The organism is Streptomyces sp. NBC_01176 (assembly GCF_045039825.1).
Lineage (GTDB): Bacteria > Actinomycetota > Actinomycetes > Streptomycetales > Streptomycetaceae > Streptomyces.
Genome location: NZ_CP108600.1, coordinates 2,980,642 through 3,095,984, shown reverse-complemented (window position 1 = coordinate 3,095,984; position 115,343 = coordinate 2,980,642). Strand labels below are relative to the sequence as shown.

The 115,343-nt window shown below is 71.0% G+C and carries 95 protein-coding genes and 1 riboswitch (2 of these 96 only partly in view); of the genes, 68 read left to right on the top strand and 27 right to left on the bottom strand.

Annotated features, from left to right (window positions below; all coding sequences use genetic code 11):
* The 6 genes from miaA to hflX all read left to right on the top strand — a co-directional run.
* A protein-coding gene (gene miaA, locus OG199_RS13075; RefSeq protein ID WP_356808117.1) for a tRNA (adenosine(37)-N6)-dimethylallyltransferase MiaA crosses the window boundary here: on the top strand, positions 1-423 show its final stretch. The gene continues 516 nt to the left of window position 1, outside the view; only the last 423 of its 939 coding nucleotides appear in the window; the start codon falls outside the window, past its left edge; it ends in the stop codon at positions 421-423.
* A gap of 108 nt (positions 424-531) precedes the next feature.
* On the top strand, positions 532-1,098 hold the full coding sequence (locus tag OG199_RS13070; protein WP_405834521.1) for a hypothetical protein: 567 nt from the start codon (positions 532-534) through the stop codon (positions 1,096-1,098).
* A gap of 70 nt (positions 1,099-1,168) precedes the next feature.
* Positions 1,169-2,038, top strand: coding sequence for a diaminopimelate epimerase (gene dapF / locus OG199_RS13065; RefSeq protein WP_356808115.1), 870 nt, complete (start codon positions 1,169-1,171; stop codon positions 2,036-2,038).
* Between the two features lie 356 nt (positions 2,039-2,394).
* Positions 2,395-4,569 carry a RelA/SpoT family protein gene (locus OG199_RS13060; RefSeq protein ID WP_401801569.1) on the top strand — a complete coding sequence of 725 codons (2,175 nt, stop codon included), beginning with the start codon at positions 2,395-2,397 and terminating at the stop codon, positions 4,567-4,569.
* A 67-nt stretch (positions 4,570-4,636) separates the two neighbouring features.
* Positions 4,637-6,205: a M1 family metallopeptidase gene (locus OG199_RS13055; RefSeq protein ID WP_405829610.1), complete on the top strand. Its 1,569-nt coding sequence runs from the start codon at positions 4,637-4,639 to the stop codon at positions 6,203-6,205.
* Positions 6,206-6,396: 191 nt separating this feature from the next.
* Entirely contained in the window at positions 6,397-7,890 is a 1,494-nt protein-coding gene (hflX, locus tag OG199_RS13050; protein WP_266702036.1) for a GTPase HflX, read from the top strand.
* Positions 7,891-8,032: 142 nt separating this feature from the next.
* Here the strand turns inward: hflX and OG199_RS13045 are convergent, their stop codons facing one another.
* Positions 8,033-9,262 carry a hypothetical protein gene (locus OG199_RS13045; RefSeq protein ID WP_356805112.1) on the bottom strand — a complete coding sequence of 410 codons (1,230 nt, stop codon included), beginning with the start codon at positions 9,260-9,262 and terminating at the stop codon, positions 8,033-8,035.
* 307 nt (positions 9,263-9,569) lie between these two features.
* Here OG199_RS13045 and OG199_RS13040 point away from each other — a divergent pair, with 307 nt between their 5' ends.
* From OG199_RS13040 to OG199_RS13020, 5 genes are all read left to right on the top strand, one after another.
* Positions 9,570-10,982 (top strand): diaminobutyrate--2-oxoglutarate transaminase family protein, encoded by a 1,413-nt coding sequence (locus OG199_RS13040; RefSeq protein WP_405829608.1) that lies wholly within the window; start codon positions 9,570-9,572, stop codon positions 10,980-10,982.
* Positions 10,983-11,181: 199 nt separating this feature from the next.
* On the top strand, positions 11,182-13,368 hold the full coding sequence (locus OG199_RS13035) for an IucA/IucC family protein (protein WP_405829607.1): 2,187 nt from the start codon (positions 11,182-11,184) through the stop codon (positions 13,366-13,368).
* 330 nt (positions 13,369-13,698) lie between these two features.
* Positions 13,699-14,457: a GNAT family N-acetyltransferase gene (locus OG199_RS13030; protein WP_405834519.1), complete on the top strand. Its 759-nt coding sequence runs from the start codon at positions 13,699-13,701 to the stop codon at positions 14,455-14,457.
* Positions 14,458-14,514: 57 nt separating this feature from the next.
* Positions 14,515-16,422 (top strand): IucA/IucC family protein, encoded by a 1,908-nt coding sequence (locus OG199_RS13025; protein ID WP_405829605.1) that lies wholly within the window; start codon positions 14,515-14,517, stop codon positions 16,420-16,422.
* A gap of 115 nt (positions 16,423-16,537) precedes the next feature.
* Positions 16,538-18,568 (top strand): ATP-dependent DNA helicase, encoded by a 2,031-nt coding sequence (locus OG199_RS13020; protein WP_405829603.1) that lies wholly within the window; start codon positions 16,538-16,540, stop codon positions 18,566-18,568.
* 191 nt (positions 18,569-18,759) lie between these two features.
* Here OG199_RS13020 and lexA read toward each other — a convergent pair whose 3' ends face one another.
* Entirely contained in the window at positions 18,760-19,536 is a 777-nt protein-coding gene (lexA, locus tag OG199_RS13015) for a transcriptional repressor LexA (protein ID WP_168530554.1), read from the bottom strand.
* Between the two features lie 529 nt (positions 19,537-20,065).
* Here lexA and nrdR point away from each other — a divergent pair.
* Both nrdR and OG199_RS13005 read left to right on the top strand, forming a co-directional pair.
* Complete coding sequence (nrdR, locus tag OG199_RS13010) at positions 20,066-20,629, top strand: transcriptional regulator NrdR (protein ID WP_356805105.1); 564 nt, start codon at positions 20,066-20,068, stop codon at positions 20,627-20,629.
* Positions 20,630-20,779: 150 nt separating this feature from the next.
* Positions 20,780-23,680: a vitamin B12-dependent ribonucleotide reductase gene (locus OG199_RS13005; RefSeq protein WP_405829601.1), complete on the top strand. Its 2,901-nt coding sequence runs from the start codon at positions 20,780-20,782 to the stop codon at positions 23,678-23,680.
* 95 nt (positions 23,681-23,775) lie between these two features.
* On the opposite strand, the gene OG199_RS13000 is transcribed toward OG199_RS13005, so the two are convergent.
* The gene (locus OG199_RS13000; RefSeq protein WP_401801549.1) at positions 23,776-24,309 is read right to left on the bottom strand and encodes a TerD family protein; all 534 of its coding nucleotides are present in this window, start codon (positions 24,307-24,309) and stop codon (positions 23,776-23,778) included.
* A gap of 158 nt (positions 24,310-24,467) precedes the next feature.
* On the opposite strand from OG199_RS13000, the gene OG199_RS12995 reads away from it, so the two are divergent.
* The 3 genes from OG199_RS12995 to OG199_RS12985 all read left to right on the top strand — a co-directional run bounded on the left by OG199_RS12995 (position 24,468) and on the right by OG199_RS12985 (position 26,757).
* Complete coding sequence (locus OG199_RS12995; protein ID WP_356803457.1) at positions 24,468-25,073, top strand: YdbC family protein; 606 nt, start codon at positions 24,468-24,470, stop codon at positions 25,071-25,073.
* A gap of 105 nt (positions 25,074-25,178) precedes the next feature.
* Positions 25,179-25,862: a histidine phosphatase family protein gene (locus OG199_RS12990; RefSeq protein WP_356803459.1), complete on the top strand. Its 684-nt coding sequence runs from the start codon at positions 25,179-25,181 to the stop codon at positions 25,860-25,862.
* On the top strand, positions 25,852-26,757 hold the full coding sequence (locus OG199_RS12985) for an ADP-ribosylglycohydrolase family protein (RefSeq protein WP_401801545.1): 906 nt from the start codon (positions 25,852-25,854) through the stop codon (positions 26,755-26,757). The genes OG199_RS12990 and OG199_RS12985 overlap by 11 nt, the downstream gene beginning before the upstream one ends.
* 484 nt (positions 26,758-27,241) lie before the next feature.
* On the opposite strand, the gene OG199_RS12980 is transcribed toward OG199_RS12985, so the two are convergent.
* Entirely contained in the window at positions 27,242-28,789 is a 1,548-nt protein-coding gene (locus OG199_RS12980) for an MFS transporter (protein ID WP_405834517.1), read from the bottom strand.
* Between the two features lie 264 nt (positions 28,790-29,053).
* On the opposite strand from OG199_RS12980, the gene OG199_RS12975 reads away from it, so the two are divergent.
* The 3 genes from OG199_RS12975 (at position 29,054) to OG199_RS12965 (ending at position 31,152) form a co-directional block, all read left to right on the top strand.
* On the top strand, positions 29,054-29,677 hold the full coding sequence (locus OG199_RS12975; RefSeq protein ID WP_405829598.1) for a TetR/AcrR family transcriptional regulator: 624 nt from the start codon (positions 29,054-29,056) through the stop codon (positions 29,675-29,677).
* 81 nt (positions 29,678-29,758) lie between these two features.
* Positions 29,759-30,460 (top strand): ribonuclease HII, encoded by a 702-nt coding sequence (locus OG199_RS12970; protein WP_405829596.1) that lies wholly within the window; start codon positions 29,759-29,761, stop codon positions 30,458-30,460.
* 68 nt (positions 30,461-30,528) lie between these two features.
* Entirely contained in the window at positions 30,529-31,152 is a 624-nt protein-coding gene (locus OG199_RS12965; RefSeq protein WP_401801540.1) for a hypothetical protein, read from the top strand.
* 1,071 nt (positions 31,153-32,223) lie between these two features.
* On the opposite strand, the gene OG199_RS12960 is transcribed toward OG199_RS12965, so the two are convergent.
* Positions 32,224-32,859, bottom strand: coding sequence for a hypothetical protein (locus tag OG199_RS12960; RefSeq protein WP_356803467.1), 636 nt, complete (start codon positions 32,857-32,859; stop codon positions 32,224-32,226).
* 223 nt (positions 32,860-33,082) lie between these two features.
* A complete protein-coding gene (locus OG199_RS12955; RefSeq protein ID WP_405829594.1) occupies positions 33,083-35,263 on the bottom strand; it encodes a RecQ family ATP-dependent DNA helicase in 2,181 nt (726 codons plus the stop codon).
* Positions 35,264-35,396: 133 nt separating this feature from the next.
* Here OG199_RS12955 and OG199_RS12950 point away from each other — a divergent pair, with 133 nt between their 5' ends.
* The 7 genes from OG199_RS12950 to OG199_RS12920 all read left to right on the top strand — a co-directional run bounded on the left by OG199_RS12950 (position 35,397) and on the right by OG199_RS12920 (position 46,216).
* A complete protein-coding gene (locus tag OG199_RS12950) occupies positions 35,397-37,061 on the top strand; it encodes a DUF4192 family protein (RefSeq protein WP_405829593.1) in 1,665 nt (554 codons plus the stop codon).
* A gap of 290 nt (positions 37,062-37,351) precedes the next feature.
* Positions 37,352-39,490 (top strand): glycogen debranching N-terminal domain-containing protein, encoded by a 2,139-nt coding sequence (locus tag OG199_RS12945; RefSeq protein WP_405829591.1) that lies wholly within the window; start codon positions 37,352-37,354, stop codon positions 39,488-39,490.
* A 130-nt stretch (positions 39,491-39,620) separates the two neighbouring features.
* The gene (locus OG199_RS12940; RefSeq protein ID WP_356803475.1) at positions 39,621-40,379 is read left to right on the top strand and encodes an NUDIX hydrolase; all 759 of its coding nucleotides are present in this window, start codon (positions 39,621-39,623) and stop codon (positions 40,377-40,379) included.
* Positions 40,380-40,487: 108 nt separating this feature from the next.
* A complete protein-coding gene (locus OG199_RS12935; RefSeq protein ID WP_405829590.1) occupies positions 40,488-42,248 on the top strand; it encodes an ATP-binding cassette domain-containing protein in 1,761 nt (586 codons plus the stop codon).
* 162 nt (positions 42,249-42,410) lie between these two features.
* Positions 42,411-43,298 (top strand): FCD domain-containing protein, encoded by an 888-nt coding sequence (locus OG199_RS12930; protein ID WP_356803479.1) that lies wholly within the window; start codon positions 42,411-42,413, stop codon positions 43,296-43,298.
* A 431-nt stretch (positions 43,299-43,729) separates the two neighbouring features.
* Positions 43,730-45,265, top strand: a complete 1,536-nt coding sequence (locus OG199_RS12925) for an RNA polymerase sigma factor (protein ID WP_356803480.1) — start codon at positions 43,730-43,732, stop codon at positions 45,263-45,265.
* Positions 45,266-45,397: 132 nt separating this feature from the next.
* Positions 45,398-46,216 carry a serine protease gene (locus OG199_RS12920; protein WP_356803481.1) on the top strand — a complete coding sequence of 273 codons (819 nt, stop codon included), beginning with the start codon at positions 45,398-45,400 and terminating at the stop codon, positions 46,214-46,216.
* 377 nt (positions 46,217-46,593) lie between these two features.
* On the opposite strand, the gene OG199_RS12915 is transcribed toward OG199_RS12920, so the two are convergent.
* A complete protein-coding gene (locus OG199_RS12915) occupies positions 46,594-46,824 on the bottom strand; it encodes a hypothetical protein (protein ID WP_266702083.1) in 231 nt (76 codons plus the stop codon).
* A gap of 441 nt (positions 46,825-47,265) precedes the next feature.
* Between OG199_RS12915 and OG199_RS12910 the strand changes: the two genes are divergently transcribed.
* The 6 genes from OG199_RS12910 to OG199_RS12885 all read left to right on the top strand — a co-directional run bounded on the left by OG199_RS12910 (position 47,266) and on the right by OG199_RS12885 (position 54,422).
* Positions 47,266-49,389 (top strand): type IIA DNA topoisomerase subunit B, encoded by a 2,124-nt coding sequence (locus OG199_RS12910; protein ID WP_401801525.1) that lies wholly within the window; start codon positions 47,266-47,268, stop codon positions 49,387-49,389.
* A gap of 498 nt (positions 49,390-49,887) precedes the next feature.
* The gene (locus OG199_RS12905) at positions 49,888-50,412 is read left to right on the top strand and encodes a DUF1453 domain-containing protein (protein ID WP_405829587.1); all 525 of its coding nucleotides are present in this window, start codon (positions 49,888-49,890) and stop codon (positions 50,410-50,412) included.
* Positions 50,409-51,560, top strand: coding sequence for a histidine kinase (locus OG199_RS12900; RefSeq protein WP_356803484.1), 1,152 nt, complete (start codon positions 50,409-50,411; stop codon positions 51,558-51,560). The genes OG199_RS12905 and OG199_RS12900 overlap by 4 nt, the downstream gene beginning before the upstream one ends.
* Positions 51,557-52,240 carry a response regulator transcription factor gene (locus tag OG199_RS12895; RefSeq protein WP_266702091.1) on the top strand — a complete coding sequence of 228 codons (684 nt, stop codon included), beginning with the start codon at positions 51,557-51,559 and terminating at the stop codon, positions 52,238-52,240. The genes OG199_RS12900 and OG199_RS12895 overlap by 4 nt, the downstream gene beginning before the upstream one ends.
* 104 nt (positions 52,241-52,344) lie before the next feature.
* Positions 52,345-52,833: a DUF485 domain-containing protein gene (locus tag OG199_RS12890; protein ID WP_356800243.1), complete on the top strand. Its 489-nt coding sequence runs from the start codon at positions 52,345-52,347 to the stop codon at positions 52,831-52,833.
* A complete protein-coding gene (locus OG199_RS12885) occupies positions 52,830-54,422 on the top strand; it encodes a cation acetate symporter (RefSeq protein WP_405829585.1) in 1,593 nt (530 codons plus the stop codon). The genes OG199_RS12890 and OG199_RS12885 overlap by 4 nt, the downstream gene beginning before the upstream one ends.
* Before the next feature lie 167 nt (positions 54,423-54,589).
* On the opposite strand, the gene OG199_RS12880 is transcribed toward OG199_RS12885, so the two are convergent.
* The gene (locus tag OG199_RS12880; RefSeq protein WP_356800245.1) at positions 54,590-55,282 is read right to left on the bottom strand and encodes a response regulator; all 693 of its coding nucleotides are present in this window, start codon (positions 55,280-55,282) and stop codon (positions 54,590-54,592) included.
* Between the two features lie 161 nt (positions 55,283-55,443).
* Between OG199_RS12880 and OG199_RS12875 the strand changes: the two genes are divergently transcribed.
* The 3 genes from OG199_RS12875 (at position 55,444) to OG199_RS12865 (ending at position 58,446) form a co-directional block, all read left to right on the top strand.
* Complete coding sequence (locus tag OG199_RS12875; protein WP_405829583.1) at positions 55,444-56,259, top strand: ABC transporter ATP-binding protein; 816 nt, start codon at positions 55,444-55,446, stop codon at positions 56,257-56,259.
* Positions 56,249-57,124 (top strand): ABC transporter permease, encoded by an 876-nt coding sequence (locus tag OG199_RS12870; protein WP_405829581.1) that lies wholly within the window; start codon positions 56,249-56,251, stop codon positions 57,122-57,124. Before OG199_RS12875 ends, OG199_RS12870 begins: the two co-directional genes overlap by 11 nt.
* Positions 57,125-57,384: 260 nt before the next feature.
* Entirely contained in the window at positions 57,385-58,446 is a 1,062-nt protein-coding gene (locus tag OG199_RS12865) for an ABC transporter substrate-binding protein (protein WP_405829580.1), read from the top strand.
* Positions 58,447-58,551: 105 nt separating this feature from the next.
* Here the strand turns inward: OG199_RS12865 and OG199_RS12860 are convergent, their stop codons facing one another.
* The 4 genes from OG199_RS12860 to OG199_RS12845 all read right to left on the bottom strand — a co-directional run bounded on the left by OG199_RS12860 (position 58,552) and on the right by OG199_RS12845 (position 63,437).
* Positions 58,552-59,232 (bottom strand): response regulator, encoded by a 681-nt coding sequence (locus OG199_RS12860; protein ID WP_356800249.1) that lies wholly within the window; start codon positions 59,230-59,232, stop codon positions 58,552-58,554.
* Positions 59,229-60,890, bottom strand: coding sequence for a sensor histidine kinase (locus OG199_RS12855; RefSeq protein WP_356800250.1), 1,662 nt, complete (start codon positions 60,888-60,890; stop codon positions 59,229-59,231). The genes OG199_RS12860 and OG199_RS12855 overlap by 4 nt, the downstream gene beginning before the upstream one ends.
* 223 nt (positions 60,891-61,113) lie before the next feature.
* On the bottom strand, positions 61,114-62,058 hold the full coding sequence (locus OG199_RS12850; protein ID WP_356800251.1) for a sucrase ferredoxin: 945 nt from the start codon (positions 62,056-62,058) through the stop codon (positions 61,114-61,116).
* A 125-nt stretch (positions 62,059-62,183) separates the two neighbouring features.
* Complete coding sequence (locus OG199_RS12845; protein ID WP_405829578.1) at positions 62,184-63,437, bottom strand: citrate synthase; 1,254 nt, start codon at positions 63,435-63,437, stop codon at positions 62,184-62,186.
* Positions 63,438-63,535: 98 nt separating this feature from the next.
* On the opposite strand from OG199_RS12845, the gene OG199_RS12840 reads away from it, so the two are divergent.
* Positions 63,536-64,711, top strand: a complete 1,176-nt coding sequence (locus OG199_RS12840; RefSeq protein ID WP_405829576.1) for a citrate synthase/methylcitrate synthase — start codon at positions 63,536-63,538, stop codon at positions 64,709-64,711.
* A 299-nt stretch (positions 64,712-65,010) separates the two neighbouring features.
* On the opposite strand, the gene OG199_RS12835 is transcribed toward OG199_RS12840, so the two are convergent.
* Together OG199_RS12835 and OG199_RS12830 are read right to left on the bottom strand one after the other, a co-directional pair.
* Entirely contained in the window at positions 65,011-65,247 is a 237-nt protein-coding gene (locus OG199_RS12835; RefSeq protein ID WP_266702119.1) for a hypothetical protein, read from the bottom strand.
* A gap of 190 nt (positions 65,248-65,437) precedes the next feature.
* A complete protein-coding gene (locus OG199_RS12830; RefSeq protein ID WP_356800254.1) occupies positions 65,438-65,983 on the bottom strand; it encodes a DUF6082 family protein in 546 nt (181 codons plus the stop codon).
* Between the two features lie 353 nt (positions 65,984-66,336).
* Between OG199_RS12830 and OG199_RS12825 the strand changes: the two genes are divergently transcribed.
* Entirely contained in the window at positions 66,337-67,467 is a 1,131-nt protein-coding gene (locus tag OG199_RS12825; RefSeq protein WP_405829574.1) for a CobW family GTP-binding protein, read from the top strand.
* Positions 67,468-67,474: 7 nt separating this feature from the next.
* Here OG199_RS12825 and OG199_RS12820 read toward each other — a convergent pair whose 3' ends face one another.
* Positions 67,475-69,934 carry a DNA topoisomerase (ATP-hydrolyzing) subunit A gene (locus OG199_RS12820; protein WP_401801497.1) on the bottom strand — a complete coding sequence of 820 codons (2,460 nt, stop codon included), beginning with the start codon at positions 69,932-69,934 and terminating at the stop codon, positions 67,475-67,477.
* A gap of 286 nt (positions 69,935-70,220) precedes the next feature.
* Here OG199_RS12820 and OG199_RS12815 point away from each other — a divergent pair, with 286 nt between their 5' ends.
* From OG199_RS12815 to OG199_RS12800, 4 genes are all read left to right on the top strand, one after another.
* Positions 70,221-71,585 carry a M16 family metallopeptidase gene (locus OG199_RS12815; protein ID WP_405834515.1) on the top strand — a complete coding sequence of 455 codons (1,365 nt, stop codon included), beginning with the start codon at positions 70,221-70,223 and terminating at the stop codon, positions 71,583-71,585.
* Positions 71,582-72,970, top strand: coding sequence for a M16 family metallopeptidase (locus OG199_RS12810; RefSeq protein WP_405829572.1), 1,389 nt, complete (start codon positions 71,582-71,584; stop codon positions 72,968-72,970). Before OG199_RS12815 ends, OG199_RS12810 begins: the two co-directional genes overlap by 4 nt.
* Before the next feature lie 247 nt (positions 72,971-73,217).
* Positions 73,218-73,380, top strand: a riboswitch (cyclic di-AMP (ydaO/yuaA leader).
* A 13-nt stretch (positions 73,381-73,393) separates the two neighbouring features.
* Positions 73,394-74,158, top strand: a complete 765-nt coding sequence (locus OG199_RS12805; RefSeq protein ID WP_405829570.1) for a M23 family metallopeptidase — start codon at positions 73,394-73,396, stop codon at positions 74,156-74,158.
* 188 nt (positions 74,159-74,346) lie between these two features.
* A complete protein-coding gene (locus tag OG199_RS12800; protein WP_356800257.1) occupies positions 74,347-75,042 on the top strand; it encodes a GntR family transcriptional regulator in 696 nt (231 codons plus the stop codon).
* Between the two features lie 182 nt (positions 75,043-75,224).
* Here the strand turns inward: OG199_RS12800 and OG199_RS12795 are convergent, their stop codons facing one another.
* Entirely contained in the window at positions 75,225-75,506 is a 282-nt protein-coding gene (locus OG199_RS12795) for an HPr family phosphocarrier protein (protein WP_148010890.1), read from the bottom strand.
* Positions 75,507-75,684: 178 nt separating this feature from the next.
* Between OG199_RS12795 and OG199_RS12790 the strand changes: the two genes are divergently transcribed.
* The 4 genes from OG199_RS12790 to OG199_RS12775 all read left to right on the top strand — a co-directional run bounded on the left by OG199_RS12790 (position 75,685) and on the right by OG199_RS12775 (position 81,126).
* Complete coding sequence (locus OG199_RS12790) at positions 75,685-78,531, top strand: GNAT family N-acetyltransferase (RefSeq protein ID WP_405829567.1); 2,847 nt, start codon at positions 75,685-75,687, stop codon at positions 78,529-78,531.
* Positions 78,532-78,657: 126 nt separating this feature from the next.
* On the top strand, positions 78,658-79,245 hold the full coding sequence (locus OG199_RS12785; RefSeq protein ID WP_148010892.1) for a DUF5998 family protein: 588 nt from the start codon (positions 78,658-78,660) through the stop codon (positions 79,243-79,245).
* Positions 79,245-80,432, top strand: a complete 1,188-nt coding sequence (locus tag OG199_RS12780; protein WP_405829565.1) for an alkaline phosphatase family protein — start codon at positions 79,245-79,247, stop codon at positions 80,430-80,432. Before OG199_RS12785 ends, OG199_RS12780 begins: the two co-directional genes overlap by 1 nt.
* A gap of 46 nt (positions 80,433-80,478) precedes the next feature.
* Entirely contained in the window at positions 80,479-81,126 is a 648-nt protein-coding gene (locus OG199_RS12775) for a thymidine kinase (RefSeq protein WP_405829563.1), read from the top strand.
* Positions 81,127-81,211: 85 nt separating this feature from the next.
* Here OG199_RS12775 and OG199_RS12770 read toward each other — a convergent pair whose 3' ends face one another.
* Positions 81,212-82,027 (bottom strand): VOC family protein, encoded by an 816-nt coding sequence (locus tag OG199_RS12770; protein WP_356800260.1) that lies wholly within the window; start codon positions 82,025-82,027, stop codon positions 81,212-81,214.
* A gap of 324 nt (positions 82,028-82,351) precedes the next feature.
* Here OG199_RS12770 and OG199_RS12765 point away from each other — a divergent pair, with 324 nt between their 5' ends.
* Complete coding sequence (locus tag OG199_RS12765; RefSeq protein ID WP_356800261.1) at positions 82,352-83,203, top strand: sulfurtransferase; 852 nt, start codon at positions 82,352-82,354, stop codon at positions 83,201-83,203.
* A gap of 140 nt (positions 83,204-83,343) precedes the next feature.
* Here OG199_RS12765 and sepH read toward each other — a convergent pair whose 3' ends face one another.
* Positions 83,344-84,426, bottom strand: a complete 1,083-nt coding sequence (sepH, locus tag OG199_RS12760) for a septation protein SepH (protein WP_329290992.1) — start codon at positions 84,424-84,426, stop codon at positions 83,344-83,346.
* 522 nt (positions 84,427-84,948) lie between these two features.
* On the opposite strand from sepH, the gene OG199_RS12755 reads away from it, so the two are divergent.
* On the top strand, positions 84,949-85,683 hold the full coding sequence (locus OG199_RS12755) for a hypothetical protein (protein ID WP_405829560.1): 735 nt from the start codon (positions 84,949-84,951) through the stop codon (positions 85,681-85,683).
* Here OG199_RS12755 and OG199_RS12750 read toward each other — a convergent pair.
* Both OG199_RS12750 and OG199_RS12745 read right to left on the bottom strand, forming a co-directional pair.
* Positions 85,607-86,926 carry a D-arabinono-1,4-lactone oxidase gene (locus OG199_RS12750; protein ID WP_356800263.1) on the bottom strand — a complete coding sequence of 440 codons (1,320 nt, stop codon included), beginning with the start codon at positions 86,924-86,926 and terminating at the stop codon, positions 85,607-85,609. The two genes, OG199_RS12755 and OG199_RS12750, sit on opposite strands and share 77 nt — an antisense overlap.
* A complete protein-coding gene (locus tag OG199_RS12745; RefSeq protein WP_356800264.1) occupies positions 86,886-88,124 on the bottom strand; it encodes an MFS transporter in 1,239 nt (412 codons plus the stop codon). Before OG199_RS12745 ends, OG199_RS12750 begins: the two co-directional genes overlap by 41 nt.
* Positions 88,125-88,299: 175 nt before the next feature.
* Between OG199_RS12745 and OG199_RS12740 the strand changes: the two genes are divergently transcribed.
* Positions 88,300-89,427 (top strand): ferrochelatase, encoded by a 1,128-nt coding sequence (locus OG199_RS12740; protein ID WP_401801473.1) that lies wholly within the window; start codon positions 88,300-88,302, stop codon positions 89,425-89,427.
* A 193-nt stretch (positions 89,428-89,620) separates the two neighbouring features.
* Positions 89,621-90,436 carry an inositol monophosphatase family protein gene (locus OG199_RS12735; RefSeq protein ID WP_356800266.1) on the top strand — a complete coding sequence of 272 codons (816 nt, stop codon included), beginning with the start codon at positions 89,621-89,623 and terminating at the stop codon, positions 90,434-90,436.
* A 96-nt stretch (positions 90,437-90,532) separates the two neighbouring features.
* Here OG199_RS12735 and OG199_RS12730 read toward each other — a convergent pair whose 3' ends face one another.
* A complete protein-coding gene (locus tag OG199_RS12730) occupies positions 90,533-90,706 on the bottom strand; it encodes a hypothetical protein (RefSeq protein ID WP_168530603.1) in 174 nt (57 codons plus the stop codon).
* Between the two features lie 415 nt (positions 90,707-91,121).
* Between OG199_RS12730 and OG199_RS12725 the strand changes: the two genes are divergently transcribed.
* The 4 genes from OG199_RS12725 to OG199_RS12710 all read left to right on the top strand — a co-directional run bounded on the left by OG199_RS12725 (position 91,122) and on the right by OG199_RS12710 (position 94,688).
* Entirely contained in the window at positions 91,122-91,775 is a 654-nt protein-coding gene (locus OG199_RS12725; protein WP_153288146.1) for a response regulator transcription factor, read from the top strand.
* 5 nt (positions 91,776-91,780) lie between these two features.
* Complete coding sequence (locus OG199_RS12720; protein ID WP_401801470.1) at positions 91,781-93,013, top strand: sensor histidine kinase; 1,233 nt, start codon at positions 91,781-91,783, stop codon at positions 93,011-93,013.
* A 393-nt stretch (positions 93,014-93,406) separates the two neighbouring features.
* The gene (locus tag OG199_RS12715; RefSeq protein ID WP_003997302.1) at positions 93,407-93,703 is read left to right on the top strand and encodes a DUF4193 domain-containing protein; all 297 of its coding nucleotides are present in this window, start codon (positions 93,407-93,409) and stop codon (positions 93,701-93,703) included.
* Between the two features lie 13 nt (positions 93,704-93,716).
* Positions 93,717-94,688, top strand: a complete 972-nt coding sequence (locus OG199_RS12710; RefSeq protein ID WP_405829558.1) for a hypothetical protein — start codon at positions 93,717-93,719, stop codon at positions 94,686-94,688.
* A gap of 205 nt (positions 94,689-94,893) precedes the next feature.
* Here the strand turns inward: OG199_RS12710 and OG199_RS12705 are convergent, their stop codons facing one another.
* Positions 94,894-95,355 (bottom strand): DUF3093 domain-containing protein, encoded by a 462-nt coding sequence (locus tag OG199_RS12705; RefSeq protein WP_356800269.1) that lies wholly within the window; start codon positions 95,353-95,355, stop codon positions 94,894-94,896.
* A 58-nt stretch (positions 95,356-95,413) separates the two neighbouring features.
* Here OG199_RS12705 and OG199_RS12700 point away from each other — a divergent pair, with 58 nt between their 5' ends.
* The 10 genes from OG199_RS12700 (at position 95,414) to OG199_RS12655 (ending at position 104,848) form a co-directional block, all read left to right on the top strand.
* Positions 95,414-95,998 carry a PaaI family thioesterase gene (locus OG199_RS12700; RefSeq protein ID WP_356800270.1) on the top strand — a complete coding sequence of 195 codons (585 nt, stop codon included), beginning with the start codon at positions 95,414-95,416 and terminating at the stop codon, positions 95,996-95,998.
* Positions 95,995-96,510 carry a dUTP diphosphatase gene (dut, locus tag OG199_RS12695; protein ID WP_153288141.1) on the top strand — a complete coding sequence of 172 codons (516 nt, stop codon included), beginning with the start codon at positions 95,995-95,997 and terminating at the stop codon, positions 96,508-96,510. Before OG199_RS12700 ends, dut begins: the two co-directional genes overlap by 4 nt.
* A 1-nt stretch (position 96,511) precedes the next feature.
* Positions 96,512-97,273, top strand: coding sequence for a DUF3710 domain-containing protein (locus tag OG199_RS12690; protein ID WP_266702174.1), 762 nt, complete (start codon positions 96,512-96,514; stop codon positions 97,271-97,273).
* 270 nt (positions 97,274-97,543) lie between these two features.
* Positions 97,544-98,758, top strand: coding sequence for an alginate lyase family protein (locus tag OG199_RS12685; protein WP_401801465.1), 1,215 nt, complete (start codon positions 97,544-97,546; stop codon positions 98,756-98,758).
* Positions 98,759-98,842: 84 nt separating this feature from the next.
* Entirely contained in the window at positions 98,843-99,535 is a 693-nt protein-coding gene (locus OG199_RS12680; protein WP_405829556.1) for an ABC transporter ATP-binding protein, read from the top strand.
* A 125-nt stretch (positions 99,536-99,660) separates the two neighbouring features.
* Positions 99,661-102,204: an ATP-binding protein gene (locus OG199_RS12675; RefSeq protein WP_401801461.1), complete on the top strand. Its 2,544-nt coding sequence runs from the start codon at positions 99,661-99,663 to the stop codon at positions 102,202-102,204.
* Positions 102,201-102,884, top strand: a complete 684-nt coding sequence (locus OG199_RS12670) for a response regulator (RefSeq protein ID WP_356800274.1) — start codon at positions 102,201-102,203, stop codon at positions 102,882-102,884. The genes OG199_RS12675 and OG199_RS12670 overlap by 4 nt, the downstream gene beginning before the upstream one ends.
* 63 nt (positions 102,885-102,947) lie before the next feature.
* Complete coding sequence (locus tag OG199_RS12665) at positions 102,948-103,346, top strand: OB-fold nucleic acid binding domain-containing protein (RefSeq protein WP_148010914.1); 399 nt, start codon at positions 102,948-102,950, stop codon at positions 103,344-103,346.
* 3 nt (positions 103,347-103,349) lie between these two features.
* Complete coding sequence (locus OG199_RS12660) at positions 103,350-104,105, top strand: DUF3159 domain-containing protein (protein ID WP_402174148.1); 756 nt, start codon at positions 103,350-103,352, stop codon at positions 104,103-104,105.
* A 152-nt stretch (positions 104,106-104,257) separates the two neighbouring features.
* Complete coding sequence (locus OG199_RS12655) at positions 104,258-104,848, top strand: GNAT family N-acetyltransferase (RefSeq protein ID WP_405829553.1); 591 nt, start codon at positions 104,258-104,260, stop codon at positions 104,846-104,848.
* A gap of 65 nt (positions 104,849-104,913) precedes the next feature.
* On the opposite strand, the gene OG199_RS12650 is transcribed toward OG199_RS12655, so the two are convergent.
* The 3 genes from OG199_RS12650 to OG199_RS12640 form a co-directional block, all read right to left on the bottom strand.
* The gene (locus tag OG199_RS12650; RefSeq protein WP_148010917.1) at positions 104,914-105,591 is read right to left on the bottom strand and encodes a TrkA family potassium uptake protein; all 678 of its coding nucleotides are present in this window, start codon (positions 105,589-105,591) and stop codon (positions 104,914-104,916) included.
* A complete protein-coding gene (locus tag OG199_RS12645) occupies positions 105,591-106,262 on the bottom strand; it encodes a TrkA family potassium uptake protein (protein ID WP_054237133.1) in 672 nt (223 codons plus the stop codon). Before OG199_RS12645 ends, OG199_RS12650 begins: the two co-directional genes overlap by 1 nt.
* A 220-nt stretch (positions 106,263-106,482) precedes the next feature.
* The gene (locus OG199_RS12640) at positions 106,483-106,761 is read right to left on the bottom strand and encodes a hypothetical protein (RefSeq protein ID WP_405829551.1); all 279 of its coding nucleotides are present in this window, start codon (positions 106,759-106,761) and stop codon (positions 106,483-106,485) included.
* Positions 106,762-107,247: 486 nt separating this feature from the next.
* On the opposite strand from OG199_RS12640, the gene OG199_RS12635 reads away from it, so the two are divergent.
* The 5 genes from OG199_RS12635 to OG199_RS12615 all read left to right on the top strand — a co-directional run bounded on the left by OG199_RS12635 (position 107,248) and on the right by OG199_RS12615 (position 113,290).
* Positions 107,248-109,296 (top strand): APC family permease, encoded by a 2,049-nt coding sequence (locus tag OG199_RS12635; RefSeq protein ID WP_356805201.1) that lies wholly within the window; start codon positions 107,248-107,250, stop codon positions 109,294-109,296.
* 138 nt (positions 109,297-109,434) lie between these two features.
* The gene (locus OG199_RS12630) at positions 109,435-110,763 is read left to right on the top strand and encodes a class I SAM-dependent RNA methyltransferase (protein ID WP_401801448.1); all 1,329 of its coding nucleotides are present in this window, start codon (positions 109,435-109,437) and stop codon (positions 110,761-110,763) included.
* Positions 110,764-110,986: 223 nt separating this feature from the next.
* Complete coding sequence (locus OG199_RS12625; protein WP_405829550.1) at positions 110,987-111,610, top strand: hypothetical protein; 624 nt, start codon at positions 110,987-110,989, stop codon at positions 111,608-111,610.
* A 5-nt stretch (positions 111,611-111,615) separates the two neighbouring features.
* Positions 111,616-112,008, top strand: coding sequence for a hypothetical protein (locus OG199_RS12620; protein ID WP_405829548.1), 393 nt, complete (start codon positions 111,616-111,618; stop codon positions 112,006-112,008).
* Positions 111,998-113,290 (top strand): IS256 family transposase, encoded by a 1,293-nt coding sequence (locus tag OG199_RS12615; RefSeq protein WP_405829547.1) that lies wholly within the window; start codon positions 111,998-112,000, stop codon positions 113,288-113,290. Before OG199_RS12620 ends, OG199_RS12615 begins: the two co-directional genes overlap by 11 nt.
* Before the next feature lie 393 nt (positions 113,291-113,683).
* Here the strand turns inward: OG199_RS12615 and OG199_RS12610 are convergent, their stop codons facing one another.
* Both OG199_RS12610 and OG199_RS12605 read right to left on the bottom strand, forming a co-directional pair.
* Entirely contained in the window at positions 113,684-114,292 is a 609-nt protein-coding gene (locus tag OG199_RS12610; protein WP_393842040.1) for a hypothetical protein, read from the bottom strand.
* 89 nt (positions 114,293-114,381) lie between these two features.
* Positions 114,382-115,343 carry the 3' portion of a hypothetical protein gene (locus OG199_RS12605; RefSeq protein WP_401801438.1) on the bottom strand. 1,291 nt of this gene lie beyond the right edge of the window, so 962 of the gene's 2,253 nt are visible here — the last part of the coding sequence; its start codon lies beyond the right edge, outside the window; its stop codon occupies positions 114,382-114,384.

Here is a 115,343-nt window from a genome sequence, read left to right as displayed (position 1 = left end):
GAGATCACCGGCAAGCCCTTCACGGCCAACCTCCCCGGCCATGACTCGGTGTACGACACCCTCCAGATCGGTGTCGACGTGACGCGTCCCGAGCTCGACGAGCGGATCGCGCGCCGTGTCGACCGGATGTGGGAGGCCGGGCTCGTCGACGAGGTGCGGGAGCTGGAGGCGCGCGGTCTGCGCGAGGGGCGCACGGCGTCGCGCGCGCTCGGGTACCAGCAGGTGCTCGCGGCGCTCGCCGGGGAGTGCACCGACGCCGAGGCGCGCGCCGAGACCGTGCGCGCCACCAAACGCTTCGCGCGACGCCAGGATTCGTGGTTCCGGCGCGATCCCCGGGTGCACTGGCTGAGCGGCGCCGCGGCGGACCTCACAGAACTTCCACAACTCGCGCTGGCGTTGGTCGAACGACCGGTCACAGCCTGATCACGTCATGGCATCGGGACGCTCCGGCCGCCATCGGGGCCTCCGGCGCCGTGCCATCATCGAGCTTCGATCGACCAAGTGGAGTCCGAGTTGGGAGGGCGCGTGGCGATGGAGGCCGGCCCTCGCAACACCGCACAGGACGCGGAGCAGGACACCGCGCAGGAGCAGCCGCGACCGCAGGGCCCCGACGGCGACGGAGCAGGCCTCGACGGCGACCGGATGGGCCACGACGAGCGGCCCGGCTCCGACGGCGATCCGCTGATCTCCGACGGACCCGATGAGCCTCCCGGCGGTGTCACCGCCGACGGGCCGGGGCCGGACGAGATGTCCCCGGGACCCGAGGTCGAGGTCGAGCTGCGTCCGCAGCGCCGGCTGCGCATCTGGCAGCTCGCGCCGATCGTCGTCCTGGCCGCGACGGGCTCGCTGATGTTCGCCTTCCCGCTGGCCTTCGAGTTCGGCGACGGCGGTGCCGTGGTCGCCATGCTCGGCCTGCTGATCTGCCTGTGCGCCGCCGGCTGGGGCATGATGGCCGCCCGCCGCGTGGGCTACGCCCTGCCGGGTTTCCCCGCGCGCGGCTCCGGCCGCCGCCTGGACTGGCGCGTCGTGCTCGCGTACGTCGTGGTGGTCGCCGCGGTGGCGGTGCTCGCCGTGGGACGCGTGGCCCGACTGCGCTGAGCCGCCGGGGCGGGCACCCGTCGCGGAGGGCGTGCCGGACCGGCTCCGCCCGACCCCGTACGATCGAGGAATGAGCACGCGGATCGCCTTCCTCAAGGGCCACGGGACCGAGAACGACTTCGTGATCGTCCCCGACCCGGAGAACGCCGTTGACCTGTCCCCGGCCGCCGTGGCCGCCCTGTGCGACCGCCGCGCGGGCATCGGCGGCGACGGTCTGCTGCACGTCGTCCGGTCCGCCGCGCACCCCGAGGCCGCGGAGATGGCGGCCGAGGCGGAGTGGTTCATGGACTACCGCAACGGCGACGGCTCGGTCGCGGAGATGTGCGGCAACGGAGTGCGGGTGTTCGCGCATTACCTCCAGCGGGCCGGACATGTGGCCGAAGGGGACATCACGATCGCCACGCGCGCAGGCGTGAAGAGCGTGCACCTCGCCAAGAACGGGGACGTCACCGTCGGCATGGGCAAGGCGGTCCTGCCGGAAGGGGACGTCACCGTGAGCGTCGACGGGCACAGCTGGCCCGCCCGCAACGTGAACATGGGCAACCCGCACGCCGTCGCCTTCGTGGACCACCTCGGCCAGGCGGGCAACCTGTTCACGCCGCCCCCCGTCACGCCCGCGTCGGCCTACCCGGACGGGGTGAACGTCGAGTTCGTGGTCGACCGGGGCCCGCGCCACGTCGCCCTGCGGGTCCATGAGCGCGGCTCCGGAGAGACCCGTTCGTGCGGCACGGGCGCCTGCGCGGTGGCCGTCGCCACGGCCCGCCGAGACGGCGCCGACCCGGCCGTCACCGGGACTCCGGTGACGTACACCGTCGACGTGCCCGGCGGACGCCTGGTGATCACCGAGCACCCGGACGGCGCGATCGAGATGACCGGCCCCGCGGTGATCGTCGCCGAGGGCGACCTCGACGCGGAGTGGCTGGCCGCCGTCCGGCTCTGAGCGGACGCCCCGCCGCGGGAGCTGCCGCACGTCTGCGGAACGTCTCCGCTGTTGTCCGACGCGGCGTCAGAGGCCCCTGCCCGGTGCGCTGTCACAAGGCCTGGTCGGGCGCGGTGTCACCCGCCCCCGCCCGGTCCGGTGCCGCGACCTCCGGCCCCTCCCGGAACCTCGAAACCGCAAACCCCTGAACCTTCGCTCGAATGGGTGATCCGTTTCACGCTCGGCGAGAGGTGGTCAGCCGGGCGTGGTGGGCTCGGTAGCATCAAGCACCGGCCCGGACGGGGGATCGACGCCAACCCCTGAGCCGTGTACGCCATGGGCACCCCGTCCGCCGGTCTACGCAGCCGGAGGTGCCCATGAGTGCGGAGGCGACGAATCCCGCGACGCCAGGCCCTGCAACGCCCTCCCCCCAGCGCTCGGTTCCGCAGGAGCAGGGGGGATCGCCGGCGCGCAGGAAGGGCCGCCCCCGGATCGACCTGCGCCGCCTCGGCCGGGCCGCGTTGCTCGGCCCGACCGCCCGTGACCGGCTGCCCGACGCGATCGGCCACGTCGCCGAGGCCCACCGCGCCCACCACCCCGACGCGGACATGGAACCCCTGCGCCGGGCGTACGTGCTGGCGGAGTCCTCGCACCGGGGCCAGATGCGCAAGAGCGGCGAGCCGTACATCACCCACCCGCTCGCGGTGACCCTGATTCTCGCCGAACTCGGCGCGGAGACAACGACGTTGACCGCCTCCCTGCTCCACGACACCGTCGAGGACACGGAAGTGACGCTCGATCAGGTCCGTTCCGAGTTCGGTGACGAGGTCTGCTATCTCGTCGACGGCGTCACCAAGTTGGAGAAGGTCGACTACGGAGCCGCCGCCGAACCCGAGACCTTCCGCAAGATGCTCGTCGCGACCGGCAACGACGTCCGCGTGATGTCGATCAAACTCGCCGACCGGCTGCACAACATGCGGACCCTCGGGGTGATGCGCCCCGAGAAACAGGCCCGGATCGCCAAGGTGACCAGGGACGTCCTGATCCCGCTCGCCGAACGCCTCGGCGTCCAGGCGCTGAAGACCGAACTCGAGGACCTCGTCTTCGCGATCCTGCACCCCGAGGAGTACGAGCACACCAGGGAGCTGATCGTCGACAACGCGTCGCGCGCCGGCGACCCGCTCGCGGAGATCGCCGAAGAGGTGCGCGCTGTCCTGCGCGACGCCGGGATCCAGGCCGAAGTCCTCATCCGCCCACGCCACTTCGTCTCCGTGCACCGCGTGTCCCGCAAGCGCGGGCCCATGCGCGGCGCGGACTTCGGACGGCTCCTCGTGCTCGTGAACGAGGACGCCGACTGCTACGGCGTCCTCGGCGAACTGCACACCTGCCTCACGCCCGTGGTGTCGGAGTTCAAGGACTTCATCGCGGTCCCCAAGTTCAACCTGTACCAGTCGCTGCACACGGCCGTGGCGAGCGGCGACGGCCAGGTGGCCGAAGTCCTCATCCGTACCCACCAGATGCACAAGGTCGCCGAGGCCGGCGTCATCGCCCTCGGCAACCCCTACACCGCTCCCGCGGAGGAACAGCCGGACGGCGACGGCGAACGGGCGGCGGACGGTGAGCGGGTCGACCCCACCCGCCCCGGCTGGCTCTCCCGGCTCCTCGACTGGCAGCAGGGCGCCCCGGACCCGGACACGTTCTGGTCCACCCTGCGCGAGGACCTCGCCCAGGACCGAGAGATCACCGTCTTCCGCGCCGACGGCGGCTCGTTGGGCCTGCCCGAGGGCGCCAGTTGCGTGGACGCCGCGTACGCGCAGTACGGCGAGGACGCGCACGCCTGTATCGGCGCCCGCGTCAACGGGCGGCTCGCGACGCTGAGCACGGTGCTGAAGGACGGCGACACCGTGCAGCTCCTCATGGGGCAGGACCCGGCCTCGGAACCCTCCAGGGAGTGGCTGGAGCACGCCCAGACACCCGCCGCACGGATCGCCATCCAGCGCTGGCTCGCCGCGCATCCCTCGCCCCGCGACGCGGCGCCCCCCGAGGAGCCCGCCGCGGCTCCCAGGCCGGCCGCCGAGGCACCCGCGGCCCGCCCCGCCGCGAACGCCGTCGTCGAACAGCCGGGCGCCTCCGTGCGCCTCGCGGGCTGCTGCACCCCCGTGCCGCCCGACCGCGTGACCGGCTTCGCCGTACGCGGGGGAGTGGTGACGGTGCACCGCGTCGAGTGCGCCGGCGTGGCACGTATGAAGGGCGCGGGGCGCGCGGAGGTCGAAGTGAGCTGGGGCGACACCACCGAGTGCCGCGTCACGCTGGTCGCCGAGTCCTTCGGGCGTCCCCATCTGCTCGCCGATCTCACCGAAGCCATCGCCCTGGAGGGCGCCGCCATCGTCTCCGCGACCGTCGAACCCCCCAGCCAGCAGCGCGTACGCCACACCTACACCCTCCAACTCCCGGACGCGGCCCACCTCCCCGGACTGATGCGGGCGATGCGGAACGTGCCGGGCGTGTACGACGTGAGCAGGGCACAGCACGCCGCGGCCGCCGCGCAGTAGCACACGTTCGGGTGGGCCCGGAGCGCGTCGCCACCGCGGGAGGGACGACCGCTGGTAGCGGTGGTCCATGCTGCTCACCCCCCGTCCCAGCACCGACCGCACCGGCACGTCGGGCACCCCTGGCGCCACGACACCGGACTCCACCGCCCCCGCCACCACGCCACCCGGCCCCCGGAACCGCCGCGTCCGGGCGGCGCTGCTCGCCTCCGCCGTCTCCGTCTGCCTCGTCGCCGCGAGTGCCCCGTCCCCGGCGACGCCCCTGGGCATCGGCGACCGTCTCTTCCCGCACCTGGGCAATCCCGGGTACGACGTCAAGTCGTACGACCTCTCCTTCGCCTACACCGGCAAGAACACCGAACCGCTGGCCGCCGTCACCACGATCGACGCCGTGACGTCGCGCCGCCTCGATCGCGTCAACCTCGACTACGCGCACGGCACGGTGGGATCGGTCGAGGTCAACGGGTCACCGGCCGCGTTCACGAGCGCCGGGGACGACCTGGTGGTGACCCCCGCGCAACCGGTGCCCGCCGGCGGCTGGATGCGGATCACCGTGCGGCACCACAGCGATCCGGCGGCCGGCGGCGACCAGGACGGCGGCTGGGTGCGGACCAAGGACGGGCTCGCCATGGCCAACCAGGCCGACGCGGGCCACCTCGTCTTCCCGTGCAACGACCACCCCTCCGACAAGGCGATGTTCACCATCCACGTCACCGCGCCCGAGGGATACACGGCCGTGGCCAACGGTCTGCCCACCGGAGCGGTCCGCGCCCCCGGGGGCACCACCTGGACGTACCGCACGAAGCACCCCATGGCCACCGAGCTGACCCAGGTCTCCATCGGCCGCTCGACCGTCCTGCACCGCACCGGCCCGCACGGACTGCCGGTCCGCGACGTCGTGCCCACCAAGGACCGCGAGCGGCTCGAACCGTGGCTCAGGAAGACCCCCGATCAGATCGCCTGGATGGAGCGCAAGGTCGGCCGGTACCCCTTCGAGACCTACGGCCTGCTGATGGCCCAGGCGCGCACCGGCTTCGAACTCGAGACACAGACGCTCTCCCTCTTCGAGCGGGAGCTCTTCACCCAGCCCGCCTACCCCAAGTGGTACGTCGAGTCGATCATGGTGCACGAGCTGTCGCACCAGTGGTTCGGCGACAGCGTCACTCCGCGTGACTGGTCCGACCTGTGGCTCAACGAAGGACACGCCACCTGGTACGAGGCCCTGTACGCGCAGGAGAAGGGAAAGAAGCCCATGGAGGCCCGGATGAAGGCGGCCTACCGTGCGTCCGACACCTGGCGGGCCGCCGGCGGTCCGCCCGCGGCACCGAAGGGGCCCAGGCCGGGCCAGAAGATCAGCATCTTCCGGCCGAACGTCTACGACGGCGCCGCGCTCGCCCTGTACGCGCTGCGCCAGGAGATCGGACGGCCCGCCTTCGAACGGCTGGAGCGGGCCTGGGTGGCCGTCCACCGGGACGGCACGGCCTCGACCGCGGACTTCGAGCGGCTCGCCTCCAGCATCGGCAACCGCGATCTGAGCGGGTTCTTCCAGGCATGGCTGTACGGGAAGAGGACACCCCCGATGCCCGGGCACCCGGACTGGAGGAGCGACGCCCCGAAGGCACACAAGGGCACTCGGTAACTCGCATGACGAGACGGGCCGTGCCGTGCGACCATCTCCAGGTCGGCGGCGCGGCCCCCGCGGGGGTCCGGCCCGGTGGAATCCGGGAATCTCCCAGTGGTCCCGGACGTTGTTCCCACAGACGGGCGCGATCCGTCGCCGAACCGGTGTCGCCAGTGACGCACCGGTGCACCCATCGACGTAAGGATCCAATGACCTCCTCTTCTTCCCCTTCCCAGGACGCGCAGAGCCTCGCGCAGAACTACCCCGAAGGTCTTCGGGCCGATGCCCTGATGGAAGAGGACGTCGCCTGGAGCCACGAGATCGACGGAGAGCGGGACGGCGACCAGTTCGACCGCTCCGAGCGCGCGGCCCTGCGCCGCGTCGCCGGCCTCTCCACCGAACTCGAGGACGTCACCGAGGTCGAGTACCGGCAGCTCCGTCTGGAGCGCGTCGTCCTCGTCGGTGTCTGGACCTCGGGAACCATCCAGGACGCGGACAACTCGCTCGCCGAGCTGGCCGCCCTGGCGGAGACCGCGGGCGCGCTCGTGCTCGACGGTGTCGTGCAGCGCCGCGACAAGCCCGACGCGGCCACGTACATCGGATCCGGCAAGGCCAACGAACTGCGGGACATCGTCCTGGAGACCGGCGCCGACACCGTGATCTGTGACGGTGAGCTGAGCCCCGGCCAGCTGATCCACCTCGAGGACGTCGTCAAGGTCAAGGTCATCGACCGGACGGCCCTGATCCTCGACATCTTCGCCCAGCACGCCAAGTCCCGGGAGGGCAAGGCGCAGGTCGCGCTCGCGCAGATGCAGTACATGCTGCCGAGGCTGCGCGGCTGGGGTCAGTCGCTGTCCCGTCAGATGGGCGGCGGCAAGGGCGGCGGCCTCGCCACCCGTGGTCCCGGTGAGACCAAGATCGAGACGGACCGGCGCCGTATCCGCGAGAAGATGGCGAAGATGCGCCGGGAGATCGCGGAAATGAAGACCGGCCGCGAGATCAAGCGCCAGGAGCGGCGCAGGAACAGGGTGCCCTCGGTCGCCATCGCCGGTTACACCAACGCCGGCAAGTCGTCCCTGCTCAACCGCCTGACCGGCGCGGGCGTCCTGGTCCAGAACGAGCTGTTCGCCACCCTGGACCCGACCGTGCGCCGCGCCGAGACGCCCAGCGGGCGGATCTACACGCTCGCGGACACCGTCGGCTTCGTACGGCATCTGCCGCACCATCTCGTCGAGGCGTTCCGTTCCACGATGGAGGAGGTCGGCGACTCCGACCTCATCCTGCACGTGGTCGACGGATCGCACCCGGCGCCGGAGGAGCAGCTGGCCGCCGTCCGCGAGGTCATCCGTGACGTCGGCGCCACCGGCGTCCCCGAGATCGTGGTGATCAACAAGGCGGACGCGGCCGACCCGCTGGTCCTCCAGCGCCTGATGCGGAACGAGACGCGCTCCATCGCGGTCTCCGCCCGCACCGGCCTGAACATCGACGAGCTGCTCGCGCTCATCGACAACGAGCTGCCGCGCCCCTCGGTCGAGATCGAGGCGCTCGTGCCCTACACGCACGGCAGACTGGTCGCGCGTGCCCACTCCGAGGGCGAGGTGATCTCCGAGGAGCACACCCCGGAGGGCACCCTGCTCAAGGTGCGGGTCCACGAGGAACTGGCGTCGGACCTCGCGCCGTACGTTCCGGCGCCGGCGCTCTAGGTCCACCGAGTTCCCGGGTCCCGGGCCCGGACCCACGAAGGCCCGCCCCCTCACGCAGGGGGCGGGCCTTCGTACATGCGTCCAGCCGCGGCATGGGCCCGGGCGGTGCCGGCCGCCCTACGTCCCGCTCACGCCCGTCGCGTCACCGCCCCGCGAACTTCTTGCTCACCGAGTCGTACACACCCTTGGCCACATCGCCCAGGTGCGGGCCCGCCAGCCAGCCCGCGCTGACCGGGCCGATCGAGGTGTTGGACACCAGCGCCGGCTTGCCGTCCGAACCGGCCGCCACCCAGCCGCCGCCGGAGGAGCCGCCCGTCATGGTGCAGCCGATGCGGTACATCGTCGGGTCCGCCTGGGCGATCGAGAGCCGGCCGGGCCGGTCCGTGCACTGGTACAGCCGCTGGCCGTCGAACGGCGCCGCCGCCGGATAGCCCGTCGCCGTGATGCTCGCGACCTTCGGTACGGCCGGAGCGTCGAAGTCCACCGGGAGCGCGGCGCCGACCGTCTCCTCCAGGGACTTGCCGTCGCCGCCCTTCTCGGGCGTCACGTGCAGCACCGCGTAGTCGTACGACGCGCCCTGACCGCCCGTGGGACCGCCCTGCTCGATCCACTGGTCCGAGGTCTGCGCCCAGTCGCTCCACCAGACACCGTACGGAGCGACCTCCGTCCGGTCGGCGTTCTGCAGCTCGGCGGACGTCTTGCCGGCGCTGTTGTACGAGGGCACGAAGGCGATGTTGCGGTACCAGCCGCCCTTCTTGCCGGCGTGCACGCAGTGGCCCGCGGTCCACACGAGGTTCGACTTGCCCGGGTGCGCGGGGTCCTCGACCACGGTCGCCGAGCAGACCATCGTGCCCTCGGGGGAGTCGAAGAACACCTTCCCCGCCTCGGGCACGCTGTCGTGGTACGCGGGGCTCACGGCCTTCGCGGCCACCGGGGCCGGGGTCGGATCGGTGACGCCCTGGTCACCGGAGAGGTCGTTCTCGTCGACGCCCTTGTTCTTGTCCGGGTCGTCGGCGCCGCGCATCCGGTCCGGGTTCCACAGCCCCTTGATGATGGGGTTGACGAAGTCGTTCGCCTCGCGCAGCCAGTCGTCCCGGTTCCAGTTCTTCCAGGCGCCGCCCTTCCACTTGTCGATGTCGATCCCGTGCTCCTTGAGCTTGTTCCTGATGTCGTCCGGGATCTTGATCTTGTCGTCGCCGTTCTGGGACGCCGACGTGCTGGGCCGGTCGCTCGCCGTGCTGCTGCCCGAGTCGCAGGCGGTGGCGGTCAGCGCCAGGGTCGCGGCCAGGCCGACCGCGGCCAGCACGGGGGAGGTGGTGCGGCGCGCGCTCCTCCCTCGACGGGCGGTGAAGGGCGGGCGTATGGATGGCATGGTGTAACTCCCCCTGGGCGTAAGAGAACTTGTCAGGAACCGCCGGTCCGGAACCGCCGGCACGGGACCGCGGGCGCCGATCGACCGGCCGGAACCGGCGATCGACCGGTATCGCTGAACGGCACCACACACTATGCGCTCGCTGTGGGGGACATCCCACGGAACGGCAACGGTTCCGTCACGGCAAGGATCTTCGGCTCACCCGCTTCCCCACGCCGGTCACGTCGTTGGTACGTACGGGGGGCCTGCACCATGCGTTCAGAGCCCCCCGCCAACTCGCCTCTGCACAGCGGGAGGACCTGAAGTCGTGGCGGTGACCGATTCTGCGGTGGTGCCGGTGGGGCGCGAGCCCGAAGAGACACGGGAGGGCTCGCCGGGCGCCTCCGAGGGGGCGCGCGCGGCGCACGAGGGGATTCTGCGGCGCCAGTCGGCGCGCGAATCGGCGGCGCGTACCTACGCGCGCGCCCTGCCGATCGTTCCCGTACGGGCGCGCGGGCTGACCATCGAGGGCGCGGACGGGCGCCGTTACCTCGACTGTCTCTCCGGGGCCGGGACCCTGGCCCTCGGTCACAACCACCCGGTCGTCCTGGAGGCGATCAGGAAAGTCCTCGACTCCGGGGCGCCGTTGCACGTCCTCGACCTCGCCACACCCGTCAAGGACGCCTTCACCACCGAGCTGTTCCGCACCCTGCCCCCGGAGTTCGCCGCACGCGCGCGGGTGCAGTTCTGCGGACCGGCCGGGACCGACGCCGTCGAGGCCGCGTTCAAACTGGTGCGCGCGGCCACCGGACGCGCCGGGCTGCTCGCGTTCACCGGCGCCTATCACGGGATGACCGCCGGAGCGCTCGAAGCGTCCGGCGGCGCGAGCGACGTCCGGGTCGCCCGCCTGCCCTACCCCCAGGACTACCGCTGCCCCTTCGGCATCGGCGGCGAGCGCGGCGCGGAACTCGCCGCGCGCTGGACCGAGTCCGTGCTCGACGACACCAAGTCGGGCGTGCCGCTCCCCGCCGGGATGATCCTCGAACCCGTCCAGGGCGAGGGCGGGGTGATTCCCGCTCCGGACGCCTGGATGCGGCGGATGCGCGAGATCACGGCGGCCCGGTCCATCCCGCTGATCGCGGACGAGGTCCAGACGGGAGTGGGCCGCACCGGCACCTTCTGGGCGGTGGAGCACAGCGGGATCACCCCGGACGTGATGGTCCTGTCCAAGGCCATCGGCGGCAGCCTGCCGCTCGCCGTCGTCGTGTACCGCGACGACCTCGACGTCTGGCAGCCGGGCGCCCACGCCGGCACCTTCCGCGGCAACCAACTCGCCATGGCGGCGGGCACGGCGACCCTCGCGTACGTCCGCGAGAACCGACTCGCGGAGCGCGCCGCGACCCTGGGCACCCGCATGATCGCCGAACTCCGCCGACTCGCCGGGGAGTTCTCCTGCATCGGCGACGTACGGGGCCGCGGGCTCATGATCGGTGTCGAGCTCGTGCACCCCGAGACGCCCTCCGACCCCGCCGCCGACCGACCCCGGCCCGCCGCCCCGGAACTCGCCGCCGCCGTGCAGCGCGCGTGCCTGCGCCGCGGCCTGATCGTCGAACTGGGCGGTCGGCACGCCAGCGTCGTGCGGCTTCTGCCACCCCTGACGATCACCGACGAACAGGCGGCCGCGGTACTCGACCGGCTGGCGGACGCGGTGGGCGCGGTGGCGCGCGGGGGATCGGGCTGAGGGGGCGCCGACCGGTCCGGTCCGGGCGTCCCGGCGGCCACGTCCTAGCCCCGCCTACCGCCCGAGCCCGCCTCGACGACCCCCGCAGCCGTAGCCACCACCTCGGCCCGACCAGCCAGGAACGCCGAAGAGCCCACGCATCCCGGTCCCGCCCCGGCTCGTGGCCGCACGAGCCCGAACGACCCCACGAGGAACTCTCTTGAACGCCACCCCCGCACCCGACGGCCGTTTCGCCACCCCCGAGCGAGCGGGACGTGGCACGCACACCCCGCTCGTCGCGGACGCCGAATCGGTCCCCCGGCAGAAGGGAGGGGCCCAGCAGGCCGAGCGGCTGCGCGGCGCCACCACCGACCTGCTGGAGCACCCTGTCGCCCACACCGCGGCCCAGGCGGCGACGGTGGAGAACCTGCTGCGCTGCTGGGTACGGGAGAACGATCTCGCCGCACCCGTCGACGGCACCCTGCGCATCCCCCTCCCGGCCAGCGGGACGTCCCTCCTGGTCCCGGTCCACTACTGGTCCCCGACGGGCTGGCACCGCTTCGGGCTCCCGCATCTCGCGGACACCCCCGAGGAAGCACCGCCCGCCGACGCGGTCACGGTGGCGGCACTGCTCGCGCGCCAGCCGGCGCCGGGCATCGGGACGGCGTCCGCGACCGGCGGGGCACCGGAAGAGGACTCGGCCCCGCCGTCCGGAACGGACCGCACGCCGACGTTCGGTACCGCTCCCGCGGCCGCGCCGGATACGGCCCCCGCGCCCACATCGGGCACCGACCCTGTCACCGACCCCGACCCCGACCCCGACCCCGACCCCGACCCCGACCCCGGCTCCGGCTCCGGCTTTGACACGGGCACCGCGAACGGTACGGACACCGCGTGCTCGTACGCCACGGATCCCGGGCCCGCGTGCCACCCCCTCGGTGAAGGGTCCGACCTGGTCGGACGGGTCGCCGACTCCGTACGCCGGACCGTCGTGTTCATCAGCGACCGCAGAGAGCGGCCCGCCGACACCCCCGACCTCTTTCTCGCGGCCGAGCAGGCGCTCCTGCTGGGGCACCCCCTGCACCCCACCCCGAAGAGCCGGGAGGAACTCTCCGAGGCCGAGATGCCGCTGTACTCACCGGAGTTGCGCGGCTCGTTCCCGCTGCACTGGATGGCGGTCTCCCCGTCGCTGCTGGCGTCCGACTCGGCGTGGACGGAGCGCGGCCGCCCCGTCTCCGCACAGCAGCTCACCACACGGCTGGCCGGAGCCGGACTGCCGCTGCCCGACGGGTACGCCGCCCTGCCGCTGCACCCCTGGCAGATGGGCGAGGTCCGGCACCGCCCCGGGACCGCGGCCCTGCTCGACGCGGGACTGCTCCAGGACCTCGGCCCGTACGGCTCCCCCTGGCATCCCACGTCCTCCGTCCGCACCCTCTACCGTCCGGGCACGCCCGCGATGCTGAAGCTGTCGCTGGGCCTGCGGATCACCAACTCCCGCCGGGAGAACCTCCGTAAGGAGCTCCATCGCGGTGTGGAGGTCCACCGGCTGTTGCGCGGCGGCCTGTCCAAGCAGTGGCAGGCCGCCCACCCGGGCTTCGACATCGTCCGTGACCCGGCCTGGCTCGCCGTCGACGCCCCCGACGGGACACCCCTGACCGGGCTCGACGTGATGATCCGCCACAACCCCTTCGGCGCGACGGACGACGCCGGCTGCGTCGCCGGGCTCGTCTCGCCCCGGCCGCACGCCCAGCCCGGCGCACGCGCCGACGCCGAGCGGAGGCCCGTCATGCGGTCCCGGCTCGCCGAGATCGTCACCCGGCTCGCCGGCCGCGCCGGCCGGCCCCGCGGGGCCGTCGCCACCGAGTGGTTCCTGCGCTATCTGGAACAGGTCGTCCGCCCCGTGCTCTGGCTCGACGGCGAAGCGGGAATCGCGCTGGAGGCCCACCAGCAGAACACCCTGGTCCTGCTCGACCGCGAGGGGTGGCCCGTCGGCGGACGCTACCGCGACAACCAGGGCTACTACTTCCGCGCGTCACGGCGCGCGGAACTCGACGCCCGGCTGCCCGGCATCGGCGTGCACAGCGACACCTTCGTCTGCGACGAGGTCACCGACGAACGCTTCGCCTACTACCTCGCCATCAACAACGTGTTCGGCCTCATCGGCGCGTTCGGCTCCCAACGCCTCGCCGAAGAACGGCTGTTGCTCGCAGCCTTCCGCCGCTTCCTCACCGAGGTGGCCGCGGGCCCGGGACGCCTGGGCACGCCCCTGCCCTCCCTCCTGCTCGACTCGCCCGTTCTGCGCTGCAAGGCCAACCTGCTCACCCGGCTGCACGGCCTCGACGAACTCGTCGGCCCGGTCGACACCCAGTCCGTCTACGTCTCCGTCACCAACCCCCTTCGTTCCTGAGGGACATGACCCACCCCGTCTCCTGAGAGGAGCGTCGCCGTGCCTCCCACCGATGCGAGCGCCGACGCCGGTACCGCCCCCGACACCGATCCCGGCGCGGACCCGTACCCCGACCCGGGCACGGACTGCGAGGACACTCTCGACCTGCGCCTGCCCGACGAGTTGATCGCCCTGTTCGGCGGCACACCCGAGCCGGTCGAGCCCGGCGGGCCGGTCGGACCGGCCGGACCGGCAGAGCCGATCGGGTCAGCCGGGTCGGCAGGGTCGATCGGGTCAGCCGGGTCGGCAGGGCCGGTCGGGCCGGTCGGGTCAGTCGGATCGGCGGGGTCCATCGGGTCAGTCGGGTCGGCCGGGGTAGTCGGGGAATCCCTGGGAGACGGCCGGTCCGGGGAGGCCGGCGCGTCCCGGGGACCCGGCGCGGTCGACGGAACCCGGCCCGCCGAGGTCCGCGCGGGCGGCGCCGGAGACCACCGCGGTGCGGGCGCGGCCCACTCCGCTCCCGTCGCTCCGGCCCGTGACGACCTGCTCGGCGGCATCGGCGACTGGGGTCCGACCGCCACGCCCGTGGGCACCTTCCAGCTGGTTCCGGTCCGCCTGGAACGCGATCTCCCCCTCGTCACCCGCTGGATGAACGACCCCGCCGTCTCGGCCTTCTGGGAGCTGGCGGGACCCGAGTCGGTGACCGAGGAGCATCTGAACCGACAGCTCGACGGCGACGGACGCAGCGTGCCCTGTATCGGCCTGCTGGAGGACACCCCCATGAGCTACTGGGAGATCTACCGCGCGGACCTCGACCACCTCGCCCGCCACTATCCCGCCCGCCCGCACGACACGGGAATCCATCTGCTCATCGGCGGAGTCGCCCACCGCGGGCACGGTCTCGGCTCGGCCCTGCTCAGAGCCGTCGCCGATCTCGTACTGGACCGGCGTCCCGCCTGCGCACGGGTCGTGGCCGAACCGGATCTGCGCAACATCCCCTCCGTCTCCGCCTTCCTGAGCGGGGGTTTCCGGTTCTCCGCCGAGGTCGAACTGCCCGGCAAGAGGGCGGCCCTCATGATGCGCGACCGGGCCCTGCGCGACCTGATGTAGATCCGTCACTCTCCGTACTCCATTCGTCCCGTCCCGGTTCCCCGTCGAGGAGTCCCCGTGCCGAATCCGTCCGCAAGCCCGGCCTCCGAAGGACCGTCCGCCCTGTACGACCCGCCCGAGCTGCGCGAGGACCGCTGGGAGCGGGCCGGCCGCCGACTGCTCGCGAAGATGATCGGGGAGTTCGCGCACGAGGAGATCGTCCGGCCGGAACAGGGCCCCCCGCGTCCGTCGGCGCACCGCGACGCCCCGCACCGCGACGCCCCGCACCGCGACGCCCCGCACCACGACGCTCCCCACGCCGGCACCCTCCGCCCGTACACCCTCCGGCTCGACGCCGGCGACAGCCTCTCCTTCCGCGCCCGCCGCCTCTCGTACGACAGTTGGCGCGTCGACCCCGCCTCGCTCACCCTCACGGAAGAGGGGAAGGAGCCGTGTCCGTTCACCGACCCGCTCGGCTTCCTCACCCGGGCCCGCGGCACGCTGGAGCTGGACGGCGCGACGCTGGGCCACGCCCTGCGCGAGCTCAGCACGACGCTCGCCGCGGACGTGCGCCTCGACCGTGACGCCCGTACGGCCGCCGAATTAGCCGACCTCGGGTACGCCGAGCTGGAGGGTCATCAGACCGGCCACCCCTGGATCGTGCTCAACAAGGGCCGCCTCGGCTTCTCCGCGCGGGACGCCGCCGCCTGGGCCCCCGAGGCCCGCCGGGCCACGCCCCTCCCCTGGATCGCGGTGCACACGACGCTGGCCACGTACCGAGGGGTCGGCGGCCTCGACACCGCCGAACAGCTCTACGCACGCGAACTGGCTCCCGCCACCCGCGACGCCTTCGACGAGGTCCTCCGCAACCGCGGGCTCGCACCGGAGTCGTACCTCTACCTGCCCGTGCACCCGTGGCAGTGGGACGACGTCGTGCTGCCGCTGTTCGCGCCGCACGTCGCCGCGGGAGCGATCGTGCCGCTGCCCTCCGACGGTGATCTGCGCCTGCCCCAGCAGTCGATCCGCACCTTCCTCAACGTCTCGCGCCCGGACCGGCACACGGTGAAGCTTCCGCTGTCCGTCCTCAACACCCTGGTGTGGCGGGGTCTCCCCACGGAGCGCACGCTCGCGGCCCCCGCGGTCACCGCCTGGATGCGGACCCTGAGGGACGCCGACCCGTTCCTGCGCGACACCTGCGGGGTGATCCTGCTCGGCGAGGTCGCCTCGGTCACCGTCCACCATCCCGTGTACGACGGACTGCCCGAAGTGCCCTACCAGTACCGGGAACTGCTCGGCGCGATCTGGCGCGAGCCGGTCTCGCGGCACCTCGCACCCGGCGAGCGCGCCCGCACCCTGGCCGCCCTCCTGCACACCGATCCCCAGGGTCGCGCCTTCACCGCGGAGCTGGTCGCCCGCTCCGGTCTCGCACCCCGGGCCTGGCTGCGCCGGCTCTTCGCCGCGCTCCTGCCCCCGCTCCTGCACTTCCTCTATCGGTACGGCACGGTGTTCAGCCCCCACGGGGAGAACGCGATCGTCGTCTTCGACGACCATGACGTACCGGTCCGACTCGCCGTGAAGGACTTCGTCGACGACGTCAACGTGAGCGCGGATCCACTGCCCGAGCACTCCTCCATGCCCGACGAGGTGCGCGAGGTGCTGCTGACCGAGCCGCCGGCCTTCCTGACCCAGTTCATCCACTCCGGGCTCTTCGTGGGGGTCTTCCGCTATCTCGCGCCGCTCTGCGAGGAACAACTGGGTGTTCCGGAGGCCGAGTTCTGGTCACTCGTCCGCGCCGAGGTCGTCCGCCACCAGACCCGCTTCCCGGAGCTCAAGGAACGTCACGAGACGTTCGACCTGCTCACCCCGCGTATCGAGCGCCTGTGCCTGAACCGCAACCGGCTGCATCTGGACGGCTACCGCGACCGCCCCGAGCGCCCTCACGCCGCCGTGCACGGCACCGTGCCGAACCCCCTCCACACGTCGTGATCACCCGCCCCGCCCCCGTCGTCATGACCGGCGCCGCGGCCGTCGTCCTGATCGTGTCCGTCGTCCGGGCCGTGATCGCCCGGTTGTCGGTGGAGCCCCGTAGGCTGGCATCGCTATGACAGAGCCCTCACTCCCCGAACTCCTGCATGCCGCCGTCACCGCCGTCGGCGGCACGGAGCGCCCTGGCCAGGTGACCATGGCCGAAGCCGTCGCGGGTGCCATCGACGACAGCTCCCACCTGCTGGTGCAGGCGGGCACCGGCACCGGAAAGTCGCTCGGCTATCTGGTGCCGGCGCTCGCCCACGGGGAGCGCGTCGTCGTGGCGACCGCCACCCTGGCGCTCCAGCGACAGCTCGTGGAGCGTGATCTTCCACGGACCGTGGACGCGCTGCATCCGCTGCTGCGCCGCCGCCCCGAGTTCGCGATGCTCAAGGGCCGGTCGAACTATCTGTGCCTGCACCGGCTGCACGAGGGTGTGCCGCAGGAGGAGGAAGAGGGCCTCTTCGACCAGTTCGAGGCCGCCGCGCCCACCAGCAAGCTGGGCCAGGACCTGCTGCGCCTGCGGGACTGGTCGGACGAGACCGAGACCGGCGACCGTGACAACCTCACGCCCGGCGTCTCCGACCGGGCCTGGAGCCAGGTGTCCGTGTCGTCCCGGGAGTGCCTGGGCGCGAGCAAATGCGCCTACGGAGCGGAGTGCTTCGCGGAGATGGCCCGCGAGCGCGCCAAGCTCGCCGAGGTCGTCGTCACCAACCACGCGCTGCTCGCGATCGACGCCATCGAGGGCGCGCCCGTCCTCCCGCAGCACGAGGTACTGATCGTCGACGAGGCCCATGAGCTGGTCTCCCGCGTCACCGGCGTCGCGACCGGCGAGCTCACCCCCGGCCAGGTCAACCGTGCCGTCCGACGCGCCGCACGGCTCGTCAACGAGAAGGCCGCCGACCAGTTGCAGACCGCCGCCGAGGGCTTCGAGCGGCTGATGGAGCTGGCGCTTCCCGGACGCCTGGAGGAGATCCCGGAGGATCTCGGATACGCGCTGATGGCACTGCGTGACGCCGCGCGCACGGTGATCTCGGCGATCGGCTCCACCCGCGACAAGTCCGTCCAGGACGAGGACGCGGTCCGCAAGCAGGCCCTCGCCGCGGTCGAGTCGGTCCACGACGTGGCGGAGCGGATCACCAACGGCTCCGAGTGGGACGTCGTCTGGTACGAGCGCCACGACCGCTTCGGCGCGTCGCTGCGGGTGGCCCCCATGTCGGTGTCCGGCCTCCTCAGGGAGAAGCTCTTCTCGGACCGGTCGGTCGTGCTGACCTCGGCCACCCTGAAGCTCGGCGGCGACTTCAACGGAGTGGGGGCGTCGCTGGGGCTCGCCCCGGAGGGCACGGAGGGCGACGACCTCCCGCAGTGGAAGGGCGTCGACGTCGGCTCGCCCTTCGACTACCCGCGGCAGGGCATTCTGTACGTGGCCAAGCACCTGGCACGCCCCGCGCGTGACGGTGACCGCGGCGACATGCTGGACGAGCTCACCGAGCTGATCCAGTCCGCCGGGGGCCGCACGCTGGGCCTGTTCTCCTCGATGCGGGCCGCCCAGCTCGCGGCGGAGGAACTGCGCACGCGCATCCCCGAGTACCCCATCCTGCTGCAGGGTGAGGAGACGCTCGGTGAGCTGATCAAGAACTTCGCGGCCGACCCGCAGACCTGTCTGTTCGGCACGCTCTCGCTCTGGCAGGGCGTGGACGTCCCCGGCCCCAGCTGTCAGCTGGTCGTCATGGACAAGATCCCGTTCCCGCGCCCCGACGACCCGCTGATGAGCGCCCGCCAGAAGGCCGTCGAGGACAACGGCGGCAATGGCTTCATGGCCGTCGCCGCCACGCACGCGGCGCTGCTCATGGCGCAGGGCGCCGGCCGCCTCGTACGTGCCACGGGGGACCGTGGTGTCGTCGCGGTGCTGGACCAGCGCCTGGCCACGGCTCGCTACGGCAGCTATCTCAAGGCCTCGCTGCCCGACTTCTGGTACACGACGGACCGCAACCAGGTCCGGAGGTCGCTCGCGGCGATCGACGAGGCGGCACGGAAGGCGGAGGACGCGCCCAACGGTCAGAAGACGGAGGAGGCGGAGTCGTCGGCGCCGGCCGAGGAGGCGTAGCGGTGGCCCGCCGAGGGCCGGTCGCTTCGAGCGGTGCTCGGGGCAGAGGCGAGGGACGTCGGGCGCTCTGCGGGCCGGACGAGCTCACCGCCCGTGGTCGCGCGGCAGGACGTGCAGGGCCCCGGAACCGGCGCAGTTGGTCCCGGGGCCCGGTCAGGGGCGGGGCGGACGGTGCCGCCCCGCGCGCGCTGTCACACTCGCCGCAGTACGGCCACCACCTTGCCCAGGATGGTCGCCTCGTCGCCGGGAATCGGCTGGTAGGCGGAGTTGTGCGGGAGCAGCCACACATGACCGTCCTCGCGCTTGAACCGCTTCACGGTGGCCTCGCCGTCCAGCATCGCGGCCACGATGTCACCGTTCTCCGCGACGGGCTGGCGGCGGACCGTCACCCAGTCACCGTCACAGATCGCGGCCTCGATCATCGAGTCACCGACGACCTTGAGGACGAACAGCTCACCGTCACCCACCAGCTGCCGGGGGAGCGGGAAGACGTCCTCCACGGACTCCTCGGCCAGGATGGGCCCGCCGGCGGCGATACGGCCGACGAGCGGGACGTACGACGCGGCCGGCTTGCCCGCCGTGTCCGTGGGCTGGGCCGAGGACTGGTCGGAGCCCCTGACCTCGTACGCGCGCGGGCGGTGCGGGTCGCGGCGCAGGAAGCCCTTGCGCTCCAGTGCCATCAGCTGATGTGCGACCGAGGAGGTGCTGGAGAGGCCGACCGCCTGTCCGATCTCCCGCATCGACGGCGGGTAGCCGCGTCGCTGCACGGAGTCCCTGATGACCTCGATCACCCGGCGCTGCCTGTCGGTGAGTCCCGAGCTGTCTGCGCGGATGCCTGGAGGTCGGCCCGGCAGGGAACGCTTGGGCCCCTCGTGGTTCGTGGCTTCGTTCATCGCATGCACCGGCTCGAGTCGGCCCTGGGAGCGGTCCTGGGCAGTGATGGTGGCACTGTCTGCGGTGGTGGTCACGTCGGCCCCTCTCGATGGTCTCCCTGCTGGACAACGGTAGTTGCTTTCGAAAGGTTGCGCCAAACACACGTTCGAGTGAAAAACCGCGGATTGCCCCACGTGATCATGTGGCTGGGTGTATGGCTGATGCCGCGTCCATCGGACAAAAGGGCTCATTGCTGTACTCTTCACCGCCGAGGCGATGACCGTGCCGACAGATGTGGGCCGCGCCCCAGTCTGCCATCCGGCACCCCGTCCGTCGGGTACCGACCCCCCGTACGCGCGCTGTCCGCGCGGTGACCACGGTATCTCCGCGTGTCCGGGATCGGTACGGCCGTGCGGCACATGCCCATACGTGCGCGACACGCGCGCCCTGGGCGAATTTACGGGTCGATCCCCACATCTAGTGGTTGGATTGCCGGAGTAGCCCAGAAGTTGTGGTCCCCCGGGTCTTCGAGCCCCCGACCATCGCCTATGCTTGGGGCTGCTCCGAGAGGCCCGTGAGGTCTCGCGGGGTCTATGAGTCGTGCTGTGAAGGAGGGTTGGAGCCATGCACTGCCCCTTCTGCAGGCACCCCGACAGCCGCGTCGTCGACAGTCGTACGACCGATGACGGCACGTCGATCCGCAGGCGCCGCCAGTGCCCCGACTGCTCCCGTCGTTTCACGACCGTGGAGACGTGCTCGCTGATGGTGGTGAAGCGGTCCGGCGTCACCGAGCCCTTCAGTCGTACCAAGGTCATCAACGGCGTGCGCAAGGCGTGCCAGGGGCGGCCGGTCACCGAGGACGCGCTCGCCCAGCTCGGCCAGCGGGTCGAGGAGGCGGTGCGGGCCACCGGAAGCGCCGAACTGACCACCCACGACGTGGGGCTGGCCATACTCGGCCCGTTGCAGGAACTCGACCTCGTCGCCTATCTGCGGTTCGCGTCCGTCTATCGGGCGTTCGACTCGCTCGAGGACTTCGAGGCCGCCATCGTGGAACTCAGGGAGACGGGGCAGTGCCCCGCCGCGGGGAGCGAGGGAGGCGCGGGCGCCGCGGACGCGGAGCGCCCGGAATGCGACCGCGGGTCCGGAGAGACCGTCCAGGTCCCCGTGCCCGCCACCGCCGCCGACTGACGGGAAGGCCGGCTCGGGCCGGCCGCTCGGCGGCGACCACAGACCTGCTGCGAAAGGCCGTACGGACGGCGCGCGCAGCATCAGACACACAATGTGCCATGGGAAGAACGTGGCACTTCAGGGCGTTTTAGCCTGATACAGGGAGGCGGCATGACAGAGACGGCGAGCGGTCCGGCACGAGGTTCCCGCGCCAAGGGCACCAAGGCCAGCAAGGGGCTGCGCATCGAGCGCATCCACACCACCCCCGGCGTGCACCCGTACGACGAGGTGGAGTGGGAGCGCCGTGACGTCGTCATGACCAACTGGCGCGACGGCTCGGTCAACTTCGAGCAGCGTGGCGTCGAGTTCCCCGGCTTCTGGTCGGTGAACGCGGTCAACATCGTCACCAGCAAGTACTTCCGAGGTGCCGTCGGCACCCCGCAGCGCGAGGTGAGCCTCAAGCAGCTCATCGACCGCATCGTGAAGACGTACCGGAAGGCCGGCGAGGACTACAAGTACTTCGCCTCGCCCGCCGACGCCGAGATCTTCGAGCACGAGCTGGCGTACGCGCTCCTGCACCAGATCTTCAGCTTCAACAGCCCCGTCTGGTTCAACGTCGGGACGCCGCAGCCCCAGCAGGTCTCCGCCTGCTTCATCCTGTCCGTCGACGACTCCATGGAGTCGATCCTCGACTGGTACAAGGAAGAGGGCATGATCTTCAAGGGCGGCTCCGGCGCCGGCCTGAACCTCTCCCGTATCCGCTCCTCCAAGGAGCTCCTCTCCTCGGGCGGCAACGCCTCCGGTCCCGTCTCCTTCATGCGCGGTGCCGACGCCTCCGCGGGAACGATCAAGTCGGGCGGCGCCACCCGGCGTGCGGCCAAGATGGTCATCCTCGACGTCGACCACCCCGACATCGAGGACTTCATCGAGACCAAGGTCAAGGAGGAGGAGAAGATCCGCGCCCTGCGCGACGCGGGCTTCGACATGGACCTGGGCGGCGACGACATCACGTCCGTCCAGTACCAGAACGCCAACAACTCGGTCCGGGTGAACGACACGTTCATGAAGGCGGTCGAGGAGGGCGGCAAGTTCGGCCTCACCTCGCGCATGACCGGCGAGGTCATCGAGGAGGTCGACGCCAAGTCGCTCTTCCGCAAGATGGCCGAGGCCGCCTGGGCCTGCGCCGACCCGGGCATCCAGTACGACGACACGATCAACCAGTGGCACACGTGCCCGGAGTCCGGTCGTATCAACGGCTCGAACCCGTGCAGCGAGTACATGCACCTGGACAACACGTCCTGCAACCTCGCCTCGCTGAACCTCATGAAGTTCCTGAAGGACGACGGCAAGGGCCGCCAGTCCTTCGAGGTCGAGCGCTTCGCCAAGGTCGTCGAGCTCGTCATCACCGCGATGGACATCTCCATCTGCTTCGCGGACTTCCCGACCCAGAAGATCGGCGAGAACACCCGCGCCTTCCGTCAGCTGGGCATCGGCTACGCCAACCTCGGCGCCCTCCTGATGGCGACCGGTCACGCGTACGACTCCGACGGCGGCCGCGCCCTCGCCGGCTCCATCACCTCGCTGATGACCGGCACCTCGTACCGCCGTTCCGCCGAGCTCGCCGCGGTCGTCGGCCCGTACGACGGCTACGCCCGCAACGCGCAGCCGCACCAGCGCGTCATGAAGCAGCACTCCGACGCCAACGCCGTGGCCGTGCGGGTGGACGACCTGGACACGCCGATCTGGGCCGCCGCCACGGAGGCCTGGCAGGACGTGCTGCACCTCGGTGAGAAGAACGGCTTCCGCAACGCGCAGGCCTCGGTCATCGCCCCGACCGGCACCATCGGTCTCGCGATGTCCTGCGACACCACCGGCCTCGAGCCCGACCTCGCGCTGGTCAAGTTCAAGAAGCTGGTCGGCGGCGGCTCGATGCAGATCGTGAACGGCACCGTCCCGCAGGCCCTGCGGCGCCTGGGCTACCAGGAGGAGCAGATCGAGGCGATCGTCGCCCACATCGCCGAGAACGGCAATGTCGTCGACGCCCCGAGCCTCAAGCAGGAGCACTACGAGGTCTTCGACTGCGCCATGGGCGAGCGCTCCATCTCCGCGATGGGCCACGTCCGCATGATGGCCGCGATCCAGCCGTGGATCTCCGGCGCCCTCTCCAAGACGGTCAACCTGCCGGAGACGGCGACCGTCGAGGACGTCGAGGAGGTCTACTTCGAGGCGTGGAAGATGGGCGTCAAGGCGCTCGCGATCTACCGCGACAACTGCAAGGTCGGCCAGCCCCTCTCCGCGAAGACCAAGGAGAAGGAGAAGACCGAGGTCACCGCCAAGGCCGAGGCGACCATCCGCGAGACGGTGGAGAAGGTCGTCGAGTACCGCCCGGTCCGCAAGCGCCTCCCCAAGGGCCGTCCCGGCATCACCACCTCCTTCACGGTGGGCGGCGCCGAGGGCTACATGACCGCCAACTCCTACCCGGACGACGGTCTCGGCGAGGTCTTCCTGAAGATGTCGAAGCAGGGCTCCACCCTCGCCGGCATGATGGACGCCTTCTCGATCGCGGTCTCCGTGGGTCTGCAGTACGGCGTGCCCCTGGAGACGTACGTCTCGAAGTTCACCAACATGCGCTTCGAGCCGGCCGGCATGACGGACGACCCGGACGTGCGGATGGCGCAGTCGATCGTCGACTACATCTTCCGCCGCCTGGCGCTGGACTTCCTGCCGTTCGAGACGCGTTCCGCGCTCGGCATCCACTCGGCCGAGGAGCGTCAGCGTCATCTGGAGACGGGTTCCTACGAACCGTCCATGGACGACGTCGACATGGACGTCGAGGGCCTCGCCCAGTCCGCGCCCCGCGCGCAGGAACTGAAGGCCGTCGCCGCTCCCGTGGCCGAGGCCGCGGTGGCCGAGCCCGCCCCGAGGCAGGCTCACACCAGCGCCGAACTGGTGGAGATGCAGCTGGGCATCCAGGCGGACGCCCCCCTGTGCTTCTCGTGCGGCACGAAGATGCAGCGGGCCGGTTCCTGCTACATCTGCGAGGGCTGCGGTTCGACCAGCGGTTGCAGCTGACCGGATGACCCGAAGGGCGGCACGACCACCGGTCGTGCCGCCCTTCGGCGTTTCCGGGCCCTACGGAGGGGGCCGGTTCCTGTTCGGGTGCGGTTTCAGGACTCGTGCCGGCGGCCCATGATCGCGGGGAACGCCGCCGGGGTCGTGTCGTAGCCGTGGATGCCCGGGTGGAAGGTCCACTCCCCGGAGTCGTCGCGGACGAACTCACCGACCGTCGCGGCCGTCGCGCCCAGGACGTCGCCGAAGTTGTCCTCCGCCAGGACGGTGTAGCCCTCGCGCATGCGCAGACCGGGGTTGAGCACGCCGACGAACGCCTTGTGGCCGGAGCGCTGCTGGATCAGGACGCCGACCACCACGCGTATGTAGCGGCTGTTGAGGCGGTCCAGCTCCAGCGTCATGACCTCGTCCCAGCCGAAGCCCTTGCCGTCCTTGCTGTCCCGGTTGAGGTAGATCGTGCCGTCCGGGGAGCGGCTGTCGAAGTGCACCACGTAGACGGGACTTCCGTACGGGTCGTCGGCCCCGTAGGTCGCCGCGATGATGTCGAGGTCGGTCGCGGGCTCACCGACGGGACTGGGGTCCCATTTCACCGCGAGCTCGACCTTACGGATCCCCTTGTTGAGACCGTTCATCCGAATCTCCCCCTCCCCGCATTTCCGTCCGCTTCCTGCCCCAACTGCTGTGCGGTCAGGTTCGGTTGTCCATCGTGCCACGCGCGCGGGAGCGCTCGCGCGGGCGCACTCCGCCGGAGCGTGACCAACGCCACGCTCCGTGGCCTTACGATGGCGCGGTGCTGGTCAAGTGGATTCGCTGCACCGTGGTGGACCGCCGCGGTTTCGAGCGCGGGCAGCGAAAGTGGGCGGGGCTTCTGGGCGAGCCGGGATTCCGGGGACAGGGCGGGGGCTGGAGCCGGGGGCGGCCCGGTGTGGCGCACCTCTTCACCTTCTGGGAGAGCCGTGCCTTCTACGACTCCTTCATGGCCCGCTCGCACGATCGGCTCGCCACCGCTCAGGCCGGGACCTTCAAGGACGCGCAGGTCAAGCTCTTCGATCACCGGTTCGATGTGAAGACCGGCTTCGAACCGCGCTTCACGGACACCGACCTGCTGAGGGTGGCCCACTGTCGTGTCCACGAGGAACGGGCGGAGCACTTCGCGCTGATGCAGGAGAAGGTCTGGAACCCGGCGATGGCCGGTTCGCCCGGCATGGTGCGGGGCCTGTTCGGCGAGGCGCCGGGCCACGAGTTCCTGATCCTGTCCATGTGGCTGTCGGCCGCCGAGCACGGCAAGTACCGCGCCGAACGTGTCGAGCGGCTCACGCTGCGTGCCCAGACGGAGACCGATGTCGCGGCCCTCGCGGGCGACATAGTGGCGCTGGAACCCGCCTGGACGGTCTGAAGGCGTGGTGACCATGAGTGCCCGAGGTGGGGGACGCGTGTGATCTGCGCCGTATGGAGCCCGTACGAGTGCTCGATCGGCCGTCACCCGAATTAGGGTCTTGGCATGGTAAGACCACGGCGCATCGTCCTTGTCCGGCACGGCGAGTCAGCGGGCAACGCAGATGACACCGTGTACGAACGCGAACCCGACCACGCTCTGGCGCTCACCGAGAAGGGGTGGCAGCAGGCCGAGGAGACCGGAAAACGGTTGCGGGAGGTGCTGGGACGGGAGCGTGTCAGCGTGTACGTGTCCCCGTACCGGCGTACGCACGAGACACTCCGTGCCTTTCACCTCGACCCCGAGCTCATGCGGGTGCGCGAGGAGCCCCGGCTGCGCGAGCAGGACTGGGGCAACTGGCAGGACCGCGACGACGTACGCCTTCAGAAGACGTACCGGGACGCGTACGGACACTTCTTCTACCGCTTCGCCCAGGGTGAGTCGGGCGCGGACGTGTACGACCGGGTCGGCGGCTTCCTGGAGAGCCTCTACCGCAGCTTCGAGGCGCCCGACCACCCGCCGAACGTGCTCCTGGTGACCCACGGTCTGGCCATGCGCCTGTTCTGCATGCGCTGGTTCCACTGGACGGTCGCCGAGTTCGAGGCACTGTCCAATCCGGGGAACGCGGAGATGCGGATGCTCGTTCTCGGCGACGACGACAAGTACACGCTCGACCGCCCGTTCGAGCGCTGGCGTGATCCGAAGCCGTACGGGGTCAGCGGGATAGAGTGGCAGGGCGATGACCGCTGACACCTCTCCCGACGCACGCTTGGGCCGCGCCCTGGCCAGCCTGCGTGGTCTCGCGGTGGGGGACGCGCTGGGCTCACAGTTCTTCGTGCCGGCGCACTACCCGCTGCTCAAACGCCGCGATCTTCCGCCCGGCACCTGGCAGTGGACGGACGACACCGAGATGGCCTCCTCCGTGGTGGCCGTCCTGTCCCGGCACCGCCGCATCGACCAGGACGAGCTGGCCCGCTCCTTCGCCGAGCACCACGACTTCGACCGCGGTTACGGCCCCGCCGTCAACCGGCTGCTGCGGCAGGTCCGGGAAGGCGGCGACTGGCGACAGCTGGCCTCCGCCCTCTTCAAGGGGCAGGGCTCGTGGGGCAACGGCGCGGCGATGCGGATCGCCCCCCTCGGGGCCTGGTACGCGGACGACCCCGAGCAGGCGGTCCACCAGGCGGAGATCTCGGCGTACCCCACCCACCAGCACCGCGAGGCCGTCGTCGGCGCCATGGCCGTCGCCGCGGCCGCCGCCCTGGCGGCCGACCCGGCGGGGCCACCGAGGCCCGAGGCGCTGCTCGACGGCGTCATCGGACTCGTGCCGCGCAGCGCCGTGGGCGCGGGGCTGCGCCGGGCCCGGGACATGCTCGACTACGGGGACACCGCGACGGTCGCGGCCGTACTGGGATGCGGGCGGCGCACGACGGCGCATGACACGGTGCCGTTCGCGCTCTGGTCGGCGGCTCGGACCCTCGGAGACTACGAAGCGGCCTTCTGGTCGACGGCCCAGGTGGGCGGCGACATGGACACGACCTGTGCCATCGTCGGCGGGGTGGTCGCCTCCGGGAAGGCGGGGACGCCACCGGGGGAGTGGCTGGCGCGGACGGAGAGCCTGCCGCAGTGGATGGCTGTCGCTGCGTAGGCGCGGTGTCCCCCGTGGCCTCTGTGGCGCCGTCCCCTGCCGCATGGGACGTGAGCCGACCCGCGGCGGCCTCTGGATCCGCCCGCAGGCCCCTTGGAACGGTGTGTCGTCCTGTCCGTGACGTACGGGGGCGTCGTGTCGTGGGCTGCCGCGGTGTAACAGGCTCGGTTCCGTGCGCTGCCGCGAGGTGCGGAGGCTCGGTGTCGTGCGCCGGTGATGTGCGGGGGCTCGGTGTTGTGCGTCGGTGATGTGCGGGGGTGCCGTGGGGGCGCTGCCGTGATGGGAGGCGGTCCTCTGTGGTGCGCTGCCGTGATGTGAGGGCGGGCCCATGTGCCGTGCTGCCGTATGGCGCGCTGCCATGGGGTGCGGTGGCGCGATGTCGTGTGTCCCTGATGCGCGGCGCGGTGCCGTGCGCTGCGGAAGGCCGGACCGTGGACCGCACCGATCTTCCCCGGGCCGGGCCCGGCCTCCGCAGCTCTCCCCGTCAGACTCCGGCCGGTCCCGCCGTGCCGGCGAGGGCGTCCAGGTCGCTCTTGCGGACCCGGATCACCACGGAGGCGGTGATCAGGGCCAGCACGGCCATCGCGACGGCCGGGACGAAGGCGGTCGAGATGCCGTGGGCGAGCACGTCGTGGCCCCAGGGCGCGGGCAGTTGATGCGTCTTGGCGAACTCCGCCTTCTGCTCCGGCGAGGAGCCGGTCAGGAACTTCGGCACCTGCTTCTTCGCCTCGTCCCGGCTCGCGGAGCCGAAGACCGTGGTCAGGATGGAGAGACCGAGCGAACCACCCACCTGCTGCGTGACGTTGAGAAGCCCGGACGCCGCGCCGGCCTCGCGCTGGTCGACACCGGAGACCGCGGTGACGGTCAGGGTCACGAAATTCAGGCCCATACCGAAGGCGAAGAGCAGCATCGGGCCGAGGATGCCGCCGACATAGGTGCTGTCGGGGCTCATGAAGGTCATCCAGCCGAGCCCGATCGCGACGAGGGCGGAACCGGACATCATGAAGGGCTTGGGCCCCAGCACCGGAAGGAACCGCTGCGAGAGAGCCGCGCCGATGCCTATCGCCGCCGTCACCGGGAGGAAGGCCAGGCCCGCCTGGATCGGGGTGTAACCCAGCACGTTCTGCACGAACAGGACGATGAAGAAGAACATCCCGAACATCGCCGCGGCCAGACTGAGCATGATCACGTACGTGCCCGAGCGGTTGCGGTTGGCGAACATCTTCAGCGGGGTGATCGGCTCCTTCGCCCGGGTCTCGGTGAAGGCGAAGGCCAGCAGCAGGAGAAGTGCCGCGGCGAACGACCCGATGGTGAGGCTGTCCCGCCAGCCCTCCGCCGCGGAGCGGATGAAGCCGTACACGAGGGTGGCCATACCGGCCGTCGAGGTCAGCGCGCCCGCGATGTCGAACCGTCCGGGATGGCGCTCGGACTCGTTGATGTACATCGGCGCGAGCACGGCTATCAGCACACCGATGGGCACGTTGACGAAGAGCACCCAGCGCCAGTCGAGCCACTCGGTGAGCATGCCGCCCGCGAGGAGCCCGATCGCGCCACCGCCCGCGGATACCCCGGCGAACACGGCGAAGGCCCTGTTCCGTTCCGGGCCTTCGGGGAAGGTCGTGGTGATGAGCGCGAGCGCGGTGGGCGACGCGATCGCGCCACCCACGCCCTGAAGGGCGCGCGCCGCCAGCAACTGCCAGGGCTCCTGGGCCAGTCCGCCGAGCAGCGAGGCGAGCGTGAAGAGCAGGATGCCGGTCATGAAGACCCGGCGACGACCGAGGATGTCACCCGCCCTGCCACCGAGAAGCAGCAGGCCACCGAAGGTGAGGGTGTACGCGCTGACCACCCAGGTCAGGTCGGTCGTGCTGAACTTGAGCGCGTCTTGAATATGCGGGAGGGCGATGTTCACAATCGTCGCATCGAGTACCACCATGAGTTGGCAGGCCGCGATGACGGCGAGCGCGAGGCCGGGATGTCCTTCCCGACGGGCCGCTCCTGGCTTCGAATCCGGAATCAACTGAGAGGTTGTCACCATGGGTCCCCCACAAGTGCGTTAGTGAACGCTCGCGTTCACTGCCGCGTCAACGGTAGTGAGTCCCCGACAGTGAACGCAAGCGTTCACTGAACTCGCTGCCGCGTGGACGTCACTCTGCAGCCCGCAGCGCTGCCGAGCTCACCGACCGCACCTGACCGGGGCGGCCCTCCCCCCAGGGGGTTCCTTCCCCGGCCCCACCCCAGCCCTGGCCTCGGACCCCACCCCAGTCCCCCCGCCTCCTCGCACAACGGAGACACTCAGATGGTTACTTCGCGTTGGACGGCCGCCCCCGCTCAGGCGGCCTCCCTGCGCCGACGCGGTGCTGTGCTCGAACGCGCGATCCTCGAGGCGGCACTGGAGCAGCTCAGTACGGTCGGCTGGAGCGGCCTCACCATGGAGGGTGTCGCCGCGCGGGCCCAGACCGGAAAGGCCGCGGTCTACCGCCGCTGGCCCTCCAAGGAGGATCTTGTCGCGGACGCGCTGAAGGCGGGACTGCCGAGCCTGGCCGAGGCTCCCGACCTGGGGAGTGTCCGGGAGGACCTGCTGGAGCTGTGCCGGCTGGTGCGGGCGGCGATGTACTCGCAGCCCGGATTCGCCCTGCGTTCGGTACTTCACGAATGCGATGTGGCCCAGGCCGAGCGCTTCCACGGCGTGATTCTCGGCGGGGTCATCGAGCCGACCACGCACCTGCTGCAGGACATCGTCCACCGCGGTATCGAGCGGGGAGAGGTGCGTCCGGACGCCGCGAACGCCTACGTCTTCGATGCCATTCCGGCGATGATGATGTACCGCTCCAAGGTGTGCGCGAGCGAATGGGGTGAGCGGGATCTGGAGGAGATGATCGACCAGCTGATGGTTCCGCTGCTGCGGCGCGACGGTGCCTGAACCGGGTCCGGTGCGGGCCCCGGTCGCCGGGGGAAACCCTGGTGTCGCGAGAGGCTCCGGGCGGCGTAGGCTGAGGGCGCCATGCCGTACGAACCACCCACCCACACTGTCGAGCGCTCCCTCCGCGCCACGACCGGAGCGAAGATCATCGCCGGTGTCGACGAGGTGGGCCGCGGTGCATGGGCCGGCCCGGTCACCGTCTGTGCCGCGGTCACGGGTCTGCGCCGTCCCCCCGAAGGTCTCACCGACTCCAAGCTCCTCACCGTCAAGCGGCGAACCGTCCTGGCTGTGGAGCTCCAGAAGTGGGTGACGTCGTACGCCCTGGGGCATGCCTCTCCGGAGGAGATCGACGAGCGGGGGATGACGGCGGCCCTGCGCCTCGCGGCAGTGCGGGCCCTGGAGGCCTTGCCCGTCCGGCCCGACGCGGTCATCCTCGATGGGAAGCACGACTATCTCGGGTCGCCGTGGCGGGTCCGCACGGTGATCAAGGGTGACCAGTCCTGCGTGGCCGTCGCGGCGGCCTCGGTGATCGCGAAGGTTCAGCGCGACAAAATGATGGCCGAACTGGGCGTCGACCATGCAGACTTCGGTTTTGCGGCCAACGCCGGGTATCCGTCCCCCGTGCACAAGGCCGCACTGGCGGAGCGGGGCCCCACCCCGTACCACCGGCTGACATGGGCGTATCTTGATGCGCTGCCCCAGTGGCGGCATCTCAAGAAGGTCCGCAGCTGGGCAGACGGAAACGGTCCGGAGATCGAGGGTCAGCTCGGCTTCGATTTCTGACGGTTCTGCTCGCACCCATGTGCCACCCGCCGACGCGAGTCGCACCGGCGTTTGATAAAAATCAGCTCATGCCTCTCATTCCCGAGGAGCCTCAGATTCACGAGAGTGCCCAGGGTCCCCGCGCGACTCCGGCCAATGGCCGTACCGCGCCGACCCCTCGTCCCGTACCCGGTCCCCGTCCCGCGGCCCCGCCGCGTCCCGGACGTCCGGGACCCGTCCGGCCGATGCCGGCCCAACGCACCCCGCGCGAGCCGGTCGTGGCCACGCCCGGGTCGTCCGTCCCGGTGGCCGCACCCGCTGCCGCCACCCCGCAGATCCAGCTGATCCCGGCCTCGGCCGAGGGTGCGCTGGACGCCGCCGAAGAAGCGGTCGATCTGCTGTTGGAGTCGGGCCGTGCCCCCGGTGAGGTGCTGGTGATCACCACCGGCCAACCGCACCCGTGGGCCGCGCACGAGCTCTCCTTCGGCGAAACCGCCTACTGGGCGCAGCACGACGCGGGCGACGACGTCTTCTACGCCGATGCCTCCGTCGTGGGCCGGGCCACGTCCCGTCCCGTCGTCGTGGTCGCCGTCAACGGCGGGTCCGACGCTGTCGCCACCGCCCTGCCGCTGGCCCTCGGCCGGGCCGGCACCCTGCTGATCGTCTGCGGCGACCCGCAGCAGATCAACTCGGTTCTGGGCGCCGGAGTCTGAACGGATCCCGGACGCCGTCCGAGGCCGTCCGGGATTCGCTCGGAGACGTCGCACCGTGGTGACGTCGGCGTGCCGACATCCGCGAGGTGATCGTTTCGGCGTGCCCGCGGATCGCCTGTCAGCGCCGCGGTTGCGCCTCGATTGCGGTGACGGCTTCTCGGACACCTTCCCGTCGTGGTTTCTCAGGGCGCTTCCGACTGTGGTCCCGAGGGCGTGTCCTGTCGCCCGACGTTCCCGATCGGGGCGCCCGAGCTGTGGGTGCGCGGGTGCGGGTGCGGGTGCGGATGCGGCGCCCGGTGTCAGGCGCCGGGTGTCAGGCGCCGGTGCGGCTGCGGGTTCGGGTGTCGGGTTCGTTGTCGAGCACGGTGTCGCGTACGGAGCGCTCGCCGGCGCACGCCGTTGTCGTGCCGTCCCGGGGCGGGCGCAGGTCCGTGGGGCGCCTCGCGGACGAGGCGCCCCGTGTGTGCCGGCGCCGACCCGTGTTGTCGGCGGGCGGGACGGCGGGTGCCGGGTGGCGGGCCGACCGAAGCGAGCCGGCGTGCGGTTCGCCCGCAGTGGGCCGCTCACGGGGGCGGCCTGTCCGTCGTGGCCGGCGGTTGGCGGCCCGTCCGACATCCGGTGCGCCGTTCGACATCCGCTGCGGCTGATCGACAACGCCGCGGTCGGTGAACGGTGTCGGTGGGCCCGAACGGTGTCGGTGGGCCCGTCCGCTCCCAGACGGCGATCTGCATGTCCCGGGCCGCTCCGAGTCGGCCGAATCATGTGCCGCCGAGGCGGTCGCGCCGGCGCGGGAGGGCCTGCCTGCCTCCAGGTGTCCTCGCCACGCGGTGACTTCCCGTCGAACGCGCTCCCGCCTCGTGACCGCCCACTCAGGGGACTGCCGGTCAGGCAGCCGGTTCCGGGTGACCGACAGCGCGCCGGTGTCCGGAGGTGCGCGGATGTCCGGAGGTGCGCGGTCGTCCGGCGGTGCCCGGGCGTCCGGGCGTGCGTGGATGTCCGGCGGTGAGCGTCCGGGCGTGCGTGGACGTCCTGCGGTGCCCGGGCGTCCGGGCGCGCCCTAGACGTCTGAGATCAGCGGGCGGCCGCCCGACGCAGCACCTCCGACGCGACGCCTCCGGTGCGCGGCAGCGGCGGTGGTGCCTCGGCCAAGGCGAAGGGCTCCGGCGGTGAGTCCGCGTTCGGACGACGTCCGCCCCGGCCCTCGCCGAGGACCTGCCAGCCGTCGTGCGTCAGCGTGATGTACGCCCCGCAGCGCAGCCCGTGCAGGGTGCACGCGTCACGCAGCCCCCACATCCACGCCCCGTCCTCCTGTGTCCAACGCGCGTCGCCCTCACGGCAGTAGAGCAGGACCGCCGTGCGCACCGGGGTGCGCCGCCGCAGGTCGTGCGGGATGACCCGGCGCAACTGTGCGAGCAGGGCGTTGCGGAACATCCAGCCGTCGGCCGGAGTCGGCCGCCGGACGAACGAGGCACTCGCCCTCAGCCGCTCCTCCGCGTCGAGGACAGCCACGATCGCCGTCGCCGGTCTGGGCCGGTGCCGAGCGTGCAGACCACTGACGACCTCACGGGGACTGCGCAGCAGCGGAATGCCCGCGGCTGCCCATTCGGCGGGTTCGAGCATGCGGGCCAGTGGGTTGGCGGAAGCGGCGGACAGGTCGGCAGACGTCGACATGGATGCCGCCGAGGACGGAGCGAATCCGAAGGTCACGGTCCTCCCTTCGGCTACGCGCCCACACTGCGGGCGGGGTCGGACTTGGGGGAGCGCACGTCGCGGCAGAGCCCTACCGGACCACGGGCGAGCCGTGCGGGGAGCGGACTTCAATTCTTCCTGTCGAACTTGGTTGCGGCAACGAGCAATTGGGGCCACCGACCGGATTCTTGCTATACGCCGTTTATATCCTTGCCCCCAGTTCTTGATGACGACACATGGTTCACGCCTGTACGGCCAGGACCAGCGGCAACACTCCCTGCGCCCCGGACCGGCGGAGCAGCCGCGCGGCGACCGCGAGGGTCCATCCGGTCTCCGTCGCGTCGTCCACGAGCAGGACCGGGCCGGCCCCGGCTCGGAGCGCCTCGGCCAGTGAGGGAGGCACGGTCAGTGACCCGTCGAGAGCCTTGAGACGCTGGGCGCTGTTGCTCCGCGAGAGGTGCGAGGCCTCGCCGACGTACTCCACGGACCCCAGCAGCGGCAGCCTGCCGATCTCCGCGATCCGTGCGCCCAGTGACTGGATCAGTTGCGGACGCGTGCGCGAGGCCATGGTGACGACGCCCACGGGTCGCGGCTGCGCGTCGGGCCGTCCCGATGCCCAGCCGCCGGGCCCCTTCGCCCAGTCGGCCAGCACACCGACCACGGCCTTCGCCACATCGTCCGGCACAGGTCCGTCGGGTGCCTGGCGAGCGAGCAGGGGACGCAGCCGGTTGCCCCAGCCGATGTCCGAGAGCCGTCCCAGGGCACGCCCCGATGCGGCCTGTTCGCCCACCGGGATACGGCCCTTCAGGTCGACGCCGACCGCGGGCAGGCCCGTCGGCCACATCTTGCGGGGCTCGACGTCGACACCCGCGCGGCTCAGCTCGCCGTTGGCGGCGTCGAGTGCCGACGAGGACACGGAAGCCTCGAACCGGGCTCCCGCACAGGTGTCGCAGCGCCCGCACGGAGCGGCTCGCTCGTCGTCCAGCTGTCGCCGCAGGAACTCCATCCGGCAGCCGGTCGTCGAGACGTAGTCGCGCATCGCCTGCTGCTCGGTGGCCCGCTGCTTGGCCACCCACGCGTAGCGCTCGCTGTCGTACGTCCAGGGAACGCCCGTGGAGATCCAGCCGCCCTGGACACGTCGCACCGCTCCGTCCACGTCCAGCACCTTGAGCATCGTCTCCAGACGGGACCGGCGCAGCTCCACCAGGGGTTCGAGGGCGGGCAGCGAGAGTGGCCTGTCGGCGCGGGCCAGGACGTCCAGGGTGCGGCGGACCTGCTCCTCCGGAGGGAAGGCGATCGACGCGAAGTACTGCCAGATCGCCTGGTCCTCCTTGCCCGGCAGCAGGAGCACTTCGGCGTGTTTCACGCCGCGGCCCGCGCGTCCCACCTGCTGGTAGTACGCGATGGGAGAGGAGGGGGAGCCCAGGTGCACCACGAATCCGAGGTCGGGTTTGTCGAAGCCCATGCCCAGCGCCGACGTGGCGACCAGGGCCTTGACCCGGTTGGCGAGCAGGTCCTCCTCGGCCTGCTGGCGGTCCGCGTTCTCCGTCTTCCCGGTGTACGACGCCACCGTGTGCCCGGCCTGCCGGAGGAAAGCGGTGACCTCCTCGGCCGCGGCGACGGTGAGCGTGTAGATGATGCCGGAACCCGGCAGGTCGCCGAGGTGCTCGGCGAGCCAGGCCATCCGATGGGCCGCGTCCGGCAACTGCAGCACGCCGAGACTCAGGCTCTCCCGGTCCAGCGGTCCGCGAAGGACCAGCGCGTCCGTGCTCGCACCGGTCCCCAGCTGCTCGGCCACATCCGCGGTCACGCGCGCGTTGGCCGTCGCCGTGGTCGCCAGGACGGGAACGCCGGGCGGGAGATCGGCGAGCATCGTGCGCAGCCTGCGGTAGTCCGGCCGGAAGTCGTGCCCCCAGTCGGAGATGCAGTGGGCCTCGTCGACCACGAGCAGGCCGGTCGCCGCCGCAAGCTTGGGCAGCACCTGATCGCGGAAGTCCGGATTGTTGAGCCGCTCGGGGCTCACCAGGAGCACGTCGACCTCGCTCGCGGCCACCTCGGCCTGGATGGTCTCCCACTCCTCCGTGTTCGACGAGTTGATGCTTCGCGCGTGGATGCCGGCGCGGGCCGCCGCCTCCACCTGGTTGCGCATCAGGGCGAGGAGCGGGGAGACGATGACGGTGGGCCCGGCACCCCGCTCGCGCAGCAGCGCGGTCGCGACGAAGTACACCGCGGACTTGCCCCAGCCGGTGCGCTGCACGACCAGCGCTCTGCGCTTGTCGGCCACCAGGGCCTCGATGGCGCGCCACTGGTCCTCGCGCAGCCGGGCCTCGCCCGCCGGGGCGCCGACGAGGCGGGCGAGTACGGCATCGGCCGCGATGCGCAGGTCTTCGCCGGGCGTGGGTCGCGGGTCTTCGTTGGTCATGGCCCCATGCAACCCGATGAGTCGGACATCGCGCGAATGAGGCCGCCGCGTTGTGGACAACTTGTGTCGTGGTCATGGCCATGGTTATCCACAGGTCGAAGCGGGATTTCGGGATCCGCGGGATGGTCACGGCATGACGAATCACAGCGAAGCGGCCGGTTCGTCCGGCGACAGTGACATCAGCGGGCGTGGTGGGCACGGGGGAGACGGCGAGCACGGCGGACGCGGGGACGGCGGTGCCCGCGGCGGACACGGTGACGGCGGTGCGCGCGGCGGGCATGACGAGTGCGGCGCCCGCGGCACGCGCAGCGGACGGTGGAAGAAGCGGTCCGGGCACGACGGACGCGACCTGCCCGTCGGGCACCAGGTCACCCTGCGGACACCGGCCGAGCTGGCGGACGCCCTGCCGTACCTGCTCGGGTACCGGCCGGAGGACAGCATCGTGCTCGCCGCCCTGCACGACGGAGAGAGGCGGGGCCGCTTCGGCGGGCGGGCGCGGCTCGGCATCCCGGCCCAGGCGGACGACTGGCCGTCCGTGGCCGAGCAGCTGGCGCACGGACTGGTGAAGGGGAGCGAGCGCAGAGGTGCCCGGCCGGGGAGCGTGGTCGCGTATCTCTGCCAGGAGCCCGGGAGCGGTGAGTCGGGCCGGGACGTCATGGAGCGTCTGCGCCCGCTCGCCCAGTTGCTGCGGACGGCCTGCGGCCGCCTCGACGTCCCGGTGATCGAGGCCCTCTGCATCTCCGACGGCCGCTTCTGGTCGTACTGCTGCCCGGGTCAGGGATGCTGTTCGCCCGAGGGGGAGGCCATGGGGCTGCCCGGCACCTCCGTCCTCGCCGCCGCGGCGACCTACGCGGGCCTTCAGGTGCGCGGATCCCTCCGGGAGCTCACGGCTCGCCTGGTCCCCTGGGAGCGCGGGGCCGCCGTGGTTCAGGAGACGGCGCTCGACGCGGCGAACAGGACCCTGATCCCCCGGATCCTCGACGACGAGAGCCGCGCGGCCCTGTCCGAGGAGACTCTCGAACAGGCTCGACGGCTCCTGAAGCGGTTCGCGGACGCCCCGGCCGTCTCCGGTATCCGCCCGGCCGACCGCCGCGACGACGGACTCCTGACAGCCGAGGAGGCCGCCACCCTGATCCTCGGCCTTCAGGACCGTACGACCCGTGACCGCGCCGCCGAGTGGATGGAGGGCGACGAGGCCGGACCTGCCCTGCGCCTCTGGCGAGCGCTGGCCCGCCGCTGCGTCGGCTCCTACGGCGAGCACGCCGCGGCCCCTCTCACCCTCGCCGGATGGGTCGCCTGGTCGAGCGGTGACGAACTGGAGGCCCGGGAGGCCCTGGCCATGGCACTGGGCGCCGACCCCGACTACCTCTTCGCGCGCCTTCTGCATCAGGCCTGCAACGAGGGACTGGACCCCGAGTCGATCCGCCGGTGCCTACGAGCGGAGCGCACCGGCCGGCCGGGGGCGGAAGCGGAACGGCCGTCGGGAGCCGACCACGCCGTACCACTCGAGGCCGCGGAGCCGGCACCGGACTCAGGAGCATCGGCTCCCGCCGGATCGTCCGACGCGACGGCACAGCCCTCCGGGGCCGCTGCCCGTCGTCGGCGCAGGGCGCGACCGGCGGGGCACGGGGGAACGCGAGCGAGCCGCCGCTCTCCCGGGGCGCGCGGCCTGCCCGCCGTCCGGCCCGCCGAGGACACCTCGCCCACCGGGGCGGGACCGGCGCGGGCGTTCGGGCGGACGAGTGATCGGGTGCGGGCTCGCCGTGACGGTCGTCAGGGTGCGGGGGAGGAGGCATGAGCAGTCGCTGCCGCCGGATCCCTGAAGGCGACGCGCCCGCTCCCGCGTCCGCCCGGCGCATCCCCGGCGTGTTCCGTCAACCCGTCAGCCTCCCCTTCACGGATGGCGGCCCGCCGCGCCGCCATTCGGTCGGCTTCCGGCATCGAGGGCGTGACTCGGAGCAGGGCCGTTCCGTTCACCTGTGTGGCGGTACCCGCGGCCGGGCCGCGCCGCCGAACGCCCCCGACCCTCCGGATCCCCCGACCCGGCGCCGAGCGCGCCCGCAGCGCACCGAGCGCGGAGGAAGCCGCATGCCCATGCCCAACCCGCCCGCCGAACCCGACGTCGACCTCCCGCCGTCACGCGGCCTCGCGCGACACCTCGACCGCCCAGGCGGTTCGGCACCCCCGTTCGCAGGAGCGGAGAGCGCATCGAACCCCTTCGCGGCAACGGCGGGTGCTGCCACGACCCGACCGGCACCGGTTCCCTTTCCGCGCCGGACCACGGACCTGCCTCCCGTACACACCGCGCTCATCTGCGTCGCCCTGCCAGGACTGGCGATCTCCACGGAGCAGGGACAGCTGACCGGCCGCGGGCTGGACGGTTTCTACCGCGCGGGCCGGCGGATGCTGTCCCGCTGCCAGGTAAAGGTGTCAGGGCGCGAACCCCTCCCCGTACAGGCCCGGAGGATCGGCGCCGACCGGGCCCGCTTCGTGGGGACGGTGCGCGCGTCCACCGACTCGGGGCCCGATCCGGACGTGATCGTGGAACGGACGAGGTGCGCGGAAGGCACGGAGCGGATCGTCCTGCACAGCGCTGCCGCCCGCACGCTGCGCCTCTCGCTGGAGGTCGCCCTCGGCACGGACCTCGCGGAACTCGCTTCGGTCGCCTCGGGCCGAGCCGGACCCGAACTGCCCGCCACCGTCAACGACTCGGGCCTCCGGTGGACCTGCGCCACGGGAGACTCGGCCGTCACCGCCGACCCGCCACCCGCCGACGCCCTGGCCTCCGCGGGACTGCTCCGCTGGGAGCTCGAACTGCCGCCCGGCGGCACGCGAACCGTCGAGCTGCGGGTACGGCCCGACGGCGCCTCGCCCCACAGAGCCGTGGGGCGAGGCGCGACGACCCCGCTGGCCCAGGCACGGGCCGTGGGCGACGACCCCCGGATCCAGTCGCTCCTGCACACCAGCGTGGAGGATCTCCGAGCCCTGCTGCTGCGTGACCCCGCGCATCCGGCGGACGCGCACCTCGCGGCGGGCGCGCCGTGGCGCTGCGGCCTGGCACCGGCCGACGCGCTCGCCGCCGCCCGGATGACGCTGCCGCTCGGCACCCGCCTTGCCGCGGGCACCCTGCGGACCCTCGCCCGTACCCAGATCGCCGGCCAGGGAGCGCGATCCGGCCTGATCCCCGGGCCGCACCGGGACGCGGGTCCATATCTGCCGCCGGGATGCACGGCGATCGAAGCGACCCTGCTGTTCCCCGCCCTCCTCGCGGAGGGTCGGCGCTGGGGACTGGCGGAGCGGGCGACCGAGGAACTGCTGCCCGCCGCCGAGCGGTGCCTCGCCTGGTTGCGGACCACCGTGGGCGACGGCATCTACCTGCCCGACCCGCAACCCGGCGGCCCGTTCCGCTGCGAGACGCAGGCCCACGCCCACCGCGCGGCCGTGCTGGGTGCCGAACTGCTCGACGAGACCGGCCGACCCGGCGGCGATGGACTGCGGCAGTGGGCGCAGGAGCTGCGGGCGGCGTTCCACGAGGACTTCTGGGTCGAGGACGGAGGCGACGGAAGACCCGCGGCAGCCCGCGCCCCGGACGGGCGCCTGGTGCCGCAGCTCGGCGCGGGCACCGTCCACCTCCTGGACACGGGACTGCTCGGTTCCGGAGCCCTGGCCCCCGGCCTGCTGGACAAGACGCGGACCGAGCAGCTCGCGCGGTCGCTCGCAGGCCCCGCCATGGACTCGGGCTGGGGGCTGCGCAGCCTCGGCGCCACGGAGGCGGCGTACAACCCCTTCGGGCACCGCAGCGGCGCCGTGCGGGTCCACGAGACCGCTGTCGCCGTCGCGGGGCTGTTCGCCGCCGGCCACGAGAAAGAGGCGAGCGCGCTGCTGCGGGGGCTCCTGGCGGCCGCCGAGACATTCGGACACCGGCTGCCCGAGATGTACGCGGGCGAGCAGCGCATCCAGGGCGGCGCCCCGGTTCCGCATCCGACGGCCTGCCGCCCCGCGGCCACCGCCGCGGCCGCCGTGGTGCTGCTCGTCACCGCCCTCGCGGGCATTCGCCCCGATGCCCCGGCGGGGACGGTGACGCTGCGTCCGGTCGGCGGCGCACCGCTCGGTGAGATCGGGCTGACGGGACTGCGGATCGCGGGCGCACCCTTCTCCGTGCGCGTCAGCAGGCTCGGCCTCACCATGGTCGAGGAGGCCGCCGACGGGCTGCAGTTGGGAATGTGACGTCACGGCGGATCCTTCGGACCGTGGGGGGCGGCCGTCTCCGGAACCTGTCGCGAACGGAAGTGGATCACGGTCGGACGTGGTCGGCGAAGGGCGTGTTTATCGTCAAGGAGACGACTATGATCGCGGCATGCCCTACGACCCGTCTGCCTTTCCGCCCTTTGCCGTGACCGTGGACCTGGTCGTGCTGACCGTGCGTCGCCACGCCCTGTGCGCGCTGGCGGTACGCAGGGGCGAGCAGCCGTTCCAGGGCCGGTGGGCACTGCCGGGCGGGTTCGTACGGGCCGACGAGAATCTGGCGCAGGCGGCCGCGCGCGAACTGGCCGAGGAGACCGGGCTGCGCGCCCACGACCCGTCCGTGCGGGCAGAGGACAACGGCGCACACCTCGAGCAGCTGGCGACGTACGGCGACCCCGAACGCGACCCGCGGATGAGGGTCGTCAGCGTGGCCCATCTCGCGCTCGCCCCGGACCTGCCCGCGCCCAGGGCCGGAGGGGACGCCAAGAGCGCGCGCTGGGCGCCGGTGGAGGAGCTGCTCCAACAGGGCGGCTACGGTCGCGACGGCGAGCAGGCGGCGCCACTCGCCTTCGACCACGCGACGATCCTCGCGGACGGCGTGGAACGCGCCCGGTCCAAGATCGAGTACTCGTCGTTGGCCACCGCCTTCTGCCCGACCGAATTCACCGTCGGCGAGCTGCGCCGTGTCTACGAGGCGGTGTGGGGCGTCGCGCTCGATCCGCGCAACTTCCACCGCAAGGTGACGGGTACGCCGGGTTTCCTCGTGCCCACGGGAGGCACGACCACGCGTCAGGGAGGCCGCCCCGCCCAGCTGTTCCGCGCGGGCGGCGCCACCCTGCTCAATCCGCCGATGCTGCGCCCCGAGGTCTGACCATCGGGCCGACTCGGGGGCGGACCGTCACGCGACACAAGGAAGGCCCGGCAGAGACCGGCCGTCCGGTGCCCGAAAAAACGTAAATGTCGCGCTATCTTGCTGTGAGTGATCCAGGCCATCGGATTGACCAGCAACCCCCGCGGGGAGCTTCGGCCCGCCGTCGACGACGTGTCCTTCGAGGCGCGCGCGGGCCACGTCACAGCCCTCCTCGGAGCTTCGGGTGCGGGCAAGACCACGACGCTGAAGCTCATGCTCGAACTCCGGCAGGGCCGAGGAATCACCTATTTCAGAGGCCGGCCGCTGCATCGGATCGCCCATCCGTCGCGCGAGGTCGGCGTACTTCTCGGTGACGTACCCGGCCATCCCGCGCGCACGGTCCACGGCCAGCTCCGCATGCTGTGTGCCGCGGCCGGTGTGCCGGTGCGGCGCGCCGACGAGGTCCTCGATGTGGTCGGTCTCCTCGGCCTGTGCGACGAACGCCTGGGCACCCTCTCGCGCGGCCTGGACCGCCGACTGGGCCTCGCCTGCGCGCTGCTGGCCGACCCGCACACCCTGGTCCTCGACGACCCCGCCGCGGGGCTCTCCGCCCGTGAAGGCCGCTGGATGCACGGGATCCTGCGCGCGCACGCGAGCCAGGGCGGCACCGTCCTGTTCAGCACGGGCGACGCCAAGGAAGCGGCTTGGGCGGCCGACCGGGTCGTCACGCTGCGGGAGGGCCGCCTCGCCGCCGACCAGGAAGTCGTGGACTTCGCCCGCACCCGGTTGCGTCCCCGGGTGGCCGTCCGCAGCCCGCACGCCGTCCGCCTCGCCACCCTGCTCGCCAAGGAGGCCCGGACCGACCAGCGTTCCGTCGAGGTCGTGCGCGAGGACGGCAACCGGCTCTCGGTGTACGGCAGCACCTGCGCGGACGTCGGCGAGACCGCCTACCGGCACGGCATCCTCGTCCACCAAATCGCCGACGAGACCGGCGACATGGGAATTCCCCCCGCCCCGTCCGCCGGTGGCGACGCTCTCGGAAGTGACGATTCTTCTCGGGCCGAGACGCCGGCCGCGGAGGGGCGGCCGGTGCTCCCGCCCCCCATCGCCGTACGCCAGGCACCGAGTCCCCTGCGTCCGCTGCGCTACGAACTGCGCCGCGCCGCCGGTGTCAGCACCGGCTACCTCACCTCCGCCGCCGTGCTGCTCGTCTCCGTCCTCCTGTCCGTGTTCCTCGCCAGGATCGGCCACACCCCCGGCCCGCGACTGCTGGCCGCCTGGCCGCGCGAAAGCCCTTTGCCGCCTGCCGCGCTCGGCGCCGGACTGCTCGGCGCGATCGCCTTCGGCGAGGAATTCCGGCATCCCGCCCTGGCCGCGGACCGCGGAACCGTCCCCCGCCGGCTGGGGCTGCTGGCGGCCAAACTCCTCGTCTCCTCGGGCACCGCGCTCATGCTGGCCTTTCTCACCGTGGGCTGCGACCTCGAAATCCTCTATCTCGTGTACGGGCGGGAACTCACCGCAATTCCCGGCGATTGGCTTTCCCTGGGCGCGAGTTGGATCGGCCTCGTGGTGGGCTGCGCCTGGGCCGGGGTCCTGGCGGCGGGTCTCTTCCGGTCCACCACCGCAGGGCTCGCCGCCGTTCTCGCCGTGCCGGTCCTCGTCGTCCCACTCGTACAAAAGGCCTTGTCGGGCCCATCCGTGCGGACGGCGGCCGGGTTCCCGGAGCGGCTGCGCGAGCTCACGCTGGTGCAGTGGCCGTTCGGGGGAGCGCGCTATCTGGCGGCTCTGGTGCGGCTGGTCGCCCAACCCGTCGGCGGCGCGCTGACGTTGTCGCTGACCGCACTGCTCTGCGCATTTCTGCTCACGACCCTGCGGAGCCGGGTTCGATGACGACCGTCCGCGCCCTTCCGTTTCCCCCGTGCGCACAACTCCTTGGAGAACGCTCATTTCTTTCCGATAAGGCGTCAATTGCGACGGGGTGAGCGATCACCCTTTCGTGTGCTTTTCACCAAAGACCTCAAGGGAGTTGGAGACAGCGCCGACAAATGATCCGTGAGTACCCTTGCGCACACCATGATGACCGCCGCCCGTTCCACAGACTCCGGCCTGGCCGGCCCGGGCGAACTCGACCGCTACCCCTATAGCGACTCCCCTGGTACCGAACGCCTCGGCGTCCCCGCGTGGGAGAACGCCGACCAGGAGCTCGGCCGCGTCGGCCGACGCGCCGCGGGCAACCGCGGACGCGGACTGCACGGCCAACTCGTTCAACAGCTGGGCCAGATGATCGTCTCCGGCGACCTCGGCGCGGACCGTCCGCTCGTCCCCGAGGAGATCGGACAGAGGTTCGAAGTCTCGCGCACCGTCGTCCGTGAATCGCTCCGCGTCCTGGAGGCGAAGGGCCTGGTCAGCGCCCGGCCCAACGTCGGTACGCGGGTGCGCCCCGTCAGTGACTGGAACCTTCTCGACCCGGACATCATCGAATGGCGTGCCTTCGGTCCGCAGCGCGACGATCAGCGACGCGAGCTGAGCGAACTGCGCTGGACGATCGAACCGCTCGCCGCCCGCCTCGCCGCCGGGCACGGCCGGGAGGAGGTGCAGCAGCGTCTCGGCGACATGGTCGAGATCATGGGCCACGCCTTGGCGCAGGGTGACTCGCTCACCTTCTCGCGTGCCGACTCGGAGTTCCATTCACTGCTCATCCAGGTCGCGGGCAACCGCATGCTGGAACACCTTTCCGGGATCGTGTCGGCCGCGCTCCAGGTCTCCGGCGGTCCCGTCACCGGCTGTGAGCGGCCGACCGAGGCCTCCCTGGTGCACCACGGCCGCATCGTCGACGCGCTGGCCGCGGCCGACGGCACGGCGGCCGAGACCGCCATGCGTCAGCTGCTCACCGTCCACCCCGAGGTGGAGCGCGTGGTGCCCGCGCCGCGCGAGCACTGACCGCGCTCCGAGGGCGGCGCGGTCGGGGGCGTGTGTCCCCGTGTGGCATCGCCCGGCCGGTGAACCATCTCTCGCCGGACCCCTTCGGATCCTTCCCGGATCCGGCGGGGTCCGGTGATGCGATGAGGTGATGCACCTGTCGGTTTGAGGTGATGAGTCCATCAGCTGACCTTCTCTGACCGTATCTGGCTGCTTTTGGGCTCTTACGGGGTGTGACTCGGGCCACGCAGATTGGGCGTAACGCTCTTCGGAACTGCGCGATGACCTAAGAGGTGACTGCCGAGGAAGGAATACGGACGCCGTTCACGGCGCTGTGAATCTTCCCGGCCCCCGCCCGCGCCGTCGACCCATCCCCAAGTCGGCGGTCGTCGGTCCCTGTCCGCACCCGGACGGGGCCGGAAGCCGTTTTCCAACGTTCCGAGAGGTTGTTCGTGTCGGCCAGCACATCCCGTACGCTCCCGCCGGAGATCGCCGAGTCCGTCTCTGTCATGGCGCTCATCGAGCGGGGAAAGGCTGAGGGGCAGATCGCCGGCGATGACGTGCGTCGGGCCTTCGAAGCTGACCAGATTCCGGCCACTCAGTGGAAGAACGTACTGCGCAGCCTCAACCAGATCCTCGAGGAAGAGGGTGTGACGCTGATGGTCAGTGCCGCGGAGCCCAAGCGCACCCGAAAGAGCGTCGCAGCGAAGAGTCCGGCCAAGCGCACCGCCACCAAGACGGTCGCGGCGAAGACGGTGACCACGAAGAAGGCCACCGCCAGCGCAGCCCCGGCCGCCCCTGCCGCCCACGATCCGGCCGAGGACGTGTCCGACGGCCGGGTCGCCGCCAAGAAGACGGTCGCCAAGAAGGCCGTCGCCAAGAAGACGGTCGCCAAGAAGACGGCGGCCAAGAAGACCACCGCCAAGAAGGACGACGCCGAGCTGGTCGACGACGAGGCGGTCGAGGAGACCCCGGGCAAGCCCGGTGCCGAGGAGCCCGCCGAGGACGGCGCCCAGGGCTTCGTCCTGTCCGACGAGGACGAGGACGACGCGCCCGCGCAGCAGGTCGCCGCCGCCGGTGCCACCGCGGACCCGGTCAAGGACTACCTGAAGCAGATCGGCAAGGTCCCCCTGCTCAACGCCGAGCAGGAGGTGGAGCTCGCCAAGCGCATCGAGGCGGGCCTCTTCGCCGAGGACAAGCTGGCGAACGCCGACAAGCTCGCGCCGAAGCTCAAGCGCGAGCTGGAGATCATCGCCGAGGACGGCCGTCGGGCGAAGAACCACCTCCTGGAGGCCAACCTCCGTCTGGTGGTCTCCCTGGCCAAGCGCTACACCGGCCGCGGCATGCTCTTCCTGGACCTCATCCAGGAGGGCAACCTCGGTCTGATCCGCGCGGTGGAGAAGTTCGACTACACCAAGGGCTACAAGTTCTCCACGTACGCCACCTGGTGGATCCGTCAGGCGATCACCCGCGCCATGGCCGACCAGGCCCGCACCATCCGTATCCCGGTGCACATGGTCGAGGTCATCAACAAGCTCGCGCGCGTGCAGCGCCAGATGCTCCAGGACCTGGGCCGTGAGCCCACCCCGGAGGAGCTGGCCAAGGAACTCGACATGACCCCGGAGAAGGTCATCGAGGTCCAGAAGTACGGCCGCGAGCCCATCTCGCTGCACACCCCCCTGGGTGAGGACGGCGACAGCGAGTTCGGTGACCTCATCGAGGACTCCGAGGCCGTCGTCCCCGCCGACGCGGTCAGCTTCACGCTCCTGCAGGAGCAGCTGCACTCCGTTCTCGACACCCTTTCCGAGCGCGAGGCGGGCGTCGTCTCGATGCGTTTCGGTCTCACCGACGGTCAGCCGAAGACCCTCGACGAGATCGGCAAGGTGTACGGCGTCACGCGCGAGCGGATCCGTCAGATCGAGTCCAAGACGATGTCGAAGCTGCGCCACCCGTCGCGCTCGCAGGTGCTGCGCGACTACCTCGACTAGGTCTCGGCCGTACGTCACCGAGGGCCCGACTCCCGCTGGGGAGCCGGGCCCTCGGTGTGTGTGCGGAGTGCGCGTCGCGACGCGCTGGATGACTCTGGGTGTTCCAGGACCATCCCAGAGTGAGGAGCGCGCATGCGTCGCCCCCTTGTCGCCTCGCTGGCCCTTGCGGCCGCCGCGGCCGTGATACCGCTGGCGTCCCCCGCCCCGGCCGCGACCGGTGGCGTCGTCATCGGAGGCCAACCCGTCGATATCGCCCAGAGCCCGTGGACCGTGGCGCTGTCCAGCCGTGACCGGTTCGGGGGTACGCGGGCCGGACAGTTCTGCGGCGGTGTGGCGATCGGCCCGTCGCTCGTCCTGACCGCGGCCCACTGCTTGGGGCCGCTCGTGCTCGGAGGGCCACCACAGAAGGTCCGCGACCTGAAGGTCATCGCGGGCCGGGGGGACCTGCTTTCCAGCAAGGGCGAGGAGATCCCGGTCAGCAAGACCTGGGTCAATCCGGCCTACGACGCCGAGGCGAACGCCGGGGACTTCGCGCTGCTCACGCTCGCCTCCCCGCTGCCCCAGAGCTCGGTCATCCGGATGGCTGCCGCCGGGGACGCCGCCTACGCGCCCGGCACGGGAGCCGCGGTCTACGGCTGGGGCGACACGTCGGGTGGCGGTGACTACGCGCTCACCCTGCGGTCCGTGGGTGTGAACGTGCTGTCCGACGCCGTCTGCCAGCGAGCGTATCCGGGAAACGCGGACGGCACCTACAGGGCCGCCTCCATGCTGTGCGCCGGTGAGATCGAGGGCGGGCGGGATGCCTGCCAGGGCGACAGCGGTGGCCCGCTCGTCGCTCGGGGCCGGCTGATCGGCCTCGTGTCGTGGGGCAGCGGCTGCGGTCAGCCGGGGAGCCCCGGGGTCTACACGCGGGTCTCCGAAGTCGTCAGGGCGCTCGACTCGCGCCGCTGAGGGTCGCGCGGGCCAAACGCACCTGCCGGGCCTGCGGGCCGCCCCAGGCTGCCGTGGAGGCCGTGGAGGCCGTGGAGGCCGTGGAGGTGGTGGAGGTGGTGGAGGTGGTGCGGGGCCCGCACACGGATGGGCTTGTTTCCGCAAGCTGTGCGCCCCGGACTGGCGCGCCGGGTGTCTCCGAAGGGGGCGCGGGCAGGGGTGCCGGCCCTGGAAGCAGTGCCCGCGCTTGGTGCCCGAAGTCGCTGAAGCGGCACGAACCGGAGCGTCTCAGCGCATCCGACGGAGCGGTACGCATACGGGCGGCCACCCCCAGTAGCGGGGGTGGCCGCCCGTACACCCGGCCTATGCCGGAGCTGGCTCGTCGTTGATGCGAAGTGTCAGCGCTCTTCGTCCTCAGACGTTGCCGGGACCGACGTCAGTCGCTCCGTCTCGTCCTGTATCTCAGCGGCGATCTTCTTGAGTTCCGGCTCGAACTTACGCCCGTGATGGGCGCAGAAGAGCAGCTCACCGCCGCTGAGGAGGACGACGCGCAGATATGCCTGGGCGCCGCAACGGTCGCAGCGGTCAGCGGCCGTCAGCGGGCTCGCGGGGGTCAGAACAGTAGTCACGTCGCCTCTTCTCTAGCTCGACGAGCTGTCGTACCAGGGTCAACATCCAACCAGGCCGAAAACGTTCCCGCTCGTGGCTTTTCCTCGAAAATTTCTCTCCGGGGCGGCTGTCTGCTGCCGGGTGGCGGCGAATGAGCCGTATTGCGTGTCTTCGCGTCTTACGGGTTCGCGCTGTCTGTCAGGGGTCGGTCCTCCCGGCTGGCTTGCCGGTTGTTCATGAGGACGTGCCCGGAGCCTAAATGGTTCATGCCCCGAAGGGAACGTGATATGTACTTCACTCCATCGAGGGATCGAACACCCATGCGACCCTGGACTAGTCTGAGTTCATGCGAGGGTGGCGTTACAACGGCTCTACCAGGCCTCTGTACCCTCTCAGCGGTGACCGAAGCCGGCCCCTTACCCAAAAGGGCCCCATCTGAAATTCAGCGAGGAGCGAACCGCGTGACCGCCGACACGTCCGTGCCGTCCACAGCGTTGCTGACCGGATCAGACCGGGACGGTTCCAACTACACCGCGCGGCACCTGCTCGTCCTCGAGGGGCTCGAAGCCGTCCGCAAGCGCCCCGGCATGTACATCGGGTCGACCGACAGTCGCGGTCTGATGCACTGCCTGTGGGAGATCATCGACAACTCCGTGGACGAGGCCCTGGGGGGCTACTGCGACCACATCGACGTGATCCTGCACGACGACGGCTCGGTGGACGTGCGGGACAACGGCCGTGGCATCCCGGTCGACGTGGAGCCCAAGACCGGCCTGTCCGGCGTCGAGGTCGTGATGACGAAGCTGCACGCCGGCGGCAAGTTCGGCGGCGGCTCGTACGCGGCCTCCGGCGGTCTGCACGGCGTGGGCGCCTCCGTGGTGAACGCGCTCTCCGCCCGTCTGGACGTCGAGGTGGACCGTGGCGGCAACACGCACGCGGTCAGCTTCCGGCGCGGCACCCCGGGAGCCTTCAAGGCGGACGGCCCCGAGGCGGCCTTCGACGCGACGAGCGGGCTGCGCAAGCTCAAGCGGATCCCCAAGACCCGCACCGGCACGCGCGTGCGCTACTGGGCCGATCGCCAGATCTTCCTCAAGGACGCCAAGCTCTCCCTGGACCACCTGCACCAGCGGGCCCGCCAGACCGCCTTCCTGGTCCCGGGCCTCACCATCGTCGTACGCGACGAGTACGGGCTCGGCGAGGGCGGCAGCAAGGGCGAGGAGTCCTTCCGCTTCGACGGCGGCATCAGTGAGTTCTGCGAGTACCTGGCCTCCGACAAGCCCGTCTGCGACGTTCTCCGCTTCTCGGGGCAGGGCAGCTTCAAGGAGACCGTCCCGGTCCTCGACGACCACGGACAGATGACGCCGACCGAGGTCACCCGCGAGCTCGGCGTGGACGTGGCGCTGCGCTGGGGCACCGGCTACGACACGAACCTGAAGTCGTTCGTGAACATCATCGCCACCCCCAAGGGCGGCACCCATGTCGCGGGCTTCGAGCAGGCCGTGGCCAAGACGATGAACGAGGTGCTGCGGGCCAAGAAGCTGCTGCGCGTCGCCGAGGACGACATCGTCAAGGACGACGCCCTGGAGGGCCTGACCGCCGTCGTCACGGTGCGTCTCGCCGAGCCGCAGTTCGAGGGCCAGACCAAGGAGGTCCTCGGGACCTCGGCGGCCCGCCGCATCGTGACCAACGTGGTCTCCAGGGAGCTCAAGGCCTTCCTGACCTCCACCAAGCGGGACGACGCCGCGCAGGCCCGGGTCGTGATGGAGAAGGCCGTCGCCGCCGCGCGCACGAGGATCGCCGCGCGCCAGCACAAGGACGCGCAGCGCCGGAAGACGGCCCTCGAGTCCTCGTCGCTGCCCGCCAAGCTCGCCGACTGCCGCAGTGACGATGTCGAGCGCAGCGAGCTGTTCATCGTCGAGGGCGACTCCGCGCTCGGTACGGCCAAGCTGGCGCGGAACTCGGAGTTCCAGGCGCTGCTGCCGATCCGGGGCAAGATCCTCAACGTGCAGAAGTCGTCCGTGACGGACATGCTCAAGAACGCCGAATGCGGTGCGATCATCCAGGTCATAGGGGCCGGGTCCGGGCGGACCTTCGACATCGACGCGGCGCGGTACGGGAAGATCATTCTCCTCGTCGACGCCGATGTCGACGGTGCGCACATCCGGATCCTGCTGCTCACGCTGTTCCAGCGGTACATGCGGCCGATGGTCGAGGCCGGGCGGGTGTTCGCGGCGGTGCCGCCGCTGCACCGCATCGAGCTCAGCCAGCCCAAGAAGGGGCAGGACAAGTACGTCTACACGTACTCGGACCGTGAGCTGCGGGAGACGCTGCTGGAACTGCAGCGCAAGAACGTGCGGTACAAGGACTCGATCCAGCGGTACAAGGGTCTGGGCGAGATGGACGCCGATCAGCTGGCCGAGACGACGATGGATCCCCGGTTCCGGACGCTGCGCCGGATCAACATCTCCGACCTGGACGCCTCTGAGCAGGTGTTCGATCTGCTGATGGGGAACGACGTGGCTCCGCGCAAGGAGTTCATCTCCAGGTCCGCGGCGACGCTGGACCGGTCGCGTATCGACGCGTAGGCGCTGCGCGGGCGGCAGGGGAGCGGCGCGTCCGCAAGGTGCGGTGGCGCGTCCGTGGGCGGCCTGTAGCGCGGGCGGGTATCGGTGCCGTGGGAGTCGCGCGGCCTGCGGGGGACGTCTGCGACTGCGACTGCGGTGCATGCGTGGGCCGGGGCGGGGCGGGGCCGTGCCGGTGCATCGAGCCCGTCGCCGCTGGATCAGGCGTCGGTCGGCGGGAGCCGTTGGTCGATCCGGGCGTGATCGACGGGCTGCGACGTACCGGCACGGCCCCTCGCGTGCGTCGTCGGGTGCGGGCGGCATGGCGGGGCGAGACCCATGGGGCCTGGACGGAGTGCGGAGCGTCTGGGGCTCCACCCGTGGGTGGAGGCTTGGGGCGGGGATGGGTCCACCCGGGATCCACCCGGGCTCCGATCTGCTGACCTCGCGATTTCCGTAGCGTCGAAGGCGTCGACAGCGCTCGCTGCCGATATCCGCTCTTCCTCGCCCATGGGGGTCGCGATGTCCGGGCTCGTCAACGCCTTGGTGATCTTCGCCGTTGTTGTTCTGGTCGTCGCACGCCAATTCCGTGCGCGCAGGGTCAGCACGGACAGGCGCTGGTGGATCGTGCCGGCCGTGCTGGCCGTGATCGCTCTGCGCGAGCCGGGGCTCCTCGATCCCCGTCACCGGACCGCGGCGGGCCTCCTCCTCGGGGCCGAGCTCGTCATCGGGCTGGCCATCGGAGCCGCCTGGGCGTGGACCACACGAATGTGGGTGGAGCCGGACGGCACGGTCTGGAGCAGGAGCACCAAGGCCGCCGCGGCCGTCTGGGGCGTGGGCATAGCCGTGCGGCTGGGGCTCTTCGGCATCGGTGCGCTGCTGGGGGTGCATCAGGACAGCTCAGCCCTGCTGCTCGCGCTCGCGGCCACCCTGCTGGTCCGCTCCGGAGTCCTGCTCTGGCGGTCGCAGTCCCTGCGCCCGGCGGCCACTCGGGGCGCGGCGTACGGTGGCGGCGTGCCCAAGGTCTCGTGGGAGGAGCGCGTGTGACCGAGCATTCCTGGACCCGCTGGCCCTCCCGCGAGGCGCTCTCGCGAGCGGGAGTGCCCACGGCCAAGCGCGCGCTGGCCTGGACGACGCGCCTCTTCGCCCTGGGCGTCCTCCTGTGGACGACCTTCACGAACAGCGATCTGAGCGGATGGGGCACCGCGGCCGCGGCGCTGGGGGTCGTCGCCTGTGGCGCCGGTGCCTGGGCCTTTTGGCAGACCACGCTCCAGCACCGGCTGGTGCCCTCCATGGCGCTGCTCGCGCTGCTGCTCGCCATCGCGGTGGTGGCGGCGAGCACGGGATTCAGGATTCCGGCCCTCGTGCTGTGGTGCGTGTGCGCGATCAGCGCCATGGAGAGGCTGCCCCTGGTGGCGGCACTGCCGCTCACCACGGTGGCGCTGAGCGCCTATGCGGCCGTCAACAACGACGTCTGGCTGACCACCGTGGTCACCGTCGTGGGGCTCGTCCTGGCGGGATACGTACTGCGCCTCGACGCGGAGGCGCGCGGAGGTGCCCAGCGCCTCCTCGCCCAGGAGCGCGCGGCACGTGCGGCCGAGGCGCAGTCGGCGGCGCTCGCGGAGCGCGCCAGGATCGCACGGGAGATCCACGACGTCCTGGCACACAGCCTCTCGGCGCAGATGGTGCACCTCGAGGCGGCCCGGCTGCTGATCGAGCGGGGCGCCGACCGGGAGACGATCCTCGAACGCGTCGTGGCCGCACGCGGGATGGCCCGGGAAGGGCTCGCCGAGACCCGGCAGGCGCTCTCCGCGCTCCGGGGCGAGATGTCCCCGGTGGAGGAGTTCCTGGGTGAACTGGTCGCCACGTCCGACGGAGCCGACGTCACCGTCACAGGTGAACGCCAACTGCTGCCGGCCGAGGCCTCGCAGGCGGTGCGGAGAGTGGCGCAGGAGGCCCTGACGAACGTCCGCAAGCACGCGCCGGGCGCCAAGGTCCACGTGCGGCTGGAATACGGCGAGCACGAAGTGACCCTGGCCGTACGGGACTCGGGGGGAGCGCCGGGGGAGCTCGGGGCCGCCGGCGCCGGGTACGGTCTGCTGGGCATGCGGGAGCGTGCCGAACTGCTGGGCGGCTCGTTGGAGGCCGGGCCGGACGAGGAGGGATTCGTGGTCACGCTGAAGGTGCCCGTATGACGGCGGAGGAGACCGGAAGGGCGGCTCGGGTCGTGGTGGCGGACGACCAGACGGTGGTGCGCGAGGGCATCGTGATGCTGCTGGGTCTGCTGCCGGGGATCGAGGTCGTGGGTGCTGCCGGGGACGGGGAGGAGGCGGTGGCGCTGGTCGCCGAACTCGCCCCGGACGTCGTGCTGATGGACCTGCGCATGCCTCGTTGCGACGGCGTCGAGGCGACCCGGCGCATCCGCGCCGAGCACCCGGGGACACAGGTGGTCGTGCTCACCACATACGCGGACGACGAGTCGCTGTTTCCGGCGCTCAGGGCCGGGGCACGCGGATATCTCACCAAGGACGCGGGCGGTGACGAGATCGTGCGCGCCGTCGAGAGCGTGCTGTCCGGCAACGCGGGACTCTCGCCGAGCGTCCAACGGCGTCTGCTGGAACGGCTGTCGCAGCCGGAACCGCCGCCGGCCGCGCCCGTGGCGCCGCCCGACGGGCTCACCGCGCGCGAGACCGAGGTGCTGCTGCTGATCGCCGAGGGGCTCACCAACCAGGAGATCGCCCGCAAGTTGCATGTCTCCACGGCCACGGTGAAGACCCACATCAACAATCTCTTCGCCAAGACGGGGCTCAAGGACCGTGCTCAAGCGGTGCGTTATGCCTATGGGAAAGGTCTCGTCCGGCCACCGGTGAATTGAGTCACCTGATGGGGTGAAGTGGGTGGGTAGAAGAGTCCGGGATCTTCCCGATCTGTACATCCTTGGGTACGCGGCCGAAACGGGTCGCGGACAAGGAGAGTTCGGTGGAGAAGCACGACGGCCGCGACACGGGGGAGGTCCGGTTCGACGACCCCTGGTATGACGCGCTCGCCTCCGGCTGGGGCGAGTTGGACGGCACGGGGGCGCCCGCGCCCGTCGTCCCGCCCGCGCGCCAGGGGCAGGGAGGCTCCATGGGCGGCACGGCCGAGGTCTATCTGAAGGTGCAGCGCAGCGCGGCCTTCCAGGAGGTGCGCGGCCGGTACCGGAGGTTCGTGGTGCCGGCCTTCGCCGTGTTCTTCACCTGGTACGTCGGCTACGTGGTGACCGCCACGGCGGCGCCCGGGTTCATGGCCCGGTCGGTCGCGGGCGCGGTCAATGTGGGCATGGTGGCGGGACTCGGGCAGTTCCTCACCACGTTCCTGCTCACCTGGGCGTACGCGCGCCACGCACGGCTGCGCCGGGACCGAGCCGCGCTCGAACTGCGATGGGACACGCAGGAGTTGACGCGCAATGTCAGAGGGGCCGAGCGGTGACCGGCAATCATCAGACGCTGGCGCTGGTGCTGTTCAGCGCATTCGTGGCGGTCACACTGGCGATCACGACCTGGGTGAGCCGCAATCGGCACGGTTCGGCCGAGGAGTTCTACGCCGGAGGGCGACTGTTCTCATCAATGGAGAATGGTTTTGCCATTTCTGGTGACTATATGTCGGCGGCGTCCTTCCTCGGGGTCACAGGGCTCATCGCGCTCTATGGCTACGACGGTCTGCTGTACGTCGTGGGATTCTTCGTCGCCTGGCTCGTCGTCCTCTTCCTCGTCGCCGAACTGGTGCGCAACTGCGGGCGGTTCACCCTCGCCGATGTCGTCGCGGCGCGGATGAGCGAGCGCCCCGTAAGGATCGCTGCGGGGACGGCTTCGGTGACGGTGTCCGTCCTGTACCTGGTGGCGCAGATGGTGGGCGCGGGCAGCCTGGTCGCGCTGCTGCTCGGAGGGACGAGCGACGCGGCGCGGAACTGGACGGTGATCGGCGTCGGCGCACTCATGGTGATCTATGTGTCGCTGGGCGGGATGCGGGCCACGACGTGGATCCAGATCGTCAAGGCGGTCCTGCTGATGGGCGGCGCCGTCGCGCTGACCGTGCTCGTCCTGGTGCGCTTCCACGGGGACTTCAACCAGCTGCTGCTGTCGGCCGCCGGACGCAGCGGGCACGGCGACGCGTTTCTCGTGCCCGGTCTGAAGTACGGCGGGGACTGGACGGCGCGTCTCGACTTCATCAGCCTGGGCCTCGCGCTGGTGCTCGGCACGGCCGGTCTGCCGCACATCCTGTCGCGCTTCTACACCGTGCCGACCGCGCGGGCCGCCCGGCGCTCGGTGGTCTGGGCGATCGGACTCATCGGGGGCTTCTACCTGATGACGATCGTGCTGGGCTTCGGCGCGGCGGCGATCGTCGGACCGACGGCGGTGAGGGAGTCGAACGCGGCAGGGAACACGGCGGTTCCGCTCCTCGCGCTCGATCTGGGCGGCGGACCCGATTCGACAGGCGGAACGGTGCTGTTCGCGGTCGTGGCGGCCGTTGCCTTCGCCACGATCCTCGCGGTCGTCGCCGGCATCACCCTGGCGTCCTCCGCGTCCGTGGCGCACGACCTGTACGCCTCGCTGCGACGCCGGCATGCGAAGGTACGCAGCGAGGTCGCGGTGGCACGTGCGGCGGCGGTGGGCATCGGAGTCGTCGCGATCGCGCTCGGACTGGTGGCCCGCGACCTGAACGTGGCGTTCCTGGTGGGCCTCGCCTTCGCCGTCGCCGCGTCCGCGAACCTGCCGGTGTTGCTGTACTCGCTGTTCTGGCGGAGCTTCACGACCCGCGGCGCGGTGTGGGCCGTATACGGCGGGCTGGTGCCCGCGTTGGCGCTCGTGCTGCTGTCGCCGGTGGTGTCGGGCAGCCCCGACTCCCTGTTCCCTGGCGTGGACTTCCAGTACTTCCCGCTGCAGAATCCCGGCCTGGTGTCGATCCCGCTCGGCTTCCTCTCGGGCTGGCTGGGGACGGTCACCTCGGTGGAGCCGCCGGACGAGGCCAAGCACGCGGAGACCGAGGTGCGGTCCCTGACGGGTGCCGGGGCGGTCTGAGGGCACCGCGCACCCCGGGCGACGTGAACCACAGCGAGGCGAACGGCTCCCGGACTCCCGGGACAGAGGCGTGTGGCGCCGCAGGTCTCCAGCGGCGTACCCCCGCGCCCGCAGACTCCGCCGCGCGCCGCCAGGGGTGTGTGCGGGCGACGCGCACGGGACACCCCTCAGGGCGCCACCCACGCGTACCGATGTTCGGGGCGTCCGGTGTCGCCGTACCTGAGGGACAGGCGCAGGCGGCCCGCCTGTTCGAGGTGGCGCAGGTAGCGCTGGGCGGTGGAGCGGCTGAGGCCTGTCTCGGCGGCCACCTCATGGGCCGACAACGGTTGGTGCGCACGGTGCAGCACACCGCAGATCAGGTCGGTGGTGGGCTCCGAGTGGCCTCTGGGCAGCCCCGGCGACGTCGGCGTGGGCGCGGTGCGCAGGGCGCCGAAGATCCGGTCGACCTGCTCCTGACCTGCCACGCCACGCCCGCCGACGCGGTCGACGGTGCGCCGCAGGGCCGCGTACGAGTCGAGACGCGTGCGCAGTGCGGCGAAGGTGAACGGTTTGACCAGATAGTGCAGGGCGCCCAGTCGCATCGCGGCCCGTACGGTCACCACGTCGCTCGCCGCGGTGATCATGATGACGTCGGTGCCGTGACCCCGTTCGCGCATGTGGTGGACGAGTTCGAGGCCCGTCTGGTCGGGCAGATAGTGGTCGAGCAGGACCAGGTCGACGGGCGCGCGCTCCACGGCGGCCAGAGCCTGGGCAGCGCTGTGCGCGCGGGCGGCCACCCGGAATCCGGGAACCTTCCCCACGTACCTCGCGTTGATCTCAGCGACGCGGAAGTCGTCGTCCACGACCAGGACGTCAATCATCGGGCCTCTTTCTCTCAAGGCCTGGCGAGCGTTAAGCCCGTGTTTCGGCTCCGCTGTTGTAGCGCGAGCAAAACGAGCACAACAGACTCTTGCAAGCAGAAGTAGGCCTTGCGCCCAGAAGACTGATGCTGTGGCCCGCACCACATCTACCGTCCCGGCCCATGAGCGCAGACACCGGCCCCGCGATCGAGCTACGGGGCGCGAGCAAGATCTTCAAGACCCCGTCAGGGGGACTGCACACAGCGGTCAGGGAGTTGGACCTGACGATCGGGCGTGGCGAGTTCGTCGCCGTCGTCGGTCCCACGGGCTGTGGGAAGTCGACCACGCTGACCCTGGTGAGCGGCCTCGAGGAGCCCACCGAGGGCGAGGTCCTGGTGGCGGGCGCGCCGGTCGAGGGTGTCGGGGACAAGGTCGGTTTCGTCTTCCAGCAGGACGCCACCTTCCCGTGGCGTACGGTCCTGTCGAACGTCATGGCGGGCCCGCGGTTTCGTGGGGTGCCCAAGGCGGAGGCGAAGCGACGGGCCCGCGAATGGCTGGCCAGGGTCGGGCTCGCGGCCTTCGAGGACCGCTATCCGCACCAGCTCTCCGGAGGCCAGCGCAAGCGTGTCGCGCTCGCCGCGACCTTCGTCAACGACCCCGAGATCCTGCTGATGGACGAGCCCTTCTCGGCGCTCGACGTGCAGACCAGGGCCCTGATGTCGGACGAACTGCTGGAGCTGTGGGAGGGCACGGGCGCCTCGGTCGTCTTCGTCACCCACGACCTGGAGGAGTCCATCGCGCTGGCCGACAAGGTCGTCGTGATGACGGCGGGCCCGGCCACCGTGAAGCAGATCTTCGAGATCGATCTGCCACGGCCCCGAAAGGTCGAAGCGGTACGCCTGGAGCCGCGGTTCATCGAGATCTACCGCGAGATCTGGCAGTCGCTCGGCGAAGAGGTCCGCATCACGCGCGAGAGGGGTGCGGCCGATGTCTCCTGACGTCATCCCCGAGGCCGTCGTCGCGCCGGCCGACAGCGAACCCGTCAAGCCGGGGCGTGCCCACTCACGGGCCCGGGCCGCACGCCGACGCAGAATGATCGTCGCCGCGGCCCGTGCGGTGCTTCTGGTCGCAGTGCTCGGCCTGTGGGAGGTGTTCGCGCGGGCCGAGATCATCGACCCGTTCAACTTCTCCATGCCGTCGAAGATCTGGGACCAGATCTACACCTGGACCACCCACGGGACCGCACTGGGTTCGCTCGGCGAGCAGATCTGGTTCACGCTCCACGAGGCGCTGCTCGGCTGGGTCATCGGCGTGGTGTCCGGTGTGGTCTTCGGTATCGCGCTGGGGCGTGTCACCTTCCTCGCCGATGTCCTCGGTCCCTACATCAAGGTGCTCAACTCCATACCGAGGATCGTGCTGGCGCCGATCTTCGTGATCTGGTTCGGGCTCGGCCCGGCCTCCAAGGTCGCGTCCGCCGTGGTCCTGGTGTTCTTCCCGGTCTTCTTCAACGCGTTCCAGGGGGCCCGCGAGGTCGACCGCAACCTCGTCGCCAACGCGCGCATCCTCGGCGCGAGCGACCGCCGGGTGACGCTTCAGGTCGTCATTCCGTCCGCCACCTCATGGATCTTCACCAGCCTCCACGTCAGCTTCGGCTTCGCCCTCATCGGTGCGATCGTCGGGGAGTACATCGGCGCGACCAGGGGCATCGGTCTGCTCGTCGCGCAGTCCCAGGGCACCTTCAACGCGGCCGGGGTGTACGCCGCGATGGTCATCCTCGCCGTGGTCGCGCTGCTGGCCGAGGGACTGCTCACCTTCGCCGAGCGCCGCATCTTCCGCTGGAAGCCGTCGGAGTCCGAGAGCTGACCGACCCGGGGCCCGGGCACCCGCACCGCCCGGTCGTGGTTCCCACCCGGAGGGCGCACTCTGCGCCCGACCCCCTCTCCCGGAAGCCCCGTCGTTCCCTCCGACACCCCTCTTCAGGACGCCGGTTCCCGGCTCAACGCCTTCTCCAGGTTGCCCGGTCCCGGTCCAACGCCCTCTCCAGGACGCCCGGTCCCGGCTCAACGCCCCCTCCTGGACGCCCGTTCCGCCCGCACCGCCCTCTCACAAGGACGTGACCCATCATGCGCAAGACCGCCAGATACTCCGCGCTGGCAGCCGCCGGTCTGCTCGCCCTCTCCTCGCTCACCGCCTGTGCCAACGACGCGGCCTCATCCACCGCCGACAGCGGCAGCGACGGAGGCGGCGGCAAGGGTGAACACGTCAAGATCATGGTCGGCGGCCTCGACAAGGTCATCTACCTGCCGGCGATGCTCACCCAGCGGCTCGGCTACTTCGACGCCGAGGGGCTTGACGTCGAACTCCTCAGCGAGCCGGCCGGTGTGCAGGCGGAGACCGCGCTCGTCTCCGGTCAGGTGCAGGGGGCCGTCGGCTTCTACGACCACACGCTCGACCTGCAGACCAAGGGCAAGTCCGTGGAGTCCGTCGTGCAGTTCTCGCACGCGCCCGGAGAAGTGGAGCTGGTCTCCGCCAAGCGCGCGGACGACATCACGTCGCCCAAGGACTTCAAGGGCAAGAAGCTCGGCATCACCGGGCTCGGTTCCTCCACCGACTTCCTCACCAAGTACCTGGCAGTCAAGAACGGTGTGAAGGTCAGCGACTTCTCGCCGGTCGCCGTCGGCGCCGGACCGACCTTCATCTCCGCGCTCCAGAAGGGCGCGATCGACGGTGGTATGACGACGGACCCGACGGTCACCACGGTCCTGCAGAAGGGCCTGGGCAAGGTCCTCATCGACATGCGGACGCCGAGGGGTTCGGCGGAGGCGTTCGGCGGCCCGTATCCCTCGTCCAGCCTCTACATGCAGACGGACTGGGTGAACGGCCACAAGGAGACGGTCCAGAAGCTGGCCAACGCCTTCGTGAAGACTCTCGCGTGGATGGCCTCGCACAGCGCGTCCGAGATCGCCGCCAAGATGCCCGCCGACTACTCACAGGGCGCCAAGACGCTCTACGCCGCCGCCATCCAGAGCACGCTGCCGATGTTCACCAAGGACGGGGTGATGCCCGAGAACGGCCCCGAGACCGTCGAGAAGGTGCTCAAGGCGTTCAACCCCAACATCAAGAACGCCAAGGTGGACCTCGGCAAAACCTTCACCACGGAGTTCGTGAAGAAGGCCGCCGGCTGAACAGTCCGCACCGCGTGCGCCGTCCACCGTGCGTACGGCTGCTTCCCCCGCAGCCGTACGCACGGTGGGGCACGACCTCTCGCCCCCGCCTGCTGAGCCGTGCACTCACCCGCGGGTCGCCCAGACGTAGCGATGCTCCGGGCGGCCCGCGTCGCCGTACCTGAGGGTCAGCCGGGCCCGTCCCGTCCGCTCCAGGAGCTTCAGGTAGCGCTGGGCGGTCTGCCGGCTCAGCCCGGTCTCCTCGGCGATCTCCAGGGCGGACAGCGGCCCCTCGGCGTCCACCAGGGCACGGCGGACGAGCTCGGCCGTCGTGGGGGAGTGCCCTTTGGGCAGGTTCGGTTCGGCGGTCGCCGACAGGGCGCCGAAGATCCGGTCCACCTGGGCCTGTTCGGCCTCGCCCCCGCCGTCGAGGGTACGGCGGAGATCCGCGTACGCCTCCAGCTTCGCGCGCAGGCCCGCGAAGGCGAACGGCTTGACCAGGTACTGCAGCGCGCCCTGCCGCATGGCCGCCTGCACGGTCGAGACGTCGCGGGCCGCCGTCACCATGATGACGTCGGTCTGATGACCGCGACGCCGCATCTCCCGGACGACCGTGAGGCCCGTCTCGTCGGGCAGGTAGTGGTCCAGGAGAACCAGGTCCAGGCGCGGCAGTGTCTCCATGAGACGCATCGCCTCGGTGGCGCTGTGCGCCTCGCCCGCGACCCGGAAGCCGGGCACCTTCGTGACGTAGGCGGCGTTGACCCGCGCGACCCGGGTGTCGTCGTCCACGACCAGCACCTCGATCATCGCGAGCCCTCCTCGGCCGCCGTGGGGGCGGTGGGTTCCGCCGGCAGGTCGGCCTCCGTGAGCGCCTCCGGCAGGACGACCGTGAACTCCGCGCCCCCGCCGCTCGCCTCGGACACCTCCGCGCTGCCGCCCTGCCGTTCGGCGAACCGGCTCACCAGGGAGAGACCGATCCCGCGCTTGCCGTGCGCCGGCGGCTTCTTGGTGGACCACCCGTCCGTGAAGATCAGCTCCCGCCGCTCCGCCGGAATGCCCGGCCCGGTGTCCCGCACGCGCAGCACGGCCGTACGCCCCTGGACCCGCAGTTCGACCTCCACGCGCGCGTGCGACGTACCGGCCACGGCGTCGAGCGCGTTGTCGACGAGATTCCCGACGACGGTGACCAGTCCGCGCGGGTCGACCAGCCGGTCGGGCAGCAGGGTCCCGTCCGAGATCCACAGGGCCACTCCGCGCTCGGCGGCGACGGTGGCCTTGCCCACCAACAGGGCGGCGAGAAGCGGATCGTGGACCTTCTCGGTGACCTGTTCCGCGGTGATCCGGTGGTCGCCGACCACCTCGCCGACGAACTCCACGGCGTCGTCGTACATCTCCAGTTCGAGCAGTCCCAGCAGCGTGTGCATCCGGTTGGCGTGCTCGTGGTCCTGGGCCCGCAGGGCGTCGATCAGGCCGTGCGTGGAGTCGAGTTCACGGCCGAGCTGCTCCAGTTCGGTGCGGTCGCGCAGGGTGGCCACGGCGCCGCCGTCGTCGGTCGGCATCCGGTTGGCGACCAGGACGCGCTGCCCGCGCACGGTCAGCAGATCCGTGCCGGTGACCCGTCCCGCCAGCACGTCGGTCGTACGGCCCGGCCCGAGCACGTCGTCGAGCGGCCCGCCGATGGCCGCCGCGTCGAGCCCGAGCAGCCGCTGGGCCTCGTCGTTCAGGAGGCGTACCCGGCCCGTCCGGTCCAGGGCGACGACGCCCTCCCGGATGCCGTGCAACATCGCCTCACGTTCCGCGAGCAGCGCCGAGATGTCGGAGAAGGCCAGGTCACGGGTCTGCCGCTGCACCCGGCGGGAGAGCAGATACGCGGCGAAGGCACCGACGGCCAGGGCCCCGCCCGCGTAGGCGAAGAGGCCCGGGATGGCGTGGATCAGCCGGCTGCGCACACTGTCGTACTTGATGCCGACCGAGACGGCGCCGACGATGTGTCCATGGAGGCGCAGCGGCACCTTGCCGCGCGCCGAGCGCCCCAGTGTGCCGCTGTCGATCTGCATGACGTCCTTGCCGGCGAGGGCCCGGCGGGGGTCGGTGGAGACGACTCCGCCGATCTGGGTGATGTCCTTGTGGGACCAGCGCACGCCGTTCGTGTTCATCACCACCACGTACTCGGCCCCGCTGGCCCGGCGGATCCGCTCGGCGGCGGTCTGCACGGGCCCGTTCACGGAGGGCAGCGAGGTCTGCAGGTCCTCGGCGATGCGCGGCTGGGCCGCCGTGGTCTGCGCGATCGCGAGCGCGCGGCGCATGGCCTGGTCGTCGAGCTGCGCGCTCAGCGGGGCGAGGAACAGCCCGGTCGCGAGGACGGCGACTCCGGCGGCGATCGCCACCTGCATCAGAAGCACCTGCGAGAACACCCGCCGCGGCAGACGGAGGCGCAGTCGTCGTGCACGGGGAGTGGAGCTCATACCCATGACCGTACGGGGGAGGGCGCTCGCTGCCGTAGGGGGTGTGGTGTGGATCTCCCGAACGGTGTGCGAGCGGTGGTGGCGGGCGCCGCGGCGCGGGGCTTGTCTCACGCCGGCGCAGGGCTCGCCTCAAGGGGCGCAAGGGGCCCCATGTGTGGATCGGCGGTGCGCGGAGCCGGGGGCGCGGAGGTCCGCCCCAGTGGCCGGCGCTGGAGAACCGCGGTCAGCAGGCGATCGGGATCGGCGTACGGGGCAGCTCCCGCACGGCCACCACGTCCATGCGGGCCGGGGAACCGAGCGCCGAGCCGCAGCTCTCGGGGCGAGGCGGCAGCGAGGCGCCCTGCGCGACGATGACACGCCACACGCGGCCGTCGGTGTGGGCGACGGTCACCTCCCAGCGCGGTGCCGTCCCGTGCGTGCGCAGCACGCGGAAGGCGTCCGCCGCGTGCTCTCCGGTGGCCGTGCGCACGGCCAGCTCGGCCGCCTGTCCCGGCCGCTCCCAGGCGGAACCGCCCCGACAGCCCTCGGTGACGATGCGCCCCTCCCGGACGCCCTGGAGGACCTCCTTGACGGAGTGGGCCGCGGCCCGTCCGTACGCGTAGCCGTAGGGCAGGACGAGCAGGGTGGGCGAGAAACGGTGACCACCCAGATGAGTGACCTCCCACGCGCCCTCCACCCCGGAGGCCGCGAGCTCGGCGGCGAGAGGCCGGCCCAGGAGGGCGCAGCAACGGTCGCGCTTGCCGTTGGTGCAGACGAGCGCGAGCGGATCGCCCCGGTGCGGACGGCCCCGCAGCACCGTGTCGAAGGTGCCCGGATCACCCGTGCCGAGCGCGGTGAAGTCCAGGTCGAGCAGTTGCTCGGGCGTGCGGGTCGTGGCGCTGTGCAGCCATGTGTGTCCGGGAGTGGTGTGGGCCGCGTACACCTGGCGCTCGGCGGGTGTACCGCAGTCGGCGTGCCGTCCGGGGCGCCGGATGAGCGCGATCCGTACGCCGGTGCCCTCGGCCGCCGCTTCGAGGGCACGCCCGAGCTCGGGGTCCAGGTGGCTCGATGTGAGCGCCTTGGCGCCCCAGGGTCCGGACTGCTCGAGCAGCAGCCATGTCCTCGCGGTCGCCGCGGTCCCCGCGAGGGGTTCGTCGAAGTCGCGGGACGCGGTCGTGCACGTACTCACAGAGGTGAGCCTAACCTGACTTCGGTCAGGGCGACTTCCGACCTTGGGCCAGGCTGATCTCCGGTCGTACGGCCAGGGGCGCACTCTCGGCGCATTCGGCGCGCGGAGGGGCTTCAGGGGGCGCACTACGGGAGCGGTTGAGGTGGCCGCGCTCCCACGTAGTGACCGCTGGGACGCATGCGCAGCGGCCGTTCCCCGTACTCCTCCAGGGTGTGGGCGATCCACCCCGCGGTCCGGGCGACGGCGAAGACCGTCTCCGGGGCGGAGGCGGACATGCCGGAGGAGACCGAGAGCACGGCCAGCGCGAGATCGACGTTGGCGTGCAGCGGGGTGTGGCGGGCGGTGGTGGTCACGATGTCCCGTGCCGCGGCGAGGGCCGGTGCCGCGCCGGGCACCTCCTCCAGGAGGGCGAACAGGGCACGCGCGCGGGGGTCCTCGCCGGAGTAGAGCCGGTGGCCGAGACCGGGGACGCGGCGCCCGGCCCGCAGTTCGTCGGCGACCACCGGTGCCGCGGTGCCCTGGTCCAGTACGTCGAGGAGCAGCCGGTGGGCGAGGCCGCCGGCGGCGCCGTGCAGGGGCCCTTCGAGCACGCCCAGGCCCGCGGACACGGCGGCGTACGGGTGCGCCCGGGCCGACGCGGCGACCCGTACCGCGAGCGTCGAGGCGGCCAGGTCGTGGTCGACGAGCAGACCGAGTGCCGCGTCCAGTACCCGCAGTGACGCCGCGTCAGGTGTCCGGCCGGTGAGGCGCGGCCACAGGCGGTGGGCCAGAGGGCCCTCGTCGCGGTGGTCGTGCCGCTTCGGGGGGAGGGCGGCGACGAGGGTGGGGATGAGGGTGCGCGCGGTGCCGAGGACGGCGCTCTCCGACAGGTCGAAGCGCAGCGGATCGGCGGCCGAGGCGGCGATCGCGGCGACGCGCAGCCGGTCCGTCGGGCCGCTGTGTTCGGGCAGCGCGTCGACGGCGTGGCGGGCGGCGGCGACGGTCGCCTCCGGAGCGGTGAACCTGATGCCGGGGCGCAGCTGTCCGGTCCACAGCCATTCGGCGATCTCTTCGTAGGAGTGCCGTGCGGCCAGTTCGGTCGCGTCGACACCGCGGTAGTAGTACCGGTCCTCGTCGATCAAGGTGGTGCGGGTGCGTACGGACAGCTCGCCGCCCGCGCTCGGACTCCCGCTGGAATCGCGCCTGTTGCGTCGAGCGAGCGCCTCCACCTCCGCGGCGTCGAAGGTGCTGCCCCGGCCGCCGGCGTCCCGTCGGCTGCTGAGCTGGCCGCGGCTCACGTACGCGTACACGGTCTCGGCCTTCACGCCGAGCAGGTCGGCGGTCTCCCTGGTGCTGAGCCGTCGGCCCGCGTGCGCCGGTGCTCCCGGTTCCTGATCCATGGACGCCACCGTATCCATGGATCGATACATTGATGCGATCAATGTTGACAGAGATCCAGTCAAGAGTGGACAGTCGAATCAAGTTCAGGGAGGAACGCATGCCGAACAACCGGGCCGCCACCGCCACCGCCGCCCCTGTCGACATACCGCGAGGACTCGCGGGCGTCGTCGTCACCGAGACCGCACTGGGTGACGTCAGAGGACTGGAGGGCTTCTACCACTACCGTCAGTACTCGGCCGTCGAACTCGCGCGGACCCGCGGCTTCGAGGACGTCTGGCATCTGCTGGTGCACGGTGAACTGCCGGACGCGGCCGGCGGTGCCGCCTTCGCCGCGCGGACCGCGGCTCTGCGCCGGCTGCCGGACCGGGTGCGTGCCGCGCTGCCCGCGATCGCGGCGGCGACCGGACCGTCCGGACCGCTCGCGGGCCTGCGGACCGCGTTGTCGCTGCTCGGCGCGGCTTCGGGGTTCCGGCCCGTCTACGACATCGACGCGGACCGGCGGCGCGCGGACACGCTGGCCGCGTGCGCGGCCGTGCCGACGCTGCTCACCGCGCTGTACCGGCTCGGGCGGGGACTGGAGCCGGTGGAGCCGCGCGAGGACCTTCCGTACGCGGCGAACTACCTGTACATGCTCACGGGATCGGAGCCGGACGCGGCCCGGACGCGGGCGGTCGAGCAGTACTTGATCTCCACCATCGACCACGGATTCAACGCGTCGACATTCACGGCGCGGGTGATCGCGTCGACGGGTGCGGACGTGGCGGCCTGTCTGGTGGGCGCCGTGGGGGCGCTGTCGGGGCCGCTGCACGGCGGCGCGCCGAGCCGCGCGCTGGACACTCTCGACGCGATCGGCACCGCCGACCGCATCGACCCGTGGATCCGCGCACGGGTCCTCGCGGGTGAGCGCATCATGGGCTTCGGTCACGCCGTCTACCGCACCGAGGACCCGCGCTCCCGGATGCTGCGTGACATCGCGCAGGGATTCGGCGGCTCCCTGGTCGACTTCGCCGTCGAGGTCGAACACCAGGTGGAAGCGATCCTGGCCGAGCTCAAGCCCGGCCGCGAACTCCACACCAACGTCGAGTTCTACGCGGGCGTGGTCAAGGAACTGTGCGGTCTCCCGCGCGAGATGTTCACCCCCACCTTCGCGGCGGGCAGGGTCGTCGGCTGGAGCGCCAACATCCTGGAACAGGCGCAGGACTCGAAGATCATCCGTCCGGCCGCGCGGTATGTGGGGCCGGTGCCGCCGGTGGCGGTTCCCCAAGCGGTCTGAGGGTGCGTGAGGCGCCCTGAGCGCATTGGGGCGTGAGGTCCGGCGAGCGCATTGCGTGAGGTCCGGCACCGGTCCGGTTTCGGACCTCACGAAGGAGTGGTCGAGCGCTACCGGGCGCGGTGAGCGCCGGTGTGCCCGGAGCGGCCCAGTGCATCAAGGTTCGTGCACGGGGCGAAGGCTGTTGGTGTTCGCACGGGCCTGCTGGGGCGCCGCGTCCGGAGATCGAGCCTCAACGGGGTGACCGGGGTGTTGGCCTCAACGGTTGACGGAGCAGTCCATGCCGCGGTCCTACGGCTGCGTCATTTATCGGGAATGTCGGCCTTGGCGCGTACCAGTGTTTCTCTGCTGACGATCACGATGCGCTCGTAGTCGGCGCGAGCGGCGTCGGAGGGGAGCTCGTTGTCGAGGGCCGCCGTGGCCTCGGTTCCGATGACGGCGAAATTGCCGTCGCTGAGCTCGAAGATGTCCGGGCACGAATCGCCGGACATGCTGCCTCTCTCGCGTGGGGACGCGCCGATGCGACGAACGATTTTCAAGATCCCTGCCCTCGTGTCTAGAACGCCGATGGACCCCGGGTCCTCACGTCTCGACGGCTGAGGGCGGGGCCAGAATAGCGGCATTATTGCCGAGGGTCCGCTCGTTGATGGCCTCGGGTGCCCCCTTGTCCGTTTGGTTGACTGATTGGTTGACCGGGTCGCCAGAAGGGGCGAGACGGATCAACTTCGTTCACTCGGTGGGTGGTTCGCCGACCACCCACCATTCCTCCGTGTCGGCCTCGTCCAGATCGAGGATGAGACGGTCCACCATTCGGCCTACTCGTGCTTCCGTCGAGTTGCCCTCGAGGCTTGCCCGATGCGGGCGGTGGGCGTCCCAGTAGGCGCGAAAGATCGGGTTCTGGCAGAACATCCGGAGGTGGCCGTGGAGCTCCTCCCAGGTGACCACCTCGACGCGGTAGGCGAGAAGGGCGTTGGTGTACATGGCGTTCGCGAAGAGATACTGGCGCTGCCGGGTGGGTGAATCCACCTGGACGGTGCTGTACACCGCTGCCAGATCCGCGTCGTCCATGGCCTTGCTCAGCAGGTAGTGCTGGGCGCGCTGTTGGTCGAGCATGGCGTTCTGCCGGGCTCCCCGCTCCACCTCCGCGACCCGCAGGCGCAGTTCTTCGTAGCGTTGTCGTCGGGTGGCGAAGACGGCGAGGGCCCCCGCCGCGAAGGCGAGCCCCGCGACGGCCGCGGAACCCCACCCCTGTACCCCGAATTTCTGTGTGGCCATGTCAACCCCCGAATCAGGCGACCGTTCCGCCGGTCGTCGGTTGTGGGGCGACAGGGAGCGGACCGGCGAGCGGTGGGCGGCGCGCTTGCCGCCTCCCAGTCTTGCCGAGCGGCTCTGATCGGCGGGGAGGCGGAGAGGAGGCGCACGGAGGGAAGTGAGGGTTGCGCGTCCCGGCGCCATGCCCAACGTGTGCCCCGCGAGCGCCGCTAACAATCGTTCACTTCGGGGCGATTCCTCCCGCTCGTATCCTGGGACGACAGCCATTCCCCGTACGAGCGCCGGTCCACGAGCCGCCCTCGTCGAAGAGCCGGTTCACGAGCCGGCGCACGCGTCGGTGTGAAAGAGGTCGCCCGTTGAGCCAGCCCAGCCCGCAGCAGGTCCCGTTCGCGCCGGACGGGCGGCCGCCGGCCGGTGACCCGCAGGTACCCGTCATCGTCCTCGCGGGTTTCCTCGGCTCCGGCAAGACCACCCTGCTCAACCACCTCCTGCACCACAGCGGAGGCAGTCGCATCGGCGCCGTGGTCAACGACTTCGGGGCGATCGAGATCGACGCGATGGCGGTCGCCGGAGCGCTCGGGGACTCCACCGTGTCGCTCGGGAACGGATGCCTGTGCTGCGCCGTCGACGCCGGTGAGCTCGACGACTATCTGGAGCGGCTCACCCGGCCCTCGGCCCGCATCGATGTCATCGTCGTCGAGGCGAGCGGTCTCGCCGAGCCCCAGGAACTCGTGCGGATGGTGCTCGCCAGCGAGAATCCCCGGATCGTCTACGGCGGACTCGTCGAGGTCGTCGACGCGGCCGAGTTCGACCTTACGCGTGAGAAGCATCCCGAGATCGACCGGCATCTCGCCCTCGCCGACCTCGTGGTCGTCAACAAGGTCGACCGCGCCGACGACGGGGAGCGGGTGCTGCGCACCGTACGGGACCTCGTGGACCACGCCGCCGTCGTGGCCGCCGCCTACGGCCGGGTCGACCCCGAGTTCCTCTTCGACCGCAGGCCGAGCGAGGACCGCGTCGGCCAGCTCTCCTTCGACGACCTCCACGCGCACGGCGACGAGGAGGCCGACCCCACGGACCACGGCGGTCACGCCGGTCATCTGCACGCGGCCTACGAATCCCTCTCCTTCACCTCCGAAGTGCCCCTCTCCCCAAGGCGGTTGATGGAGTTCCTCGACAGCAGGCCCGAGGGGCTCTACCGCATCAAGGGGTACGTCGACTTCGGCGCCCACGACCGCCGCAACCGCTACGCCGTGCACGCGGTCGGGCCGTTCCTGCGGTTCCGCCCGGAGCCCTGGGCCGACGGCCCGGAGCCCCGGGGCGCTGCCGGCGAACGCCGCACCCAGCTCGTACTGATCGGCTCCGGCATCGACACCACCGCCCTGGGCAAGGAACTGGCGGCGTGCGAAGAGGACACCCCGCACGCCGACGAGCACAGCATGTGGGGCGTCCTGCGCTACGTACAGGAGCAGAGCCCGGAGGGCTGAACCGGCGCTACACCGGACCCGCCACCACCGACACCGTCTTCGCCAGCGACACGCCCGAGCCGTCGCGGCGCGGGTCCATCTCCGGCAGCTCGGCCGGTGTGCCGTTCTTCTGCGCGGCCCGCGCCGGAGCCGCGCCCGCCCAGGCCAGCGACAGGCAGTCCTCGCCCTTCAGGAACCGCTGGCAGCGCACGCCACCCGTGGCGCGGCCCTTGCGCGGGTACTGGTCGAACGGTGTCAGCTTGGCCGTGGTCTGGACGGAGTCGTCCAGCGTGCCGCGCGAGCCGGCCACGGTGAAGACCACCGCGTCCACCGCGGGGTCGACCGCGGTGAAGGAGATCACCTTCGCGCCGTCCGTGAGCTTGATGCCCGCCATCCCGCCCGCGGCCCTGCCCTGCGGACGGACCTGAGACGCCTGGTAGCGCAGCAACTGGGCGTCGTCGGTGACGAAGACCAGGTCCTCCTCGCCGGTGCGCAGTTCGACCGCGCCGACGATCCGGTCGCCGTCCTTGAGCGTGATGACCTCCAACTCCTCCTTGTTCAGGGGGTAGTCGGGCACCACACGCTTGACGACGCCCTGCTCGGTGCCGAGCGCCAGACCGGGCGACGACTCGTCGAGCGTCGTCAGGCAGATCACTGTCTCGCCCGCCTCCAGGGAGGACAGGAACTCCGAGATCGGCGCGCCCCCGGAGAGGTTGGGCGTCGACGCGGTCTCCGGCAGCTGCGGAAGGTCGATCACGTTCAGCCGGAGCAGCCGGCCCGAGGAGATGACCACCCCGATCTCTCCACGCGCCGTCGCGGGCACCGCGGAGACGATCAGGTCGTGCTTGGTGCGCTTGGCGTCCTCCGCGTCGGCGAAGGGGTCGCCGTTGGCCGTACGGGCGAGCAGGCCGGTCGAGGACAGCAGCACCCGGCACGGGGTGTCCGCCACCTGGAGCGGCACCGTCGTGGCGGGGGAGCCGGCCGACTCCAGGAGCACCGTGCGCCGGTCGGTGCCGAACTTCTTCGCGACCGCGGCCAGTTCGGTGGAGACCAGCTTGCGCAGCTCGGCGTCCGACTCCAGGATCCCGGTCAGCTCGTCGATCTCGCCGTTGAGCCGGTCGCGCTCCGACTCCAGCTCGATGCGGTCGAACTTGGTGAGGCGGCGCAGCGGGGTGTCCAGGATGTACTGCGTCTGGATCTCGGAGAGCGAGAAGCGCTCGATCAGGCGCTCCTTGGCCTGCGCCGAGTTCTCGCTGGACCGGATCAGACGGATGACCTCGTCGATGTCGATCAGCGCGACGAGGAGACCCTCGACCAGGTGGAGCCGGTCGCGCTTCTTGCCGCGGCGGAACTCGCTGCGCCGGCGCACGACCTCGAAACGGTGGTCGAGATAGACCTCGAGGAGCTCCTTGAGGCCCAGGGTGAGGGGCTGGCCGTCCACCAGGGCCACGTTGTTGATGCCGAAGGACTCCTCCATCGGCGTCAGCTTGTAGAGCTGCTCCAGGACCGCTTCCGGCACGAAGCCGTTCTTGATCTCGATGACCAGACGCAGGCCGTGCGCGCGGTCGGTGAGGTCCTTCACGTCGGCGATGCCCTGCAGCTTCTTGGCGCCGACCAGGTCCTTGATCTTGGCGATCACCTTCTCCGGGCCGACGGTGAAGGGCAGTTCGGTGACGACGAGACCCTTGCGGCGCGCCGTCACGTCCTCCACCGACACCGTGGCACGGATCTTGAAGGTGCCGCGGCCCGACTCGTAGGCGTCCCTGATCCCGGACAGGCCGACGATGCGGCCACCGGTGGGCAGGTCGGGGCCCGGCACGTACTTCATCAGCGTGTCCAGGTCGGCGCCCGGGTAGCGGATCAGGTGCCGGGCGGCGGCGACGACCTCGCCGAGGTTGTGCGGCGGCATGTTGGTCGCCATGCCGACGGCGATCCCCGAGGAGCCGTTGACCAGGAGGTTCGGGTACGCGGCGGGGAGGACGCCGGGCTCCTGCTCCTGGCCGTCGTAGTTCGGCGCGAAATCGACCGTGTCCTCGTCGATGGACTCGGTCATCAGTGACGTGGCGTCGGCCATCCGGCACTCGGTGTAACGCATGGCGGCCGGCGGGTCGTCGTTGCCGAGCGAGCCGAAGTTGCCGTGGCCGTCGACCAGCGGCAGGCGCATGGAGAAGGGCTGGGCCAGCCGCACCAGCGCGTCGTAGATCGACGCGTCGCCGTGCGGGTGGAGCTTACCCATGACCTCGCCGACGACGCGGGCGCACTTCACGTAGCCGCGGTCGGGGCGCAACCCCATCTCGTTCATCTGGTAGACGATGCGTCGATGCACGGGCTTGAGGCCGTCACGGGCGTCCGGCAGGGCTCGCGAGTAGATGACCGAGTACGCGTATTCGAGGAAGGAGCCCTGCATCTCGTCCACGACGTCGATGTCGAGGATCTTCTCCTCGTACGAGTCGTCGGGCGGCGGGGTCTTCGTGCTGCGGCGGGCCATCGCTGCTGCGGCTCCTTCACAGTCTCTGCCGGGGCATGAACGGGTTCTGACGCGCACCATTGTGGACCGCCCCACTGACAACGCCGACCGCGACCCGTCCGTAGCGGCTGCGCGGAGCCCCTTCCCGCTCGCTCCCGGCGAGCGGAAGGCCGTCCTCCCGTCGCAGGTGGGTCTCGCTCTCGGCGTACGGGGCGCGGGAACTTCGCCACCTGTCGGCACGCTTGCATACAGTGGCAGGACCGGCAGGAATTCTGCAGTTTCCGCGATCGAAGGGACGTACATGCCCATGGGTCACACGGCCACAGCTGAGACAGGCTCCGGCGGCCTGACAGCGACCGAGCACCGCCTGGCCAACGGCCTGCGCGTGGTGCTCTCCGAGGACCATCTGACCCCGGTCGCGGCGGTGTGCCTCTGGTACGACGTCGGCTCGCGCCACGAGGTCAAGGGCCGTACCGGACTCGCCCACCTCTTCGAGCACCTGATGTTCCAGGGATCGGGCCAGGTCAAGGGCAACGGCCACTTCGAACTGGTGCAGGGCGCGGGCGGTTCGCTCAACGGGACCACCAGCTTCGAGCGCACCAACTACTTCGAGACGATGCCGGCCCACCAGCTGGAGCTCGCGCTCTGGCTGGAGGCGGACCGGATGGGCTCGCTGCTCGCCGCGCTCGACGACGAGTCCATGGAGAACCAGCGGGACGTCGTCAAGAACGAACGCAGGCAGCGCTACGACAACGTGCCCTACGGCACCGCCTTCGAAAAGCTGACCGCGCTCGCCTACCCCGAGGGCCACCCGTACCACCACACCCCGATCGGGTCGATGGCGGACCTGGACGCGGCGACCCTGGAGGACGCCCGCGCCTTCTTCCGCACCTACTACGCGCCCAACAACGCGGTGCTCTCGGTCGTCGGCGACATCGACCCCGAGCAGACGCTCGCCTGGGTCGAGAAGTACTTCGGCTCCATCCCCGGGCACGACGGAAAGCCCGCCCCGCGCGACGGTTCGCTGCCCGAGACCATCGGCGAGCAGCTGCGCGAGGTCGTCGAGGAAGAGGTCCCGGCGCGCGCCCTGATGGCCGCCTACCGGCTCCCCGAGGACGGCACGCGCGCGTCCGACGCGGCCGACCTCGCGCTGACCGTCCTCGGCGGCGGCGAGTCCTCCCGCCTGTACAACCGGCTCGTACGCCGCGACCGCACCGCCGTCGCGGCCGGGTTCGGCCTGCTGCGGCTCGCCGGGGCGCCTTCCCTCGGCTGGCTCGACGTGAAGACGTCCGGCGACGTCGAGGTCCCGGTCATCGAGGCCGCGGTCGACGAGGAGCTCGCCCGGTTCGCCGAGGAGGGCCCCACGGCCGAGGAGATGGAGCGCGCCCAGGCCCAGTTGGAGCGCGAGTGGCTGGACCGGCTCGGCACGGTCGCGGGCCGCGCCGACGAACTGTGCCGGTACGCGGTCCTGTTCGGCGATCCGCTGCTCGCCCTGACGGCCGTGCGGCGCATCCTCGACATCACCGCCGAGGAGGTCCAGGAGGTCGCCAAGGCCCGCCTGCGCCCCGACAACCGCGCGGTGCTCGTCTACGAGCCGATCGCCGACGAAGCCACCGCCGCGGACGAAGCCACCGACGCCGCCGACGACACCGACGAGGAGGCGGCGAAGTGACCGAGCTCGCCACCATGGAGTTCCACCCGCAGCCCCAGGCCGGCCGGCCCAAGCCCTGGGCGTTCCCCGCTCCCGAGCGCGGCACGCTGGACAACGGCCTGACCCTGTTGCACTGCGACCGCCCGGGCCAGCAGGTCGTCGCCGTCGAGGTGCTGCTCGCCGCGCCGCTGGAGGCCGAGCCGGCCGGCTACGACGGCATCGCCACGATCATGGCGCGCGCGTTCTCCGAGGGCACCGACAAGCTCTCCGCCGAGGAGTTCGCCGCCGAGCTGGAGCGCTGCGGTGCCACCCTCGACGCGCACGCCGACCACCCCGGCGTCCGCCTGTCCCTCGAAGTACCCGTCTCGCGCCTGCCCAAGGCGCTCGGACTGCTCGCCGACGCCCTGAGGGCACCGGCGTTCGCCGAGAGCGAGATCGAGCGGCTGGTGCGCAACCGGCTCGACGAGATCCCGCACGAGAGCGCCAACCCGGCCCGCCGCGCGGCGAAGGAGCTCTCCAGGGAGCTGTTCCCGGCGACCTCGCGGATGTCCCGTCCCCGGCAGGGCACCGAGGAGACCGTCCAGAAGATCGACGCGGCGGGCGTGCGCGCCTTCTACGACCGGCACGTACGCCCGGCCACGTCCACCGCGGTGATCGTCGGCGACCTCACCGGCGTGGACCTCGACGGGCTGCTCGCCGAGACGCTCGGCGCCTGGACGGGCTCCTCCGCCGAGCCGCGTCCCGTGCCGCCGGTCACCGCCGACGACACCGGTCGCGTGATCATCGTGGACCGTCCCGGCGCGGTCCAGACGCAGCTGCTGATCGGCCGTGTCGGCTCGGACCGGCACGACCGTGTCTGGCCGGCCCAGGTGCTCGGCACGTACTGCCTCGGCGGCACCCTCACCTCGCGCCTGGACCGCGTGCTGCGCGAGGAGAAGGGCTACACCTACGGGGTGCGGGCCTTCGGTCAGGTGATGCGTTCCGCCCCGGACGGCACGGGCATCGCGATGCTCGCCATCAGCGGCTCCGTGGACACCCCGAACACCGGGCCGGCGCTGGACGACCTCTGGAAGGTGCTGCGCACCCTCGCCGCGGATGGTCTGACGGACGCCGAACGGGACGTCGCCGTGCAGAACCTGGTGGGCGTGGCGCCCCTCAAGTTCGAGACCGCGGCGGCCGTCGCGGGCACGCTCGCCGACCAGGTCGAGCAGTACCTGCCGGACGACTACCAGGCGACGCTCTATCAGCAGCTCGCCGCGACCGGCACCGTGGAGGCCACCGCTGCGGCGGTGAGCGCCTTCCCGGTGGACCGTCTGGTCACGGTCCTGGTGGGCGACGCCGCGCAGATCGAGGAGCCCGTCAAGGCGCTCGGCATCGGTGAAGTGACCGTCGTGGCCGCGGAGTAGAAGCGGAGCGGAAGCCGGGCGGAATGCGCGGCGGAAGACGCGAGCCCAGGGGGCCCGGGTGACCGAAGAGTCGCCCGGGCCCCCTTTTGCCCTGACAACACCCTCAATTTGTCCGTATTGGTAGGGGGGTTGCCTTTCTTCCCTGTGGCATGCACTACAAAAACCGTGATCCGTTTGTTGTTTGAAAGAGGGCCCGCTTAGCGTCGGTCCGGCTGTTCGTCAGGCAGTGCGCCGCGTCCGCGGCACCGGACAGTCATCGCCGAGTCCCCGTACGGCGCGAGCCAGGGGAGCCGGGGACCCGTACGCAGTCCCTGGGGTGAATCGGACCCCCCTCCCCGCGAGGGCGTCCGTAGGAGACCTTCCTGCTCCGAACCCGTCAGCTAACCCGGTAGGCGAGAGGGAAGGAAAGGACCAAGCCCCTTCATGGCGTTCACCTGTGGCCCCGGGAAACACCGTCGTCCGAGCCGCGTGAAGCGCACCACCTCGAACGCCGTCGGCGTCGCGGCGCTCACCACCACCGGTGTCATCGGAACCCTGGCCGCCCCGGCCTTCGCCGCGGACACCTCCGTCGAGCAGACCGGACTGACCCAGGCCGTCACCATCGGCGACACGGTCGCCGCCCAGATCGACGCGCAGGCCGCCGCGCAGCAGCGTGCCGCCGACGAGGCCGCCGCCCGTCTGAAGGCCGAACAGGCCGCGCGCAAGCGAGCCGTCGAGGAGGCCAAGAAGGAGCGCGAGGCCAAGGAGCGCGCCGCCCGCGCCGCCGAGCGCAAGCGTCTCAACACCTTCGTCCTGCCGATCCCCGGCTCGTACGTCTCCACGGGCTACAAGGCCGGCGGCAGCCTCTGGTCCTCCGGCAGCCACACCGGCGTCGACTTCCACGCCGCGTCCGGGACCCCGGTCCACGCGGTCGGCTCGGGCACGGTCGTCACGGCCGGCTGGGGCGGCGCCTACGGCAACCAGGTCGTCCTGCGGATGCACGACGGCACGTACACGATGTACGGCCACCTGTCGTCCATCGGTGTCTCCGTGGGCCAGACCGTCACGCCCGGCGGTCGGCTGGGCCTCTCCGGGGCCACCGGAAACACCACCGGACCCCACCTCCACTTCGAGGCCCGCACCACGGCGGAGTACGGCTCCGACATCGACCCGGTCGCCTACCTCCGCTCGCACGGCGTGAACGTCTGACGCCAGGAGTCCGCACTTCCGAAGCCCCGGTTCACCCGAGCCGGGGCTTCGTCGTTTCGAACGGCTGTCTGTCCAAAAAATATCCATGGATTCCGGTCCGCCATCGGAAATTCCGGCCCGCTGCAATAGAGTCGCCGAACGAGCGTCAATCGACCGCGTTTCGCGGGGATTAAGGCGGAGGTCCGGTCATGCGCATTCCCGCGCACTCGGTATGCACGGCGATCCGTGACGACATCGTCGCGGGTGTCTACGAGCGCGGCGGCCGGCTCACCGAGGAACTGCTCGCGCGCCGCTACGGCGTCTCGCGCGTCCCGGTGCGCGAGGCCCTGCGCACCCTGGAGGCCGAGGGATTCGTCGTCACCCGCCGGCACGCGGGCGCGTGCGTGGCGGAGCCCACCGAGCAGGAGGCCGCGGACCTGCTGGAGATGCGCATGCTGCTGGAGCCGCTGGGGGCGTCCCGGGCCGCCCAGCGGCGCACCGAGGCCCACCTCAAGGTGCTGCGAGGCCTGGTCAGGCTGGGCCAGGAGCGCTCCAGGAGGGGGAACAGCGAGGATCTGCGCTCCCTGGGCGGCTGGTTCCACGAGACGCTCGCACAGGCCTCCGGGAGCCCCGCGCTGACGTCCACGCTGGCCCAGCTGCGGCACAAGATCGCCTGGATGTACGCGGTCGAGGCGCCCGCCGATCCGGTGGAGTCGTGGGCGGAGCACGGCGGCATCGTGGACGCGGTGGCGCGCGGCGACGGCGAGCGGGCCCGGGCCATCACGGCGCTGCACACCGAGCGCGCGACGGCCGCGCACCGGCTGAGGTTTCCCGGCGGGGGAGACCGCCCGGACCGTGTGAGGACTTCGCAACGTCCCGTAAACATGACGGGCCTGCGTCATTAACACAGGGGCCGTATACAAAGAGGGGTAATTCGCGGGGGATTATTTCTGCTGCCCGTAATTCGAAAAAGCGAAGGGCCCGCCCGATGTTTTCAGGCGAGCCCTTCGATATGCGTACGGGGCGATGTCCTTCGGTTGTGAAGTCCTTCGCCGCCGTCAATTCGGAGCCCCGTGAGGGGGGCGCCTCAGACGGTCTCGGGAAGCTCCTCGAGGCCTTCCGCGACCAGCTTGGCCAGTCGGTCGAGGGCGGCGTCCGCGCCCTCGGCCTCCGAGGCGAGGACGATCTCCTCGCCGCCCTGGGCGCCCAGGCCGAGGACCGCCAGCATGGAGGCCGCGTTGACGGGGTTGCCGTCCGCCTTGGCGATCGTCACGGGGATGCCGGAGGCCGTGGCCGCCCGGACGAAGATGGAGGCGGGACGGGCGTGGAGGCCCTCGGCCCAGCCGACGTTGACGCGGCGCTCAGCCATGTGATGCTGCCCTTCAGGGGTTCAGGGTTGTCTAGACCAGTGTTCCATAGAGTGAAGCGCGTCCGAAGCGGGTGTCCTACCTGCCCCGAACCCGGCTTCGGACCCCGGCCTGGATCCGAATCCGCTGCCCCTAGCCTGCCTCGCGCCGCTGTCGGACGCGAGCCGTACTCTGGGGCCCATGCAGACCTCGTCGGACCGGCACGAGTACCCCTCCCACTGGGAGGCCGACGTGGTGCTGCGCGACGGAGGCACGGCCCGCATCAGGCCCATCACCGTCGACGACGCCGAGCGCCTGGTCAGCTTCTACGAGCAGGTCTCGGACGAGTCGAAGTACTACCGCTTCTTCGCGCCGTACCCGCGTCTGTCCGCCAAGGACGTCCACCGCTTCACGCACCACGACTTCGTGGACAGGGTGGGGCTCGCGGCCACGATCGGCGGCGAGTTCATCGCCACCGTACGCTATGACCGCATTGGTGCCGGTGGCCTGCCCGCCTCCGCGCCCGCCGACGAGGCCGAGGTCGCCTTCCTCGTGCAGGACGCCCACCAGGGACGCGGCGTCGCCTCCGCCCTCCTCGAACACATCGCCGCGGTGGCCAGGGAGCGGGACATCCGCCGGTTCGCCGCCGAGGTGCTGCCCGCCAACACCAAGATGATCAAGGTGTTCACGGACGCCGGGTACCAGCAGAAGCGGCACTTCGAGGACGGCGTCGTCCGCCTGGAGTTCGACCTCGAACCCACCGACCGGTCCCTCGCCGTGCAGCGCGCGCGGGAGCAGCGCGCCGAGGCCCGCTCCGTGCAGCGGCTGCTCGCGCCCGGCTCGGTCGCCGTCATCGGCGCGGGCCGTACGGCCGGCGGGGTGGGCCGCAGCGTCCTCGCCCACCTCCGCGAGGCCGGTTTCACGGGCCGGCTGTACGCGGTGAACAAGTCGCTCCAGGACAAGGAGCTCGACGGGGTCCCCGCGCACCGCTCCGTCCGCGACATCGGCGAGCACGTCGACCTCGCGGTCGTCGCCGTGCCCGCGCCGTTCGTACCCGAGGTCGTCGCGGAGTGCGGCGAGCACGGGGTGCAGGGCCTCGTCGTCGTCTCCGCCGGTTACGCCGAGAGCGGCCCCGGCGGGCGCGAGCGTCAGCGCGAACTGGTCCGCCAGGCCCGCACGTACGGCATGCGGATCATCGGCCCCAACACCTTCGGGATCATCAACACCTCTCCCGACGTGCGCCTCAACGCCTCCCTGGCACCGGAGATGCCGCGCCCCGGACGGATAGGCCTGTTCGCCCAGTCCGGCGCGATCGGGATCGCCCTGCTGTCCCGGCTGCACCGGCGCGGCGGCGGCGTCACGGGCGTCACCGGCGTGTCCACGTTCGTCTCCACCGGGAACCGCGCGGACGTGTCCGGCAACGACGTCCTCCAGTACTGGTACGACGACCCGGACACCGACGTCGCCCTCATGTACCTCGAATCCATCGGCAACCCGCGCAAGTTCACCCGGCTGGCGCGGCGGACGGCGGCGGCGAAGCCGCTGGTCGTGGTGCAGGGTGCCCGGCACGCCGCGGCTCCCCAGGGGCACGCGGTACGGGCCACCCGACTGCCGCACGCCACCGTCTCCGCGCTGCTGGCGCAGGCCGGGGTGATCCGGGTCGACACGATCACCGAGCTGGTCGACGCGGGCCTGCTGCTCGCACGCCAGCCGCTCCCACCCGGCCCCCGGGTGGCGATCCTCGGGAACTCCGAGTCACTGGGACTGCTGACCTTCGACGCGTGCCTCGCGGAGGGCCTGCGGCCGCTGCCGCCGCTGGACCTGACCACGGAGGCCTCGGCGGAGGACTTCCACCGGGCGCTGGAACGGGCACTGGCCGACGACAGGTGCGACGCCGTCGTGGTGACGGCCATCCCCGCGGTGGGGGAGACCTCCGTGCAGGACGCGGCCCTGGCCGAGGCGCTGCGCTCGGCCTCGGCGTCGGCCCCGGCGAAGCCGGTGCTGGTGGCGCACGTCGAGCTCGGCGGGCTCGCCGAGGCGCTGTCCGCCGCCGCGAGTACGGCCCCGCAGACCGGCGCCGGGGCCGGCGGCACCGCGGACGCCGCCGGGCCCGGCGCGCACTCCGCCCCCGTCGGGCGGCACGACCCGGAGCGGCCGTCCGCCGGGACCGGAGCACCCGACGAGACACGTCTCATCCCCGCCTACCCCGCCGCGGAGCGCGCCGTCCGCGCGCTCGCCGAAGCCGTGAAGTACGCCCAGTGGCGACGGGAGGCGGCCGAGCCCGGCAAGGTGCCCGAGTACGAGGACATCGACGAGAAGGGCGCCGCCGAGCAGATCGACGCGCTGCTCTCCCGGGGCACCGGGCTGACGCTGGGGGCCGAGGACACCTGCGCCCTGCTCGGTCGGTACGGCGTCGACGTACGCCGGGCCCTGCCCGCACCGACGCCCGGCGAGGCCGCCGCGGCCGCGCGCACCCTGGGCTACCCCGTGGCCCTCAAGACCACCGCCCCGCACCTGCGGCACCGCGCGGACCTCGGCGGAGTACGCCTGGACCTGGCGGACGAGGAGCAACTGCGCAGGGCCTACGCGGAGTTGACCGAGCTCTTCGGGGCGCCCGAGGAGCTGCGGCCGGTCGTCCAGGGCATGGCGCCGCGCGGGGTGGACACGGTCGTACGGGCCGTCATCGACCCCGCGGCCGGCGCGGTGCTCTCGTTCGGCCTGGCCGGAGCCGCCTCGGAACTGCTGGGGGACACCGCGCACCGCTTGATCCCGGTCACCGACCGGGACGCGAGCTCGCTGGTCCGGTCGATCCGGACGGCGCCGCTCCTGTTCGGCTGGCGCGGCTCGGCACCGGTCGACACCGCGGCCCTCGAAGAGGTCATGCTGAGGGTGTCGCGCCTGGTTGACGACCATCCGGAGGTCGTCGGAGTGTCCCTGGAGCCCGTGGTGGTGGCCCCGCACGGTCTGAGCGTGCTCGGCGCCACCGTGCGGCTGGCCCGCGCCCCCCTCCGTGACGATCTCGGCCCCCGGACGCTGCCCGTCGTCTGAGCGGCGGCCCCGCGACGCACCGGCGCCGTCCCGCGTTCGTTCTGATCCGTCCACGACCTGATCCGTCCACGACGGAGACCCGCGAGCGGTGCCTCGCAGTCAGTGGGCCCCCGTAGGATGGACGTCATGGCCAAGACCAGTACGACGACCCAGGGGCTGCGAGCGGCGATCGAGCGCAGCGGCTACTACCCGGCCCTCGTGGCCGAGGCGGTGGAGGCCGCGATCGGCGGCGAGGCCATCCGGTCGTACCTGGTCCACCAGGAGACGACGTTCGACGCCAACGAGGTGCGCCGGCACGTCACCGTGCTCGTCCTGACCGGCAACCGCTTCATCGTGAGCCACACCGACGAGCAGAACGCGGACACGACCTCCCCGACGCCGTACGCCACCACGTCGACGGAGTCCGTGAAGCTCGGCCGGATCTCGTCGGTCGTGGTCAGCCGTGTCGTCGCCAACCCCGAGTCGTACGCGCCGGGCACGCTGCCCCGCGAGGTCGTCCTGACCATCGGCTGGGGCGCGGTCGCCCGTATCGACCTGGAGCCCGCGGCCTGCGGCGACCCCAACTGCGAGGCGGACCACGGCTACACCGGCAATTCGACGGCCGACGACCTGAGCCTGCGCGTCAGCGAGGCGGGGGACGGCCCGGAGACGGTCCGCCAGGCCCTGGCCTTCGCGCAGTCCCTCTCCGAGGCGACCGCGGACCCCACGCGCTGATGGCCCTGTCGACCTGGGATCACCCGGAACCCCTGGCCATCGGGTCCGCGCCCGTCCCCGAGTACGGCGCGGGCTCGCTCGCGGACCTGCTGCCCACGCTCGCCGCGGGCATGTCGGTGCCCGGCATGACCGCCGCCATACCGGAGCTGACCGGCGCCGACCGCAACTGCGTCTTCCTGATCGACGGTCTCGGCTGGGAGCAGCTGAAGGCGCACCCCGACGAGGCCCCCTTCATGGCGTCGCTCCTGGCGTCCTCCCGGGGCGGCACCGGACGGCCGATCACCGCCGGCTACCCGGCGACCACCGCGACCTCCCTCGCCTCCGTCGGCACGGGCCTGCCGCCCGGCGCGCACGGCCTGCCCGGGTACACCGTGCGCAACCCCGGGACCGGCGAGCTGATGAACCAGCTCCGCTGGACCCCGTGGACGCAGCCGCACACCTGGCAGCCGTACCCCACGGTCTTCGAGCTGGCCGACGCGGCCGGAGTGCACACCGCCCAGGTCTCGTCCCCCACCTTCCAGAACACCCCGCTCACCAAGGTCGCGCTGAGCGGCGGCACCTTCCACGGCCGGCTGACCGGCGAGGACCGCATGGACTTCGCGGCCGCGCAACTCGCCGCGGGCGACCGCTCGCTCGTCTACACGTACTACGCCGAGGTGGACGGCAAGGGCCACCGGTTCGGCGTCGACTCGGACCCCTGGCGCGGCCAGCTGATGTACGTCGACCGGCTGGTCCAGCGCCTCGCCGAGCAGCTGCCGCCACGCGCCGCGCTGTACGTTACCGCGGACCACGGCATGATCGACATCCCGTTCGACGAGCAGCACCGCATCGACTTCGACGAGGACTGGGAGCTGCGTGCCGGGGTCGCCCTGCTCGGCGGCGAGGGCCGGGCCCGGCACGTGTACGCGGTGCCGGGCGCCGAGGCGGACGTCCTGACCTGCTGGCGGGAGGTGCTCGGCGAGCAGTTCTGGGTGGCCTCGCGCGACGAGGCGATCGCGGCGGGCTGGTTCGGACCCCATGTCGACGAACGGGTGTACGCCCGTATCGGCGATGTCGTCGCGGCGGCCCGGGACGACGTCCTGATCATCGCGACCGAGCGGGAGCCGAAGGAGTCCGCGATGGTCGGCAACCACGGTTCCATGACACCGGCGGAACAGCACGTCCCGCTCCTGGAAGTACGTTCCTGACCCTCTCCGTCCGCTCCCCTTCTCGCCGAAAGGTGCTCAACTCCCCATGCCCGAGCTGGTGTTCTTCTCCGGAACGATGGACTGCGGGAAGTCGACGCTGGCTCTGCAGATCGAGCACAACCGTTCGGCCCGGGGCCTTCAGGGCATGATCTTCACGCGCGACGACCGCGCGGGCGAGGGCAAGCTCTCCTCACGCCTGGGCCTGGTCACGGACGCGGTGGAGGTCGCCGACGACCAGGACCTGTACGCGTACCTCGTCGAACACCTCTCGCAGGGCGGCCGCGCGGACTACGTGATCGCCGACGAGGCCCAGTTCCTGGCCCCCGGGCAGATCGACCAACTGGCCCGGGTGGTCGACGAACTGGACATCGACGTCTTCGCGTTCGGCATCACCACCGACTTCCGCTCCAAGCTCTTCCCCGGCTCGCAGCGCCTGGTCGAGCTGGCCGACCGGGTGGAGGTCCTCCAGGTCGAGGCCCTGTGCTGGTGCGGCGCCCGCGCCACCCACAACGCCCGCACGATAGGCGGCGAAATGGTCGTCGAGGGCGCCCAGGTGGTCGTCGGCGACGTCAACCAGGCGGAGGACGTCGGCTACGAGGTCCTGTGCCGTCGCCACCACCGCCGCCGGATGACGGCGGCAACGGCCCGCGCGGGCGCCCTCTCCCCGGACGTGCTCCCGATCGCCTCCGTCTGACTGCGCCAGGATCGCTTCCGCGGACCCTTCGCCGGAGCGCCCGGCCGTCCGGCCGCCCGATGGACGGTCCGCTCCGGCGGGCCCGTCAGCGGTCGGTGTGGATGACCGAGAACACCGCGCCCTCCGGATCCGCCACCGTGGCCACGCGCCCGTAGGCCGAGTCGTGGGCGGCCCTGAGGACGTGCCCGCCGAGCTCGGCGACCTGGGCGGTGGCGGCGTCGACGTCCGTGACCTCGAAGTACGTCAGCCAGTGCGGGCCGCGATCGCGGGGCAGGCCGTGACCGACGCCGTGGATGCCCGCGACCGCGCGGCCTCCCGACTGGAGGGTGACGTAGTCGAAGTCGGCCGAGACGACGGGCTCCACCTCGTGCCCGAAGACCCCCTGGTAGAACTTGACGACACTCTCGGTGTCGCGGGTCACCAGCTCGATCCACGCAGGTGTGCCGTGCACCCCGATGATCCCGGTGCCCAGATGGGCCGCCGCCTGCCAGATCCCGAAGACGGCGCCGGTCGGGTCCAGACCGATCGCCAGCCGCCCGGCATCGCCCGCGTCGAGCGGACCCACACCCACGGTGCCACCGCAGTGCCGTACCGATTCGGCAGTCTGGTTCACGTCGTCCGAGGCGAAGTACGGCGTCCAGGCGATCGACAGATGCTGGTCGGGCGGCATCTGGCCGATGCCCGCCACCTCGTGACCGTCCAACAGGGCCCGCGCGGAGGGGCCGAGCTGCCGCGGGAGCTGCTGCGGGCCCGGTTCGAACTCCCAGCCGAACAGCTCTCCGTAGAACTCCTGGGTCGTGTCCATTGCGTGCACCATCAGGCTCACCCAGCAGGGAACGCCGGGCGCGTGCCGAGTGTGCGTTGTGCCGTTCAGGCCGGCCGGCCCCCGTGCCTCGGTCATCGTCACTCTCTCCTCGGCCACTCGCGGTGGCCGTTCACCTTCCGCCTACCAACACGCGTACCGCAGCCGCGCGCGTGCACGCCCCGTGTCGATGCTCGCACTACCCGTCACCCTGCGCGCCCTGGCCGCACCGTCATGTCGCGGTCCACTGCCGGAGGATGCCCGATGTGCCGTTTCCCGTCCGTTTCCGCACCATTGCCGCAGGGTGTCCATCGGCTGTACAGCACGTGCCCGATCCCGTACGCCTCGTGATCGGACCTGTCCGGCCGAGCAGAGTAGCCGGAGCTGGACGCCGGGGCCACCCCGTGCGCGAGGATGGTGGCCATGAACGCCATCATCTCCGCCTCCGAACTCGCGAGCGATCTGGCGGGGCCGAACCCGCCGGTCGTGCTCGACATCCGCTGGCAGCTCTCCCTGGCCAAGGCCGACGGGGCCGCGCCCTTCGACGGCCGGGCCGCCTACGAGGCAGGCCACATCCCTGGTGCGGTCTACGTCGATCTGGACACCGAATTGGCCGGAAAGGCGGGTGACGCCGGCCGTCATCCGTTGCCGGATCCCGAGGTCTTCGGCGCGGCGATGCGGGCCGCCGGCGTGTCCGAGGACCGCGACGTCGTCGTGTACGACGGCGGTGTCGGATGGGCCGCGGCGCGCGCCTGGTGGCTGCTGGGCTGGACGGGTCACCCGTCGGTGCGGGTGCTGGACGGCGGCCTGGCCGCGTGGGGCGGGCCGTTGTCCACCGAGGTCCCCTCGCCCGCCGCCGGACGCTTCGTCCCGGTGCCGGGGGCCCGTTCGTTGCTGGACGCGGACGGAGCCGCCGCGCTCGCCCGCACGGGGCTGCTGCTCGACGCGAGGGCGGGCGAGCGCTACCGGGGCGAGGTGGAGCCGATCGACCCCGTCGGCGGTCACATCCCGGGCGCGGTGTCCGCGCCGACCACGGAGAACGTCACGGCGAGCGGGGAGTTCAGGCCCGTCGCCGAGCTGGCCGATCGCTTCAAGTCCCTTGGGGCGACCGGGACTTCGGAGGTCGGTGTCTACTGCGGCTCGGGCGTCTCGGCCGCTCATCAGGTGCTGGCGCTCGCCGTCGCGGGCATTCCGGCCGCTCTGTACGTGGGTTCGTGGTCGGAGTGGTCCCGGGACGGGAACCGTCCGGTCGCCGTCGGGCCCGACCCCCAGTGACGACGACGGGGCCCGCACCGATCCGGACGCTGATCCGGTGTGGGCCCCGTCGCTCGTACGAGTGACCGGCCGAGCGGCCGGTGGTGACGTTCCGGCCGCGTCCGGACTCCCGTCCCGCCGCTTCAAGCCGGCTTCTTCATTCAGTCCTGCTTCTTGCGCCGGGTGCCGAAGACGATCTCGTCCCAGCTCGGTACCGCCGCTCTGCGGCCGGGGCGGACGCCGTCGGCCTCGGCCTGACGGTCGGTCGCGCCGACCAGGCGGTCGCGGTGGCTGCCGACCGAGCGGGGCATCAGGACGTCCGCGTAGGCGGAACCGGCGCCGGCCGAGGCGGCGGGAGCCGGGGGCTCCTCCGTCTCGGGCTCCGGGGCGGGCTCCTCCGCGGGCGGGAGTTCCGTGGTGGAGGGCCGCTCGGGCACCACCATGTCGCCCCGGAAGCTGGGCACCGCCTCCAGGAGGCTGGTGAGCGAGTCGCGGTCGCCCGCGCCCTCGTCGACCGGCTCGGACGGCGGCAGACTCGGCCGCTCCATCTGCCGGTCCAGGGCACGGTCGAGCGGACGGTCCCGGGGGAGCCGCGCGATGCGCGGCACGAACGGGAAGCTCGGCTCGGGCGCCGCGAGGTCGTCGGACTCGCCGATCAGCGAACGCGCCTCGTCGTCGACGGCCTGGACGAGCCGCCGGGGCGGGTCGTACGTCCAGCTCGCCGAGTGGGGCTCGCCCGCGACCAGGTAGACCAGCAGGACTTCCCAAGTGCCGTCGTCGCGACGCCACGAGTCCCACTGGACGGTGTCCTTCTCGGCGCCCCGGATCAGCAGCCGCTCCTGGACCGCCTCACCGAGCTGGGGTCCGGCGTTCTCGCCGGGGCGGCGGACGGGGGTCTTACGGGCACGTTCGGCCATGAAGGCGCGCTCGGCGAGCACGGGGCCCTCGAAACGGCGCACCCTGTCGACGGGGATTCCGGCGAGCTGGGCGACTTCCTCCGCGGAGGCACCGGCTCGTATCCGCGCCTGGATGTCGCGGGGGCGGAGATGGCTCTCCACCTCGATCTCGATCTGGCCGAGGCGGGGACGGTCGCCGCGGACGGCGGCGCGCAGACGCTCGTCGATCGGAAGCGTGTACTCCGTGCTGTCCGCAGCCTTCAGCACCAGCCGTGTGCCGTCGTTAGAGACGGCCACGACACGCAGTTCCGGCATGGGGACCTCCCGGGTGGTGCCTGCCGACGTCACGTGCGTCGCTGCTTCCGCTAGTCGAGTGTGGCCTGCCCGGGTGCAGCCTGCCACAACCTTGCCGAGTTGCCCGGCGTGTCGGGCACGGGCCCGGGGTCGCCGTTATGGCACGGTTACCTATTTGCAACGCTAAGTGACGAACTCCATCACCCTGTGCAACGAGCCCCCTCCCGGCGGTCCTGTCAGGCCCCGGACACCCTGGCGGGAGTCCGGACCCAGGGCTCGCAAGAGTACTCCATTCGGGCCATGTGCGTGGATCGGCACGCCGCCCAACTTCTAGTGGGGGGTGGTAGTTGGCCGCCCGATGCGCCGTTTTCGTGACCATGAAACGTGGCGTACTTCACGTAACCGGCAGAAACGGAACTAAAGGTTTCCTTCAGCCGTCCTTTCTCGTGCAGTAGGTCGACCAAGTACGGGAAAGGTAGGCAAGGTCCGGGTATGCGTGGAGTGCCGGGTTCCGGAGAAGATCCGAGTGCCGCAGCGGGGGCCGGGAGGAAACGGCTGGATCTGAGCCTTCCGCAAGTGGCGGGCAGCGCGGTGGCAGCCGTGGTGGCCGCGAAGCTCGCCTCGTACTTCGGTGTCTACGGGACGATCCTGGGCGCGGGCCTGGTCAGCATCGTCGCCACCTGCGGGGGAACCGTCTTCCAGCACTTCTTCAAGCGCACCGGCGAGCAGATACGCGACGTGGGCGTCCAGGGGAGACCGGTGCGGCCCGGCGTCCGGCCGGCACCGGCAGCGGTACCAGTACCGGGGGAGTTCACCTCGGCCGGTCCGGCGGAGTTCGGCGAGGGGACGGTCTACCGTGCCCGGGTCAGGAGCTGGAAGCGGCCGTTGGTCGCCGCGGCGCTGGTCTTCGGCGTCACCATGGCGGGCGTGACCACGTACGAGATGGCCTCGGGGCAGAGCTTCAGCGGGGACGGGAAGAGCACCACCGTCGGTGACGCCTTCACGGGAAGCGGCTCCGGCAACGGCCCGTCCGGCAGGGGCCGGGACTCCGCACCGGAGTCCGGCACTCCCGGTACGACACCCCCGACAGGTTCCTCGCGGCAGCCCTCGAACCCCGGTTCGGGTGACGGCTCCGGCGCGACGGGCGGCGAGGGCGGGGTGACGACTCCCACACCGACGCCGAGTTCCAGCGCCGACCCGGTGACGCCGGACGGGACCCCGACGCCGAGCGCGTCTACGAGCCCAGCACCCGACGCAGGTAGTCATTCCCGAAGCGCCGATCCGGATCCAGCCGATCCCGCAACGCCGTGAACTCGCCGAAGCGCGGGTACACCCCGGAGAAGTACTCCGCGTCCCGCGTGTGCACCTTGCCCCAGTGCGGACGGCCTTCGTGCGCCGTGAAGATCCGCTCGGCCGCGGTGAAGTACGCCTGATAGGGCGTGCCCCGGAACATGTGTACGGCGATGTAGGCGCTCTCCCGGCCGGACGCGGTGGACAGTGTGATGTCGTCCGCGGGGGCGGTGCGCACCTCGACGGGGAAGCTGACCCGCAGGGGGGAGCGGTCCACCATCGCCTTCAGCTCGCGCAGCGTGTCCACGAGGGCCTCACGCGCGACCGCGTACTCCATCTCCACGAAGCGCACCCGGCGCGGGGAGGTGAAGACCTTGTAGGGGATGTCGGTGTAGGTCCGCGCGGAGAGCGCGCGACTGGAGATCCTCGCGATCGCCGGGATGGTGGCGGGTGCGGCCCGGCCGAGCAGATTGGCCACCTGGAAGACGCCGTTGGAGAGGAACTCGTCCTCGATCCAGCCGCCGAGCCGCCCGACGGGCCGCTCGGGACCGGCGCTGCGGTTGTTGCGCTTGGTGTTGCAGTTGCCGGTGTGCGGGAACCAGTAGAACTCGAAGTGCTCGTTCTCGGCGAACAGTTCGTCGAAGTCGGCGGTGACCCGGTCGAAGGTCATCGGCTCCTCGCGGGCCGTGAGCAGGAACAGGGGTTCCACGGAGAGGGTGATCGCCGTGACGACCCCCAGGGCGCCTATGCCGACCCGGGCGGCGGCGAAGACCTCGGGGTTCTCCTTCTCGGAGCAGGTCAGCACCGAGCCGTCCGCGGTGACCAGCTCAAGGCCCTTGATCTGGGCGGCGATCGAGGCCGAGTCGCGCCCCGTGCCGTGCGTTCCGGTGCTGGTCGCCCCCGACACCGTCTGCTCCATGATGTCGCCCATGTTCGTGAGCGACAGTCCCTCGCGCGCGAGTGCCACGTTGAGACGCTTGAGCGGGGTGCCCGCCTCGACGGTGACGGTGCCGGCCTCGCGGTCGAGGGCGCGGATGCCGGTCAGCAGCTGAGGGCGGATCAGCACGCCGTCGGTCGCGGCGGCGGCGGTGAAGGAGTGCCCGGTGCCCACGGCCTTCACCTTCAGGCCCTCGTCCGCGGCTGCGCGTACGGCGGCGGAGAGCTCTTCGACCGAGGCGGGGGTGACCTCCCGTACGGGACGGGCGGTGACGTTCCCCGCCCAGTTACGCCACGTGCCGCTCTTCCCGCTCACTGTGGTGCTCATGGGTCCCCTCCCGCTGCGGAACCGGCCTGTTCAGCCGGCGATACCCGAGGAAACCGACCGTCACCGCGACAGCCCCGGACACCGCCGGAACCCCGTACCCGGCCTTCGCACCGGCGGCGTCGATCACCCAGCCGGCCACGGAGGAGCCGAGCGCGACCCCGACCGCGAGTCCGGTGCTCACCCAGGTCATGCCCTCGGTCAGTTTCGCGCGTGGTACGTGCTGTTCGATGAGGGACATCGTCGTGATCATGGTGGGAGCGATGGACAGTCCCGCAACGAACAGCGCCACGGCCAGGAACGGCAAGTTTCCGACCAGTAGGAGGGGGATCATACTCACGGCCATCGCGCATATGCCCAGCAGCCACCGGGCTTCGGGCGACCCCTTGAACTGCAACAGCCCGAACACGGCCCCCGCCAGGCAGGAGCCGGCCGCGTACAGCGCCAGGACGACGCTCGCGGCACCCTTGTGCCCCTGTTCCTCGGCGAAGGCCACGGTGACCACGTCGACGGCTCCGAAGATCGCCCCGGTCGCGACGAAGGTGGCCACCAGGACCTGGAGTCCGGCCGAGCTCAGCGCCGAGCCGCGGCTGTGCTGCTCGCGCGGATGCGGCACGGGTTCGGTGGCCCGCTGGGCCGTCAGCCAGAAGACACCGGCCGCCAGGAAGCAGGCCGCGAGCAGCGGGCCGGCCTCGGGGAACCACACCGTGGACAGACCGATCGAGAGGATCGGCCCGAAGATGAAGCAGACCTCGTCGACCACGGACTCGAAGGAGTACGCGGTGTGCAGCTGCGGGGTGTCCCGGTAGAGGGCGGCCCAGCGGGCCCGGATCATCGCGCCGATGCTGGGCACGCAGCCGATCCCGGCCGCGCAGAGGAACAGCACCCAGTCCGGCCACTCGAAGTGCGCGGCGAGCAGCAGCCCGGCGGACGCGGTGAGCGCGAACAGGGTGACGGGGCGCAGCACCCGGCGCTGCCCGTACCGGTCCACCATCCGGGAGACCTGCGGACCCAGCGCCGCGGCCGCCAGCGCCATGGTCGCCGACAGCGCGCCGGCGAGTCCGTAGCGCCCGGTGAGCTGCGAGATCATCGTCACCACGCCGATGCCCATCATCGACAGCGGCATCCGGCCGAGGAAGCCCGCGGTGGAGAAGCCCTTGGAGCCGGGGGCGGCGAACAGGGCGCTGTACGGGCTGGGCACAGGTGTCTCCGGTGGGCTCGGCCCGGCCACCCGGTCACCACGGGCGTCCGGACTCCGGTAAGGCGTGAAGGTAGCCGATACAGCTTACGGGTTAGGTGACCCTAATGCACTCCTCAGGTCCGCCCCGCCCGTGGCCGATGTCCCGCCGTCAGCTGCGGATGGCAGGATCGGACGCATGCCAGATGCGCTCGATGCCCACCCCTACGACGCCCTGCTCCTGCTCTCGTTCGGCGGCCCGGAAGGCCCGGACGACGTGGTTCCGTTCCTGGAGAACGTGACGCGCGGGCGAGGCATCCCCAAGGAACGGCTCAAGGAAGTGGGCCGGCACTACTTCCTGTTCGGCGGGGTCAGCCCCATCAACGACCAGAACCGTGCCCTGCTCGACGCCCTCCGCAAGGACTTCGCGGAGCACGCCCTGGACCTTCCCGTGTACTGGGGCAACCGCAACTGGGCGCCCTACCTGACCGACACCCTGCGGGAGATGGTCGCCGACGGCCGCCGCCGTGTCCTCGTCCTCGCCACCAGCGCCTACGCCTCGTACTCGGGCTGCCGCCAGTACCGCGAGAACCTCGCCGAGTCCCTGGCCGCGCTGGAGGCCGAGGGCCTGGAGCCGCCCCGGGTGGACAAACTGCGGCACTACTTCAACCACCCGGGGTTCGTGCGCCCCATGGTCGACGGCGTCCTGAAGTCCCTCGCCGACCTGCCCGAGGACGTACGGCGGGGGGCGCACCTCGCCTTCACGACCCACTCGATCCCGGACGCGGCGGCCGACACCTCCGGCCCCGTCGAGGACCACGGCGACGGCGGCGCCTACGTCGCGCAGCACCTGGACGTGGCACGGCTGATCGCCGACGCCGTGCGCGAGGAGACCGGGACCGAACACCCCTGGCGGCTCGTCTACCAGTCGCGCTCCGGGGCCCCGCACATCCCCTGGCTGGAGCCCGACATCTGCGACCACCTGGAGGAGCTGCACGGCGCCGGGGTCCCGGCCGTCGTGATGGCCCCCATCGGGTTCGTCTCGGACCACATGGAGGTGCTCTACGACCTCGACACGGAGGCCACGGCCAAGGCGGCGGAGCTCGGGCTGCCGGTGCGCCGCTCGGCGACCGTCGGTGCCGACCCCCGGTTCGCCGCGGCGGTCCGCGACCTCGTCCTGGAACGCGCCGCGACCGAGAGCGGGCGGCGGCCGGCCCCCTGCGTCCTCGGCACCCTCGGTCCGAGCCGGGACCTGTGCCCGGTGGGCTGCTGCCCGGCCCGCGCCCCCAAGCCCGCCGCCGCGGGCGCCGACAGCCCGTACGCCTAGGGGTGTCGTTGTCGATCGGGCCGGCGTCGCGGGGTGCGGCACACGCCTCTGCCGCGTCGCCGTCCTCGTCGACGCTCCGCGCCGACTTTCTCCTCCGCCTCGCAGCCGCACCCACCACACCCCGCTCGGCTCGGCCACGGGCACCGCGTCCCACGGCCCGCCTGATCCGAGCGACACCCCTCAGAGGAGCCCCGTGATCGAGCCCCTGCACACCGAACTGCTCCAGCTCGCGCACGACGCCGCCCGCCGTGCCGGCGAGCTGCTGCGCGACGGGCGCCCGGCCGACCTCACGGTCGCCGCCACCAAGTCCAGCCCGATCGACGTCGTCACCGAGATGGACATCGCCGCCGAGAAGCTGATCACCGACCTGATCGCCCAGCACCGCCCGCACGACGGTTTCCTCGGCGAGGAGGGCGCCGCCAGCGAGGGGACCAGCGGCATCCGCTGGGTCGTGGACCCGCTCGACGGCACGGTGAACTACCTCTACGGGCTGCCGACCTGGGCGGTGTCCATCGCGGCCGAGCAGAACGGCGAGACCGTCGTCGGGGTCGTCGCGGCACCGATGCGCGGCGAGACCTACAGCGCCGTGCGCGGGCGGGGCGCCCGAGCCACCGGCGCCTGGGTCGGCGAGCGCCGGCTGACCTGCCGTCCCTCGCCTCCCCTGGACCAGGCCCTTGTCTCCACCGGCTTCAACTACGTGAGCGAGGTCAAGGCCCACCAGGCCGACGTCGCCCAGCGGCTGATCCCCCGGCTGCGCGACATCCGGCGCTCCGGCTCCGCGGCGGTCGACCTGTGCGACGTCGCGGCCGGTCGCCTCGACGGCTACTACGAGCGCGGCCTCCACCCCTGGGACCTCGCGGCGGGCGACCTGATCGCCCGTGAGGCGGGCGCCCTGACCGGTGGACGCCCCGGGGAGCGGCCCGCACGCGAGCTGGCGGTGGCGGCCTCACCGGGCGTCTTCGAGCCCCTCCAGCGGCTCCTGGAGGAGTTCGGCGCCTGGCACGACTGACGGCGTCCGAACGACCTGGACGCCGTCCCCGCGACGGCAACGAAGCGGGGCCCCGGTACTGGATCGACACCGGGGCCCCGCTCGCGTACGAACCGATCAGACGCGCGTCGCGCCGACCTCCACACCGTGCTCGGCGGCGAGGCGACGCAGGTCCTCGAGCTCGGCCTGCTCGACCTCCGCGAGGAAGTCGTCGCCCGTCTCGCGAGCCCGCGTCAGGTCGGACTCGGTCGCCTTTATGCGCTGCAGAAGTCCTGCGGTGAATGCGTCCATGCTGCGCCCCCTCGTCCTGGGTCGTGGGTCGATGGCACGGGGGTGTGCCGTTGGGAAGGGGCGATCACGTCTCCAGAGGGTGCCCAGCGCTGCCCGGGCTGGGCGGCGACGGTGCCGGACACCCACGCCCGCTCTGCGGAAGCGGTTGGACGTACCACTAGGTGGCTTGCCACATGCAGAGCGTGATCGCGGGGTGTAAAGCCGTCCTCCCCCCGCTCTCTTCCGTGGAAACCTCAACCCGACGAGAAAATCTCGCATTCCCGGGGCCCCGGACCGCCGCACCGGGCGCCCTCTCACCCGCCTTACACCCGGTTTATGGCCGAAAAAGGCAGGATGGAGGTCTTACCCGAGACGGACCCCCACCCGCGTGTGCCGAGGAGGCGCTACGCGGGTGGACACAGGAAGGACAAGCGACGTGCGCGTACTCGTCGTCGAGGACGAGCAGCTGCTCGCCGATGCGGTGGCCACCGGACTGCGCCGGGAGGCCATGGCCGTCGACGTCGTGTACGACGGCGCGGCCGCCCTGGAGCGCATCGGCGTCAACGACTACGACGTGGTCGTCCTCGACCGCGACCTCCCGCTCGTGCACGGGGACGACGTCTGCCGCAGGATCGTCGAGCTGGGCATGCCCACCCGCGTCCTGATGCTGACCGCCTCCGGCGACGTCAGCGACCGCGTCGAGGGCCTGGAGATCGGCGCCGACGACTACCTCCCCAAGCCGTTCGCCTTCAGCGAGCTGACGGCACGCGTGCGTGCCCTCGGCCGCCGTACGAGCGTGCCGCTGCCGCCGGTCCTCGAGCGCGCCGGGATCAAGCTCGACCCCAACCGCCGCGAGGTCTTCCGTGACGGCAAGGAGGTCCAGCTCGCGCCCAAGGAGTTCGCGGTCCTGGAGGTGCTGCTGCGCAGCGAGGGCGCCGTCGTCTCCGCCGAGCAGCTCCTGGAGAAGGCCTGGGACGAGAACACGGACCCCTTCACCAACGTCGTGCGGGTGACCGTGATGACCCTGCGCCGCAAACTCGGCGAGCCCCCGGTCATCGTCACCGTGCCCGGCTCCGGGTACCGGATCTGACCGCGGTGGCCACGACGCCCGCGCCTTCGACGGCGCCCCCGAAGCCCACCTGGGACCCCCGGAGGCCGGAGCCTCCGTTCCCCTGGCTGCGCCCGACCATCCGCATACGGCTCACGCTGCTCTACGGCGGCATGTTCCTAATCGCCGGCATCATGCTGCTGTCGATCATCTACCTGCTCGCCGCACAGGCTCTGAACGTGGGCAGCGAGCTTCCGTTCCGGATCATCTCGGGCCAGGTCGGAAGCAGCACCTGCAACTTCCCGTCCGCGCCGTCGGCGAACGAGCTCAACACCGCGATGAACGCGTGCGCCAACCAGCAGCGCCAGCACGCTCTGGACGACCTGCTCAGCCGTTCCCTGCTCGCGCTGCTCGGCCTCGCGATCATCGCCTTCGCCTTCGGCTACGCGATGGCGGGCCGGGTGCTCTCGCCGCTCGGCCGGATCACCCGCACCGCCCGCGCGGTGGCGGGCTCGGACCTGTCCCGGCGGATCGAGCTGGACGGCCCGGACGACGAGCTGAAGGAGCTGGCGGACACCTTCGACGACATGCTGGAGCGGCTCCAGCGGGCCTTCACCGCCCAGCAGCGGTTCGTCGGGAACGCCTCGCACGAGCTGCGCACCCCGCTCGCGATCAACCGCACGCTCCTGGAGGTCCATCTCTCCGACCCCGGCGCGCCGGTCGAGATGCAGCAGCTCGGCAAGACCCTGCTCGCCACGAACGAACGCAGTGAGCAGCTCGTCGAGGGCCTGCTGCTGCTGGCCCGCAGTGACAACCAGATCGTGGAGCGCAAGCCCGTCGACCTCGCCGAGGTCGCCTCGCAGGCCGTGGACCAGGTGCACGGCGAGGCCGAGGCCAAGGGGGTGCGGATCCACGGGGAGCGCGCCGCGGCGGTCGTCCAGGGCAACGGCGTCCTGCTGGAGCGGATCGCGCTGAACCTCGTCCAGAACGCGGTGCGGTACAACGTGCCGGAGGGCGGCTGGGTCGAGGTCACGACCCAGGTCCAGCACGGTCACGCGGTCCTGCTGGTCTCGAACACGGGACCGGTCGTTCCCGCGTACGAGATCGACAATCTTTTCGAGCCTTTCCGGCGGCTGCGCACGGAACGCACGGGCAGTGACAAGGGCGTGGGCCTCGGCCTGTCGATCGCCCGGTCGGTGGCCCGTGCCCACGGGGGCCACATCGCCGCGGAGCCCCGCGAGGGAGGAGGTCTCGTGATGCGAGTCACCCTTCCGATCTGAGAGCATGACCCCCACACGCGAGGATGTTCGCTTTGCGCGGAATTTTCTGGTCGCCCATTCGGGAGGCCCGTGTGTGATCGATCACAAGGGCGATATTCCGGCCATCTACTCTCCGTGGTCGCGCAAGCTGCCGGAAAGCCGGGAAAATCCGGGTTTTCGGGGGTCTTGATCACGGGAAGTACACGGTGGGACGCCTTTGAAGTGCGACCTTCAGACCGTGTACGGTCCGCATCGCCATCCAAGCCGATCACTCTTCAGGAGTCCGGTTGGGTGTCGATTGAGTAACAGACCTTGATGTGAGGCAAAATCTCCGCCTCAGGTCGGGCACAAGTCCGGCCTCTCACGCGTTACGTGCGCTGGAGACACCGCAGACACCCAGAGGGGGAGAGCGACATGGCAACGGATTACGACACCCCACGCAAGACCGACGACGACGTCGACTCGGACAGCCTTGAAGAACTGAAGGCTCGCCGGAACGACAAGTCCACGTCGTCCGTCGACGTAGACGAGTTCGAGGCCGCAGAAGGCCTGGAGCTGCCCGGGGCCGACCTCTCGAACGAGGAGCTGGCCGTCCGGGTACTGCCCAAGCAGCAGGACGAGTTCACTTGCATGAGCTGCTTCCTGGTGCACCACCGCAGCCAGCTGGCCCGCGAGAAGAACGGTCAGCCGATCTGCCGCGACTGCGACTGAGGCAGGGTCGGCCGTGACTGGCTCGACCCCTCCTTGGAAGCGCCGCTTCCCCCACAGGGACGCGGACGAAGGGCCGTCACAGGGCCCTGAAGGCGTGCGTGACGACGAGCGGGGCTCTTCCCGACCAGGATCAGCCTCGCTCGACCCGACGCCCGCCACGGCGCCGACAGGCGCCTCCACGCAGGCCGGTGACCCAGCGCCGGCCGGCACCCCCGCACCGGGTGAGGACCAGGTGCGGACGGACGCCCCCGCGCCCGCCGCCGGCGGCCGTGCGGCGGCCGTTCGAAACGGGGTCATGAAGGGCGTCCGCAAGAGCGGCAGCACGGCCAGGGCGGGCCTGGCCTACCTCGCCGACCGGATCATCGACATCGCGCCCCGTGTCCCGGTCCGGGACCTCGCCACCCTCCGCCGTCAGTTCCCCGGCATCGGTGCCGAGGAGCTCGCGGACAAGCTCGTCGCGGGCGCGGCCAACGCGACGTCCACGGTGGGCGCCGGGATCGGCGCGGCCGCCATGCTGCCGGTACCGCCCGCGATGCCCACGGAACTCGCCGCCGAGATCACCGGGGTCGCCGCGATCGAGCTCAAGCTGATCGCCGAACTCCACGAGGTCTACGGCCTGCGACCACCGGGCACCCTGCCTCAGCGAAGCACCGCCTACCTGAACTCGTGGTCCTCCGAGCGCGGGATCGACGTGACCAAGCCGTCGACGCTCAACGCCGCGCTGGGCGGCCAGATGAAGCGCGAGCTGCGCCAGCAGATCATGAAGCGCACGGTCCGCGACCTGCCGAACCTGATGCCCTTCATGGTGGGCGCCGCGGTCGGGGCGGTCATGAACCGCCGGGACACCAAACGCCTTGCGGCACGCATCCGCAAGGACCTCCGCAGGAACCAGGTGCCCTGGGACGAGCTGCCCGAACTGCCGCCCCTGGAGAAGCCGGCGGACCCACTGCGGATGGGCGAGATCCCCAAGGAGCTGGGGCCCTGATCGGACCCCGGCGCCGCCCGCCTGTGGCGCGGTGCGCTCAAGGTGCGCGTTGGTTCCGATGCGGCTCCGCTCCCGGTGCCGCATCGGGTCCCGGCGTGGCACCGGGACGCGGCGTCGCTCCGGGACGCGGCGTGGCTCCGGGCCGCGGCGTGGCCCGCACCCCGGCGGAGGTGACGCCGCGTGCGGTCCTGCCGCGAGCGCGGGACTAGGCCGACGCCCGCGCCGTCTCCAGGGCCGCCCTCAGGCGCTCCGGCTCCCGCGTCGACAGATACAGGTACGGGGTGGGGTCGGCCGGGTCGGTGACCTGTACGCGCAGGGCCGTGGGGATGTAGGACCGCAGAAGCATGAAGGCACGGGTGTCCGCCTTGTGCGTACGCCAGGCGCGCGCCTCCTCCTGGTCCAGGATCTCGGCGTCTCCCAGGGCGGCGACCGGGATCTTCGCCTCACCCGCGATCAGTGAGTCACCGACGACCCGGATGCGGACCGAGCCGTACGAGCTGGCCACGACGGCCGAGACCGCGGTGCCCCCGACCAGCCCGCCCAGCAGGGGCAGCGTGCCGAAGGGGAGGAAGACCAGGGCCAGCGCGACCCCGACCAGGAAGCAGACCGCCCACCAGCTGCGGGGTGCGGTGAGGCGTTCTTCGTACGGGGAGGCGGAGAGCTGCATGAGGCCAAGCTTGGCACGGTGCGTACGCCCCGCCGACGCGCGGGTAAGGTCTGCGCCTGTGAGTGGTACTTCCGCAGCTCTGAAGCCTCCCCCCGACGCCGTCGTGCCGGTGCGGCACCCCGACGCGCCCGCCCCCGGCGAGCTCCTCGGCGCGCACTACGAACAGTGTTTCGGATGCGGCGGGGAGCAGCCGCACGGACTGCATCTCGCGGCGCGCGCCGGTGAGGGCGTCAGCATCACGGCGGAGTTCACCGTACGGCCCGCGCACCAGGGAGCTCCCGGGCTCGCGCACGGCGGCGTGCTGGCCACGGCGCTCGACGAGACGCTCGGGTCGCTCAACTGGCTGCTGCGCGTCGTCGCCGTCACCGGACGTCTGGAGACCGACTTCGTGCGCCCGGTCCCCGTGGGCACCGTGCTGTACCTGGAGGCCGAGGTCACCGCGGTGGCCGGCCGCAAGATCTACTCGACCGCCACCGGCCGGATCGGCGGGCCCGAGGGGCCCGTGGCCGTCCGCGCGGATGCCCTCTTCGTCGAGGTCAAGGTCGACCACTTCATCGACAACGGCCGTCCGGAGGAGATCCGGGCCGCCATGAACGATCCGGACCGGAACCGCCGTGTCCGTGCCTTCGAGGTGAACCCGTGACCCGTCATCCCGTGGACGTGCTGATCCGCCGCGTAGATCCGGAAGTCCCGCTGCCCGAATATGCGCATCCCGGTGACGCCGGTGCCGATCTGCGCACCACCGAGGAGCGTGAACTGAAGCCGGGTGAACGTGCCGTTCTGCCCACCGGAGTGTCCATCGCGCTGCCGGAGGGGTACGCGGCCTTCGTGCACCCGCGGTCAGGGCTCGCCGCCCGCTGCGGTGTCGCCCTCGTGAATGCCCCGGGGACGGTTGATGCCGGGTACCGTGGGGAGATCAAGGTGATCGTGGTGAATCTCGACCCGTACGAGTCCGTGCGGTTCGAGCGCTTCGACCGGATTGCCCAACTGGTCGTCCAGCAGGTCGAGAAGGTCCGTTTCCACGAGGTGGCGGAGCTTCCCGGCTCGGCGCGGGCCGCAGGGGGCCTCGGGTCCACCGGCGGTCATGCCGCCGTGGGCGGCACCACGGGTGGGAATCGATACGCTTCGGTCGTATCCGACCGGGAAGGACAGTGACGTGTTCGGACGTCGCAAGAAGGGCAGTGCCGCCGAGGACGCGGCGGGCGAGGCCGAGCAGGTCGTCGACGGAGTCGACACTGAGACGGACGAGGCGGAGCGGGAGCGCGTGAGGCTCGAGCCGGAGCCGCGACCCGACGGACCCTGGGACGACTCGGAAGTGCGGGACCCCGCCGAGGGCCGTGTGGACCTGGGTGGTCTCCTGGTCCCCGGAGTCGACGGCATGGAGCTGCGGGTCGAGGTCGCGGGCGACGCGATCGTCGCGGCCACCGTCGTCCTCAAGGACAGTGCCGTGCAGCTGCAGGCCTTCGCCGCTCCCAAGCGCGAGGGCATCTGGGGCGAGGTGCGCGAGGAGATCGCCTCCGGCATCACCCAGCAGGGCGGTGTGATCGACGAGGTCGAGGGCCCGCTGGGCTGGGAGCTGCGTGCGCAGGTGCCGGTGCAGCTGCCGGACGGCACGGGCGGTTTCCAGGTCGTGCGGTTCGTCGGTGTGGACGGCCCCCGCTGGTTCCTGCGCGGAGTGATCTCCGGGCAGGGCGCGGTGCAGCCGCAGGCCGCGGGGTTGCTGGAGCAGATCTTCCGGGACACGGTCGTCGTGCGCGGCGAGGGCCCGATGGCCCCCCGTGACCCGATCGTCCTGAAGCTGCCGGACGACGCGCAGATGGTGGCCGAGGGTGTCCAGCAGGAGGAGCAGGCCGGTTCCCGCTTCTCCGGCGGCATGGGGCAGCTTCAGCGCGGACCGGAGATCACAGAGGTCCGCTAGCCGCCGCGCTCGCCGAGAACGTACGAAAGGGCCGCATCCCCGGCAGGGGGTGCGGCCCTTTCTCCGCGTGCCGACGCGGGCCGTCCGCGCGCAGGTGTCCGTGGGCTCAGGGGCACCCCCTTGCGGCAAGTTCTCATCCATGAACGGCAGTTGAACTGCGCGTCTTTCTCCGGCCCTTGACGGAAGTCTGGTCCGTACCTATGGTCACCGGCCAGCGCGCGTGTTCAGAAACCAGTGTGTCGTTCACATACGAGAACGGATGTCCCCCACATGCTTGACGCCCCCGCACGTCATCGCCGCCGGCCACGCACCGCCCTCCTCGCCGTCGCCGCGACGGCCGCCCTGGTCTCCGGCCTCCTCACCTGGCCCGCCGCCCACCGCGCCGACGCCGCCCCCGCCACCTTCACGCACCCCGGAGTCACCGTCTCCAAGGGGCAGCTGGACTTCACCCGCACCCAGGTCAACGCCGGAGCCCAGCCCTGGAAGGGCGCGTACGACCAGATGATGGCGAGCAAGTACGCCTCGCTGACACGCACCGCCAAGCCCCGCGCGACCGTGGAGTGCGGCTCGTACTCCAACCCCAACAACGGCTGCACCGACGAGCGCGAGGACGCGATCGCCGCGTACACCGACGCCCTCGCCTGGTACATCACCCGCGACGACCGGTACGCGAAGAAGTCCATCGAGCTGATGGACGCCTGGTCGGCCGTCATCAAGGACCACACCAACAGCAACGCGCCCCTGCAGACCGGCTGGGCCGGCTCCTCCTGGCCCAAGGCCGCCGAGATCATCAAGTACACCTACACCGGCACCTGGACCAACTCCGGGCGCTTCGCGACCATGCTGCGCAACGTCTATCTGCCCGAGGTGATCAACGGCTCCAACTCCAACGGGAACTGGGAGCTGTCGATGATGGAGGCCGCCGTCGGCATCTCCGTCTTCCTGGAGGACAAGACCTCGTACGACAAGGCCATGGCGAAGTTCCGGACCCGGACGGCCGCCTACGTCTACCTCGCCTCCGACGGCGACCTGCCCAAGACCGTGCCGAGCCAGAACCTCGACACCAAGGCGAAGATCGTCAGTTACTGGCAGGGGCAGTCCACCTTCGTCACCGGGCTCACCCAGGAGACCTGCCGCGACTTCACGCACACCGGGTACGGCATCTCGGCCATCTCGCACATCGCCGAGACCAGCCGCATCCAGGGCGCGGACCTCTACGGCACCGACGTCGGCGAGCGGCTGCGCCAGGCGCTCGGCTTCCAGTCGAAGTACCAGCTGGGCGAGGCCGTGCCGAGCTCGCTGTGCGGCGGTTCCCTCACCCTCGGGCTCGGCCCGGTCACCGAGGTCGGCTACAACGCCCTGCACAACCGGCTGGGCATCGCCATGACCAACACCCAGAAGCTGACCGAACAGAACCGGCCGTCCGGCAGCAACAACCTGTTCGTCGCCTGGGAGACTCTGACCCACGGGGACAACCCCAGCTGACCCGCCACCCCGTCCGGGCACACGGTGCGACACCGCGCGCCCGGACGTCCCGCCGGGGCGGCGGCAGGCCGGTACGGGAGGGGCATGAGCCAGGTCGCCACGGACACCGTGGTGCGCGTGGAGAACGTGCACCACACGTACGGCAGCGGTGCCGCCGCCGTACAGGCGCTGCGCGGTGTCTCCTTCGAGGTGCCGCGCGGCGAGCTCGTCGTCCTGCGGGGCCGCCCCGGGGCGGGCAGGAGCACGCTCCTCAACCTCGTCGGCGGCCTCGACGAGCCGGACGCCGGGCGGATCACCGTCGACGGGCTGGAGCCGGCCGCCCTGGACGGGGACGCGCTGCTGGAACTGCGCCGGGACCGGATCGGCTTCCTGCTCCCGTCCGCCGGACTCGTCCCCCTCCTCACCGTCGCCGAGAACGTCGCCGTGCCGCTGCGGCTGAGCGGGGCCCCGGAGGGCGAACACGCGGACCGCGTCGAGCGGCTGCTCTCCCTCGTCGGCCTGGCCGGTCACGCGGCGTGCCGGCCCGGGGAACTGTCCGCCGGACAGCGGTGCCGCGTGGCCCTCGCGCGCGCCCTCGTCCACCGCCCCGCGCTCCTGATCGCCGACGAACCCACCAGCCGGCTCGACGCCGAAACCGGGCTCGCCCTTCTGGAACTGCTGTACGGCGTCGTCCGCCGCGAACACGTGACAGCCCTGGTCGCCGCACGTGACGCCGCCCCGGCGGGCCCGGCCGACCGGGTGCTGGAGCTGACCGACGGAAAGCTCGCCGCGCGCTGACCCCGACCTGCGCATCAGGGTTGCGTCAAAGACGGCCACCCCTCGACCTCGCACCCTATTTGTCGTAATTATGGGCCGTAAGGTCGACGCAGCGTACAGAGCTTTGACAGGAAGACAATGGGGCCATGGGACGCGGCAAGCTTCGGATCTACCTCGGCGCGGCACCGGGGGTCGGCAAGACGTACGCGATGCTGTCCGAGGCGCACCGGCGCATGGAGCGCGGCACCGACTGCGTCGTCGCCTTCGTGGAGCACCACAACCGGCCGCGCACCGAGGTGATGCTGCACGGTCTGGAGCAGATCCCGCGCAAGGAACTCGACTACCGCGGCTCCTCCTTCACCGAGATGGACGTGGACGCCGTCCTGCTCCGCGCCCCGGCCGTCGCCCTGGTGGACGAACTCGCGCACACCAATGTCCCCGGCTCCCGCAACGCGAAGCGCTGGCAGGACGTCGCGGAACTGCTCGCGGCCGGCATCGACGTCGTCTCGACCGTCAACATCCAGCACCTGGAGTCACTCGGCGATGTCGTCGAGTCGATAACCGGTGTGCGGCAGCGGGAGACCGTCCCCGACGAGGTCGTCCGCCGGGCGGACCAGATCGAGCTGGTCGACATGTCGCCCCCGGCGCTGCGCCGGCGTATGGCGCACGGCAACATCTACAAGTCCGACAAGGTCGACGCGGCCCTGTCCAACTACTTCCGTCCCGGCAATCTCACCGCGCTGCGTGAGCTGGCCCTGCTCTGGGTGGCCGACCGGGTCGACGAGTACCTGACCGAGTACCGCAGCGAGCACCGGGTCTCCAAGATCTGGGGCTCGCGCGAACGGATCGTGGTCGGTCTGACCGGCGGCCCCGAGGGACGCACCCTGATCCGCCGTGCCGCTCGGCTGGCCGAGAAGGGCGCGGGCGGCGAGGTCATGGCCGTCTACATAGCGCGCAGCGACGGACTCACGAACGCCTCGCCCAAGGAACTGGCCGTCCAGCGCACCCTGGTCGAGGACCTCGGAGGCACCTTCCACCACGTCATCGGCGACGACGTCCCCGTCTCGCTCCTGGACTTCGCACGCGGGGTCAACGCCACCCAGATCGTGCTCGGCTCCTCCCGCCGCAAGACCTGGCAGTACGTCTTCGGGCCCGGCGTCGGTGCCACCGTCGCCCGGGAGTCCGGCCCCGACCTGGACGTCCACATCGTCACCCACGACGAGGTCGCCAAGGGGCGCGGACTGCCCGCGGCCCGCGGCGCGCGGCTCGGCCGCTCCCGGATCATCTGGGGCTGGCTGATCGGGCTGGGCGGCCCGGTGGTCCTCGCGCTGCTGCTCAACACCATCGACCTCGGCCTCGCCAACGACATGCTGCTGTTCCTCACGGTGACAGTGGCGGCCGCCCTGCTCGGCGGCCTGTTCCCGGCCCTCGCCTCGGCGGCCTTCGGCTCCCTGCTGCTGAACTACTTCTACACACCGCCGCTGCACCGCCTCACGATCGCGGACCCCAAGAACATCGTCGCCATCGCGATCTTCGTCGGCGTCGCGGTCTCCGTGGCCTCCGTGGTGGACCTGGCCGCCCGCCGCACCCACCAGGCGGCCAGGCTGCGCGCCGAGTCGGAGATCCTGTCCTTCCTCGCGGGCAGCGTCCTGCGCGGCGAGACCAGTCTCGAAGCCCTCCTGGAACGTGTCCGGGAGACCTTCGGGATGGAGTCGGTCGCGCTGCTGGAGCGGGCGGGCGACGTCGACCCGTGGACCTGCGCGGGCAGCGTGGGCCCACGGTCGCCGCTGCGGCCCGAGGACGCGGACGTGGACATGCCGGTCGGCGACCACATGGCGCTCGCGCTCTCCGGACGCGTGCTGCCCGCCTCCGACCGCCGGGTGCTCGCCGCCTTCGCCGCCCAGGCCGCCGTCGTGCTGGACCGCCAGCGGCTCCAGCACGAGGCCGACCAGGCCAAGGAGCTGGCCGAGGGCAACCGCATCCGCACCGCGCTGCTGGCCGCCGTCAGCCACGACCTGCGCACCCCGCTGGCCGCGATCAAGGCCGCCGTGTCCTCGCTGCGGTCCGACGACGTGGCCTGGTCGGAGGAGGACCAGGCGGAGCTCCTGGAGGCGATCGAGGAGGGCGCCGACCGCCTCGACCACCTGGTGGGCAACCTGCTCGACATGTCCCGCCTCCAGACCGGCACGGTCACCCCGCTGATCCGGGAGATCGACCTCGACGAGGTGGTGCCGATGGCGCTCGGCGGCGTACCCGAGGACAGCGTCGAGCTGGAGATCCCGGAGGCCCTGCCGATGGTCGCCGTCGACGCGGGGCTCCTGGAGCGGGCGGTCGCCAACCTCGTCGAGAACGCCGTCAAGTACAGCCCCGTCGACGACCGGGTCCTCGTCTCCGCGAGCGCCATCGCCGACCGCGTGGAGGTACGTGTGGTGGACCGCGGACCCGGCGTCCCGGACGAGGCCAAGGAACGCATCTTCGCGCCCTTCCAGCGCTACGGCGACGCCCCTCGCGGCGCCGGGGTGGGCCTCGGACTCGCCGTCGCCCGTGGCTTCGCCGAGTCGATGGGCGGCACACTGAACGCCGAGGACACCCCCGGCGGCGGACTCACCATGGTGCTCACGATCCGGGCGGTGGACCGCCGTCCCGGGCCGCTCACCTCACCCGCAGTCGCAGAAAGGCAGGTCTCATGACCCGGGTCCTCGTGGTCGACGACGAGCCGCAGATCACCCGAGCCCTCGTCATCAACCTGAGAGCACGCAAGTACGAGGTCGACGCGGCCCCCGACGGCGCCACCGCCCTCCAGCTCGCCGCCGCACGTCATCCCGACGTCGTCGTGCTCGACCTCGGGCTGCCCGACATGGACGGCGTCGAGGTCATCAGGGGGCTGCGCGGCTGGACCCGGGTACCGATCCTGGTGCTCTCCGCCCGGCACTCCTCCGACGAGAAGGTGGAGGCGCTCGACGCGGGTGCCGACGACTACGTCACCAAGCCCTTCGGCATGGACGAACTGCTGGCCCGACTGCGTGCCGCCGTCCGCCGCGCCGAGCCCACCGGGTCCGGAGAGGACGACGTCGTTGTCGACACCGAGGACTTCACGGTGGATCTGGCGGCCAAGAAGGTCAACCGCGCCGGACGCGACGTCCGGCTGACCCCCACGGAGTGGCACCTCCTGGAGGTCCTGGTCCGCAACACCGGCCGTCTGGTCAGCCAGAAGCAACTGCTCCAGGAGGTCTGGGGGCCGTCGTACGGCACGGAGACCAACTACCTGCGGGTCTACATGGCCCAGCTGCGCCGCAAGCTGGAGGCGGATCCCTCGCATCCGCGGCACTTCATCACGGAGCCGGGGATGGGCTACCGGTTCGAGAAATGACGTTGCTCGAGAGAGCGGCCTCGCGGGTACGACGCTGTCATCGGCCCCCGGTACGCTTTCGGTATGAGTGCTGTTCCCCGTTCCGAAAAACCGGCGGGCCGGTTCCGGCGCATGATAGACCGGCTCTCCTCGTCCCAGGAGGACCTGGAGTCCGAGGAGCTGCGCGAGGAAGCCGAGACGACGGGGTGCACCCGTATCGGTGACTGCCACGACCGGCAGATCGTCACGGTTACTGGTACGTTGCGCACGGTCACTCTGCGGCCACGAGCCGGAGTCCCGGCGCTGGAGGCCGAGCTGTTCGACGGCTCGGCGGCTCTGGACGTGGTCTGGCTCGGCCGACGCTCCATCGTGGGAATCGAGCCGGGGCGCAAGATGATCGCTTCGGGCCGCATCTCGATGAGCCGGGGCCGTAGGGTGCTGTTCAACCCGAAGTACGAACTCAGACCGCTCGGACGGGAGTAGCCGGTGACGTCGCTCGACAAGCCGACCGAAGACGCCCAGCAGGACGCGAGGGCGGTGACGGAGGCCGCGCTCTTCGAGGCGTTCGGCGGTGTGCGGGGCATGGTCGAGACCGTGGTGCCCGGCCTGCTCTTCGTCACCATCTTCACGATCAACAAGGACCTGCACTGGTCGGCGATCGCCGCCCTCGGAGTGTCCCTGCTGCTCGTCGTCGTCCGCCTCGTGATGCGCGACACCGTGAAGCACGCCTTCAGCGGCGTCTTCGGCGTCGCCTTCGGCGTGGTCTTCGCGATGATGACGGGCAACGCGAAGGACTTCTACCTGCCGGGCATGCTCTACACGCTCGGCCTGGCCGTCGCCTACATCGTCACGACCCTCGCGGGTGTGCCCCTGATCGGCCTGATCCTCGGCCCGGTCTTCAAGGAGAACCTCTCCTGGCGTACCCGCAACCCCGGCCGCAAGAAGGCGTACGCGAAGGCCAGCTGGGCCTGGGGCCTGATCCTGCTCGCCAAGTGCGCGGTCCTCTTCCCGCTCTACTGGTGGGCCAACACCGCGCAACTGGGCTGGGTCCTGGTCGCGTTGAAGATCCCGCCGTTCCTGCTGGCCGTCTGGCTCACCTGGGTGTTCCTGGCGAAAGCCCCGGCCCCCATCGACGTGTTCGCGGAGATGGAGGCGGAGGAGCAGGCCGAGAAGGAGCGCAAGGCCGCCCTCGCGCAGGAGGACACCGAGGCCACGGCCGGCCGTCACCGCCGCGACGCCTAGTCACCCGTACGAGTCGGGGCGCCCGGAGATCTCCGGGCGCCCCGACTCGTGTCCGGACGCCCCCGTCCTGTACCCGTGCGCCCCGCCCGCGTGTCCCACCATCGGGGGAATCCGATGGCAGCGCTGCGGGGCGGGCGTCAGAATCGCCGTTCATGGAGCCTGTCTCGCTCACTTCGGAGCGTCTGCTGATCCGCCCGCACGACGCGCGTGACGAGGACGCGCTCCTCGCCGCCTGCCAGGACCCCGAGATCGCGCGGTGGACGGACTTCCCCGCGCCCTACGAGCGCCGGCACGCCGCCTTCTATCTGCGGGCGTTGGTGCCGCGGGGCTGGCGCGACGACTCGATGTACCACTTCGCGGTGGAGCGGCGGGACGACGGCGACGGCACCCTCGTGGCGTCCGTCAACGTGCACCGGCAGGCCGACGTCTGGGGCGTCGGGTACTGGACGGTGGCGGAGCACCGGGGCCGGGGCTACGCGACGGAGGCCGTCGGTGTCCTGGCGCGGTGGGCGTTCACCGAGCTGGGTGTGCAGCGGCTGGAGTGGCGGGCGGAGGCGGGCAACCGGGGCTCGTGGGCGGTCGCCCGGAAGGCCGGCTTCGTACGGGAGGGCGTGCTGCGGGCGGCGCAGACCGGCCGGGACGGCCTGCGGGACACCTGGATCGGAGCGCTGCTGCCCGGCGACCTGGGTCTGCCGTTCGCGCTGCCCTACCGCCCGGCGGCCGATGATCTCCAGAGGTCCTGACGAAAGCGGGTGAAGCCTCCGCGGGACTCCCCGCGGAGGCTTCACCGGTGCCTGTTTGAGCCGGGCTAGTTCGGCGCGTCCTCGCGGCGGACCGAGAGCAGGTCCTCCAACTGCTCCTCGCGGGCCTGGGCGGCCACGAAGAGGAGCTCGTCGCCCGCCTCCAGGGAGTCCTCCTGGGACGGGGTGAGCACCCGGGTGCCGCGGATGATCGTGACCAGGGAGGTGTCCTGGGGCCACTCCACGTCGCCCACCTGCGTGCCGGCCAGGGCCGACTCCGGCGGGAGGGTGAGCTCGACCAGGTTCGCGTCGCCGTGGCTGAAGCGCAGCAGGCGGACCAGGTCGCCGACGCTCACCGCCTCCTCCACCAGGGCCGACATCAGGCGCGGGGTGGAGACGGCGACGTCGACGCCCCAGGCCTCGTTGAACAGCCATTCGTTCTTGGGGTTGTTGACCCGGGCGACGACGCGCGGCACGCCGTACTCGGTCTTGGCGAGCAGCGAGACGACCAGGTTGACCTTGTCGTCACCGGTGGCCGCGATGACCACGTTGCAGCGCTGCAGTGCCGCCTCGTCCAGGGACGTGATCTCGCAGGCGTCGGCGAGCAGCCACTCCGCCTGCGGGACGCGCTCGACCGAGATGGCGGTCGGCGCCTTGTCGATCAGCAGGATCTCGTGGCCGTTCTCCAGGAGCTCGCCCGCGATCGAGCGGCCCACGGCGCCGGCACCGGCAATGGCGACCCTCATCAGTGACCGCTCTCCTCTTCGGGGCCCTCGGCGAACGAGGCCTCGACCTTTTCGACGTCGTCCGTGCGCATCATCACGTGCACGAGGTCGCCCTCCTGCAGCACCGTCTGCGAGGTGGGCAGAATCGCCTCGCCCAGCCGGGTCAGGAAGGCCACACGCACGCCGGTCTCGTCCTGGAGACGGCTGATCTTGTGGCCGACCCAGGCGGCGGAGGCGTGCACCTCGGCGAGCTGCACCCCACCGGTGGGATCGCGCCACAGCGGTTCGGCGCCCGACGGCAGCAGGCGGCGCAGCATCTGGTCGGCCGTCCAGCGGACGGTGGCGACGGTCGGGATGCCCAGGCGCTGGTAGACCTCGGCGCGGCGCGGGTCGTAGATGCGGGCCGCGACGTTCTCGATGCCGAACATCTCCCGGGCGACCCGGGCGGCGATGATGTTCGAATTGTCCCCGCTGGACACGGCGGCGAAGGCGCCGGCCTCCTCGATGCCCGCCTCGCGCAGGGTGTCCTGGTCGAAGCCGACTCCGGTGACACGACGGCCGCCGAAACCGGAGCCGAGTCGTCGGAAGGCGGTGGGGTCCTGGTCGATCACCGCGACCGTGTGCCCCTGTTGCTCCAGGGTCTGGGCGAGAGCGGAACCCACTCTGCCGCAGCCCATGATGACGATGTGCACCTAGCCCAACCCCGCAGTCCTGGTCATCCCGCTGACCTGCGAAAACACCCTGCTCACTCTTCTCTCTCAGTCTGCCGGGCCCTCACGAGGCAACGGCATGCGGCGTTGCCGGACACGAGCTTAAGGCGCAACGACGGTCTTGCCCTCATCGATGCGGGGATCTCCTGCGCCGATCCCGGGCGGGGTCCCGCCGGCGTACGCGGCGGGTCCTCCCGACGCCTTACGCGCCGGGGTGCGACGGGCGGGGCGGCAGCCCCGGGGGCACCACCCAGGCCATGGGGGAGCGTGCCGGTACGGCCTCGGTGGCCTCCGCGGAGGCCACCGAGGCCGCCGAGGTCACCGAGGTCACCGAGATCGCGGAGGTCGCCGGGGCGGCGGGGGCCGTAGGGCCCGCTGGTGCAGCCGGTGCAGCCGGTGCGGCTGGGACAGCCGGGTCGGCCGGGGCGCCCATGAGCCGGTTGCCGATCGTCTCGGCCGGGGCGTTGTCGGGAGCGTCCATACCCCGGACAACGACCCGGACCGGCCGAGGGAACGGAGCCCGTCCCGCGCGGGAAGGACGCGCGGGAGGGAAAGGAAAAGGGGAACGCGGGACGCCGGAAGGAAGAGGAGGCGGGAGAACCGAGCGTTGTCGGGTCATCCTTTGGGAAAGTTCAGGAAAAGAGACAAGAACCACAGGGCGAACGGAATCCGTCTCTCCGGTCGCCCCGCTCAGCGCCGGCTGATGCTGCGCACGCTGACCAGGGTCAGGATTCCGAGGCCGACGAGTCCCGCGGCGGCGCCGATGAGCTGTGCGGTCGCGTGCATGGAACCTCCATAAATGGACAAAAAGGGAACTTCGTTATATATGCATGCGGCTCTCGGATGTGCGGAATCCGCAACGGGACGTGCCCCCGTTTTCACTCGGAGAGCAGATGGGGAGGGGAAGGTGAGGTGATGCGGCTCGGTGGGTGGGCGACCCCCCGTTCGAACGCTTACGATCCTCTGCGTGTCCAAACTGACCGACGTGCCCAAACGGATCCTGATCGGGCGCGCACTGCGCAGTGATCGGCTCGGAGAGACGCTCCTGCCGAAGCGCATCGCACTCCCCGTCTTCGCTTCCGACCCGCTCTCCTCCGTGGCCTACGCCCCCGGGGAAGTGCTCCTGGTCCTTTCCATCGCGGGCGTGTCGGCCTACCACTTCAGCCCCTGGATCGCGGTCGCGGTCGTCGTGCTGATGTTCACGGTCGTGGCGTCGTACCGCCAGAACGTGCACGCGTACCCCAGCGGCGGCGGCGACTACGAGGTGGCCAACACCAACCTCGGCCCCAGGGCCGGCCTCACCGTCGCCAGCGCGCTGCTCGTCGACTACGTGCTCACCGTCGCCGTGTCGATCGCGTCCGGCATCGAGAACCTCGGCTCCGCCATCCCCTTCGTCGTCGAGCACAAGGTGCTCTGCGCCGTCGTCGTCATCGTGCTGCTCACGCTGATGAACCTGCGCGGCGTCAAGGAGTCCGGAAAGCTCTTCGCGATCCCGACGTACGTCTTCGTGGCGGGCGTCTTCATCATGATCGCGTGGGGCGCCTTCCGCGGGCTCGTCCTGAACGACACCATGCGGGCGCCGACCTCCGACTACCACATCAAGGCCGAACACCAGGGCCTCGCGGGCTTCGCGCTCGTCTTCCTGCTGCTGCGCGCCTTCTCCTCCGGCTGCGCCGCGCTGACCGGCGTCGAGGCCATCTCCAACGGCGTCCCCGCCTTCCGCAAGCCCAAGTCGAAGAACGCCGCGTCCACGCTGGCCGCGATGGGCCTGCTCGCCGTCACCATGTTCTGCGGGATCATCGCGCTGGCCATGACCACCAAGGTCCGGATGGCCGAGAACCCGGCCACCGACCTGATCCGGGGCGGTGTCCCGATCGGCTCCGGCTACGTCCAGAACCCGGTGATCTCCCAGGTGGCCGAGGCCGTCTTCGGCAAGGGCAGCTTCCTGTTCATCGTGCTCGCGGCGGCCACCGCGCTGGTCCTGTTCCTCGCGGCGAACACCGCGTACAACGGATTCCCGCTGCTCGGCTCGATCCTCGCCCAGGACCGCTACCTCCCGCGCCAGCTGCACACCCGCGGCGACCGCCTCGCCTTCTCCAACGGCATCGTGCTGCTCGCGGGCGCGGCGACCCTGCTGGTGGTCATCTACGGCGCCGACTCGACGCGGCTCATCCAGCTCTACATCGTCGGCGTCTTCGTCTCCTTCACGCTCAGCCAGACCGGCATGGTCCGGCACTGGAACCGTCATCTGCGCACCGAGACGGACCCGGCCAAGCGCAGCCACATGATCCGCTCCCGGGCCATCAACACCTTCGGCGCCTTCTTCACCGGCCTGGTGCTCGTCGTGGTCCTGGTCACCAAGTTCACGCACGGCGCCTGGGTCGCCCTGCTCGGCATGATGATCTTCTACGCGACGATGAGCGCGATCCGTAAGCACTACGACCGGGTCGCCGAGGAGATCGCCGCCCCCGAGGGCCCCTCCGACGACAGCGTGCGCCCCTCCCGCGTCCACTCCGTCGTCCTGATCTCCAAGATCCACCGCCCGACCCTGCGCGCCCTCGCCTACGCCAAGCTGATGCGCTCCGACACCCTCGAAGCGCTCAGCGTCAACGTCGACCCGGCCGAGACCAAGGCGCTGCGCGACGAGTGGGAGCGGCGGGGCATCACCGTGCCGCTGAAGGTCCTCGACTCGCCGTACCGCGAGATCACCCGGCCGGTCATCGAGTACGTGAAGGGCCTGCGCAGGGAATCACCGCGCGACGCGGTCTCCGTCATCATCCCCGAGTACGTGGTCGGCCACTGGTACGAGCACCTGCTGCACAACCAGAGCGCGTTGCGCCTCAAGGGCCGGCTCCTCTTCACGCCCGGCGTGATGGTGACCTCCGTGCCCTACCAGCTGGAGTCCTCCGAGGCCGCGAAGCAGCGGGCCCGCAGGCGCCAGGACTGGAACGCCCCGGGTGCGGTGCGCCGGGGTCCGGCGGAGCGGCCGAAGGAGTCCAGCACCCCCAAGGGCTGACGCACTCGTGTCGAACGGCCGGGCACGGTCCACGTAGACTGGTGGGCTGTTGTCCGGCCGTTCCCGTCCGCGGGGGCGACCGAGACCCCCGATCCTGTCCCCCGTATCACCCCCTTTCGCACCTGGAGTCACCCCGCCATGCAGGCAGAACCTAAGAAGTCGCTGGTGGGGGACGAGTACGAGGTGGAGATCGGTCCCGTCGCGCACGGCGGGCACTGCATCGCCCGTACGACCGAGGGCCAGGTCCTCTTCGTCCGGCACGCCCTGCCCGGGGAGCGCGTCGTCGCGCGGGTGACGGAGGGCGAGGAGGGCGCGCGCTTCCTGCGTGCCGACGCCGTCGAGATCCTGGACCCCTCGAAGGACCGCGTCGAGGCGCCCTGCCCGTACGCCGGCCCCGGCCGCTGCGGAGGCTGTGACTGGCAGCACGCCAAGCCGGGCGCGCAGCGTCGCCTCAAGGGCGAGGTCATCGCCGAGCAGTTGCAGCGCCTCGCGGGGCTCACCCCCGAGGAGGCGGGCTGGGACGGCACGGTGATGCCCGCCGAGGGCGACAAGCTGCCCGCTGGTGAGGTCCCGGCCTGGCGCACCCGTGTCCAGTACGCCGTCGACGCCGACGGCAACGCCGGACTGCGCCGCCACCGCTCGCACGAGGTCGAGCCGGTCGAACACTGCATGATCGCGGCGCCGGGCGTCAGCGAGCTGGGCATCGAGAACCGCGACTGGGCCGGCATGGTGTCCGTCGACGCGATCGCCGCGACGGGATCCCAGGACCGCATGGTGATCCTGGAGCCCCGACCCGGCGCCCGCCTGCCGCTCGTCGAACTCGACAAGCCGGTGTCCGTGATGCGGGTCGCCGAACAGGACGGCGGCATCCACCGCGTCCACGGCCGCGCGTTCGTACGCGAGCGTGCCGACGGCCGTACCTACCGCGTCGGCAGCGGCGGCTTCTGGCAGGTCCACCCGATGGCGGCCGACACCCTCGTCAAGGCCGTCATGCAGGGCCTGCTGCCACGCAAGGGCGACATGGCCCTCGACCTGTACTGCGGCGTCGGCCTCTTCGCCGGCGCCCTCGCCGACCGCCTCGGCGACAAGGGCGCGGTCCTCGGCATCGAGTCCGGCAAGCGCGCGGTCGAGGACGCCCGCCACAACCTCGCCGCCTTCGAGCGCGTCCGCATCGAACAGGGCAAGGTCGAGGCCGTCCTGCCGCGCACCGGCATCACCGAGGTCGACCTCATCGTCCTCGACCCGCCCCGCGCCGGCGCCGGCAAGAAGACGGTCGAACTCCTGTCGTCGATGGGCGCCCGAAAGATCGCCTACGTGGCCTGCGACCCGGCGGCGCTGGCTCGTGACCTGGCGTACTTCCGTGACGGGGGGTACAAGGTGCGGACGCTGCGGGCGTTCGATCTTTTCCCGATGACCCATCACGTGGAGTGCGTGGCGATCCTTGAACCGGCCGCAAAGGGCTCCTGACCTGCGGTTTTGTGCGTGCACATTATGTGCGGTGTGGGTGTTACGGGCGATATCTTGACGCTGAAATGACGCTCGTGACGCTCATTTGACGCTCGTTCTGATGGAATGTCAGGTGTGTCGCTGGGCTGGTCAAGCCACGTGAATTGGCGTTGTCGCAGAGGCCCGGCCGGGGAAAATGTTCCATTAGGCGGTCGGGAGATAGCCGCGGCGGCATCATGGCGGGGTGGATCACAACCTCAGCGGGCTGAGCACCCGGGAGTTCGAGCACGTGTCGCAGGCCCTGGCCCAGGCGATCCTCGGGCCGGGCGTCTCCGTCTTCGGGGACGGCAGGGACGGCGGGCGTGAGGCAACGTTCGAGGGGCGGGTGCCCTACCCGAGCGAGCTTGACGCATGGGACGGCTACGGGGTGGTGCAGGCCAAGTTTCGACAGCGTACGGATCAACAGCCCCAGGATGCGGTCTCGTGGCTGAAGGGGCAGGTTAAAGAGGAACTCGAAGCGTGGCTCAGCCCGGCCTCGAAGCGGGAGCGGCTGCCCGAGTATCTGATCTTCACCACCAATGTGATCCTGACTCCCGTGCCGGGCAGCGGAGGCATTGCCCAGATCGAGCAATTCGTGTCCACGTATGCGGCATGCCTCGGGCTCAAGGGCTGGGCAGTATGGTCCTACGACCAGCTGTGCCGCTACCTCGATCGGTACGACTCCATCCGCGTACCTATGCTGGTGCCATCACCTCTGGTGACGTCCTCGCGCAGTTGCGCGACACCGTGTCCGCCGGACACAAGTCCAGGTCAGATGCCCTCACCGATGCGACCCGTGCCTCGCAGTACCGCCGTGAGGCACGACTGAGTCTTGTGCCCGAGGAACGTGTCGATGCCGTTCTGGACTGGGCTGACAAATCCTCATCGCAGGTGGTGACCGTCCCTGTCGGCACTCTGGCGGTTCTGGTCGCTCCGATGGGCGCCGGCAAGAGCGAGGAAGCCGAGAATTGGTGGCGGGAAGGGCTCCGCGAGGCTGCGGGTGACCCTGAAGCAGTGATCCCTGAGTGGGTGGATGGGGGCAAGGCCGTACCGGATCTGCTGGATGCCATCACGCGCGCGGGCGGCGAGCCGGCGAGTGGACTCGGGAGTATCGTGACCGACGATCTCGATAGGCTCTCACCCGAGCAGGTTGCGCAGCTCCTGTACGGGGACTGTAAATCGTTCGGTGTAACTCCCGATCATGGAAGATGCATCGATGACCAATGAGAACGTGTCCGAGTCCGAGACCGTCGAGCCTACGAAGGCTGCGTCGGCGAGAGCTGTGGACGACCAGTTGATTGACGAGCTGGTGGGCCGGGCCAAGGCCGAAGGCCTGCAACTGACCGGCGAGGGCGGTCTGCTGCAGCAGCTGACCAAGCGGCTGCTGGAGTCAGCCCTGGAAGGCGAGATCAGCGATCATCTCGGCTATGACAAGCACGACCCGGCCGGCAAGAACGGCGGCAACTCCCGCAATGGCACACGCTCCAAGACGGTGCTGACCGACGTCGGTCCGGTGGAGATAACCGTGCCCCGCGACCGAGACGGCTCCTTCGAGCCGAAGATCGTCAAGAAGCGGCAGAAGCGCCTGACCGGCGTCGACGAGATGGTCATCTCGCTGGCTGCCAAGGGCCTCACCACTGGCGAGGTGCAGGCCCACCTAGCCGAGGTCTATGGCGCCGAGGTCTCCCGCCAGACCATCTCCACCATCACCGACAAGGTGCTGGAGGGCATGGCCGAATGGCAGAGCCGCCCGCTCGATGCCGTCTATCCGGTCGTCTTCATCGACGCCATCCACGTGAAGATCCGTGACGGCGCGGTGGCCAACCGGCCCGTCTATGTGGCTCTGGCCGTCACCACCGAGGGCCGGCGCGAGATCCTCGGGCTGTGGGCCGGCGACGGCGGCGAGGGTGCCAAGCACTGGATGCACATCCTCACCGAGATCAAGAACCGCGGCGTCGGCGACGTTCTCATGCTGGTCTGCGACGGACTCAAGGGGCTGCCCGACGCGGTGGAGACCGTCTGGCCCAGGACGATCGTTCAGACCTGCGTCGTCCACCTGCTGCGGAACTCCTTCCGCTATGCCGCCCGGCAGGACTGGGACAAGATCGCCAAGCTCCTCAAGCCCGTCTACACCGCCTCCACCGAGGAGGCCGCCCTGGACCGGTTCGCCGAGTTCGCTGACGCCTGGGGCCGGAAGTATCCGGCGATCGTGAAGCTGTGGGAGAACGCGTGGGAAGAGTTCACCCCGTTCCTACGATTCGACACCGAGATCCGGCGCATCGTCTGCACCACGAACGCGATCGAGTCGGTCAACGCCCGCATCCGGCGAGCGGTCAAGGCCCGCGGCCACTTCCCCAACGAGCAGGCCGCCCTGAAGTGCGTCTACATGGCGATCATGTCCCTCGACCCCACCGGCCAAGGACAGGCCCGCTGGACCATGCGCTGGAAGACCGCACTGAACGCCTTCGACATCACCTTCGACGGCCGCCTGTCGGCAGCTCGTCAGTAACCCCAACTACCCCAATCACACCGCTCGTTTGACAGACCCTCAGGCCGCGGTCGAGGCGAACCTCGTTCTCAGACATGAGCCCGAACCAATGGACGCGAGTATCCGCGACAGGGCGAAGGAGTTGTCCGCTCCCGGGATGCTCGAGTTACGGGCGCCGGTCGGTGGGCTCGTCGCTCTTGGGCGGACCGGAGGGTGCCTGAGCGCCGGTCGCTTGATCGGAGGGGCTGGAGGCTTGGTGGCCGTGGAGTCGATAGACCATTTCATCCGGACAACGGTCTAGGCGGGCTCGACGCCAGGCAGCGTCGTAGGACAGGGGCGTTGCGCTGCGCCGTTGAGCGAGGAGGGCTCGGAGGCTGGTCATCGGGGCCAGCAGCACTCGCCACAAGACGAGCTTCATGGATGTGCCCTTCGAGCTGTCGTGTCGGCCCCGGGTATGTCCACCGGCGCGATGCTGCTGGGCAGGCTGCCGCCGTTGAGTGCCTTGAGGGAGTCGGACAGTACGACCATTGCCTGCTGTCGCTTTTCGATGTCCGTGAACCCTTGGCCGACCTGCTCCCATTGCTGCAGGAGTGGGAACCACCAGCGGTTGCAGGAGTAGATCAGGCGAGCGAGGCGCTGGAGTTCGGCAACATGCTCGTCAGTCAGGGCGCCGGGGGCGTGGTGCTCAAGTTGGTCCAGGACGACGAGGTCCGGGTGATCGTAGAGGTTGTCCTTCAAGAAACGCAGACGGCGAACGCGTTGCTCGTCCGCTGCCCGCTGTGCCAGTAGGTCCTTCGCGGTGCTGGGCAGACCGAGAGCCGCGTAGACGTTCAACAGGCAGTAGTTCGAGGCGCGGTGGGGCAGACAACCGAGGGCGGCGTTGACGGCGTCTTGGGCAGCGGGTACGTCCGAGGCCGTCAGGCGTGCCGCTGTAGCGGAGGCCGTGGCATGCACGGCGGCGCGTACTGTCTCCTCCGCATTGGGAGGCACACGCCACAGCGGTCGCCAGGTGATCGTGTACACGGCTTCGAACGCGATGTCGTCCGTGGCACTCGGCAGCAGACGCGGCTGGACAGACGTACTCTTACGGACTGCGCGCCTCCATGGCCACCTCACGTGAGGCTCTCTTCGAGCGGAAAGACCGTGCGCAGACGGCTGTCGACGAGGTGGTTGTAGAAGTCGTCAGCCACACTGACGCCCTCAACGGTGGAGATGCCACGCAGCTCGTTCATGAGCTTCATGCCGGCCTCGAACATGTTGTGGCCGCGTAGCGCAGGCAGGAGCTGGTCGCGCAACTGTGTGTAGGCGCTGGGATCGTCGGCGCACGAGCGGATCCAGTCCGTCAGACGCGAAATGACCTGGGCAGAGGTGTCCGATGAGGAGAGCAGGTTGTTGAGGGCTCGCTGTACGTCGATGTCCGGGGGAGGCGCGCACACGAGCCACGGTGTGCCGTCCCGGCGGACGGTCATCAGCGCGAGGAAGGCCAGTGCACCGCCGCGGGCGGAGACTTTGCCCTGTTGCCAGCCCTGGACCTCAGCGACCAGTCGCTGCCCCACGGTGGGGTGTTGGACCAGATCGTCGTAGGCAGCCAGGACTTGGCCCGCTGCGTCGGCGTTCTTGTGCGCGACGCGACGCAGGCGCACCATTGCTCGCTTGGTCAGAGACGTGGCGGCGGATGAGTCCTCCAGGATCCGTTGACACAGCGCAATCACGGCGGACGCATAACTCCTCTGTTCTGCCCACCCGTAGAGCGCTGCCCACGCCAGGCGGCCGACGTGTTCGTTGCGCACGGCCTTTTCCAGGACCGCACCGAGCACCTCTGGCTGGCTGCTGCCGACGAGTTCACCCAAGTCGGTGAGGTAGCCCACCGTTCCGTGCCGCACGGTGAGTTCGGCCAGCGCCGCCACGGCGTGGTCTTCCGGATCGGCGCTCTGGGCTGTCGCGACGAGCCAGGTCAGCAGGGGTTTGCGCATGACGTCGTAGTTGTCCCAGACGTACTCCAGCACCGCGCGTCCGTAGGCGGGCCGGTCGAAGACCACTGTGTCCTGCAGGTCGACTCGACCTCCGACGTCCC

Coding starts and splice junctions, on each gene's coding strand:
- OG199_RS12615 (WP_405829547.1), top strand. CDS start 111,998: ATGACCAATGAGAACGTGTCCGAGTCCGAGACCGTCGAGCCTACGAAG.
- OG199_RS13020 (WP_405829603.1), top strand. CDS start 16,538: ATGACAGAGCCCTCACTCCCCGAACTCCTGCATGCCGCCGTCACCGCC.
- OG199_RS12820 (WP_401801497.1), bottom strand. CDS start 69,934: ATGGCCCGCCGCAGCACGAAGACCCCGCCGCCCGACGACTCGTACGAG.
- OG199_RS12780 (WP_405829565.1), top strand. CDS start 79,245: ATGGCCCTGTCGACCTGGGATCACCCGGAACCCCTGGCCATCGGGTCC.
- OG199_RS12670 (WP_356800274.1), top strand. CDS start 102,201: ATGACCCGGGTCCTCGTGGTCGACGACGAGCCGCAGATCACCCGAGCC.
- OG199_RS12985 (WP_401801545.1), top strand. CDS start 25,852: ATGACCGCTGACACCTCTCCCGACGCACGCTTGGGCCGCGCCCTGGCC.
- OG199_RS12790 (WP_405829567.1), top strand. CDS start 75,685: ATGCAGACCTCGTCGGACCGGCACGAGTACCCCTCCCACTGGGAGGCC.
- OG199_RS12975 (WP_405829598.1), top strand. CDS start 29,054: ATGGTTACTTCGCGTTGGACGGCCGCCCCCGCTCAGGCGGCCTCCCTG.
- OG199_RS12815 (WP_405834515.1), top strand. CDS start 70,221: ATGGGTCACACGGCCACAGCTGAGACAGGCTCCGGCGGCCTGACAGCG.
- OG199_RS12655 (WP_405829553.1), top strand. CDS start 104,258: ATGGAGCCTGTCTCGCTCACTTCGGAGCGTCTGCTGATCCGCCCGCAC.
- OG199_RS12840 (WP_405829576.1), top strand. CDS start 63,536: ATGCCGAACAACCGGGCCGCCACCGCCACCGCCGCCCCTGTCGACATA.
- OG199_RS12990 (WP_356803459.1), top strand. CDS start 25,179: ATGGTAAGACCACGGCGCATCGTCCTTGTCCGGCACGGCGAGTCAGCG.
- OG199_RS12705 (WP_356800269.1), bottom strand. CDS start 95,355: ATGCAGCTCTCCGCCTCCCCGTACGAAGAACGCCTCACCGCACCCCGC.
- OG199_RS12640 (WP_405829551.1), bottom strand. CDS start 106,761: ATGGACGCTCCCGACAACGCCCCGGCCGAGACGATCGGCAACCGGCTC.
- OG199_RS13060 (WP_401801569.1), top strand. CDS start 2,395: ATGAGTGCGGAGGCGACGAATCCCGCGACGCCAGGCCCTGCAACGCCC.
- OG199_RS12945 (WP_405829591.1), top strand. CDS start 37,352: ATGCCCATGCCCAACCCGCCCGCCGAACCCGACGTCGACCTCCCGCCG.
- OG199_RS12795 (WP_148010890.1), bottom strand. CDS start 75,506: ATGGCTGAGCGCCGCGTCAACGTCGGCTGGGCCGAGGGCCTCCACGCC.
- OG199_RS12905 (WP_405829587.1), top strand. CDS start 49,888: ATGTCCGGGCTCGTCAACGCCTTGGTGATCTTCGCCGTTGTTGTTCTG.
- OG199_RS12665 (WP_148010914.1), top strand. CDS start 102,948: ATGAGTGCTGTTCCCCGTTCCGAAAAACCGGCGGGCCGGTTCCGGCGC.
- OG199_RS12855 (WP_356800250.1), bottom strand. CDS start 60,890: ATGAGCTCCACTCCCCGTGCACGACGACTGCGCCTCCGTCTGCCGCGG.
- OG199_RS12715 (WP_003997302.1), top strand. CDS start 93,407: ATGGCAACGGATTACGACACCCCACGCAAGACCGACGACGACGTCGAC.
- OG199_RS12730 (WP_168530603.1), bottom strand. CDS start 90,706: ATGGACGCATTCACCGCAGGACTTCTGCAGCGCATAAAGGCGACCGAG.
- OG199_RS13045 (WP_356805112.1), bottom strand. CDS start 9,262: ATGCCATCCATACGCCCGCCCTTCACCGCCCGTCGAGGGAGGAGCGCG.
- OG199_RS12830 (WP_356800254.1), bottom strand. CDS start 65,983: ATGGCCACACAGAAATTCGGGGTACAGGGGTGGGGTTCCGCGGCCGTC.
- OG199_RS12765 (WP_356800261.1), top strand. CDS start 82,352: ATGAACGCCATCATCTCCGCCTCCGAACTCGCGAGCGATCTGGCGGGG.
- OG199_RS12940 (WP_356803475.1), top strand. CDS start 39,621: ATGCCCTACGACCCGTCTGCCTTTCCGCCCTTTGCCGTGACCGTGGAC.
- OG199_RS12650 (WP_148010917.1), bottom strand. CDS start 105,591: ATGAGGGTCGCCATTGCCGGTGCCGGCGCCGTGGGCCGCTCGATCGCG.
- OG199_RS12845 (WP_405829578.1), bottom strand. CDS start 63,437: ATGGATCAGGAACCGGGAGCACCGGCGCACGCGGGCCGACGGCTCAGC.
- OG199_RS12770 (WP_356800260.1), bottom strand. CDS start 82,027: ATGACCGAGGCACGGGGGCCGGCCGGCCTGAACGGCACAACGCACACT.
- nrdR (WP_356805105.1), top strand. CDS start 20,066: ATGCACTGCCCCTTCTGCAGGCACCCCGACAGCCGCGTCGTCGACAGT.
- OG199_RS12775 (WP_405829563.1), top strand. CDS start 80,479: ATGCCCGAGCTGGTGTTCTTCTCCGGAACGATGGACTGCGGGAAGTCG.
- OG199_RS12680 (WP_405829556.1), top strand. CDS start 98,843: ATGAGCCAGGTCGCCACGGACACCGTGGTGCGCGTGGAGAACGTGCAC.
- OG199_RS12630 (WP_401801448.1), top strand. CDS start 109,435: ATGCAGGCAGAACCTAAGAAGTCGCTGGTGGGGGACGAGTACGAGGTG.
- OG199_RS13070 (WP_405834521.1), top strand. CDS start 532: ATGGAGGCCGGCCCTCGCAACACCGCACAGGACGCGGAGCAGGACACC.
- dapF (WP_356808115.1), top strand. CDS start 1,169: ATGAGCACGCGGATCGCCTTCCTCAAGGGCCACGGGACCGAGAACGAC.
- OG199_RS12675 (WP_401801461.1), top strand. CDS start 99,661: ATGGGACGCGGCAAGCTTCGGATCTACCTCGGCGCGGCACCGGGGGTC.
- OG199_RS12965 (WP_401801540.1), top strand. CDS start 30,529: ATGCCTCTCATTCCCGAGGAGCCTCAGATTCACGAGAGTGCCCAGGGT.
- OG199_RS12805 (WP_405829570.1), top strand. CDS start 73,394: ATGGCGTTCACCTGTGGCCCCGGGAAACACCGTCGTCCGAGCCGCGTG.
- OG199_RS12880 (WP_356800245.1), bottom strand. CDS start 55,282: ATGATTGACGTCCTGGTCGTGGACGACGACTTCCGCGTCGCTGAGATC.
- OG199_RS12800 (WP_356800257.1), top strand. CDS start 74,347: ATGCGCATTCCCGCGCACTCGGTATGCACGGCGATCCGTGACGACATC.
- OG199_RS12865 (WP_405829580.1), top strand. CDS start 57,385: ATGCGCAAGACCGCCAGATACTCCGCGCTGGCAGCCGCCGGTCTGCTC.
- OG199_RS12685 (WP_401801465.1), top strand. CDS start 97,544: ATGCTTGACGCCCCCGCACGTCATCGCCGCCGGCCACGCACCGCCCTC.
- OG199_RS12870 (WP_405829581.1), top strand. CDS start 56,249: ATGTCTCCTGACGTCATCCCCGAGGCCGTCGTCGCGCCGGCCGACAGC.
- OG199_RS12970 (WP_405829596.1), top strand. CDS start 29,759: ATGCCGTACGAACCACCCACCCACACTGTCGAGCGCTCCCTCCGCGCC.
- OG199_RS12740 (WP_401801473.1), top strand. CDS start 88,300: ATGCCAGATGCGCTCGATGCCCACCCCTACGACGCCCTGCTCCTGCTC.
- OG199_RS12895 (WP_266702091.1), top strand. CDS start 51,557: ATGACGGCGGAGGAGACCGGAAGGGCGGCTCGGGTCGTGGTGGCGGAC.
- OG199_RS13055 (WP_405829610.1), top strand. CDS start 4,637: ATGCTGCTCACCCCCCGTCCCAGCACCGACCGCACCGGCACGTCGGGC.
- hflX (WP_266702036.1), top strand. CDS start 6,397: ATGACCTCCTCTTCTTCCCCTTCCCAGGACGCGCAGAGCCTCGCGCAG.
- OG199_RS12785 (WP_148010892.1), top strand. CDS start 78,658: ATGGCCAAGACCAGTACGACGACCCAGGGGCTGCGAGCGGCGATCGAG.
- OG199_RS12875 (WP_405829583.1), top strand. CDS start 55,444: ATGAGCGCAGACACCGGCCCCGCGATCGAGCTACGGGGCGCGAGCAAG.
- OG199_RS12920 (WP_356803481.1), top strand. CDS start 45,398: ATGCGTCGCCCCCTTGTCGCCTCGCTGGCCCTTGCGGCCGCCGCGGCC.
- OG199_RS12950 (WP_405829593.1), top strand. CDS start 35,397: ATGACGAATCACAGCGAAGCGGCCGGTTCGTCCGGCGACAGTGACATC.
- OG199_RS12955 (WP_405829594.1), bottom strand. CDS start 35,263: ATGACCAACGAAGACCCGCGACCCACGCCCGGCGAAGACCTGCGCATC.
- OG199_RS13000 (WP_401801549.1), bottom strand. CDS start 24,309: ATGAACGGTCTCAACAAGGGGATCCGTAAGGTCGAGCTCGCGGTGAAA.
- OG199_RS13005 (WP_405829601.1), top strand. CDS start 20,780: ATGACAGAGACGGCGAGCGGTCCGGCACGAGGTTCCCGCGCCAAGGGC.
- OG199_RS12750 (WP_356800263.1), bottom strand. CDS start 86,926: ATGAGCACCACAGTGAGCGGGAAGAGCGGCACGTGGCGTAACTGGGCG.
- OG199_RS12860 (WP_356800249.1), bottom strand. CDS start 59,232: ATGATCGAGGTGCTGGTCGTGGACGACGACACCCGGGTCGCGCGGGTC.